The sequence below is a fragment of the Domibacillus indicus genome, assembly GCF_000970685.1.
GTDB classification, from domain to species: domain Bacteria; phylum Bacillota; class Bacilli; order Bacillales; family Domibacillaceae; genus Domibacillus; species Domibacillus indicus.
On record NZ_LAJB01000007.1, the window covers coordinates 519,045 to 634,387 of the forward strand.

Here is a 115,343-nt window from a genome sequence, read left to right on the forward strand (position 1 = left end):
TGCTGGAACAGTGAGCGGAGCTAGGAGATCCTGCACAACTATCGAAAGGATACTACACACTGAGAAAAGCCTTTTCTTAAATACGGCTTATATAAATAGCAAGCGTTTCCCTCCGGACTTGCACAGTTAAATTACCAAGGATGTGCATATAGGCACCATTAATGGTGCCTATTATAAAATCAAGCCTTACTACAAGTCTTTGTCCTAAGATATTATACAGAGGTAGCGGGGCACAAACCCTATATCTATAAGGGATCTGTTATAGTGCCTATTAATGGTTCCTATTTATAGATTCCATTATATAGAGGGTTTTAATTTATACATAATTATTAAGATCAATCTCTATTTTTTATAGCAGAAACCGCTAATAGGAACCATTAATGGTTCCTATTAGCTTGAACAATAAAGCGCCTGAAATGATTAATATCTCCTGGGTATTTTAAGGGTATTCTTTTAAACATAACCCGTCCATGAAATATTGGCGGGTTTATCTGCATTAGTTCATGCTTACGACCTTTGCCAGTAAAATAAAGGACCTCAAATAGAGCCTAATAGTTACCACACGTAAAAAACTATGATAAGCAAACGTAACTAGTCATGAAAAGTGGTAATATAAGGTAATAAGATGCGTAGAAATTAAACCTTAGGGGGCAAAGTTATGAAAAAGGGTATAAGTGTCGCTGCAATAATAGCAGGGGTTCTTGCGTTTTTGATATTTGCTAAATTGTTCATACCAAATCCATTTGCTGAAAAATTAGTAAAGGAAAAAGCCGAACAATATTTAGAGGAATACTATAATGATAATTTCAAAATATATGGGGTTTTAGATAACTCTGATTTTGGAGTATACATGAATTTTAATTATGCAGCTAAGGTACGTGATAAACATAATGGTATAGAGTTTTTGGTATACGAAGATCAAAATAATGGGGAAATGACAGATGACTATGCAATGTCCAAAATGACTCACGATATCGAAAAAGAGGTATTCCCTTATGTGAAGGAGGAATTCCAGGCGGTAACTAAAGTGACCGCAATGATAGAAGATAAGGAATTTTACAACCTAGATATTGAAGAGAGAAATCCAAATCCAAAAAGCTTTAAAGAGTTTGAAATCAGTCCCATGCTACGGATAGAACTTTCAAAAAAGAGAGAGGAAGGGGATAAAAAATTATTGGACAACCTCATTTCTAAATTGAAAGAGAACAATATTCTTAAACATGGAGACATTACATTACTATATTATGGTGAAGAAGAACAGTTTGGATCGGATTGGAATAAAACGTTTTAAATATGTAATTATTCTAGAGGAAGCATTCGAGATGTAATATCTGAAAAGCTTGGTTAAGAGTGTGGAAAGAGCCTCTAAAACCAAGCTTTTTAAATGTTCCACTCTATCCCTTTTTGATGATTAGAGCAAAAAACTAGAATAAGTATATTAATTATTGGCAGTTTTCATAAACAATTATAAAGGATAGCACACTATTTGTGATCTCTATCTATTAATAAATCCAGAGATCATATACTTATCAAAATTAAGAATTCTGTTGATTTAAATCCAAGAATTTAGAATATTCCTTAATAAATGCCAACTCTATCGTGCCAACAGATCCATTACGCTGTTTAGCTAAAATGACTTCTACTGTATTCTTTACACCCTTATCCTTACTGTAATAATCGTCCCGGTAAAGAAAGGAGACGATATCAGCATCCTGCTCGATCGACCCTGAATCACGCAGGTCAGACAACATCGGCCGCTTATCCTGACGCTGTTCTACTGCCCGGCTTAACTGGCTGAGCAACATAACCGGCACATCAAACTGGCGTGCCATCTGCTTGAGCTCTCGGGTGATATATCCAATAGCCAAGTCATGCCGTTCAAACTTACCAATTGGCGTGATCAGCTGCAGGTAATCAATCACGACAATATGCTTCTTGCCTGGATGATCTCGCTTTGTTTTCCGGACAGCTGCCCGTATATCAGCAACTGTCTGACGAGAATTATCGTGGATCTCAATCGCCCACTTATTGTATTCATTCATCGCATAGTCGGCTCTATTATCGTCTACTTCGGTAAACATTTTGGAGGGGTTGCGCCACTTGGAACCTTCGATATTTCCAATGCTAGATAGGAAGCGCTTGATCAGCTGCTTTTGCGACATTTCAAGCGAGAAAATATCCGCTACACCGCCCTGTTCGCAACAAGCACCCGCCAGGCTTAGAGCGTATGCTGTTTTCCCCATCGATGGACGACCGGCCACAATGATTAAATCTCCCCCTTGCCATCCACCTGTCATCCGATCGAGCTCTGCCAGCCCGCTCGATATGCCCGTCAGTTCACCGGCATCCTCATAAATCTCATCAAAGATTTCGCTAAGGACTTCCACCTTTGTCCGGCCTTGTTTCTGCCCCATTTCCTGAGCCTCAATAAAGGTACTATACACTTTTTCTGCTGTTTCTTCAGTCGGATTGGCTAAATAATCCGAGGCAGCCCGGCTCATTAATCGCTTTTTATACTGATCGATCAGCATTGCCTGGTAATAGGCAAAGTTTGCAGTTGTTGGAACAGATCCAGCCAAGTCAGATAGATAGCTTGTGCCACCGACGTTCTCAATCTGGCCGTCTTCAACTAGCTGCTGAGTAACCATGATTACATCTACCGGCACATTTTGTTCAGCTAGCTTTTTAATAGCCTCAAAGATGCACCGGTTAGCTGCCCGGGTAAAATGCTCAATCGTTAAGTTTGTCTCGTAAGCAAGATCCGGTTCAAGAAACATGGAGCCTAAAACCGTATTTTCTACTTCTGCTGCCTGGTACGGATCACTGCTTGTATGGATTAATTGATTTTGGTCTATGTTTGTCTCTCTCAATCCGTTCCGCTCCTTCACGTTCCCACTGTTTTACCTTTTCCAGATGCTCATTCTTTGGCCGTTCATAGACTGATATTTCCGCGATAGATGGTGGGAATCTGTTATCTTTAATATGCTGTCTTAGACGAGCGTCGACCTTATCAAAGTCCATCCCATGAAGCATTTCAGACCATAAGATTACTCGGTCATCTGTTACTTCAAAACGGGAATACGCCGCGTTAATCGTATGCAGTATTTTAAACACCTGCTGCTTGTCCACTTAATCGCCCCCAAAATTCAATTTGCCTTCCCGTTCAAGTCGGGCAAAACGTTCCTCTAGCGTTTCTTCCTGTTTCCTCGGCTTGCTCCCGAATTGAACAACGTTGCGGTTCTTTTCTTCATGGAATCGTTCCAGGATAATAGGCTCGCAGTACCGGAAGCTTTTCACTTTGTTGTGAGGGCTTTTTTGATTTTGTGTTTGCACAATGTCCTGAATCCAGCCCTGCAGCTTGTCGATTGAAATATCCAACTCAGCAATACGCTCGATTGAATTCTCTTCTTCTGGCTTTAAGTAAAAACCCATATTCCGTACAGCAATAAAGCAGTTAGCGATTTGTTGTTTACGTGCCTCTGTATCCTGTGATATTTTATTTCCGGTTTCAGGCGTCCCGTCACTTTGGTTCTGAGGAGCGAAATCTTTATCGCCGTTAGCTACTGCTGCTAATTCTTTAATTCTTACATTCTTGTTATTGTTCGGACTTCGTTCTGGGTTCGTTCTGTAAACGTTCTGACTTCCGTTCTGGGTTTCTTCTTCATCACCCTGTAAATGCTGATATGACGCGTAATTGACGATGGTGAACAGTGTTCCTAGTTCCGTTTCGTCTACCGTGACCATTCCGTTTTCAATCAATTTAGCAGAACACCTCTTTATGGTGCTTGTTGAGTACTGTTTGACGCCTCTCCCTTCCTTGTAAGAAAGATCATGTGCTAGCATCCGATATGAACGGATGTACTGGCCTTGTTTAAGGACCTGACCTCCTACCTTGGTGCCGTCTTTATGTGCCGCTTTAAGGAGCAGGAGAGTAAACAAACGGAACGTTGAAACGTCGTACCACAGTTTGTTGTCGAGTATTTTTCTGTGAAATTTAATCCAACCTTGCATATGGTTTTGATCCCTTCTCTATATGTTACTTACTTGTCTCGTACTGTGTTAATTAAGCAACACAGTAAATTTGCTTTGTTTTAGTCTTTAAATTCTGCAGCGGCCTCCTCCAAAAAAATATTTTAAATATATTACCTGCTGCCCAAGATCTTTTTAAGCTTTTTTTAAAAATTTTTTAAACATAAAAAATCTCTAAATCTTTTACAAGATCCAGAGATTATTTTCGGTATATTCAATTTAGCCAAAACATTCAACTGCTCGTTACTGTTACTAATTAAGATTTTTATACTGCATAAGTTACTAATTAAGATTTTTATACTGCATAAGTAACATAAGAGAGTTTTTATCGACATACATATTGGGATTTTTGCTATTGTGATAACTTTTCTCTTACTTTTTCAACTTTTGCAACAGGTATTTCTAATTTTTCAGCGATCATTTCATCACTCTTTCCTTCAGTAATTAACTTTAAAACAGTTAGTGCCTGTTCAAATCCCTGGTTCTTTAATTCTTCTTCATAGGAAACCATAGCGCCCTCCCAATTTTAATTTTTTTCGATGTAACAACTGAGGTTCAGCCCTAACTTAATTATATTATCTAAAATTACCCAAATAAATAAGGTGTAGCAATTTTACTTTTCATGAATTTTTTATTCGTTACTTTCCTGCTCTGCTGCCAGTATGACAAATACAAACCGTTAGAGTATTCAAATATCCTTTTGTAAAATTCCACCATCTTTATAACCTGGGATTTCTGTATAAATTAAACCTCTTATTTCGATACAGAAAAAAATTTTATCAAAAGACTTAAAACCGTAAGCACTTGAAAGTATACTATTTCAAACTTAAACAGTTGAGTATTCATTAAAAAGAACTAAATATATAAGGAGAAACCGCATGAACAAGAATATGGAGGACTATCCAATTGTTTTAACTGTCGAGCATCTGGCAGAAATTTTAAAGGTATCCAAGCCCAAAGCGTACCAAATAATGGATGGTGCATCTTTCCCGCTTATAAAACTTGGAAGAAATAAGCGCGTTACCAGGGAGGCATTTTTTGAATGGCTATCTTGTCAGGAAGGCAACAAATTATGAATCAATATTCCTGTGTTACAATAAAGATTAGACCACAGGCTTACTTTACTTCTAACACACAAAAAACGTGTCAAGGAGGTAAGCTACATTGAAAGGATCTGTAATTAAACGGGGGGAAACCTGGACTTATATAATTGATATAGGTAAAGATCCATTAACAGGGAAACGAAAACAAAAAACAAAGGGGGGATTTCGTTTAAAAAAAGACGCAGAGGCAGCAATGCGTAAGCTGTTAAGCGAAGTTGACGAAGGGGATTATTTCAGGCCCAGTGACGAGCAGTTTTCTTTGTTTATACAGAAATGGTTTTATGAGTACTACAGCAAGCGCGTAAAAGATACCACCGCAAAATCAAGAGAATACATGATGCAAAAGCACTTAATCGATGGAAACCCGTTTAGCAATAAACCAATTTCGGCCATTACAACGGAAGATATCGATGCTTTGTATAACTTAAAGTACGAGGAAGAATACAGTCCGGCTTATATCCGTAAAATCCATAATATGCTCAATCAAGCTTTTGATAAGGCCAAAAAGTGGAGGAAAATTAAATATAATCCTGCTTCAGAAGCAGAATCCCCACCAATTAGACAAAAAGAGATGGTGATCTGGTCTTTCAATGAAATTCACAGGTTTCTTGATGTGTGCAGAGGTGAAAGATGTTATCTTACATTTTTACTTGCCCTCTATACGGGTATGCGAAGAGGAGAACTATTAGGTCTTAAATGGAGTGATATTGATTTTGATAAGCAAATTATTAACGTAAACCGGCAACTTGCTTATATTCCATTAAAAGGATATGTTGTAACAACTTTAAAAACAAAAAAATCCCAACGGAAAATTCCAATTTCTAACGAAGTGATAAAAGCATTATTGATATCTAAGACCGAGCAACAGGAATGGAAAGAAAAACTGGGACAAGCATATGAGGACAACGACTTTGTTATATGTACCGAGTTTGGCAAACCACGGGATCCTAGCAATGTGCTGAGAACAATGAAACGAGTATGTGAGTCCGCGAAAGTTACTCCTATTCGTTTTCACGATTTGCGTCACACTCATGCCTCTATCCTTATCTCAAGCAATGTAGATATAGTAAGAGTTGCCAAGCGGCTGGGGCATGCAGATCCTAAGATAACTCTCGGGGTGTATGCCCACCTTGTTCCCGATGCCACTGATGACTCGGCTGACATCTTCGAAGAAGCAATAAAAAAATCCGTGAGCAAAGGGTTAGCAAATTAGCAAAAGAGCGAATTTTTTAATACTGTATCAGTGAAACAAAAAAGCCTGAATCCCTTAACAATAAAGGGATCCAGGCCTCTGTACTAGTATGATTCCTACTGGGTTCGAACCAGCGACCTCTACCCTGTCAAGGTAGCGCTCTCCCAGCTGAGCTAAGGAATCGTGTTACTGACAATTTATATTTTATTCAATTTACTTTGGAATGTCAACTCATTTTCTATTTTCTCGGATTCTATGAATAGGTTGCGGCGCGATATGGAAGGGATCGCGCCGTCCTGCTGTGTAATTGCGCGAAAATGCTGGAAAATCGCGCCGAAAACCGGTGGAATCGCGCCGTCTGTCGTCCGGCTGTCCGGCCGGTTGTTATTTGATTTTGCGCCACATGAGGTAGAGTACGGTTAGAAATAAGATGGTCATAACGGCGGCGGTGACGAGGGCGATGATGTAAGAATCTGTGCCGGAGATCGGTGACTGGCTGCCCATGGAGACGAAAACGCCAGCCATAATAATGCTGAAAGCGAGCATGATCACGCTTAGCACAATAAGGGACGCCATCCGCTCAATGCGCCGCATCATGTTGTCATCGGCCGTCAAATGCATTTTCAGCTTTGGCTGGCCGCCTTCCCACTCATTCAGGGTTTCATTTAAAATGCCCGGCAGCTTGTTGGCTGCCATTTTAAACAGGCGCAGAAAGGAACGGGATTCACGCAGCATTTCCTTTGGATGAATACGCCCGAACAGGACTTCTCTTGCCATATCACGCACCATGCCTGACAGGCTTGAGCCCGGGTCAAGAGTGATAACGGTTTGCTCTACCTTTAAAAATGCCTGTCCAACCTGAACAAAATCCTTTGGAATAGTGATATGGTGGCTGCCTGCGACAGAAAACAGCTCCTGCAGCATAGCTCCCATCTGCACTTCCGCCAGTTCTATATCCATATAGCCCGCCATCCAGCGGCTGATGTCGCGCTGAAGCTGGCGCCGTTCAATCGGCTTGCGGGCGCCCATTTCAAGCACAAGCATCGACAGTGACGCCGCATCCCGGTCTGCGAGTGCAAACAGGCAGTCCGAAAGCAGGTGTTTCATTTCATCCGAAAGCCGGCCGGTATTGCCAAAGTCAATAAGGCCAAGACGGCCGTCCGTCAGGAGCAGCAGGTTGCCCGGGTGCGGATCAGCATGAAACACACCGTCAATAAACACCTGGCGCAATATTGTTTCAGACAGGGAACGGGCAAGCTTCTGCCGCCGTTCTGTTTCCATTTCTGCTATAACGTCCCCGCGCAGCGGCTTGCCGTTTACAAATTCCATCACGAGCATCCGTTCCGTTGTCCATTCCGAAAAAATACGCGGCACATAAATCCGTTTGTCTTTCATTATTTCCCGCATACCGGCTGCTTCTACCGCTTCCATCCGGTAGTTCATTTCCCGTCCGAGCGCTGCCGCGAAGTCGTCGATGATGGCTTTTAAACTAACCTGGCGCGCTAATTCTGAATTTCGTTCTGCAAGACTGGCAAGCTGGCGTAAAATCGAAACATCATTTCGGATAACCGGCTCGATTCCCGGCCGGCGGATTTTAATGGCCACCTCTGTTCCGTCCTTCAGGGCAGCCCGGTGCACCTGGCCAATTGAAGCGGCGCCGAGCGGGATTTCTTCCATATATATAAGCCAATCATCAAGCGGCTGCCCCGCTTCCAATTCGACAATTTTACGGATGTCATCAAACGGCATGGCCGGCGCGCTGTTTTGCAGCTTGGCAAGCGGCTCGGTCCAGGACGGCGGCAGCAAGTCCGTTCTTGTGGATAAAAACTGCCCGAGTTTCATAAACGTCGGGCCCAGTTCTTCAAGAGCCCGCCTCAGCTGCTCGCCTTTTACATTTTGTTCTTTCGCTGCCCAGCGCGTAAACGGGATTTTTTCTGCCAGACCAAGGTCTTTTATGTATCCGGCAAAGCCATGCTTCGCGAACACCGCCACAATTTCAGGCGCGCGCCGAAGCGTTCCGATTTTCACCATCTCGTCACCTTCTCTGTTCGGTCGTTTTGTTTATCATATCATATATCTCTCTGCTTCGTTCCCAAAAAGAACATTAGTTCTATTGAAGCCATGATAAAATAAGCTGACAGTATTTATCAAGGAGGCTTTTTTATGAAACGCGGAACAATTCAAGATCACCATATTCATTCGAAGGAATTAAACGAGGACATTTCGTTTCTTGTTTATGTTCCCGCCGGCTTTTCCCCTATGTTTTCCTATACGTTTTTAATCTGCCAGGACGGCAGGGATTATTTTCAAATGGGCCGCCTGCCACGCGTGGCAGATGAGCTGCTTGGCGAAGAAAGCATCGAGCCGCTGATCATTGTTGGCATCCCTTATCACAATAAGCATGACCGGCGTGAAAAATATCATCCTGAAGGTTCAAAACAAAAAGCGTATATCCGTTTTCTGGCGCAGGAACTCGTTCCGTATTTGGATGAGCAGTTCCCGGGGCATAAAGACAGGTTTGGCCGGGCACTTGCCGGTGATTCCCTGGGCGGGACAGTTTCTTTTATGGCAGCACTCAAGCATCCGGAGTTATTTGGACGCGTGCTTATGCATTCACCCTTTGTAGACAGCACAGTGATGAACATCGCAGAAAAAGCGGAAACACTTCCTTCTCTTTATCATATGATCGGCACAGAGGAAACCGACGTCCTTATGACAAATGGGGAGCGGGCGGATTTTTTAACACCAAACCGGGCCCTTCACTCTCTTTTAACATCCAAAACATCCGATTATTTTTATGATGAATTTGCGGGCGGCCATACATGGACCTATTGGCAGAAAGACATGAAGCCGGCTCTTTTGAAAATGTTTGAGTAAGCATCTGCTCCCGTTCTGCATTTTTTTAAACGTTTGGTATACTAATAGAAGAAGTAGTAACTTAAAGGGAGTGAATGAGCATGAAATACGGTATTGTCATTTTTCCATCAAAATCGTTACAGGATAAAGTAAATGGTTACCGAAAGCGGTATGATCCGCATTATGCGCTGATTGCCCCACATATTACGCTGAAAAGCCCATTTGAAGCGAAAGAAAAAGAAATTGACCGGATAGCGGAAAAACTGCGCCGTATCGCAGCGCTGCATCAGCCATTTTCCTATCATGTCAGTAAAGTGAAATCATTTGAGCCGGTGAATAATGTTATTTATTTTAAGGTAGATCCGAATGAGACGCTTGATTCTTTATATGATATGATGCATACAGAAGAATTTCCCGGCGAAGAGCCGTACCGGTTTATTCCTCATATTACAATCGGTCAGAGGCTGTCCAATGATGAGCATTCAGATGTATATGGCTCGCTTCGGCTGGATTCTATTGATCTGACAGAAACGGCAGACCGCTTTCATCTGCTTTACCAGCTTGAAAACGGTTCGTGGACTGTCCATGAAACATTTTTACTTGGAAAGGATGCGTAAGACTTTGAACGTGGTGAAAACAACTGATTTACAGCAGCGCGAGGATGCATACTCTGTACGCACTGCCGTTTTTGTGGAGGAGCAGAACGTGCCGCCTGCTCTTGAAATTGATGAGCTTGAAGAGGAAGCTGTTCATTTTGTTTTATACAACGACCTGCAGGAGCCATGCGGAGCAGGACGGTTTCGCACGGTCGGCGAATTTGGCAAGGTTGAGCGCATTTGCGTATTAAAAGAAGCACGCGGCCATGGAGCCGGAAACCTTATTATGGAGGCAATTGAACAGCATGCCAAAACGGCTGGCGGCCTCGCAGCACTAAAGCTTGATGCCCAGCTGCACGCTATTCCCTTTTATGAAAAACGCGGCTATGAAATTGTATCCGGTGAATTTTTAGACGCCGGCATTCTTCATAAAACGATGATCAAAAAGTTATAACAAAAAAGCGTGTTCCCTGTTTTGAAGGAGCACGCTTTTTTATTGGAATCGCCTGCTTCCGTTAAGCGAACCGGTCGATTTCAAATCCTCTGCCGCTTAGCTGGGCCATATGTACACGGAATGCTTCATGTTCGCTCTGGCGTTTTTTTCTTCGTTCTTCTAAGCTCATTTGAGGCTCAGAACCGTCCCGAAGCACCTTATCGAATGTTACTTTCGCAGCCGGATCAATAGACGAATAGCCTGTGCTTGTTTCATTGATGACCCGCTCTCTGTAGTCAACGTATTGATATTGTGGAATCGGAAGTATGTAACTCATTATGCTCGCTCCTTTCGAAAAGTAAACACTATAAGATAGTTTTCCTTTCCCTTTAGTCACCCCCTATTAAACTATTTATATTGAAAAAGCATCTTATTACCCAGATGAATAGGAAAAAGAGCAGCATTTCCGCTGCTCTCCCATAGGCTTATTTCATCATTTTGGTAATCGCGTTCATGTCGAGCTTCTTGCCGTCTTTTAAAATAGTCCGGACAATTTCGTCTTCTACCTGCTTCGGCACTTTTTTTCCGGCAAGACTGGCAGTTTGCGCGACAACCGCTCGAATGGTGCGTTCATCACTGAAGTCTGCGTACTGAAGTGAGTCGACGAGCGCAAAGATATCAGACATGCGCACGCCGGTTTTTTTCTCAATGCTGCCAAAAAACTTTTCGTTCATCAACTGCTCCCCCTCACTTCAGATCAATAAAAGCTTGCCCCAACGATGATGAGCAAAATGAATAAAACAACAATCAAAACAAACGTGCTTGTGCCGCCATAGCCGCCGCCATAACCGCCGCATCCATACATACCCATGACGCCTTCCTCCTTTCGCTGTTCTCTTCTTATCATATGAAGCAGCGAAAAAAAGGGATGGGCGGGCTCACCCTTTTGGCTTAAAAAAAAGGGCGCCGATAAAACCAAAAACAATTGCAGCAGAAATCCCGGCACTGGTTACTTCAAACATGCCGGTTAACACACCAACGACTCCATGCTTTTCCGCTTCCTGCATCGCACCTGACACAAGTGCATTTCCAAAGCTTGTAATAGGGATTGTAGCTCCAGCTCCTGCAAAATTAATAAGCGGCTCATATAAATCGAATCCAGCCAAAATCGCTCCTGCTGACACAAGAATTGAAAGTGTGTGTCCCGGTGTCAAGCGGCCGACATCCATCATAAGCTGACCAATGACACAAATAAGCCCTCCGATAACAAATGCCCAGAAAAACATTGCAATCATTTGTCTCTTCCTTTCCTTTATGCCATTTCTTTTTTTAATTTAATGATTTCTGAAAGTCTCTTATCCGCTTCTTTTTCATTCATGTGGCCTGCTTCCATATCTTCTTTCAATCGTACAGCTTCAAGAAATATTTTATAGTCGCTTGAAACGACAATTTCAACTTTTTCCTCTTTCGCCATTTTTTCAATATGCTTTTTAAGCTTTTTTTCAATAGAAGTCATTTGAAACCGATCAAGGTGGCGTACCTTATAAGCGACAAGGAGCTGATCTTTTCCTTTCACAACAGCTGTATCATAAATTTCCTCGAACGAGTCTGCTTCTTTTTTCACGTTATCCGCCAGGCTGTCATGATGACCGTCCAGCTGCACGGCGTTCGGATTAGCCGTCTCAATCATGACAGTTCCATCATGCTCCTGTCCGCATCCTGCCAATAAACAGGCCAAAAAAACTCCTGCTGCTTTTTTCATGCCCGCACCTCCATTTTCGATCAGTATGTGCAAAAGCAAAAAAAAAATTCCGTTCATGCCGGCAATTGTCCATGCCTTTTTGAACGAAATTCATATTGTATTATTGTACCGAATTTAAAGGAGGAGTGCCCAATGGGATGCCAAAAGCATCGCGACGATAACGTTCTTGCTTCGGAAAGCTGTGTTTGTGAAGTCGTTCGTGCGATCCGTGATATTCAGGATGCACGGCAGGAAGACGACTGCGTAGACTGCAAAGACTGCTTTGCCGAACCTCTTGGCGATTTAGATGGACCGCGCCGCCGCAACGCTGATACACGGGTCTTTACATTGACAACCAAAAAAGGAAAGCCATTTTTCGCTTTCTTCAATCCCGATGAAGTAGATTGTTGTGATTCCGGCTGTGTTTCTATCTTCTTCCGCGTAGAAGAAGTATACGACAGCTGCTGTGCGCGTCTGCGCGTATTAGTGCCGCTTGATGATGAACGGGACCCGGTGGATCTTGCTTGTGACGAAGGCATTAGCTTAAAGCAAGTATGCCAGGTAGAAAACTTCCAGAAAACACGCAGCTGTATCACAGTTGATTTAAATGAATTTATTGCTGTGCAGTGCATCAAAGACGTTGACCTTGATGTGTGCCGTTAAATTGAACCGCCTCACTAAGAGGGGCGGTTTTTTATGTTCCAGCAAGGCGAATATGCAGAATCTCAGCGATGGCCAGCTGAACAAGCTCCCCGCTTTTTTCATCTAACACCCATACGTGTGCATCATCGAACTTTTCAATCCTGCCGCGGACGCTTCCTTCTCTCCACTCAAAGCGGCACGGAACCGGAATGCGTCTCCTCGCCAGATAAATAACTTTTTCAGTCGTGTCCATTTCGCGAAAAGGCTTCAGCCGGCTTCCTTCCGAAGCAGGCTCTTCTTTTTTTGCTTCATCCAGGCTCACCGGCGGCTCATCTGTGCTTGCTTTTACAACTTTCTGCATAACCGGCTGCACAGGCTGCAATTGTGGCTGTCCAATATAAAGCAATGGACCGGATGTTTTCTTCATGATAGATGCACCTCCGCTTTTCGTCCATTATATGCAAAAAAACTGTCCATTATGGACAGTTTTTTAAAATTAGTTCCCTGTAATGTGATAGCCCGAGTCAACATGAATGTTTTCACCGGTAATGCCGCGGGACATATTGCTGAAAAGGAAAACAGCTGTGTCGCCGACTTCTTCCTGTGTAGTTGTGCGGCGAAGCGGTGCCCGCTCTTCAATTTGTGACAGCATATCGTTAAAGTCGCTGATTCCTTTTGCAGCCAGTGTACGGATTGGTCCGGCGGAAATAGAGTTCACCCGGATACCGTCCTTGCCAAGATCCGCTGCAAGATAGCGCACGCTTGCATCAAGAGACGCTTTTGCCACGCCCATTACGTTATAGTTTGTAATTACACGTTCGCCACCTAAATATGTCATTGTGACGATGCTGCCGCCTTCCGTCATCAGCGGCTTTGCATACTTGGCAACGGCTGTCAGCGAATAAGCACTGATATTATGGGCAAGCAGAAAGCCGTCGCGGGATGTATCGACAAATTCCCCGTCCAAGTCTTCTTTATTTGCAAATGCGATGCAATGAGCAAGGCCATGGATAGTTCCAGCTTTTTCTTTAATTGCTTCAAAACATTGTTCAATCGCACTGTCATCTGTTACATCGCATGATAAAATGAACGGATCGTTTTGATTTTGAAGCGTCGCTGCCAGGTCACGGACATTTTTCTCAAGACGCTCGCCTGCATATGTAAAAATAAGGCTTGCTCCTGCCGCATCCAGTGAACGGGCGATTCCCCACGCAATACTGCGTTTATTCGCAACACCCATTACGACAAATGTTTTTCCTTCAAGTGAAAATGACATATATCCGTTCCTCCATTTATACAAGTTATTAGTACCTAGTGTTAATATTATCATGTATGAAAAAAAAATCAACGGATATTGTACCGGCTTTTGCCTTACTTTTAAATTTCCCCCAAACCGCTTATACTAATGCAGTAGACAAAATGAATAAGGAGCGATTGAATGAAGCTGGATATTATCGGAGATGTGCACGGCTGTTTCGATGAGTTTCGCACGCTCACACATACACTTGGATATAGGTGGGACGAAGGCATTCCTATCCATCCTGATGGCCGAAACTTAGCATTTGTCGGTGATTTAACCGACCGCGGTCCTGATTCTGTCCGTGTAATGGACATGGTCTGCCGGCTTTTTGAAGAGCAGGGGGCGCTCTATGTTCCCGGAAATCACTGCAATAAGCTGTATCGGTATTTTCTTGGAAACAATGTACAGAAAACGCATGGTCTGGAAACAACCGTGGCAGAGCTTGATTCAATGCCTGCCGATGAATACCGCCTGCTCAGAAAACGTTTTTTATCTATGTATGAAGACTCGCCGCTTTATCAAGTGCTTGATCATGATAAACTAGTAATCGCCCACGCCGGTATTCGCGCCGATTATATCGGCCGCGCGGACTCCCGGGTAAAAACGTTTGTGCTGTATGGAGATATTACCGGCGAAAAGCACCCTGACGGCTCTCCTGTCCGGCGCGACTGGGCAAAGAAATACAAAGGGGATGCTTATATTGTATATGGCCACACTCCCGTTAAGGAGCCTCGCAAAGTCGGGAAAACGATCAACATCGACACAGGCTGTGTTTTTGGCGGCAAATTAACCGGCTTTCGCTGGCCGGAATGCGAAACTGTGTCGGCAGAGTCCAAGCAGCCTTTTGTCCCGGAGAAATTTCGTTCAATTGAATAAATACAAGCTGCTCATCAAAAAGGGATGGACCGTGCCCGTCCTGCTCCTCCCCGCATCAATTTTAAAACCCATCACCTCCAGCTGAAAAAACGCCTGCCTGGGCTCCACACATTCCGGTCTGATAAAAAAAGAAGCTTCCAAACTCTGTTTGGAAGCTTCTTTTTTAGTTCATTATCTTTTTCATATCGTCCGGCACCGGCATAGATATATCAATTGACTCACCTGTCAGCGGATGGCTGAATATAAGCGAACCGCAGTGGAGAGCCTGGCGCCTGATCCGCTTTATACTGCCTCCGTATAAGTCATCTCCTGCAAGCGGATGGCCTATATGGGCAAAATGAACACGAATCTGGTGAGTTCGTCCTGTTTCCGGTTTGACTGCCACATGAGCAAACCCGCCATATTGCTTCACCACCCGATACCCCGTGCGTGCATACTGGCCATCTTCGCATACGGTCCGCTCAATGATACTATCTCTTCGCCGGCCAATTGGCGCTTCGATTACTCCGGATTCCGTTTCAAAAATCCCTTCCGCAAGCGCTTCATACTGCCGGAAAACCATTTTTTTCTTTTGTAACTCAGACATTAGATGATGAACGTGGCGGCTTTTCGCCGCAAGAACAATGCCGGAAGTATCACGGTCAAGCCGGGTTACGATATGGGCGGTTGCCTGAATTTGACGCTCCTCATACAGCCAGAGAAGGCCGGCCGCAAGGGAGCCGTCCGGATGTTCACGCGATGGAATCGTGCTCATGCCGGCCGGCTTTGCTGCGGCGATAAGCAGGTCATCTTCATACAGCACCGGTAAATCCAGCTGCTCGGCTTTTATTCCGTCTGATGGCTCTTCAGGCGGAAACACCACACGCACCAGATCGCCCGCAGACAGAACATAGCGCACGTTTACTTCGCGGCCATTCACTTCAATGAGTCCGCCTGTAAATTTAATATCCGTTAACGCACGTTTTGAAATCGACTTTTCCTGTAAAAACGAACGCAGCAGCACACCATCCTGTTCCGCCGTCCAGCGCAGCTCGAACGGCCTGCCCTTAGCTGCTGACAAAAGAATCATGCACCCTTTTCCAAAACGGGAACGGCCGGAAGCGGGCAAAACGAATTTTTTCCGATGCAACCCGGTACTGGATTGATTTTACATCTTTATGCAGAATAGTTAAGTGATCAATAGTCACTAAAAAGTCCAGTCGGTTGACCGGCTTCAGCATACACGTATGGTGGGCCGGCAAAATAAGCGGTGAGCCGACTGTCCGGAACACACGGTTATTAATTGAGGCCATTTCCGCCAGCTGGAGCGCACGAATGGATGGATGCAAAATCGCTCCGCCGAGTGCTTTATTGTAGGCAGTACTCCCGGAAGGAGTCGACACACAAAGGCCGTCTCCCCGGAAGCGCTCAAACTGCTCACCACGAATTTCCACGTCCATTACAAGCGTGCCATCCACGCTTTTTACCGTCGATTCATTTAATGCCAGATAGCGTGTTTCTTTGCCGCCGTCCTGATAGCGGATAATCGCCTCAAGCAGCGGATATTCAATAATCTGGTACGGCGTCCGTGCAATTGCGATCACCAGCTTTTCAATTTCATCCGGCGTCCAATCTGCATAAAATCCCAGATGACCCGTATGTACTCCGACAAATGCGGTTTTATCAAGACGGCTGCTGTACCGGTGAAATGCATATAGCAGTGTGCCGTCTCCCCCAACAGAAATAACGATATCGGGCTCGTTTTCATCATATGTCAGCTTAAAATCCGTCAAATAGTTACGAATTTTATGCATTAATGCATTGGACTTGGCGTCCCCTTTTGATGTAATCGCAAATTTCATTCTGCCTCACCCCTGCCGATTATTGGTTACTCTTTTTTCTTTGTAAAAAACAGCTGCGCTTCTTGGATTTCTTCGCGGATTAGCGACATTTCTTCATCAAGCCGAAAAGCCGCTTCTGCCGCGCGCTGAAGCCGTATTTGAATCTCGTCCGGAAAATCACCATTATATTTATAATTCAGTGAATGCTCAATCGTCGCCCAGAAGTTCATTGCCAGCGTCCGGATTTGAATTTCGGCCAGCAGCTTTTTTTCTCCATAGATCGTTTGGACAGGATATTCGATAATAACATGATAGGACCGGTAGCCGCTTGGCTTTTTGTAGGAAATATAGTCTTTTTCCTCGATGATTTTAAAATCCTTTCGCTTTCGCAAAATCATCACTACATTTTTAATATCATCTACAAATTGGCACATCATGCGCAGACCGGCTATATCCTGCATATCCTGCTGAATGCGGTCCCTCGGAATCTTTTTCGTCTCCATTTTATCCAGAATGCTTGGCACCGGCTTAACCCGCCCTGTCACAAACTCAATGGGCGAACGATCGTCTTCAATCGCAAACTGCTTGCGGATGCCGCGCAATTTTACTTTTAACTCCTCGACCGCCTGCTTGTAAGGCGCTAAAAACTCATCCCAGTTGTCCATTATACCCTCCATCAGCGCTGTTCGGCGAAAAAAACGTGCTCGACTTTCTGTACCATTTCCTCGCCATAATTGCTGTTCCCCTCAATATTGACGATCAGGTCATTCAATTCTTCGTGAAATGACACAAGCGCAAATGTGCCATCTGTCCCGACGGCTTCAACCGGATGGCTGCCATCCAGTGCCCTTTTAACTTCATCCCATGTGCTCTCATGCACATACAGATACACATAACCTGCCTCTGCTTCCGCTAAATAAATAAAAGCCGCAGCATCTGAATCGGTAATTACTTGATTTACCGGCTTTAGATGCGTCACTTCTACGTTTTCTTCAGATAACAGGCGAAGCGTATTATCCGCCCACTCTGTTTTGGTAAAATGCCATTTCGTTCTCATTATCAACTTCTCCTTTACAACAACCGTTCATTTAAAACTTCGTAAACATTTTATCACATTTTCCTCTTTCAAACACGGATCGAACAGGATACAATAAGAGAAGATTACTATTGGAAAAATGAGGCGGAAAAATGAACGAAGAGATTGAAATTGAATTTAAATGTGTCGTTACGAAAGCACAGTTTGATGAGCTTGCAGCAGCTTTTGAACCGGGTCCTTTCCAAGTCCAGCACAACCATTATTTTGATACGCCGGATTTTTCCTTAAAAGACGCCGGGTGCGCTCTGCGCATTCGCGAAAAAAACGGCCGGGCGGAAATGACGCTGAAAGAGCCGGCCGACACGGGTCTGCTTGAATCAACGGTACCGCTGGCATCAGCTGAAGCAGAGGCCTCATTAAATGGCAGGCTGCCGGTTAATGATGTAATAAAACGTGCTGCTAAACGTGCCGGCACGGCAGAATTTGTTCATTTTGGCACGCTCTCAACTTCCCGCGCAGAAATCATTTATCAAGATGGACTGCTCGTCTTTGATCATAGCACGTACCTTGGACAGGAAGATTATGAGATTGAGTATGAAGCGAAAAATGTCTCCGGAGAAAAAGTATTTCACCAGCTTTTAGCGAAACATGGCATTGACTATATACCGGCTGTCAATAAAATCCGCCGCTTTTATAATGCACTTACACAACATGGAGGAAACTAACTAACGTGGATACAAACTTTTTTAACACCATGATTAATACAACTGTCGCCAAAGCCGCCGGAACCGGGACATCCTTGCTTTCATCTTCCTCTTCAGCGAGCACGAATAATGTATTCGGCTCTATTTTGCAGCAGGCACTTATGCAGGGGCTTGAAATTGTGCAGGCAGGCGCATCTGCAGTTTCTACTGCAGCCGCCCAGCCCGCTCTTTATACAAAAGCGGGGGCTGACCTTTTGTCCGCGCCAAAAACGGATTTCGACGACATTATCTCCCGCGCGGCTGAAAAATACAATGTTCCTAAAAAACTGATTCAGTCCGTTATCAAGCAGGAATCAAATTTTAATCCAAATGCAGTCAGCTACGCAGGCGCATCCGGCTTGATGCAATTAATGCCCGGCACAGCCAGCTACCTGGGTGTAAAGAATTCAGCCGATCCAGAACAGAATGTTTTTGGCGGAACGAAATATTTACGCCAGATGCTTGATATGTTTGACGGGGACATTTCGCTCGCGCTCGCCGCATATAATGCAGGGCCGGGCAATGTAAAAAAGTACGGCGGCATCCCGCCTTTTAATGAAACACAGAATTATGTAAAAAAAGTAACCGGCTACTACAATGCGTAGGGCCGGTTTTTTTGTAAAAAAAAATCACCCTGCAGGCATACCTTCAATCCTATCATTTGTTTTATGCTGAAAGCCTTGTTAAAATAAAAGTACATTACGAGGAAAAAGGAGTCACATTTATGGCCGAGCAATCCAATGTTCCATACGATATCATTGGCGAAAAACAGCTTTCTGAGCTGGTTGACATTTTTTACAGCCGCGTTTCGCAGCATCCGGATCTTGCGCCGATTTTTCCCAATGATTTAACCGAAACGGCCCGAAAACAAAAACAGTTTTTAACTCAATTTTTAGGTGGACCTTCTTTATATACAGATGAACACGGGCACCCGATGCTCCGGGCACGCCATATGCCTTTTCCAATCACACCTGCACGCGCAGCCGCCTGGCTTTCGTGTATGGAAGCGGCAATGGATGATGTGCACTTAACCGGTGAATTGCGTGCTTTCTTTTTTGAACGACTTAAACAAACGGCCTTCCATATGGTAAACCGGCCGGATGATAAGGGTGATGTTCTGTGAATTCTATGCAACTGCCTGAACGGATTTGCTCTGCCCGGCAAAAGCCGCTCGAACTATATGTATTCGTTGACCCGCTTTGCCCGGAGTGCTGGGCTCTTGATCCGCTCATTCGAAAGCTGCAGATTGAGTATGGCCATTATTTCAAATTAAAGCAGGTGCTGACCGGCAAGCTCACTGCATTAAATGCTTCAAAGCGTCCTCTTGCTGTTGAGCGAAGCGGTCTTGCCTGCAAAGAGTCTGTCTGGATGGAGGAAGCCGTTGAATCTCCTTTTCTCGCATCTATTGCAATTAAAGCTGCCGAACTGCAGGGCAAACGGGCGGGAAGCAAATTTCTGCGAAAGATCCAGGAACAGCTTTTTTTAGATAAAGAAAACATCGCCGATCTGGCGGTGTTAAGCCGTTGTGCGGAAGAAGCAGGCCTTGATAAAAGTGAATTTTTAAATGACATTTATTCAGCAGGCGCTACAAAAGCATTTCAATGCGATTTAGCGATTACAAGTGAGATGGATGTCGATGAAGCACCAACCATTGTTTTTTTCAATGAACGAATTGAAGATGAAGGTATCAAAATTGCCGGATTGTATTCGTATGATATTTACGTGCAAATTCTGCAGGAAATACTGGAAGAAATTCCGGAGCCGCTTGATCCTCCTTCTCTCGAAGAGTTCATAAAGTATTTTCGTGTTGCCGCCACAAATGAAATAAGCCGTGTTTATGACTGGACGGATACACAAACAGATTGCCAGATGAAAAAACTGCTTCTGCAGCAGAAGGTCCGAAAAATCAATACGAAGCACGGTACCTTCTGGGAATACCTGCATTAAAAGCGCCAGCGTGTCTCTGCTGGCGTTTTTTTATATAGCCTTACTAAAAAGCTGCTTCCAGCCCAATCTTAAAACAGAAAAAGCCCCGCAGAGCGGGGCTTTTTCTTACGAACAAAGGGGATGGGAGAAATTTTTCACGGTCAAACAAAGGGGTATATGTTTGTTTGTGATCAACTTCACGACATCATCGTATCATGTATGGCACATTTTTTGCAAGAGATGCCCCTTCCGTTCACAACATTGTCAAAACAATGGGTTTGACAGCGTTAACTTACAAATTACCCCAGAAGTTTCTCCATTTCTTCCAGTGATTCTTCAAACACCCGGCAGGCAGCTTCAACAGCATCTGCTTTGGTCATATCGACTCCCGCCCGCTTTAATACTTCAATCGGGTCTGCCGAGCTGCCGGCTTTTAAGAATTCATTAATATAGCGTTCTGCTGCCGGCTCTCCCTCTTTTAAAATTTGTGAGGATAAAGCGATGGCAGCACTTAATCCCGTCGCATATTGATATACATAGTAATTGTAATAAAAGTGCGGAATACGTGCCCATTCCAGCGCAATTTCCTCATCGATGACCATGTCTTCACCGAAATATTTTTTATTCAGTTCATAGTAAGCTGCACTTAATCCATCCGCAGTCAACGCCTCGCCGTTTTGAGCTTTTTCATGCACTAAATGCTCAAATTCGGCAAACATCGTCTGGCGGAACACAGTGCCGCGGAATGTTTCAAGAAAATGATTCAAAAGATAAATGCGTTTTTTCTCATCTTCTGTTGTTTTGAGCAGGTAATCGTTTAAAATCGACTCGTTGCATGTAGAAGCTACTTCTGCTACGAAAATCGAGTAATCGCCATAAATGTAAGGCTGGTTTTCGCGAGTGTAGTGACTGTGAATGCTGTGCCCGAATTCATGTGCCAATGTGAATAAATTATTTACATTATCCTGCCAGTTCATCAAAATATACGGATTCGTGCCATAGGCCCCTGACGAATACGCGCCGCTTCGTTTGCCTTTGTTTTCGACAACATCAACCCAGCGGCTTTCGAGCCCTTTCGTCAAAATCTCGTTGTACTCTTTTCCAAGCGGCTGCAAGCCTTTTTGCAGCAGTTCTTTTGCTTCATCATAGGTAACATCAAATTTGCCTTCCGCGACCAGCGGTGTATATAAATCATACATATGCAGTTCTTCAAGGCCGAGCACTTTTTTGCGCAATGCTATATAACGGTGCAAAAGCGGGAGATTTTTATTAATCGTTTGAACAAGATTGTCATAAACATCTTCCGGAATATGATTGCGGGACAAGGCTGCCTCACGGGCATTTTTGTAATTTCGTACCTTTGCTGAAAAGTTATCTTTTTTAATTTGTCCCGACAGCGTAGAAGCAAAGGTGTTTTTAAACCTTCCATATGTGGCATATACCGCTTTAAACGCATCTTCCCGAACCCGGCGGTCAGACGATTCTAAAAACCGCACATAGTTGCCATGGGTAATCTGCACGCTTTCGCCGTTTTCATCCTGTATAACTGGAAATTCTAAATCGGCATTATTAAGCATGCCAAATGTGGCGCTTGATGATCCCAAAACATCCGACGCCTGGGCCAAAAGGTTTTCTTCTACAGCGGATAAAACATGCGGCCGCTGCTTGTTTAAATCATCAAGCACTTTTTTGTACAGCTGAAGCGGTTCATTAGCGGCCACAAATTCATTCACTTTTGCTTCATCAATCGAAAGAATTTCGGGGTCCGCAAATGACAGGGCCCCGGCAATTTGTGTATAAAGAACTTTTGCCCGGTCGTTCATGCCCTGGTAATGTGCATTTTGAGTATCTTCGTCATAGCGCATATGCGCATAGGTGTACAGCCTGCCCATTCGTTCAAGCAATGAATCCTGCCATGCGAAAAAAGAATACATTTGTTCAGGACTTTCACCAAGCGTTCCATTGTAAGAAGCAGCTTCCCCGGCAAGAGCCTGAATCGCTTTAAATTCTTCCTCCCATTGATCATCCGTTTCAAAAATATCTTCAAGACGCCATTTTAATTCTTCCGCTATTTCAGAACGAGCCGGAAGCTGTTTTACTTGATTGTCTGCCATTAAAAAACCTCCCTTTACCTATAACCATTCTCCTTCATTATTATATATTCCTTTCTTTCGCACCTCAAAAAATAAGCCTGTTAACCACGGTCTCGCCGAACTTCTGAATAAACGAGGCTTCGTTGTGCAGCTTGTCCACCATTGACGTACTATCCGTTGAGCGGATATTTCCCATCATTTGAAGCAGTGTTTCATATTCATTTGCAGCCATTTCGGCTGTCCGGCCACTTGCAAGTGGCAGCGGCTGTTCTTTTACATGGCCAAGCTTAATGCGCCGCCGGACCGTTTCCGCCGCAGAACGTTTCGGCCATTCGGCCCAAACATAAAACTGCCATTCTGCCGGGTGGCTGCGGATTGCCATACTGCTCCGAACCGGCAGGCCTATTTGTTCCGGAAGCAAATAAGGATTACGGCCTGCTGCATAAATTTCTTTAAAAAAAGGATGCTGGCAGTTGTTCTGAAAATAAAGCTGGCGATCCAGCCATTTTCGTTTTTCATCAAAAAAGTCATTTAAAGAAAAAGAATGCTTTCCTTTTATAACCGCATCAGGCGGAAAAGACATGTTTTTTATGTGTATAAAGCGCCGCTCGGCTGTACAAAGTGTGGGGGTGACAGGGATAATTTGCTCGTAAATTGTAAAACCTTTTAATTCCGGACAGTAGGAAAGCAAATAAAAGCCCAATGGAAAGCGGTATCGCAAAAAAAGCCGCTGAAATGAAGTCAGCTTAATATATTTTCCTTTTCTTTCGATCGGCTTTCCTCCATAAATCCAAAAAGGAGTGATCCCGCGCTTCGTGTAATTTTCTGTTCTTCCCTTAAATAATGCGGCAGAAATTGTTGAACACTGAAATTCGACGGCAATGTTTCCTGTTAAAATATCAGGACGCTGCCGTCCCTCCGGCAGGCGTGCTTCCATACTTGCTTTTGCTGTTTTGCTGATCCATTGAAATAAGTCTGCTTTTCCGGCAAGATGCCGGGGAGATTCTGGCTCTGAGAAGGAGTTGCATGAAGAAGAGACATGGGCAAAATGGGGAATGTTGATATTACCTGCTTTCACAAGCACCGGGCCGCGGCATTGAGGGCAAAAATGGGGAATAGCTTTAAGCCGAATGGCTAATTGTTTTGCTTCTGGCCCGGCCAGCACAGCATATTCCCCCTGTGCGTTCACCGCCGAGAGCATATAAAGACTCCCTCCTTTCTTATAATCTAGTATTCGACAATATGAGGAAAATTCCTTTTTATAAAAAAACATCCTCTTGATTGCTCAAGAGGATGCAGATTATGAAAAGTATTGACGAACCGTTTGAAACACTTTTTCGGGCATAATGCATTTGCCGTATTCCTGAAGTGTGTGGATCGTCATGCGTGATTCATGTGTATATTCTAAGAGCATGCTGAGCGCATCATCGATCTCTTCTTCCCCAAAGCGCTCCTCATTAAACTCGACAAACAAGTAATAGTGATTCTCATGCGCGTACAAGGAAGTGGTTAAGTGATCGAGACCGCCGCGGCAGCTAAGAGCAATAACATCTTCAAAGTCACGGAAAGCAAGAACGAACTCAAGCGGTGAATCGTCTTCTTCTGAACGGTCAAAATGTTCTTCCAACAGGTCTTCAATTTGCCCGCTTACATCCATTTTGTCACTTGTAAACGGCAATTCCAGGCGCTGGCCATCTTTTGTCAGGTTTGCCTGCGTTACAAGAATTTCCAGGCCTTTGTCCAGCGCATGCACTTGAATCCAAAGCGGCCCATCCACTGTGAAATCTTCTTCATCGTGGACTTCTTCCATCATATCCCAGAACAGTTCTTCGCTGCGCTCCCGGTTATACCAGATCTCTTCGCGGTCAAAGCCCCGTTCTTCTATATCAATGTATGATATGAAAAACTTTACCGTATTATCATTAATGCGTTCAATTTCCATTGTGCGGTCTCTCCCTTCCATTTAGAGGGTTCACAGGGTTGCGGAAACAATGCCCTCATCCCTTTGTTCTATTGTATGATAAACAGGATATAAATGAAAATAGAAAGACTCCGTTGTCTGCACATTTTAACTGAATTTTTTACATTCTTCAAGCTATATTAAACAATAAAATAAAAAAATTCCTGCATTGCGGGCAGGAATTTTTCTTTGTCAATTAATTAACCATACGTTGTGCTTCAAGCAGCTGGAATGTACGAACTTTCCGTGGCAGGAAGCGGCGAATCTCATCTTCATTATATCCAACCTGCAGGCGTTTTTCGTCCATAATAATTGGACGGCGAAGCAAGCCAGGGTTCTGGCGGATCAATTCAAATAAATCTTGAAGTGGAAGGGTTTCAAGATCAACATTCAATTTTTGGAAAATTTTTGAACGCGTTGAAATGATTTCGTCCGTTCCATCCTCCGTCATACGCAAAATTTCCTTAATTTCGTCAATGCTTAATGGTTCTGAAAAAATATTGCGTTCCACGTAAGGGATTTCATGCTCTTCTAACCATGCTTTGGCTTTCCGGCAAGAGGTGCAGCTTGGTGACGTGTATAGTGTAACCATTCCTCATTCACACTCCTTAAATAAAATATATAATACCTGTCAATTTGAGGAATTGAACGTTCATGGAGATTTCAGATGTAAGTGAAACTCCTCAACAACCGGCTACATTATGTATTATACCATGAAATGACAGCCAATTGAATATCATTTTCATTTATATACATGAAATATCGTTGTTTACAAAATACATTGTACCCGAAGAATGTGTCAACTAAACGTCAAAGCCACATTTTTTAAACTTTTTCCCATGGTTCGAACGGTTCTAGAATATCCCCCTCCGGCTTTTCCTTAAACGAAAGCGTTTTATCCACCGGCGCAAAAGGGGCACCGTAAACTTCCTCGTCTTTATACTTATGAATATCCCGGTATGTTTTTACCATTGCTTCATAAATCGCTTCTTCATCCATTGTATGCGGACTCCAATAAAGAATTTCCATTACTGTTTCCTGGCCGGTTGCCAGCGAACGGCGGCGGTAGCCGATTTTTGATGCGTGCTGAAATCCTTCCCGCGCATAAAAACGAAGCCGCTTTTCTGTGTCCGAGTCATCGTACTGTATCGGTTCTACTTCAAGGATGACCGGTTTGTTTTTCGACTTTAATTTATCTATTAATTTCCCGCCAAGGCCCTGGCCGCGTGCATCCTTAGACACAAAAAGATAGTCGACAAAAACAAACCCGTCAAACTCCACGTATATAAGCACGTGATTCGGCCCCTCATCTTTATGGTACACATCACCGCGTTCAGATAGTAAAAGGTCCATTTGTTCTTTTGATTTCATTTCTTCAATCGGAAAATATTGATTTAATTTTTCATACCAATTCATGCATTTCTCCTTTTATTCCTGTATTTTGTTCCTTCTTATATAGTATAAACATATTTCAACATTTTAAACAAACCATCTCCAAAACCTCGTTTCGTGGTGTTTTTATGTTTATTTCCCCTCTCCTGTCTCCTTGAATATTCAGTTTGTTTTATTTATAATTGAACTCATAAAAAGATGAAGCGAAGTGATTTAAACTAATGATGAAAACGATTTTTTCAGGTATTCAGCCCAGCGGCACGATTACCCTGGGCAACTATATCGGTGCCTTAAGACAATTTGTAGAGCTCCAGGAAGACTATAATTGCTTTTTTTGCATTGTAGACGAGCACGCTATTACCGTGCAGCAGGACCGGCTTGAACTGCGCAAAAACATTCGCAGCCTGGCAGCGCTTTATGTAGCCGTAGGACTTGATCCATCAAAAGCAACCTTATTTATTCAATCAGAAGTGCCGGCACATGCGCAGGCCGGATGGATGCTTCAGTGCGTATCTTATATCGGCGAGCTGGAACGAATGACACAGTTTAAAGATAAATCGGCCGGCAAGGAAGCTGTGTCGGCTGGATTGTTAACATATCCTCCATTAATGGCGGCAGACATCCTGCTCTATGGAACTGATATTGTGCCGGTAGGCGAGGACCAGAAGCAGCATCTTGAATTAACACGTGACTTAGCTGAACGGTTTAATCGAAAATACAATGATATATTCACCATCCCCGAGGTGCGCATTCCAAAAGAAGGCGCACGTGTTATGTCATTGCAGGAACCAACCAAAAAAATGAGCAAGTCCGATCCAAATCAAAAAGCGTTTATTACTCTTTTGGATGATCCGAAACAAATCGAGAAAAAAATCAAAAGTGCGGTTACAGATTCCGACGGTGTTGTAAAATACGATAAAGAAAACAAACCGGGGGTTTCTAACCTTCTTGCGATTTATTCAGCTCTTGAAGGGGCTTCTATCGCAGACCTTGAAAAGCAGTTTGCCGGAAAAGGCTATGGAGAATTCAAGCAGGCTGTGGCAGATGTAGTTGTTAAGCATCTGACCCCTATCCAGGAACGGTATTATAAGCTGGTTGACTCCGAAGAACTGGACCGTATTTTAGATGAAGGAGCAGAAAAAGCCCGCCGGACAGCAGGCAAAACACTAAGAAAAATGGAAAACGCGATGGGCCTTGGCCGCAAGCGCAAATAAAAACGTTCCGGCTTATGCCGGGACGTTTTTTACTGGTGCTATTTTATTTAAACGGTCAGTCAGGTAGCAATGCTCATTTCCTGTTCGTACATTTTTTCAAAAAACGGCCTGCCTTTAATCATTTGAGCACATAATTGTTCATGAGCAGGACTCCAGCCGATCACAATGGTTTCACTAAACATCTTCACGGCAGATTCCCAGTCCATCTGGCGGATCACTTCATACTTTGCGGGCTGCCATTCCGTCAGCCAGTATTTTAATGCAGGTTCATGATCTGATTCAATCAATTGGTCTACAGCCATTAATAGAAGATTCTTCAGCTGCCTTTCTTTCCTCGTTAACCCGGCCATCCATTCCGGCGAAGGTTCGCTAAGGCTGTATGTTTTTTGAATGATTTCCGGAAAATAAAAAGGTTCTGCCGGATGGCAGTCAGCCATTTCCCGGACGATTAATTCATGCTGCGGCATAATTCGGCTTTTTTTCACCGGCACACGGTATCCATTTGTATCCACTGCCATCGTACGGTCCCCGTCTGAAGCAATAAAACAATAATCCAGCATTTCCCGCTTGCTTCCTTTACGGATAAACGCTTTGCTTTCCACTTTTTTCAACAGTTCTTTTGGCAATTCGCACAGCGTCTGTTCAAAAAAATCCATCGCATTTTTTCGTAAAATAAGAACCGGCACTTGATCGAGCAGCATCATTCCATCATCTTTCCGCCATTCGTGGTACGGACACACATTACAGCCATTTTCTTCTCCTTCGAACCAGTTCACCCATACGTCATGAAGGTACAGCATCAAATTCCTCCTTGATTACCGTTTTATGGGTTCATTATCGACACGTTTTTGTTACTTTATTCAATGAAACCGAAAAACATGAGCAGCCAGCCAAGGAAAAATAAATAACATTCCGGCCGGTGCAGTGTAAAGAAAAAATAATCCGACCATGTCATCCCTGCTTCAAGCAGATTTAAATACATAATAAAGCTGATTCCACCCGATACTGCCAGGCCAAAGCCGGTTAAGAAAAGAACAAACTTCATTCGATCACGCCCCTGCAGCTTGTCCGTTATGTATATGCCGCGTAAGCATAAAAAAACACAGACATCCGTTTGTTTCAGACTGCGGACCAATAAAATCATCTGCCGGATAATCCAGAGAGCAGATAAAACCTCTCAAGCTGCCTGCTTTCTTAAACAGGAGCCGTAAATCCGCCGTCTGCTTATTTTTCCTTCAATAAAAAAAGACTGCCGGCTTTGCCGGCAGTCCCAAACAGGCGGAGGCCTGTTTTTTAGTTCGTATATTGTTTTAGTACAATGGTTGCATTATGCCCGCCAAATCCGAGCGAATTGCTCATAGCTGCCTGAACTCTAGTTTCGCGTGCTTTATTTGGCACATAATCAAGATCGCATTCCGGATCGGGGCTTTCAAGGTTAATCGTTGGGGGAACCAGGGAGTTTTCAATCGCAAGAGCCGTGAAAATTGCTTCAACTCCGCCTGCTGCTCCCAGTAAATGCCCCGTCATTGATTTGGTCGAGCTCACCGCAAGCTTGCCGGCATGATCACCAAAAACCGTTTTAATTGCTGCTGTTTCAAATTTATCGTTATACGGTGTGCTTGTTCCATGCGCGTTAATATAATCGATTTCTGAAGGATCAAGTCCCGCATCATCAATGGCCATTTTCATCGCCCGGGCGCCGCCTTCACCGTCGGGCGCCGGCGCAGTGATATGGTGAGCGTCTCCAGTCGACCCGTAGCCGACAATTTCCGCATAAATATGAGCGCCGCGTTTTTTCGCATGCTCCAGCTCTTCCAGCACAACAATGCCCGCTCCCTCGCCAATTACAAAGCCGTCACGGTTTGCATCAAACGGGCGGCTTGCTGTCGCCGGGTCCGGGTTCGTTGACAGAGCCGTATTCGCGCAAAAGCCTGCTACCGACATTTGCGTAATAGGTGCTTCTGTCCCGCCTGAAATCATTGCATCTGCGTCGCCGCGCTGAATGACCTTGAACGCGTCTCCGATTGAGTTCGTTCCTGTTGCGCAGGCAGTTACCGTACAGGAGTTAACTCCCTTTGCGCCAAGATAAATAGATACCTGGCCTGCCGCCATATCCGGAATCATCATCGGCACGAAAAAAGGACTTACCCGGCGATATCCGCGTTCTAAAAACGTTTTATACTGACTTTCAAATGTCTCCATTCCGCCAATACCTGAACCAACCCAGACGCCAATCCGCCCTGCATTCTCATCTGTGATTTCAAGTTTGGCATCCTCTACTGCCATTTTCGCTGCTGCAACGGCAAATTGAGTAAAACGATCCATTTTGCGCGCATCTTTCTTTTCCATAAACTGTTCCGGATCAAAGTCACGAATTTCAGCCGCTACTTTGGCAGGATAATCATCTGCATTTAAGCGTGTCATCGGCTTGATGCCGCTTTTTCCTGCTGTAACGCTGTTCCATGCTTCTTCTACTGTATTTCCAACCGGCGAGATAATGCCGAGCCCGGTAATAACTACTCTTCGTTTTTCCATCTTCTCCACCTCATTGTTAGTTTCCAATCAGCGTCCCCATTTCATTGCAATGGCGCCCCATGTCAACCCTCCGCCAAAGCCGACCATGACAATAATATCATCTTCTTTAATCTTTCCATTTTCAAGTTCCTCAACCATGGTAAGTGGAATAGAGGCAGAAGATGTATTGCCGAACTGGTTTACGGTCACTGACATTTTTTCCGGAGGAAGGCCAAGGCGCTCCCGTGCTGACTCCATAATACGGATATTTGCCTGATGAGGCATCAGAAAATCAACATCTTCTTTTTTCAGCCCGGCTTTTTCAATGACATTCACTGACGATTCGCCCATTTGGCGGACTGCAAATTTAAATACTTCACGGCCATTCATTTTTACGTGTTCATCCTGATACAAATGCTTGCCTCCACGGCCATCTGCACCTAATTCAAAAGAGAGAATGCCGCGTCCTTCTGATACCGGTCCTAAAACGGCTGCCCCTGCTCCATCTCCGAACAAAACAGCTGTGTTTCGGTCATCCCAGTCAACCACTTTAGACAGTTTTTCCGCTCCTATAACCAAAATGTGTTTATAAGCGCCGGTTTCTATAAATTGTTTTCCCGTGATAACCCCGTACATAAACCCGGCACATGCGGCACTAATGTCCATTGCGGCTGCGTTAACTGCTCCAATTTCGTGTTGAAGCTCGCATGACACAGACGGAAACATATGATCAGGTGTTACTGTTGCGGTAATAATTAAATCAATTTCTTCCGGTTTTATGCCGGCGTTTTGAATCGCCTTTTCTGCTGCTCTTGCAGCCATATATACAGTGCCTACGCTCTCATCAGCAATCCGGCGTTCCTCAATGCCTGTGCGGGTACGTATCCATTCATCCGATGTATCCATCTTTTTTTCTAGATCAGCATTTGTGAGAACTTGATCCGGAATATACCGTCCCATTCCCCATATCCCAGCGTTCAAAAAACGCACCTTCTTTCCCACACATTTGTAATATCAATTATTATGACTTGGTACTAATTTTACTGAAAAAAATTGCTGAATGCAACTTTTAAATATGAAAAAAGCGAATTCCGCCAAATGGGAACCCGCTTTCATTTTAGTGCTTTTCAACTGGATCGTTCGGAATCAGCGCTGTTAGAATCAACAGGATAATGGTTACGGCGATGGCTAGAAAAACGCCTGTTTCGAAATGAAAAGCCGCTCCATTCATAGAAGATACAACGTATACAACCATCTCAGATAAAAGGAACGTCCAGAAAAATGTCATAATGTACTGCACAATGGGGCCTCCTTTTCTTATTTTTTATGTACTCTGACCATAATAGTAGCATATTATCAACACGCCGGCATAAAAAAGTTTTGCTTTTTCTTGACGATTTTTGTCTATCTACTAAAATGTAAGATAGAATGCAGTTTTGTTTAAAAAAGGAGAATCAACATGGAAAAAAACATGGAATTTATGCAAATTGCAATGAAGCACCTGCCTGAAGCACAGGAGAAATTAAAAGAGTCCAATATCGACTTTTCACCAGAACTGGCGCAGCCTTTTTTGGAAATGTTTTTGAAGGTGATGCAGGAAGCATACGATCTCGGCAAAAAAGACGCATTATTGGATGAATAAAAAATGAAATGGGCTTCTTTTTAATGAAGCCCATTTTTTTATTCATTTAATTTGCATCATAACAGCCGGTCAGCGAACGGTCAGCTCTTCCTTTTCCACATCAATAACAGCTTCGGATCCCGGCAAAATATCACCGGCAATAATGGCACGTGCGGCTTTTGTTTCAATCTGCCGCTGAATAAACCGCTTGAGCGGCCGGGCGCCAAAAACAGGATCATATCCTTCCTCCGCGATTTTCTCTTTCGCCGCGTCTGTTACATGAAGCGTTACCCCGCGGTCAAGCAGGCGTTTTGCCAGATCTTCAAGTACTTTTCCTGCGATTCCTTTTAAATTTTCTCGCGTCAGCGGCTTAAAAAGCACAATGTCATCAACCCGGTTTAAAAATTCAGGGCGGAAATGGCCGCGCAACTGTGCCATTACATTATTTTTCGCTTCTTCCGGAATTTCGCCTTCCCCGCCTGTTTCTAAGAGATAAGAAGAGCCGATATTGGATGTCATAATCACTACAGTGTTTTTACAGTCAATCATCCGCCCCTGAGAGTCGGTAATGCGCCCGTCATCGAGCATTTGCAGCAGTATATTAAAAACATCCGGGTGGGCTTTCTCTACTTCATCAAGCAGGACAACCGAGTACGGCCGGCGCCGGATTGCTTCTGTCAGCTGTCCTCCTTCCTCATAGCCGACATAGCCGGGAGGAGCACCGACAAGTCTTGATACCGAATGCTTTTCCATATATTCAGACATATCCAGGCGGATCATCTGCTCTTCACTGTCAAACAGCACATCAGCGAGCGTTTTGGCAAGCTCTGTTTTTCCGACTCCCGTTGGGCCAAGAAATAAAAAGGAGCCAATCGGCCGGTTTGGATCTTTAATGCCCGCCCGTGCGCGCAGAACCGCATCACTGACAAGCGATACTGCTTCATCCTGGCCAATCACCCGTTCATGAAGGATTTCTTCAAGCCGGAGCAGCTTTTCACGCTCACCTTCCACCAGCCTGGTGACTGGAATGCCTGTCCAGCGTGCAACAATTGCAGCGATTTCTTCTTCGGTTACTTCTTCGCGGAGCAGGCGGTCATCTTTTTCTTCCGAAGCGGATGCTTCTAATTCTCCCAGTTCTTTTTCAACAGCTGGAATTCGGCCGTGGCGCAATTCAGCCGCCCGATTTAAATCATACCGGCTTTCCGCATCTTCCAGCTCACGGCGCAGCCTGTCCAGCTCTTCCCGCTTATCTTTTACATTCATAATTGCGTCTTTCTCACTCATCCACTGGGCTTTCATTGCGTCAGCCTGCTCTTTTAAATCCGCCAGCTCTTTTTGAATTTGTTCAAGGCGCGCTGCACTTTCCCGGTCCTTTTCTTTCTGGAGTGCCGCTTCTTCAATTTCAAGCTGCATGACGCGGCGCATCACGGCGTCCAGCTCTGTCGGCATGGAGTCGATTTCCGTCCGGATCATCGCACATGCTTCATCAACCAGGTCGATGGCTTTATCCGGCAGAAAGCGATCGGTAATATAGCGATTAGATAAAGTCGCTGCCGCCACAAGTGCCCGGTCATGAATATTCACACCATGATGAATTTCAAAGCGCTCCTTTAAACCGCGTAAAATAGAGATGGCATCCTCAATCGTCGGCTCGGAAACGAGCACCGGCTGAAAACGCCGTTCTAATGCCGGGTCTTTTTCAATATACTGGCGATGTTCATCCAGGGTTGTCGCGCCAATGCAGTGCAGCTCACCGCGGGCAAGCATTGGTTTCAGCATATTGCCGGCATCCATTGAGCCTTCTGTTTTGCCAGCGCCGACAATGGTGTGAATTTCATCAATAAACAGCAGAATGCGGCCATCGCTTTTTTTCACTTCATTTAAAACAGCTTTCAGCCGCTCTTCAAACTCGCCCCGGAATTTAGCGCCGGCAATAAGCGAGCTCATATCAAGCGAGAAAATCGTTTTGTCTTTTAAGCCGTCGGGTACATCTTTACGGACAATCCGCCAGGCGAGCCCTTCCACGATAGCTGTTTTCCCTGTCCCCGGCTCACCGATCAGCACCGGATTGTTTTTTGTTTTTCGCGATAAAATTCGAATCACATGGCGGATTTCATCATCACGCCCGATTACCGGATCAATTTTCCCGGCCCGTACCTCTTCTACTAAATCGCGGCCGTATTTCGCCAGCGCTTCATATCCTGCTTCCGGATTTTGAGTTGTCACTTTCTCACTCCCCCTTATCTCTTGAATGGCATTTACTATTACGCTTTCTGTAACATTTTCTTTTTTTAAAAACTCCGTTACAGCAGTTCCCGCTGAAAAGATGGCAGCTGCCATATGCTCGACTGACAAATAAGCATCTTCCCAGCTTTTTTGCACGTCAGCTGCTTTTTGAAACCATGTATTCAAGCCGCCGGACAAATACGCACCATACTGGGCGCTGCCCGATACAGCGGGCTTAGACTGCATTTCACTCTGAACAAACCTGAGCATGGCTGCTTTCGGCAGGCCTGCCCGTTCGAAAATACGGGTGAATAATCCGTCTTCCTTCGCTGCCAGCGCCATCAGCATATGTACGGTATCTACATCCGAATGGTTTCGTTCCACCGCACTTTGCTGGGCAGCCGCCAGCGCTTCCTGCATTGTGTATGTCATTTGCTCCATGTTCATTTTTCCGGAACCCCCTTGACCTTTTTTGACCTTTGAGTATATTTTAAAAGATTTCCTTTTTTTACGCAAAGGAAATGGCGTGAAAAAATCTGCTTAACTTGCTAAACTAGCAGAAGCGAGAGAGATGGAGGATGAAAATGGAAAACTTCTTTTTATGGCTAAAATATTTGTTTTTAGGGTTATTTCAAGGATTTACCGAGCCAATTCCGGTTTCTTCAAGCGGCCATTTGCAGCTGGCCCAGTACTTTTTTGGGATTAATATTGAAGGGCTCACTTTTGAATTGCTTGTCAACTCTGCATCACTGCTGGCTGTTCTGGCTGTTTATCGGGAAGACATTATGCGCCTTGCTTCAAGCGGGCTCGGCTACATAAAACACCGCAACCCCTCTGACCGGTCGGAATTTATGTTTATTGTTTATTTGATCATTGCAACCATTCCGGCTGGTGTCATCGGCGTGTTATTTGATGACTATATTTCTGCAAAGCTGTCCAGTGTGAAAACTGTCGCCGTCACACTGATTATTACCGGCATTGCTTTGTTTTTAATCCGGAATCTGCGCGGCCGAAAAAACGATGGCGACATGACACTCCGTGATGCAGTTTTGATCGGGCTTGCCCAGGCAGTAGCGCTTATTCCCGGCATCAGCCGGTCTGGAGCAACTATCGTAGCGGCCATGGGACTTGGCATGAAACAGGAGACAGCGCTGCGTTTTTCTTTCCTGCTGTTTATCCCGATCAGCTTTGGCGGGATGATTTTAAGTGTGAGTGATCTAGTAAAAGATCCCCTGCTCCACGAACTCGCGGTTCCTTATCTGCTTGCGTTTATCGGCTCTTTTGTCATGACTTATTTTTCACTGAAATGGTTCATGAATATTATGGCGAAAGGCAACTTAATTTATTTCGCTCTCTACTGCTTTATTGTCGGGCCGGTTGTTTTGTTCCTTACCCGGTAAAAAATTGGTGATATAAGCTGCGTGTTTCTCGGCAGCCCTCAGGACAAAACCGCTTTTAACTTTCCAGTCTGAAGTGTAACTTCAGACATTATTTTTTATAAATTTAGTCGATATTTTGCATTAACAACATATAAAATTTAAGGTTAGCCCTACTAAAAAAGTCTGCTGGTATCTTCCTTGTCTTAGGAGGATACCGGCAGACTCACTTTTGTTCTGTTATTGCTTAAATATCGAATCGGTTAATCTGCTCTTTCAGCTCTTCGGCAAGTGATTGCAGATTTTCTGCCGCTGCCGATATTTCTTCAACAGCCTCATACTGCCTTTCGGATAAAACAACAACCTCATTTGTTTTATGTGCTCCATTTTGAATGCTTTCGCTCACGGATTCGAATGAACGGCTCATACCGTCTGTTTTCAAAGAAATTTCATTAAGAACAGCAGATACCTCTTGGATTTGTCCTGCTGCTAACTCCGCGGAATTCAGTATTTCTTGGAAAGAACTTCCTGTATTTTCTATGATTTTTACCCCATTCTGTACTTCTTCGGTAACAGAAGTCATTTGCTGCACTGCCGACAATGTATCATTTTGTATGGATTGAATCAATTTTGTAATTCGGTTCGCGGACTGATTAGATTCCTCCGCCAGCTTTCTTACTTCGTCCGCCACAACAGCAAATCCCCGTCCGTGCTCTCCTGCACGCGCTGCCTCAATCGCTGCGTTAAGCGCCAGTAAATTAGTTTGTGTAGATATGTCGGTAATCGCATCAATTATTTTTTCAATTTCCTGAGACCGGTCTCCCAGAGTACGGATTGAACCGGCTGTCTGACCTACCTGCTCTTCAATTTTTTTCATTTGTCGAACAGCCTGCCGGATGTTTTCTTCACCCATTTTTGACTTCCTCGTTGTTTCTTCTGATGATTCCGCTACTGCCATTGCGGTGTTAACAATAACCCCGACTCCATTCGATACTTCTTTAATGGCAGCCGCACTTTCCACTACCTGATTCAGCTGCTGGTTAGCACCTTCTGAAATTTCTTCGATAGAAGCACCTACTTCCTTTGAAGTCAGCTTTGTTTCACCCTCACTAACAATTAATTGTCTCGATGATGCCGCCAGGTTTTCACTTACTTTATGGATGGTAGATACCATCCCTCTTAAATTAGCAGCCATATCATTGAAGGATGCTGCCAGGATTGCAACTTCATCTTTTGATTTAAGCTTCAGCGGCGGAACGTCCAGCTGGCCCTTGGAAATCTCCTCCGCCAGACGTGTTAATTTTGCCAGTGGTTTAATTTTCGCAAACAGCATCATTATCATAAAAAAGACTGCTGCAAATAATAGGACAACAGCCCCTGTCATTATACTGAAACTTACCAACACTTTTTGCTTTCTATCTTCTACAATGGAGCGTGTCCAATCATCAAGACCGGTGCTGAATTCTTGCAGAGGCTCGCTGATGGTTTCTCTCGCGAATTCATAATCTGTGCCAAATACAACTGAACGCGCTTTATTTAAGTCTCCCGATTCAACCGACTGCATCGCTTCTTCATCCATTGACACAAGCCAGTCAGATGTTTCCTTCGCATTGTGAACCATTGTTAAAAGTTCCTCTGGTATGTGCAGCTGATCCATGCTGGCAATCACATTCTCACGTGTTTGTGTTTCATTTACTTCATTCCAGTAATTTTCATAATGTGTACTGCTTCCAGACTGTGCGTAGGAACGGACTTCATTCGTTAAATATTCTGTCGCACGTTGAAACTGCATTGTTAATTCTAGTGATTCTTTGCTTATTTGCAGCGTTTCAGACTGTTCTTCAATATTCTTGAATAAATAAAGGACACTGCCTCCAATCAGCAAAATAAGAATAACCGATATGGCCGTCATTATTTTTAGGAATAAACTTATCTTCATGTCCCCAACCCCCCTGCAGAATTTGTCTTTTTCTATTTTTTCTTTTAATCAAACCGAAACCGCTTACAAAAAAACTCCCTTTTGATTTCAATCTGTCTGCCTAGTATTGCTGGCCGCTCCCCCTCCTATCCAAATAATAACTTGTACGTATATTTATTCAATAAATCAATGATAGTTCAATTTAACCATTTAATCAATATTTTTTTATTTTTCCTTTTTTAATTCAAAAAAACCACTACTAATTTCTTAATAAAAAAACAGGAATACTGTTATTTTATAATTTCCCACTACGATGATACTCCTCTCCGCTAACTTGTTCGTACAACCATCTATCGGATTTATAACTTCTTTAATTTCAAAAAAAGAAGACTCTGCAGAGAGCCTTCTTTTTTCATGCCGCTAACTTTATTGGATACCGAGCGCGATTTTCGCGTAGCGTGACATCATGTCGCGCGACCAGACCGGTGTCCAGACGATATTTGTTTCTACTTCTTTTATTTCAGGGATATCGGACAAAGCCGCTCTTACCTGATCTACAATTACGCCGGCAAGCGGGCAGCCCATTGACGTCAATGTCATTGTTACCGTTGTTTTGCCGTTCTCATCCATATCAACATCGTACACAAGTCCAAGGTTTACAATGTCGATGCCAAGCTCAGGGTCGACTACCTGTTCAAGCGCACCCATAATATTATCTTTTAAATCCTGATCCACATAAAACACTCCTTCCTTAAATAGTATAGTCCCTATGATAACAAACATTTCTTCAAATGATGAGAAAAAAGCCTGTTTCTTTACAAATGGCGCAAAAAGCCTCTACACTGAAGATAGACTTGGCAAAGGAGTGACTCAGCCATATGGAGAAACATTTAATTGTGCTAGACCTTGACGGTACATTGTTAACTGATGAAAAAACCATTTCCACCCGCACAAAACAGACGATTCAAAAAGCGATGCAGCACGGGCATGAAGTCATGATTGCAACAGGACGCCCCTATCGTTCAAGCGCCCCTTATTATGCGGAGCTAGGCTTAAAAACACCGATCGTTAATTTTAATGGTGCGTTCGTCCATCACCCGGGCAACAGTAAATGGGGATTATTCCATGAACCAATGGAGCTGAAAACGGCTGTTGATATTGTCGATGCCTGCCACGACTTCGATTTTTATAACATTATTGCCGAAGTGATGGATAATGTTTATTTCCATTATCATGATGAAAAGCTGATTGACGTATTTAGTATGGGCGATCCCCTGGTTACAACCGGTGACCTGCGTAAAAAGCTGACCGATCATCCAACAAGCCTGCTTATTCATGCGACCGAAGAGCAGGTGCCGGATATCCGCCGCCATTTAAGCGATGTACACGCGGAAGTAATCGATCATCGGCGCTGGGCTGCTCCCTGGCATGTTATTGAAATCGTGAAAAGCGGACTAAGCAAGGCGGTTGGATTAAAGCGGGTCTCTGACTGGATCGGCATTCCGCCCGAGCGGATTATTGCTTTTGGCGATGAAGATAACGATCTTGAAATGATTGATTATGCCGGCACCGGTGTCGCCATGGGAAATGGGATCAATGCTTTAAAATCGATTGCCGATGAAGTTACTTTATCAAATGAAGAAGACGGAATCGCTCTTTTTTTAGAAGAGCGCCTGTCGCTTAAAACCTTTGTGTAATCTCAAAAGCCCCACCGGCTGAAATCCCCGGTGAGGCTTTTGTTTTATGGCTTCACTGCTTTTTTGCCGCGTCTCCATACAATATAAAGGAAAAGAACGAATACAATCCAAACAGCCGCCATGGCCGCAATGAAAGCATAATTCACTCCCGTTTTTTGGGCAAGCGCGTAGATTTCTGCTTCTTCCCGGTCTAAAATAATCGTAAATTCCCCATCTGCTGCTCTGGCCATGTCTCCATTTAACAGGCCGCGCAATTCTTTCTTTTCATCCAGTTCAGAGACGGGAATGGTGATATTTTGTGTTTCCCCTGTGTTATTAATGGCCACAACAATCGTTTCATCTTCAAATTCCCTTTTAAAAACAGACATGCCGTCCTGATCGTAAAGCGGTTCATATGCTCCATGCCGAAGTGCCGGCAGTTCCTGGCGAAGCGCAGCAATTTGCTTAATGTAATCAGTAAGCTCCTGGTCGGTGCGGAAATTCATCAATCCGTGTGATTCAGGACCGGATTCCCCGTTTTGCGCAATTTCAGACCCGTAAAAAACCGCCGGTGTACCCGGTGCTGTATACATATATGTCAGCGCCATTCTCCACCGCGCGCCCGGAAACATATTTTCATTGGCCATATCAAGTGTAAAACGGTCTGTTAAAGCGGAATCTGTTGCATGAATCGCTGTTGTTGGATCGTTTAACACAGTTTCTTCTTCCAAAAGCAGCTCCTTAACTTCCTTGGATGAGCGATCGACTGTCGCGAATTGTTGGCGAAGAGGTTTTTGAAGCCATGAAGACGTTACCGCATCCAGCCCGGCTCCTTCATAAGCCGCTGCTTCCTGCATAGAGACATCCATCATTTCACCGATTAAATGCAGATTCGGCATGGCTTTGTCAAATTCCGCCCAGAATTCCGGCTCTGCCGCTGAAGCATTGCTAAAAAAATAGCCGTCAATTCCTGTTTGGTCTGCTAATTGAACAGCAGATTGAATCAGCGCTGCTTGAACATCAAAATTGGCCGTATTTAAAAGCGCCATTTCACCCAGCCAGTCCGGCTGCTGAACAACGGAGGTTTCCGTAAACCAGTCCGCTTTTTCTGTATCTTTCAGCCATACATGCTCTGTGCTGACACGCGTTGCCGGAAAGTCAACAATAACGCGGATATTTTTCTCGTGTGCTTTGTCTGCCAGCATAGCCAGCTCCTGCCTGCTGCCAAACTGCGGGTTCAGTTTACTGTAATCTGTGACGCTGTAGCCATGATAGGCACCTGCTTCGTTTTCAAAAACCGGCGAAATTACAATCGACGTAACGCCAAGCTCCTGCAAGTATTCAAGCTTCTCTTGAATTCCTTTAAAATCTCCGCCCTGATAGGCTGAAAGATTATTGTTATCCGTCTGGCTGTCGTTCGAGCGGTCGCCATTCATAAATCGGTCGGTCATTAAAAAATATATCGTTTCATCATGCCAGTTCTCTTTCTTTTCCTCCGCGGCAGCTGCCTGTGAAGCAAAGAAAAGAAACGGAACCATAACGAGCGAAAATAATCGTTTTTTCACTGCCTGTTTTCCCCCTGAGCCAAAGTGTACAATCTTCATTTAGAGTACGCTTTTTCCAAGATGGCGTCAATTGAAGCAGGCATTGTTCAAAAAAACGACACGGTTGCGCTTTGCTTTTCATGAAATAAATGACAGAATCTGTTGCTTTTTATCATGAGAAACATGATTGCGCCTTGTAAACACGTCGTATTGATTTGTTCGTACTTCCTCTAAAATTGCTTGATAGAAAAGAGCTGCTGCCATAACCGGGAATCTTGATGAAGAAGGATAAAGAGCTAAAGTCTCCGAAGCTTCTTCATAATACTTATTGGCTGCCCCGGCCATTTCTTCCCATACACCAATAAAGGACGAATCTGCCACTCCCGCCTGAAGGACCGCTTCGGTCAGGCCATGCTTATTCATTAAGTCGCGCGGCAGGTACAGGCGGCCTTTCTCCAGATCTTCGCCAATATCCCGCAAAATATTTGTAATCTGCATGGCATTGCCCAGTTTGACCGCTCCTTCATATAGCTCCTCCTGCCGATTCGGCGCCAGAATCGGCAAAAGCATGACGCCCACAGTTCCTGCGACATGATAAGAATAATCGAGGATATCCTCCATCGTTTGAAACGAGCGCTCATCAATATCCATTTGCTGGCCTTTGAGCATATCGAAAAAAGGAGCTGAAGAAAAGGAAAAACGAACAGAAGCATCACGAAGGGCGGTCCAGAGAGGATCTTCATTCGGCAGGCTGCCGCTGAAAAATTGCCCGGTTTCTTTTTTGAATTCCGCCAGTGATTCAACCGGCGTGCTTCCCTCATCAACTATATCATCCGCTTTCCGGCAAAATGCATAAACTGCCGCTACAGCGCGGCGCTCATCTTCTGGAAGCCTGGAAAAAGCTGCGTAGAATGTTTTCGAATGGTGTTTCATTATATCTTCACAAATTTGATATGCCCGGATTGTATTCATCACCATTTCGCCTTCTTTCGAGTTCAGTTTTATACTCTTCCGCAATAACGTCCGCCATCATTAATGCTCCCTGCATGACTATGGGTACCCCGCCTCCTGGATGAACCGATGCGCCTGCTGCATACACATTATCGAAGCCTGGCACTTTTACCTGAGGACGGAAAATACCAGATTGAGAAAGCGCCGGAGCGATCCCGAAGCTCCCCCCGCCGTACAAGCCTTCCGTCCTTGCTTCCTGCGGTGTCCGGATCTCCATCCATTCAATTGCTTTTCGCAGTCCGGCAAACCCTCTTTTCTCTAAAATGGTGATTACCCGGTGAGACAGCTTGTTTTTTTCTTTCTCCCAGTCTATCATTTCACCGGATGGCACCGGCACCAACACATACATGACACTTTTTCCTTTCGGTGCCAGGCTCTGGTCGATAATGGACGGATAAAACACGTAGAGAGATGGATCGTCCGGAATCCTTGAATCCTGGAAAACAGCTTTCATATTCTCTCGAAAGCCATTGCTTAAATAAAATTGATGAATTTTTTTATCTTCATATTTTTTATTCAATCCTAAATAAAGGAGAAAACAGCCGGATGAAGGAATATATCTCCGCTTTTTTCGGCCCAGCAATTCTTCCGCCCCGGGAAAGTCACTATTTAATACCACAAGGTCGCCTTTTACTTTTCGATCCTTCGATTGGACGCCTTCTGCCCTTGGCCCATCGAGCAAAACACGGTCAACCGGTGTATTGTATTGCACTTTGATTCCGGATTTTCTCAAGTGCCGTTCAAGCAGCTCTACAATAGAGGCATAGCCGCCTTTCACGTAATACACTCCATGCTCATGCTCGCTAAAAGATACAAGGCTGTAAATCGAAGGTGTTGCATAGGGGTTTCCGCCGATATAAAGCGTCTGCAGGGCATAGGCATTAATCAAATCCGGATCGGTAAAATAATGGGACAGCCCCTTTGCTACATTTTTATAGGCTTTCATTTTTATAAGCGAAGACAAAGTATCTATGTTAAAAAAAGAAGATTTTGTTAAAAATGGATTTGATAAAAATGCTTCACTGCCTTTTTGAAACCGCCCCCGCATGTCGCTCATAAAGCGGCTGAAGCCCGGTGACTCTCCGGGAAAAACACGTTCAATCTCCTCAAGCTGCCGATCCTCTTCTGCATACTTTGTGTACGTTTTGCCATTTTCATAGTGAATGTCATAAAGCGGATCCAGCCGGATTAATTCATACTCACTGTCACCAATCCCTGCCCGGCGCATAACCGTGCGAAACATATCCGGCAGAAGTACAATAGTCGGCCCTTTATCTATTTTAAATTGATCATGCTTTGCATATTGCAGACGACCACCAAGGCATTGTTCTTTTTCTACGATTGTTACGTCCATTCCCTGCTTTTTTAGAAGAAGCGCGCCAATCATTCCTCCTATGCCGCCTCCCGCAATCACTGCTTTCAATTTGCTTCACCTGCTTTCGCGCGCCGGACTGCACGGGCCGCTTTTTTCTCAATGAGGTGCGTCGTGATACGGGCAGATTCCAAAATAGTCGGCAGACCGCTGCCAGGGTGTGTTCCGCCGCCCGCAAGCCAGCAATTTTCCAGCTCTTCAAATTTATTATGGGGCCGAAAGACCATCATCTGGCGCAGATGATGGCTCAAATTAAAAACCGCGCCTTCATATACATAATAATTTTGCTGCCAGTGATGAGGAGTGACAACAATCTCTGTTTCAATACGTTCTTGCAGCCCTTTAAAGCCGGACTTTTTTTCCACCGTCTCTATAACCAGATCACGAAAAGCTTTTTCATGCGTTCTCCAATCAATACCGCTCATATTGTTGGGCACAGGGGCAAGGATATAGAGGGTTGATTTCCCTTCCGGGGCAAGTGTAGGATCCGTAACGCCGGCATTCTGAATGTAAATGGACGGATCGTCCGGCAGCTTCATTGTACGTGTGATTTCTTCAACATTTTTTTTATAATCATCTGCAAAAATAATGGTATGATGAGGCAGATCAAACTGGCCGCTGATGCCAAGATATATCATAAAAGCAGAACAGGAATAAGATCGCTTTTTCAGCTTTTCTTTGCTGTATTTTTTCAGCATACCATCCGGCATTACTTGAGACATCACGTGAGCAAAATCGCCGTTTACAACGACTTCATCCACTTCTGCTTCCCCGCCATCTTCCAGCCTCAGCCCCGTAATCCTGCGGTCCTTTATAATGAACGAGTCAACTCCTGTGCCAAGATGAATTCTTCCCCCGTATTCACGCACAATCGCGGCCATGGACTGGGACAGCTGGTTTACTCCGCCAATCGGATGAAAAATCCCATATTCATGCTCCATAAATGAAAGAATAGAAAAAGCGCCCGGGCACTCCCATGGAGACATACCCAGATATTTTGATTGAAATGTAAAGCCAAGCCGTAATTCTTCTTCTTTGAAGTAGCGGCTGAGCACGTTATACAGTGATTTGCCCAGTGACAGCTGCGGCAGGGCCCGCAATACATTTGGTGCCGCGTAATGATACAGCTTGTCCATCGGATTTTGCAGCAGCGGCTTTAAACGGGCCATTTTTTTACGGGTATCCTTCATAAATCGCTCATACCCCTCTTCACTTCCCGGAAACACACGGGCAAGTTCCTTTTTCATCTCAGCCGGGTTTTTGTACATCGTTAAATCTTTATCTGGAAAGACGAGCTCATACATTGTCGTTAATTCTTTCATATCCATGTATTCTTTTATGTTTCGGCCTGCTTCCTCAAAAAGTTCTTCCGCAATTTCCGGCATACTTAAAAAGGTAGGCCCTATATCGAAAGTAAAGCCGTCTTTTTTAATAAATCCGTTTCTTCCTCCAGCGTATGGCTTTTTTTCATACACATCGACTTCAAATCCTTTTGATGCAAGAAGCATCGCAGAAGCAAGCCCTCCCGGCCCCGCTCCAATCACTGCTATCCTTTTAGGCATGAACGCCACCCTCTCTTTTTGGTGAACAATTATTGTACAAAAAGTATACAAAACTGATGAAGGGAGTGCAATTTTCTGTATGTCTATAAAAAAACCGCCTTTTCCAATAAGGAAAATGACGGTTATTACGAGGAAGAGTTCTTTTCTTTTTCTTCGACTGCTTCTTTTTCTATCATAACATCCTGTGAATGCAATTGACCCGATACGAACCGAACAACAATAAAAAACAGCAGAAACATAACGGTCCATAATACAATTGAAAACAACTTCAGATCCTCCTTTCAATTAATGAAAACAAAAAGCTGCGCTTCACTTTCACGCAGCTTTTTCTCTTTGAATGTTACGCAATTCCCGGCAGCGCAAAGCCTAGAATGATAGTAATAAGCAGCACTGCCAATGCACCTGCAAACACGCCGCCATTTTTTTTGCCTTTTTTCTTCCGGACCAGTGTCATTTCCATTAAGCCGATAGCAACAAGGCCGCCCAGCATCTTCAGTCCGTAAAGCATCGGATTTAAACTGTCAAATGTTACAAACAGTGCAAAACCGGTAATTAAAATCAGGACATAAAACAAACGCAGCCCCATATGAATGCCCGTTGACGGTTTTCTCAGCGCCACAAAAAACAAGATCAAGGCAATGACCCAGGTTGTAATATGTACATGTGTTGATTGAGTTAAAAAGTCCACTGCTTCTCCTCCTTTTTCCCTGTTTATTCTATCACATTACGATTCAACTGTATTTGACAAAGTGCCGACACCTTCAATCGTAATCTCAACGGTATCTCCTGCACGCAATGTTCCTTTCGGCTCCATTGCAAATCCCACACCGGCCGGCGTACCGGTCGCAATAATATCACCCGGCTCCAGCGTCATTCCTTTTGAGAGAACATGAATAATTTCGTCAATCGGGAAAATAAACTGCGAAGTATTTGATTTTTGGCGCGTTTCCCCGTTTACTTTTGTTTCAATTGCTAACTGATGAGGGTCTGGAATTTCGTCACCTGAGACGATCCAGGGTCCTATTGGACAGGAACCATCCAGGCTCTTTCCAATAAAAAACTGCTTATGGCGGCTCTGCAGATCACGTGCTGTTACATCATTCAAGACCGTGTAGCCAAAAATGTAATCCAGTGCTTCTTCCCGGCCGATTTCTTTTCCTTTTTTTCCGATAATAACAGCAAGCTCTCCCTCATAATCCAGCGCACTTGTTAATGACTCATAAGCCGGTATGGGCGCCTGGTGTGCACTGACTGAAGTCGGCGCTTTTGTAAAGATCATCGGATGTTCCGGCACACTTGCTTCCCCGCCCATTTCAATGGCATGGTCACGATAATTTTTCCCGACACACATTACATTTTTCAGGGGGCGCGGAATAGGAGAAAGCCAGGTTATTTCCGCTTTTCCCACCCGCGGCAGCTGAGCAGCCTTACTTGCAGCCGCCTCTAAAAACGCTCCTTCTGCGATAGCCGCGACAAGAGTCGATGGGGCTCCCTGCTCGTCGGAAACGATCACTGCTGCTTGCTCTTCCTCTAAATAAACACCGTATTTTTCTTTTCCTTCATGCTCAAAACTGATCCACTTCATTGTTTCATCTCCTTTTTCCGTATGTAAAAAACCGCCAGGCCATTTCCATCGGCCCCTGTTTAAACCGGCTCAGCCATAGTCCTGAGACAATGACCTGCACAGCAAAAATCGTAATACAAAGCAAAATGCCCGTCGTTAAGGTGATTTGGCCGTAAAACCCCAGTCCGTATGCATAAAAGATCAGTGAACCAAAAACAGACTGCAGCAAATAGTTGGTCAGCGACATTCTGCCGGCTTGCGCAAAAGGTGAAAGCAGCTTTACCGGACGGGAGAACGTGCATAAATAAACAATAAGAACAGCATAAGAAACCGCAAGCATCGGGCCGCCAATAGAATCCTGAATGTACATATACGCAATATGACTCGGGTCAAGCAAATGAGGAATACCTTTCAGCAAAAGCCCGGCGGCAAACAGACAAACAAATAAAAGCAATGTTTTTTTTCGGTTCGCTGCCAGCTTTGCTATTGTTCGCTGCTTGTAAATTCCCGCACCGATTAAAAGAAATGGAAAAATTGTTATAAGCTGAAACAAAAATGCTCCATCTATCAGATTATTGTTTTTCCAGTCATTTATCCGCTGCTCCGTCACTTCCGCATACGAACCGCTGCCATACGCAGCAATCGACTCGGACACGGAAGCAATATCAGTCCAAAACAAAGCATTATAGGGATCGGTCAGCGCCGCTAGCAAAAGCAGCAGGCTAAAAGCCAGAGCCGGACCAAACAAAAGCAGCATTCCTGCTGCCAGAAGAAGCCGGCCTGAAAATCGTAAAAACAGAAGCAGCAAAAAGCCGCACACTGCATAGTTAAATAAAATGTCACCCGGCCAGATAAAAAAAGCATGCAAGAGGCCCAAAACAAGCAAAAAAGAGAAACGGCGGATGCCAGTCCATGCAAATCTCCCAGACCGCTGTACGGCTTTTTCATGCTGCATCGCTGTGCCAAATCCAAACATGGCAGCAAATAAAGGATAAAAGCTGGCCTGCACAAACACATCAATCCATGAAAAAGCAGCCAAATCCTGCGCTGTTTTCCACCATTCGTATGGATTGTAATAAAAATAAGGAGAATGAAACGACAGCATGTTTACAAGAAAAATGCCAAAAAGAGATAATCCCCTCAGAACATCAATCGAGATAATCCGGGCCGTTTCATTCTGGTGAATAAGCTGCAACTAAACACATCCTTTCTCGTTATCACTGCTCATTTATCATAACAGAAAAAGGATGAATTACGCATACTCTACCACATGGCTGCCATCCAAAAAGAAAACAAACTTTCTTTCAACCGGCTGCTTCCAAATTCGTTCCACGGCTTTGGCGTAAAGGGCAATTTGCACTTCATACCGCTTCGCCAGTACTGCTTTAGCTTCATCAATTCCGCCGGCAAATCGGTCTGTAACACGGTCTGTTTTATAATCAAGCAGGTAAAGGCGCCCCTTGTATTCAAATAAGCAGTCAATCACTCCTTGAATAAGAACAACCTCATCCGTCTCTCCCATTCCTGCTTCCCGTGCCGTCATGCCCATATTAAATGGCAGCTCGCGCTGAACCTGATCGGCCGAGAGCAGCATGCGGCCCGGCTCCGTCTCAAAGAAAGCAGCCACTTCACCAGCATTTACTGCATCGGCCTGCTCTGCAGTCAGCAATTCTTTTTGGATTAACGTTTCCAGCAGCCTTTCTATCGCCACTTCTGACGGGGCGCGTCGCAGATCAATATGCTGCATAACTGTGTGAACGGCTGTCCCAATTTCGGCAGGTGAAAGCTGCTTTTCCTGCACAAAGCGCGGACGGCGGAAAATGGGACGGCGATAAGAACGAGCTTTTTCATTCGCTGCACCTTCATTGTAAATTTCATTAGACCTTTTCAAGTCTGAAACCGATTGTTTTGAACGAAGGTGAACGGCATCTGAAAACTCGTATTCCCATGCCATACGTTTTTCAATTTCCTGTTTTGCATCGGATTGTTCCGGGTAAGGACGGCGATTTTTGATCAGCTCAAGCCAGGATTCTTCCTGTTGTTCCCATTCCATTTCCACAGCTAACAGGCTGTTTGCTTCTATTATCGAAAATTGAAAGCGTGATGGGTGATCGGCAAAAGATGCATGACTGCCGTTCAAATCAGTGTGGCGCATAAGTGCCGGACCAACCCAGTCAATATACGATGCAGCGGAAGCACGGACTGCATCCCTCAGCAGCTGTGATGGATGATCCGCTGCACGCGTCCAGCTTTCTGCTTTTTTATCCAGCTTTTTTACAGACGCTGTCAGAAACAGCTTTTCCTTTGCACGGGTCATCGCTACATAAAGCACTCGCATTTCCTCCGCCAACAGCTCAAGCTTCTTTTTTCTCTGAAAAGCAAGCTGCACGAGCGAAGGCCAGGCAATCCGCCTTTCCGGATTCATATATTTCACGGCAATTCCATAGTCTTTATCAAACAGGACCCGTCCATTTAAATCCATCATATTAAACCTGCGGCCGGCCGCCGCTGTAAAAACAATCGGAAATTCAAGCCCTTTGCTTGCATGAATCGTCATAATCCGGACTACGTCTTCCTGCTCGGAAAGCGCGCGTGCTGTACCAAGATCATTTCCGCGCTCTCGCATTCTTTCAATAAACCGCAGAAATCGAAACAAGCCGCGGAATGATGTTTCTTCATACTGGCGGGCACGGTCATATAGAGCACGCAAATTGGCCTGCCGCTGCTTGCCGCCCGGCATACCTCCGGCAAAAGCATAGAACTGTGTATCACGGTAAAGCTCCCAGATAAGATCGGATAGGGCACCGCTTCTTCCAATGGAACGCCACTTTTCAAGCTTCTCTATAAAAGGACTTACTTTTTCCTTAATAGCTGATCCGCTGTCCGGGCTTTCCATAAAAGCAAGAAGCGCCTCAAAATAACTCCCCTTTTTAGAGGCAAGCCGGATGGAAGCTAATTCATCTTCAGTGCACCGGACAATCGGCGAACGCAGGACTGCAGCCAGCGGGATGTCCTGGAATGGATTGTCAATAACATGAAGCAGGGACAGCATAACTGAAATCTCCGTTGCCTGAAAATATCCTCCCGACGTATTAGCATATACAGGTATACCCGCATGCTTAAACTCTTCCATCATTTCTGGAACCCACGTCAGGGATCTCATTAAAATAACAATGTCCCGGTACTGCACCGGGCGCTCCGATTTTGTTTTTGGATCATAGATAAGCTGGCCGGATTCCACCAGCTCTTTAATCTTGGACGCAATAAAGCGGGACTCAAGCTGTGACTGCTCTGCATCTTCACGGTCCATTTCCTCGTCCCCGGCATCTTCTATCCCGTCACTGTTGATGACAGCTACTTCGATTGGAAAATCCCCCTCCGGATATGCCGCTCCCGGCACAAGTGCTTCTGCTTCCCCATATTCAATTTCTCCTACTTCTGTCCCCATAATCTGTTCAAAAACATAGTTTGTTCCGTGCAGCACTTCTTTGCGGCTTCGGAAATTACGGGACAGGCCGATTTTCAAGCCGGCTCCAGTACCGTCTGTTTGAAATCGATTGTATTTCCCAAGGAAAAGACCCGGTTCAGCCAGCCGAAAACGATAAATGGACTGCTTCACATCTCCTACCATAAATAAATTGCCTGACTGCTCATCATCCTTTGAAACGAGCCGGACAATTGTTTCCTGAACCATGTTCACATCCTGATATTCATCTACGAGCACTTCTTTAAACTGTCCCTGATACGCTTTTGCTGCTTTTGAAGGCTGGCCGTCTTCCATTAGGATTGCCAAAGCATAATGCTCCAGATCGCTGAAATCGGTTAATCCTTTTTCTTTTTTCACAGCTGCATACCGTTTTGCGAAATCAGCCGTAAGCTGTGAGAGACGTTCTACAATTGGCTTCATTTCCTGCAAATCTTTCAGCCAGTTTTCCGGCTTCCGGGAAAAAAACGTATCCTTCAGCTCGTTCACAATTTTTTTCGCCTGGTCACGGACTTGCTTGGACCGCTCCTTTAAATCTTCGTTATACTCGTCACCTTTGCATGCTTTAAGCATTGGGAATTTTACTTTTTCAAACGCGCTGTACCACTCTTCCCATGTTTCACATTCAAGAAGTGCTTTTACCATGGCTCCATCAGCCAAAAAATTATCTGCACGCGGCGCTGGCCCGCCTGGAAGTTCGGTCATCATCAGCCCTTCATCCAACAGAGCCCCGGCGCTTTCAAGCTGAAAACGAATTTCTTTTTTTAACGGTTCGACAAATAACAGGTCATCGATTGCTCCTGATGCTTCATATAACTGGGGCAGCTGTGCCAGCCAGCGGTCCGGCTCGGGATGCGACCTTGAAAAATCAAACAGCCGGGTCACTGATTCCTGGAGTTCAACATCACTCCGGTCACCGGAAAACGTGTCAACCAGCTTGAAAAAAGCATTGTTATCCGCTCTGGCATACTCTTCTTCGAGCAGATCCTCAAGCACTTCGTCTCTTATTAAAACTGCTTCTGTATCATCAGCAATCCGAAACCCTGGATCAATGTCGATCATGTAATAATATTTTCTGATGACCTCCAAGCAAAATGAATGCAGTGTCGAGATGGACGCTTTATTTAATAAACGCAGCTGCCGGCGAAGGCGGTTTGAAGACGGATTTTTTTCAATTTCCCTCTCCAGTGCTTCCCCGATCCGCTGCCGCATTTCAGCTGCAGCCGCATTTGTAAATGTCACGACAAGAAGCTCGTCTACATCTACAGGCGATTCGCCGCGAATCATTTTTTGAATAATCCGCTCAACTAAAACCGCTGTTTTTCCGGAACCAGCCGCCGCTGCAACCAGAATATCGCTTCCTTCTGCGTAGATGGCTTTCCACTGGTCATCGGTCCACGAGGCATCTGCAGGCTTTGCAGGGATATTATAGCTGTTCATCCTCTTCCTCCTTCATCATATCAATAATCTCTTCTTTTTTCCTTGGACGGATGATTCGGTAATGATTTTCTTCAAGCGACTCATCGAATTGGCATATCTGCCGGTACGAACAAAATGTACACGGCGTTTTTTTGTTGAAACGGTATGGAGTGATATCAACATTGCCCGAAACAATTTTATTGCCGGCATTTTTATAAAGTCCTCTTACATGGTTTCTTAAAAGCTGAAAAGATTCATCATCTACTGTTTTGGACCGTGCTGACAATGTTCCATCTTTTTTATAACCGGCCGGGATAATCAGCGAATCACCTGTTTCAAGCTGTTCATCCATTAAATGAATGGCTTCGTCTTCTTCGAGAACAAGTCCTTTCATACGGAAGCTTTTCAACAGTTCTTTTTCAATCTCGTTAATAGTCATAAACTTTTTGGTGTTTAAAAAAGGATTGTGTACATGGAAATACAGAACCCCGCCCGGCCGCGCTTCAGAGCCGGTCAGCTGCTGCGCATTTGCAATCACAATATCCAGATAGGTCATCATCTGCATAGCAAATCCATAGTAAATTTCTGTCATATCCACATCTCGGCTGCCTGATTTGTAGTCAATTACCCGCAAATACGTATCATCTGACCCTTTCGCCTGGTCAACCCTGTCGATCCGGCCGGCAAGAGACATACGGGCGCCGTTTTTCAATTGAAAAATAAGCGGCGGCAGTTCAGAATGCGGCCCAAAAGCCAATTCAATGCCCAGTGGTGAAAAGCCGCTTATTTTTGCCTGGTCGCTCAGTACACTGGAGGCACGCGCAATAATTTGTTCCAGCTTGTGCTGTATATATAAATGGCGGTGCGAGCTCATTAAAATTCGGTTTTGCAGCTTCGGAGCCAGTTCCTGTACAGCCGTTTTGGCAAAGGCCCGGCATTGGTCCGGTGTAAGCTCCGGCCATTTCAGCCCTCTTTTCTCTACTTCCTCTGCGATCCATTTTAAAGCGCCATGGAATAAATCCCCAATATCTGGCGCTTCGAGTCGGTATACAAGACGGTCACGAAGCTTTAAGCCATGACGGACAAAATGGCTGAATGCGCAGGAATAAAAGGTTTCCATCCTTGAGACGCTTGCAATCATGTCCGTCCCATATAGATCCAGGCTTGTTTTATCTTTCAAAGGCTCTGCTTTGTTTTCATAAAGAAGACTGTCAAGAACACGGCCTGCCTGTTTTTTATTTTTTTCCATATAAATATTGTAAACATCCCACCAAAACGGATAGACCGGATAGCCTCTTTTTTTAGATTGAAGCTGTGAGGTTAAGTACGACAAAGTCGGCTGCGGATGGCATATATAAGCAAGCTGCTCCTCCTCAGGCAGGTCAGCGGGGTCATTCGCTGCGATACGCTCTTCCAGCTGCTCAAACCATTCTTTTATCCTCTTCAAGTAAGGAGATGGCTGAAGCGACTTTCCTTCTGTATCCGCAGCCGGCCAGGAAACGTATAATCGATTGGAAGGAACCGTAAAAGCGCGGTACGCTACGAACTCCTCATCGAGAAGCTTTATTTTGCTGCCCGGTGCCACATTCATACCGGACGCTGACAATGCTTCCCTTTCTTCATCATCTAAAATACCGCCATCTATCTGCCTTGAAGGAAATACTCCATCATTCATGCCAACAATAAAAGCAGTATGAATATCTGCCAGTCTTGATTTGTCCGGATTAGCAATAATCACCTGATCGGCGGCTGGCGGCACAATAGAGAATTCCAATGCTTCCAGGCCGGCATCCAGGACGGCTGCGAATTTTTTCGCATCCATTTGCTCTTCCCCCGCTACTTCTGCAAATTCATCCAGCATTCCAATTACAGCATCCCATGCTTGATTATGCTGGACGGCTTCCGTTAACTCTCCGCGCTCTTCTGCTTCTATTGAAAGCTGCTCCATTTTTTCAGGAATTCGAAGTTCCTCGATGAATTGATACAAAGCCCGGCAGCATTCCATCGCATTTTTGGCGCGTTTCATTCTTTTTTCCAGCCTGAAAATGGGCGCGGCCACCAATTCTTTCATCTCGTTCAGCTGCTGTTCAAAAAGGCGTTCCTCATCCGTCTGGGCAACAGCCGTGAATTCTAATCCCATGTAGCGCCGATATGTCCACCGCTCTCCATTTGTCCATCTCTCTCCATAAATTCCGTGAGCAAGCACATAATTTTCAAGCAAATCCATGCTGCGCCGGATCTGTCCGCGCGGCTGATCAAATGAAAACAGCAAATCGGTTTTAACGGCACGAAAAACAGCTTCATACCGCCAATTGCCTCCAATCACTTCAAGTGAAGAACGAATAAGTTCAATAAGCGGATGATTGAGCATTGGGCGCTTTTGATCAATGAAAAAAGGAATACTGTAATCATCAAAAACCGTTTCAATGATTGAACGGTATTCTTCACCATTCCGAACAAGCAGTGCTATTTGCTTGTAACGGAGTCCTTCCGTACGGGAAAGCCGGCGGATTTCACGGGCGGCTGCTTCAATTTCAGCCCGCCTGCCCGCCGCCTGCCAGATATGCACCGCCTCACTTTGGGCTGACCGTCTGGCTGGACGTTTATCAAATTGCATTTCAAGATGAATAAGGGACGCTGACTCCTGGCGTTTGTGCCCATACATAATTAAGTCTTTTTTTATTTCAATTTCTTCGGCCGCTGCAAGCTCATATAAATCGTGATACGAGCGTCCCGGCAGCCTGAATAGATGTGTATCATCCGGGTCTTCATCCCGAAACGGCCGGTCTGCTGTTAACGAAATGGTAACCTCGTTCGCTGTTTGCAGCAGCACCCTGATCACTTCATATTCCTGGGGAGTGAAGCTGTGAAATCCATCTATATAAATATCAGCTTCCTGTATATATGAAGAAACAGCAGCTCTTTCGGCTAAAAGTCTCATATAATCTTCAGAATCTGTGTATTTTCCGGCTAACGCATATTCATAAGACGTATAAATTGTCTGCAGATCACTGAGTTTATCTGCAAGCGCCGCGGGTACTTGTTTTCGATATTCGCTCATTTCCTCGGGTGCAATTAAATACTGGCGAAACTCTGTCAACATCTGCTCAATCGTGCTGACAAACCCTGTTTTATCGGCTGCTTTTGAGAAAACAGCCAGATCATGCTGGTGTTCTTCAATAATTTTCCGGATTAAAATATTGCGGCCGGCCGGCGTAATGTGCTGCCTGCTCATACCGCCTTCCTCCTGTAAAACGCGCCATGCAAGCCGGGTAAAGCTATATACCTGCGCACGAATAATGCCGCCAATTTCCTGATCAGAGGCAAGGCGATACTCTGAGAGGAATGACATCTGTTCCGGCACAATGTAAATAATCGGCTTTCCGTTTGGCTGCCGGCGAAGACGCTCTTTTATTTCGTTGACGATATATTCTGTTTTGCCTGAACCGGAACGCCCAATAATAAATTGCAATGCCATACGGATTCCTCCTTTTAGTACTTTCACTATATCAAAGACCATACGTTCGGTCAAAAACCAAAAATAAAAAACCGTTAAACGGATTTTTATTTTTGAAGCCGCTTCTCGAGCTGCTTGCCTGCCGCCCATAAAAGAGCCATTACCACTATAATGACAGCCGTTTTTCCCGGCTGGTGAATAAGTGAAAACACATCATGGCCAACATAGCTGATTGTGAAAATCATCACTGTTTTTCCTGCCATAATAGCAAACAAGTATTGTGCCGCACTAATATGCGACAAACCGGCAACAACATTTATAATGGCAGAGGGAGTGAACGGAAAACAGAGAAGCGGAAACAATGTAGCAAAGCCATGGCGGTCAATCCAGTCCATCATCTGGCTTACCTGTTTATTTCGCTTCAGAAACGTTAATATGCGCTGCTGTCCGAACCTTCTAACAAGCAAAAAAACAATAAAAGAACCTGTCACTGCTCCTCCCCAGGAAATGAGGAACCCGAGCCATAGCCCGAAGGCATTTACATTGGCAAGCACAAAAGCAAACAAGGGCAAAAAGGGCAAAAACGCTTCTAAAAGCGGTAATAAAAAACCCGGCAAAGGCCCAAATGATTCATAGTGTTGAATCCATTTCATAATCTGATCTGTTGAAAAATTCATCTGTTTGTTCCCTTCCATGGTCCATCCTATCTATGCTCATTCCCTGTTTCTTGAGTGAAAAAACGAAATCATATTCTCTCTTACACCGGTCACATATTGAGCTCTTACTACTCTTTCTGTGCGAATAGACGAAGTCGTTGCGCTGCTTCGCTCATAGAGCACTTTTGTCATCATAATCTGATTATATACAGCCAGGGGTGAAACAGGTACAATAATCGACTGGCCATCTGTAAATGAAATTTTAGTTTGTTTCTTATCAATCTTTTCCAAGCATTTTAAATGCGAAAGTGTAATCCATGAACAATCAGGTTTTAAATGTGAAATGGTTGGGAATAGATAAGTACCTTTCAAATGATCGACATTAATCGGCACTTTCCGATTGATGCCCAGGATCCTGGCAGAAGCGTCTCTTCTCCCATCATAAGTTGAAAGGTAGCGAATGCAGCTTTGCCGAATAATTTTCATGGGAGTTTTTCTTACTATAGCCGGTTTAGTGTTTTTTTCATACACTTTTGTGTACTCTCCATAACGAACAGGCTCCAAAAAAAGTGTGTTTTTATTAATCACATATTCGCTTTTTTGGTTTATCGGCTGGTCATGCATTTGTGAGATTCACCCGTTTCTTTTCATTGTCCATACTTTTTTATCTTATCATTTAGCAGTAGAATTGTCCCATTTGCAGAAAGAAATAATTTTCTAAAAATTAAAAACTTTCTGTTGATTAGTTTTTGAAAATCCCATATAATAAAAAAAAGGTATCCGAGGTGATTAAAAATGGAAAACAACAATTACTTTGCCGAGATGATGAAGTCCCCGATGCCCCGTGAAACTGAGAAAACAGTGATGAGCGAATTTATCGACAGCTTCCTTAGCGATATTCTATACAAAAAAGAAAAAGCAGCATTAATGGAGAAAATCGACCATTCCCTTGATCAGGGTGATCGTTCAGCTTTTATCACTTTATCTGATGAATTAAACCGCTTGGAGAAAGCTCATCACGCATCTTGATAAACTAACTACTTCAATATGTAAGCTTCCCTCAAGCGATGAAATCCCCATTAACTTAATCAAAAAAGCCCCGTATCTTTTATAGATACGGGTGCTTTTAAGCGTGTATATCCCCTCTCACATAAAAAGAGACAAAACAGTCAAAATCCCAATAGACCCAAGAACCGTTATAATGATATTCGCCCCGGTAAAAGCAATTAAAAAAGCAGCGGCCGCTCCAATCAAAGCAAATACTATGTTCTCATGAAAGGATAAAACACCTGGAAAAATGAGCGCGCCCAGTGTGGCATAAGGAACATTTCTTAAAATATTCTGCCAGAAAGAAGGAAGCTCTTTTCCTTTCAGCAATACAAATGGAAGCATGCGGGGAATATATGTAACAACACTCATTCCCAGTACAATAGCGGCCATTGTCATGCTCATTCTATACTCCCCTTTCGTCTAAGCCGATTCGCCGCTTCAATACTGATTGAGGCAATAAGCGTGGACGTAATAATAGCCCAGCCGCTTGAGAGCGCATCTGAATATGTAAAAATACAGTTTAATAGTGCGGCGGTCCCTGCAAGAAGGACTGCTTTCCAGCTTGTTTTAAGCGAGGGAACAAGCAGCCCAATAAACATGGCATAAAGGGCAATTCCCATACTTTCCTGCACAACAGACGGCATGGCGTTTCCCGCTGCAAATCCAAGGCCCGATCCGATTACCCAGCTTGAGTAAGAAATAAGGACAAGTCCCGCCATAAAAGAAGAATGAAGCGTTCCATCTTTCATTGCGGCTACCGAAAAAGTTTCATCTGTAATACCAAAAGCATAGGCGGCTTTTTTCCAGATTGCTTCTTCTTCCGCTTTTTCATTTAATGCAGCAGACATAAGAAAGTGCCGAATATTTAAAATAAACGTTGTCAGCACAATCTCAAAAACTCCCGTTCCGATTGTGATAAGGCTCAGCGCAATATATTGGGCAGCCCCGGCAAATACAAAAATGCTCAACGACATTGTTTCTATAAAAGTTAATTCCGCACTTTTTGCCAGCAGGCCATAGGTGAGGGCTGCTGGCACATAACCAATAGCAATGCCTGTCCCCGCAGCAAGGCCATTTTTAAACTCGCTTGGTGCCACAGCAGTTGTCTCCATTTTATTTCCTCCGTTTTTCATTTCCCAACAAATTATACCCCTTTGTTTTTATGGGGACAATATTAAAAAAGCCCGTGCTTTGTTTCAGCACGCGCTCTCTTTATGGTTTCCGCACGATTTGTTCTTTTAAAGATCTTCTTAAAATTTTTCCAGTTGTATTTTTAGGAAGCTCCTGTAAAAATTCAATAGATTTCGGCACCTTGTATGAGGCAAGCCGTTCACTGCAATACAGTCGGATGTCTTCCTCTGTAAGCGAATCTCCCCTTTGAACAACAAAAGCAAGCACTGCTTCTCCATAATCTGGATCAGGTGCGCCAAGCACAGCTGTCTCTATTATTTTTTCATGCCCATACAGCACTTCTTCTACTTCACGCGGGTATACATTATAGCCTCCCACGATGATTAGATCCTTTTTTCGGTCTACAATATGGAAATATCCTTCATTATCCCGATATGCCAGGTCGCCCGTATAAAGCCAGCCGTTCCGAATAGCAGCAGCTGTTTCCTCCGGCATTTTATAGTATCCTTTCATTACGTTAGGCCCTTTTACAATCAATTCTCCAATTTGGCCGTTTCCAGCTTCTTCTCCCAGTTCATTAACGATTTTGTTTTCTACATTAGAAATGGAACATCCAATCGAACCCGCTTTGCGCGGCCGATCCAGCGGATTAAATGTTGTAACCGGGCTGGCCTCTGATAATCCGTATCCTTCCGAAATCTGAACATTGAATTTCTGTTCAAACTGTTCTAACAAAGAAACCGGCATAGATGCGCCTCCAGAGACGCAAAGACGGATCGATGAGAAATCAGCAGGATCTGCTTCTGGAAACTGAAATAGAAAGTTATACATGGTAGGCACACCGGCAAAAATCGTAGCTTTTTTTTCTTTCGCTGCTTTAAACACTTCTTTTGGACTAAAAGCGGGCAAAATAATCATCCTTGCCCCGCTGATAATAGGCGCATTCAAAACAACCGTTAAACAGAATACATGGAACATCGGGAGAACCGTTATAACTCTATCTTGTTCTGTAATTGATAAATAATCAGCAATGTCCCGTGCATTCGAATAAATGTTTTTGTGTGTAAGCATCGCACCCTTTGGCTTGCCTGTAGTTCCAGAAGTATATAAAATAACTGCTGTATCATCTTCATCAATATGAGAGGGAAGCACATTTCCAGTAGTGCTTAATAACTCGGAAAACGTTTTCAATTTAGGATAGATAAAAAATGAAGCCTGCAGACTTTCCTTTGCTTGTTCATCTCCTGATTCACATACAATGTAATGGCTAATAGATGGAAGGTCTTTATGCATGTTTTCCAGGACAGGAATCAGCGAACCCATTGTAATAACGGCTTTTACATCACCCTTTTGCAAAATGTAGCGGAGCTCGTCTGGCGTATAAACAGGGTTTACAGGAATACTGGTTAAGCCCGCTCTAAGTGCTCCATATAACGCCACAATAAATTGTGGGGAATTGCCAAGCAATAAAGCAATATGATCTCCTTTTTGAAGCCCAAGCGACTGCAGGCCGGCAGCAAATCGGGTGACTGCTTCATTCAGTTCTCCATATGTAGCGGATGTATCCAGAAACGTATACGCTTTTTTATTTGCATAAGCTGAAGCAGCCTCTTCCAATGCCAGCGATATATTCATTTTCCTATTCCCTCCCCAAAATGAATAACCATTCATTTCCTTTCCATTATACAATGCATAAAAAAAAGCCGCAACCCGCAGCTTAAAAACTGTTAAGAAGCTAAAGCAGCGGGAGGCCGGCTTTCGGGAAATCCTGTATTTATAATCCTATTTCCATATTTTCTGCTGCAAGTAAAATTGTCCCATCAAACTGTTCAGATGCTTCACTGACAAGCTGCTCCAAATTCCCGAAGTGGGGCAGGTGCGTTAGTACCAGTGTATTTATGGAAGCTTCCCTCGCTATTCTTCCTGCTTGTTCAGACGTCATGTGGCCGGCTGATGCCCCGTCCATTCCCTTATAAAAATTACTCTCAGCCAGCAGCACATCCGCTCCCCGGGCAAAAGAAGAAAGCTCTTCGCTGTAAGCAGTATCCGCTGTGTATACAACTGTATCATTTTCTGTTTTTATTTTCATTGCATAACAGGGTGCCGGATGATCGGTTTTAAAAAAGGAAATAGAAAAGGGTCCGGTTTTCAGCTCTTTTTCCGGATCATAAGCGATTCCTTTTGTTATATTTTTGTATGTTAGTGCCTGAAACCCTTCATCTTCATCATGCCCGTAAATTGGAAGTGTCTCGCTTTTTGTTTTATCTGTAAATGAATCAATCAGCAGTGCATGCTGCAGCACGCCGATATCCGCTATATGATCAGCGTGGTAATGAGAAACAATGACCGCGTTCAATTGGGCCGGCTTTAAATGATTTTGCAATTTTGATAAAACCGCACTGCCACAGTCTACAAGCAATTTAAAACCGTCCTGTTCAATTAAATAACCGCTGCTCGCTTCATTCACTTTCGGGAATCCTCCCCAGCAGCCGAGTATTGTCACATTCATTATTTGTTGCTCCTTTCTGTTTGTTTATCTTATTCCCTAATTCCAAAAAAGTAAAATTAATATTCAGAAAATAGTTGACGACTAATAACTGTTATAATACAATATAAATAACAACAAGAACAGTTATATAACAAAGGAGAGGATAATATGCTTACAAACATCGTTGAATTCTTCAAAAACCTTCCTGCTAAACAATGTGCAAGCTGCGGCTCACATATCGAAGAGCAGCATGACTGCTACAGCAATGTATGTACTGACTGTACTTCAAAGGATTTATGACTATAAAAACCCGCCGGCTAAAGCTGCCGGCGGGTTTTTAATGATCCATTGATTCCATATCCTGTTCTGTTGTTTCCTCTTCCTCGGCCGGTACAGCCGCATTTCCAATTGCAATAACTGATTTTGGCATCGTATGAAGATTTCGTGCTGTTACATGTACCTGTACATGATAAGCTGCTTCTTCCTCAAATATTTTAGAAGCTGTGTAAACCCCGTTTTCTTTTAAAGACGCCTCAACCATTTCACTGTTTTCTTTAGAACCGTCTTTCCATATTTCATATTTCACTTCATCTGCATCATTAACAGGCTCTCCATTTTGCGTAACTTTTGTGGAAAGCGTTATTTCTTCACCCAGGCCTGCGCGTTCCGGCACATTAAGCAATGCTTCAATTGGCTCCGTTGGCTTATTGGCCGCCTGCTCTTTTTCCGATGTACATGCTGCAAGCATAAACACCAGCCCCGCCACTAACCAGATTATTTGTTTTTTCACTTTTCTCCTCCTCCTTCAGTGAGCGCTGGCAGTATAACAGTGACCGTTGTTCCTGCCCCGGCTTTACTCTCAATTAGCAGTTTACCGCCATGCTTTTCAACAATTTGCTTTACAATTGACAGGCCAAGTCCTGATCCGCCATCCTGCCGGGTCCGTGCTTTATTAATCCGGTAAAATTGATTTGTGATTTGCGGAATTTCCTCTTCCGGCATGCCGGCTCCTGTGTCGCGTACGATCCACTTAACATCATTTTCTTCTCGTTTTAATGTAATGTAAATGGGTTTGTTTTTTTCTGAGTAACGCACGGCGTTATCTAAAATATTTGTCATGACCTGGCTTAACCTGTCTTCATCGCCGTTCACAATGATTTCTTCATCCACATCGAGCTCAAAGCTGTCATGCTTCAGGCGAAAGATATCTGTCGTCCGATACACAAGATCAGCAAGCGGAAGAAATGTTTTCTCCATATGCATTTTTCCTGAATCAAGACGGATTAACTCCAGCAGGTCATTCACAAGCCGCTCCATTCGTACTGCTTCACGATAAATAATGGAAAGCTGGTGTTTTGAATTTCCAATACCATTAATGGCTGCTTCACTGTATCCTTTTATATAGCTGAGCGGCGTTCGCAATTCATGAGAAATTGTGGCAAGAAATGTTTTACGCTGTTCATCTTCTTTTTCAATAGCCTCTGCCATCTCATTAAATGTTTGGGCAAGCTGTCCAAACTCATCCTCACCCGCGGCCGGCACACGCGCTTTATAATCGCCTTTTGATAACCGGACTGCTGTATTTTTCATGTTTTCGAGCGGCTTTGTAACATACCGGCTCCATTTCAGCCCCCCATACAAAAGAAGGGTCATCAATAAAACCGCTCCAGCCGCCCAAAACATAATCAGACTCGAAACCAGCTCATCAATTCTCTCAAGCGGTATATATAAATAAATAATACCTTTTAATTGCTGGTCATCCAAAAGCGGATAAATAACCGAGATAATTTGCCGGTTAAACCGGTCCGAATGGCCGGTTTTCTCGATCATTTCGTTTTTAAGAAGCTTCTCCCGTTCTTCAGGACCGATTAATGTCTCGTAGTCTGCTTCATACGGAATACAGGCAGCGAGTTCCCTTGGATTGTGGACGGCAAATGCTTCAAAAGAAGACTTCTCGCTGAACCAATTCACCTGCTTCACAAATTCTTTATCCAGATCGCCGCCGCTGTAATCCGCTGAAAGGTTCTCGGCCGCTTCCACAAGCTCGGATTTCACACTCTCTACATACAGTTTCTCATAAAGGATATAAGCAAGCCCAAAAGCGGCGCCCACTGCTATAATGGAAAAAATAAACAGCGTCATCCATAATTTTTTCCCAAAGGTCATACAGCGCCATCCACAAATTTATAACCGATTCCCCAGACCGTTTCAATGGAGGCTCCTTCATTCTTAAGCTTCATCCGAAGTGTTTTAATATGTGTATCAACCGTCCGGGTTCCTCCCCTGTATTCTGCTCCCCATACAGCTTCAAGCAGCTCTTCCCGCGAAAAAATCCGGCCCCGTTTTTTTGCAAGAAGCACCAGCAGATCGAATTCCTTCATTGTAAGCTGAACCCCTGACCCTTCTACTCTGACTGTCCGGGAATGCACATCAATCGCGAGGGTTTGATAGCGGATCATTTCCTTTTTTTCTTCCACCCTGCCAAAGCGGCGCAGAACCGCTTGAATGCGTGCAGTCATTTCGCCTGGAGAAAAAGGTTTAACAATATAGTCATCGCCTCCAAGCGAAAAGGCCCGGACTTTATCCCATTCCTCACCGCGGGCCGTTAAAAAAATAATTGGTACGTCGCTGTAAGAACGAATCGATTCTCCTACTGCAAATCCATCGCGGCCCGGCATCATTAAATCTAAAAGAATAAGATCGGGCCGGTCTTCTTTCAGCTTTGTCTCCGCTTCTTCTCCATTTAACGCTGAGCTGACCGTGTATCCGGCATTCTCCATATACATTGTCACTAAATCAATCATATCCTGTTCATCATCTACTATTAACAGATGAGGCATGTTATTCACCTTCTTTTACAAAAATCATAAATGGTCCTTTGCCAATATCAATTGTTTTTGTTTTCTCAAGCGTCCGTTTTTTGTAAAAAGAAATCGTACCACTGTCATATCCGGCAGAAACGATGCAATCCCCAAGCACAGCAACGGAAAAAGGATTCGCCGGCGCTTCTGTTTTTGCAGTATTTTTTCGTTCGGAGTTAAACGCATACAAGTTATTAGATCCATGGCTTGCCGCGTATACATAACCATCTTTTTCCGCAAAAGCAGTCGGCATCACCGGCGCATCTACAGTTGCAGTAAGCGAGCCTGTGCGCAGCGAATAAACATGGATGGTCTCTCCGGCTTCTGCCCCATATCCATGCCCGCCAACCCAAATCTCTTCTTTTGCGGTATTCACGGCTAAACCGGCCGATGATGTCGGAATGGCAAATGTCCGGTCCACCTGGTGTGAATGAACTTCAATTTCTGAAAGCACTGTATCCTGATAATTAATAACATACAATTTTTCTTTATACTCAAGCATTGTCTGCGGATAACTTCCTGTTTTAACTTTTGCCGTTTCCCGGCCCCTGCTGTTAAAAAAGTGAACCGTTCCATCCTTTTTCACTGAAAAAGCAACTTCCTTTGTTTCATTGATAAAAGCGGCTCCAGTAACACCCAGCGGCACCGGCCATTTCCCCAGCTCTTTTCCTGTTTTTACTGAATACAAGACGGCATGATCGAGCTCTGCTCCATATAAGAGAATAGTCTCATTAAACAAGAGCCCGCCTGTGTACAGCTCATCAAGTGCCCATTCAGCAAGCACCTTACCCCGCTCATTCACAAAAGTAAGGCCCGGCTCCTGCAAGGTTAATACTGCGGCAAACGTATTGCTCTGTACCGGTTCAAATGCTGCCGGGCTGCAGCCGGAAAGCAAAAAAAACACCGCCAACATGATTTTTTTCAACCACGCACCCCTCCCATTATGTCTTTAATTATAATGAATGGGTGTGAAATAAGTGTGAAAATTTTTCAAAAAAACGGCTGAAGCTGTTCTATGCAGCTTCGAGCCGTCCGTATTGCTTTTTAAACTGGGCGCGGAAGTAAATGGCTGTCACCATTATGTTGAATAACGCAAAGCCGATCAGAACAGCAGTATTCTGCCACATAAACGAATAATCGCCGCTTGAAATAACCGCCCTGAATCCCTTGATCGAATAAGCCATCGGCAGAATACTCGTAATATGCTGAAGCGGTTTTGGAATCAATTCCAGCGGAAACGTTCCGCCGCTTGCTGTCAGCTGGCTGATTAAAATAAGCACCGCAATAAACCGGCCAGGATTTCCAAGAATGGTTGCAAGCATTTGAATAAGTGTCATAAAAGACGCACTGGCAATAAAAGCCAGAAGGAAAAAGCGCGGAACGCTTTGCACCTCTAACTGAAGAACGGCAAGCAGGAAAAGAGTTGCTGCTGCAGCCTGGCACAAACCGACCAGTAAAAAGACGCCAAGCTTGCCGGCATACCACGCAAGACCGCTTTTTGGCCGTTCAGGCGTGTCTTTCAGCGGGAAAATGATGGTCAGCATAATCGCACCGACGAATAACCCGAGCGACAGCATATAAGGAGCCATGCCCGTACCGTAATTCGGCACTTCATGGAACGCTTTTTTATCTATCTGAACTGGATCTGCTACCATGTCATACGTCTGATCATCCGCTTTTACTTCTCCTGATTCATCGGCGGCTTTTGCTAATTCCGTCTGCAATTCTTTTGTTCCTTTTTCCAGCTCCTCTGAGCCTTTAGTAAGCTTCTCTGAACCGGAGACAAGCTTGCCTGCACCATCCGATAATTGGTGAGATCCGTCTGTGAGCTCTGCTAAGCCGGAAAAAAGATCATCCGCACCTTTTGCAAGAGAGTCAGCCCCGGTTTTCGCTTCAGCTGTTTTTTCGCTGATCGTATTCAAGCCGGACAGCAGCGTTTCCTCTCCTGTTTGAAGATTTGTTGTACCGTTATACAGCTTTCCGGCTCCTTCTGCCAAATCTCCAAGACCTATTTGAAGCTGCTCCTGGCCGGATTGAATTTGCCCAAGACCTTTTGAAAGTTCTTCCATTTTTTCCGCCATTGAGCCGGAAACTGCTTTATTTATTTCATCAGCCCCTGTTGCAATCTGGCTGCTTCCGTCCTGCAGTTGATCAAATCCAGCTGAAATGCCGGTGTTTAATTCCTCTTGCTGGGCGGCCATGTCTTTCTGGAGTTCAGCAAGCTGTTCTTTTGTCATCACCTGTGACAGCATTGGCATCAGCTGCTCCATCTGTGTTTTTTGAGCAGCTGCAATTTGGCTTTTCAATTCCGTTTCAAATTGCCCCATGCCTTCAGTTAACTCGCCGGCTCCTGAGGAAAGAGAAGCTGTTCCATCTGCTAAAGCAGGAATTTGCTCATGGAACTGGTCTACACCGCTTTTTGCCGCGGCGGTTCCATCAAGCAGCTCTGGCATGCTTTCATTCGCCGACGATAATCCGTCTTGAAGTTCAGCCGCGCCTGTTACAAGCTGATCAGTCCCGTCCTTAAGCTGCTCTCCTCCTTCTGCAAGCTTCGCCTGTCCGTCTGAAAGCTGGCCTATTCCTTTAGAAAGAGCAGCCGCTCCGTCCGCTACTTCTTTAGAGCCTGTACCTGCTTGTTCCACCCCTGAAGCAAAAGAAACCGAGCTGTCCGCCAATGATTCCAGCTTTTCTTTTAATTGGGCTGTTCCATCTTTTATTTTTACCGCTCCTTCATCAAGCTTCCCGGCCCCATTTCCTGCTTCCAAATATCCCTCGCTCATTTTTTTGACCGTGTCAAACATGGTTTTGGCATATGTTTTGGTGACATCCTTTTGAATAGATGTCCGAATTTCTTTTATGGCCGACTGGCCGATTTGCGAAGAAATAAAATTATAGCTTTCATTGGGTGTATAGATTAATTCAAGTTTTTCAGGATTATCATCCAGCAGCGTTGTGGCATTGTTTGAAAAGTTTTCCGGTATTTCGATCATCAGATAATATTTCTGCTGCTTTAAACCGGCTGATGCCTCTTGTTTTGTAACGGTGTCAAAAGCAAAATCATCACTTTTCTTAAGCTCCTTTTGCAGCTCCTTCCCGATGTTGAGTTTCTCTCCTTCAAATTCCGCTCCTTTGTCATTATTCACAACGGCAACCGGCAGCTGGTTCAAATGGCCGTATGGATCCCAAAATGCCCATAAAAAAACGCCGGAGTATAAAAGAGGAATCATCATTACTGCAATAATTGAAATAATGAGCATCCGATTTCCAACGATTTCTTTTAGTTCTTTCCGAAACATCTTTATTACCTCCTTAGTGACCGGTTTGTTCATTTAGTCAATTTAATGAAAAAAGAAAGACCCTTACCGGGCCATTCCCTTAAATACATATAATTCAAATGTTTGTGCGATTTCTTCTTTTGTAAGCGCATGGCCGCGCCGTTCCCAGTCTGCGACAAGCGTTACATACAATTTCAGCATAATGAACGCTGCAAGTTCAGGGTCTGTTTCTTGAATCTCTTTTCGCTCCATTGCTTCTTTTGCTTGTGCAGCGATATAACTGACAATTGCATCTTCCATTTTTTTTAACGCTTCTGCTACAGCAGGCGTTCCCATTTCTTTTTCTTCCTGAAACAGCTTTACAGCGAGCTGATGTTTTGTCCGAAAAGCTAAAATTTCAAACAGGGCCCGGTGCACATTTTCATGAAAAGAAGCATCCGGTTTGATCACTGCTTCCGCTGCTTCCTTCATCTCTTGAATTAATGTTGTTAATATATCTTCAAACAACTCTTCTTTGTTTTTAAAAAAAGTATAAATCGTTCCTTTGCCAACATTCGCAAGCCTGGCTACCTGATCCATCGTCGTTGCCTTATAGCCGAACATAGTAAACGACTTTGTCGCTGCTTCAATAATGTCTTTTTTTCGGCCAGACACCATTCAACCACCTCTTTTTGACCAAAATAATGTTTTGGTCATTTAGTTCTAACGATAGTTTATTCCTGCTTCGTTTGTTTGTCAACAAAAAATCCCGCCAAAAAGGCGGGATTTATCTTATCATTTCCCTTTCTCTTTTAAATGCTTGAGAACTACGTCTCCAAGCGCCTCGATAAATTCGGGACGTGCATTTGGCATTGGCGGACGGTAGTAGCCGGCACCAATGTCATCTGTTACGACTTTACATTCGTAATCGTTGTCAAACAATACTTCTAGATGATCAGCCACAAACCCGGCCGGTACGTATACAAACGCTTTGTACCCATCTTGCTCATAAAGATCACGCGTTAAATCCTGTACGTCCGGTCCAATCCAGGGCTCCGGTGTGTTGCCGGCACTTTGCCAGCCGACTGCGTAATGTTTAACGCCCGCTGCTTCTGCAAGCAGATCCGCCGTTTCTTTTAATTGCTGTGGATATGGATCACCTGCTGCAATAATTTTCTCCGGCAGGCTGTGCGCCGATACGATTAAAACAAACTTCTGTTTTTCTTCTTCTGTCATTGTGTCAACAGTTCTCTTTATTTGTTCAGACCAGTACTGGATAAATTTCGGCTCGCGGTACCAGCTTTCAACCGATGTGATCGCAGGCCCGTCAATTTTTGCTGATTCTTCCGCCGCCCGCTCATTATATGATTTTACGCTGAACGTAGAGAAATGCGGTGCAAGAACGATGGAAACCGCCTCTTCGATGCCGTCTTCTTTCATTTGATAAACAGCATCTTCAATAAATGGTTCAATGTGCTTTAAGCCGATATAAAGCTTAAATTCGATATCCTGCTGTGTTTCATTTAAAAAGTCAGTCAGCCCCTGCGCCTGCTCCTGAGTAATTTTCGCAAGCGGTGAAATACCGCCAATTGCTTCATAACGGCTGCGCAAATCTTCAAGAGCTTCCTCGGACGGCTTGCGGCCGTGACGAATGTGTGTGTAATACCGTTCAATATCTTCTTCTTTGTATGGCGTCCCATAAGCCATTACAAGAAGGCCCATTGTTTTTTTTGCCATGCTTATCCACCTCATTTAATTCATTGCTTGCTTTAAATTGTAAAAAATGATTCTTTAACTAGTATGTTTATCTGGCTGTGTATTCATGAACAAAAGCAGTGAGGCGTTTTAAAGTGTCCGGGTTTACTTCCGGAAACACTCCATGCCCCAGGTTAAAAATGTGGCCTGGAGAGGCCATACCCTGATCCAGTATGGCTTTTGCCCGTTCTTCAATAACCTCCCATGGAGCGAGCAGAATGGCCGGATCCAGATTCCCCTGCAATGTTTTCGTCAAGCCTATATCCCGTGCTTCTGAAATTTGCATACGCCAATCCAACCCGACTACATCAAGCGGCAGGTCGTGCCATTCCTTTGCCAGATGGCTCGCACCTACACCAAACATAATAAGCGGCACATTTTCTGAGCGCAGTTCGCTAAAAATACGCTCCATTACCGGCTTAATGAATATACGGTAATCTGCTACATTTAAAGCTCCGACCCATGAATCAAAGATCTGTACCGCTCTGGCACCCGCTTTCACCTGGGAGCGGACGTATGTAACTGTCATATCTGCTAATTTATCCATTAAAGCAAACCAGGCTTTTGGCTCTGCATACATAAACGCTTTTGTTTTATTATAATTTTTAGAGGGACCGCCTTCGATCATATAGCTTGCCAGCGTAAACGGAGCACCGGCAAATCCAATAAGCGGCACGTTAAGCTGCTCTTCTGTTAAGAGACGGATTGTTTCAAGAACATACGGTACGTCGCTCTCCGGATCAATCTCGCCAAGCTTTTCCACGTCTGCCATCGAGCGGATTGGATTCTCGATAACCGGGCCGATACCAGATTTGATATCAACATTCACACCGATAGAGGGAAGCGGCGACATAATGTCTTTATATAAAATCGCTGCATCTACATCATATTGCTCAACTGGAAGGCGTGTAACATAAGCGCAGATTTCCGGCTGATGGGTAATTTCAAATAAAGAATACTTTTCTTTTAGTTCTCGGTATTCCGGCTGCGAACGCCCCGCCTGGCGCATATACCAGACCGGCGTATAATCGGTTTTCTCGCCCCTTGCCGCTTTTAGGAATGTATCGTTCAAATGCCTCATATAGATTGGGTGCCACCTTTCAACTATGACAGATTAGAATTACTATTGATTATTATAGCTTACCGTTCTGTACATTTCACTAAAAGGATGTTTTGTTCGCAAATTTGCCAAACGAATGTGTTGAAATTGGAAAGACGGGTACAGAAAAAGATATACTATTACTTGAGGTGATAAGTGATGAATGTATTTATTACAACGGGAACGTATGATTTTTTGAAAACGATTCAAAAAAAGCACGGCTCAGAAAAAATGGTGCTGATGGATGGCACAGAAGGAGCCGCACTCGTCCACGAAACGAATGGAAAGAGCGTCTTTGAATCACCACGCCGCTATGAAGTGGTTGATGCGTCCGGCGCTATTGCAGATCGCGGCTATGTCGTTTTAAACAATATTCCTGTTACAGATGAAGGCCGCCCTCTGTTTGAACACCGATTTAAAAACCGGGCCGGCGCCATTGAAAAAGAATCCGGTTTTTTATCCATTCGTGTGCTGCGGCCGCTTGATTCCGATACCTACGTTATATTTACGCAGTGGGAAGATGCAAAAGCATTTGAAAACTGGAAATCTTCTGATGCCTTCAACCAGGCACATAAAAACCGCGGAACAGAAAATGGTCTGGATAAGCGTCCTCACATTTTTTCGGGCGCTTCTTATATCACAACCTTTACGATTCCGAACGAAAGCTAAAAGCCAGAGGATGGGCTGCCATCCTCTGGCTTTACCAGTTTCATATTTGCTTAAACCGCTGCTCCAGCGCCCCTATAAACGGTTTATTTTCTTCAGCCGCGCAGGTGCGTATATCCAGACGAAGAAAAGCGTAAAAGTAACAGATGCGGCGAGGACAATGGCTCCTTCCATCAATCCGGCCGATAAAGCTGAAACACCGAACACAATAGATTGAATCAGCAGAATTCTCATAAGCAGATTCTGTACCGCCCTGCTCTTTCCTTCTTCTCCTTCTGGATACAGCCGGGGCCAGATAATATATCCATGCCTTGCTGAAATAGGCAGCAGCTGAAAACCGGTTAAGTATAAAAACAAGAGAGCAGCAATTAACTGAACCGGCAGCAGGCCGCTAAGGGCAATAATAAATGCGCTGATAGCCGTGAGCCGGACAAACAGGCCGCTGTATTCGCTCATGCGCACAAAAGTGCGGGCCAGCAAATACGTATAGGTTCCCTTTTCAGAACCAGGAAGCAGGCCATCAAGCCACGCACGCCGCTTTACTGTTCCACGCAGATGAGGAACATCGGTAAACATATTGGCGAGCCGGTAAAAAGCAGCCATTCTTTTTTCTTCAAGATCAGCCAGCAGCTCCCATTTTAATGGCCTGTTTCCAATGCGGCCCATGTAGAAAATCCAAAACACCATGAATAACAAAGCGATTCCTGCGAGTCCATACTCTGCAGAAAAAACGGCAAACAAAAAAGCGGCATTTAAAAGCAGACGAATAGCCATATCGCCCATTCTCACATCATTTGACGGCACATTTAACGCTTCAAGCCGGCAAAATAAATTCCACAGCTTTGCCGCGAGCACCGCGCCCAAAAATACAAAAAAATTGCCGAATCCCGTGCCTTCTGCTTTTGCATACATCGGCATAGCAAAGGCTAAAAGCGCGATTAAAAGATAGCTTTGTGCCGCGAAGCTTGTCCAGGCCGCTTTTCGAAAATAAGGCTTCATTTCACTTTCGAGAGGAAGTAAGTAAACGGTATCCGGCCGTTTTATATATGTATAAACAGGACTCCACGCCAGCACAATCCCCATTACAGCCGCCATAATAAGTACTGCTGGAAAACCTTCTTCGATGGTTTCTACCCAGCCGCTGTAGTAAAACAGAAGCGCTCCCAGCGCGAATACAAGCACAAACAGCAAATGATCATTCAGCATATAGCGTGTATATTTGCGAATTTCTGCATAATACGCGGATGATCGTTCTTTGAACAGCTCGTTAACTGAAAATTTCATCGTACCGCTTCCTTCGTCAATTCCACATAAATATCATCAAGTGCGGCATCCGGCATGGCAAACTCACGGCGCAGTTCTTCCATCGTTCCTTTTGCCCGCACTTTTCCGTCGTGTAAAATGATAAACCGGTCACAATATCTTTCAGCAGTTGCCAAAATGTGCGTAGACATTAAAATACCAGCACCGCTTTCTTTCATTTTACTCATTAAATCAAGAAGCGAGCGGATGCCCAGCGGATCCAGCCCGACAAAGGGTTCATCAATGATATAAAGAGAGGGCTCTGTTAAAAAAGCACCCATGATCATGACTTTTTGTTTCATCCCTTTAGAAAAGTGCGCAGGAAACCACTTCATCTTCTCATTAAGACGAAACTCTTTTAACAGCGGATCAATCCGCTCTTTATATGTTTGTTCCGGCAGGCCATATGCTGATGCCGTTAAACGCATATGCTCCTCAAGTGTAAGTTCATCGTACAGCACCGGTGTTTCCGGCACAAATGAAAATTGGCGGCGGTAATCCGAAGGATTTTGTTCAAGCGTCAATCCATTAATTTTCACGCTTCCCTTTACCGGTTCCATTAAGCCGATAATATGCTTGATGGCTGTGCTTTTGCCGGCACCGTTTAAGCCGATAAGGCCGACAAGCTGCCCTTTGCCCACTTCAAACGACACATCATGCAGCACCGGTTTCCTTGTGTACCCGCCGGTGATATTTTCCACAGATAATAATGACATTCGAAAACGCCCTTTCCTCTCAATAGTTACACGTATCATACCAAAATTCTGGCCGGAGCACATAGTTCCCTGCATTTAGATTGTATGCTACACTTTTTGTACAATTATATAAAAGGAGTGATAAACTATGGATAACTGTATTTTTTGCAAAATCATCAATGGAGATATTCCATCCGCAAAAGTATATGAAGATGAAAACGTATATGCTTTTTTAGACATCAGCCAGGTCACAAAAGGCCATACCCTTGTTATTCCAAAGATACATAAAGAGAATATTTTTGAGCTGGAGACAGAGGCAGCCGGCCCTTTTTTTGAATCCGTAAAAAAAACAGCAGACGCCCTTCAATCTGCTTTTTCGCCAAAAGGATTAAACCTGTTAAACAACAACGGTGAAACTGCCGGCCAAACGGTTTTTCATTATCACATTCATTTAATTCCGCGCTACGGATCAGAAGATGGCTTCCACCCTGTTTTTAAAGAAAACAACAGCGGCCATGACCTTGAAGGCATAGCCGCCGAAATCCGGTCTCATCTATAAGAAAGCAGAATCGCTGCCATAACGGATAAAACGCTTATCAAGCTGAACTGGCCTGCTCTCTTTTTCAGCAGGTGGTTTCTGCTTCTGTGAGCTTCTTTCATATGATAAAGGGAGCTCGCAAATAAGATAAATCCACTTGATAAAAGGGCAAAAATAAGTCCCTGCATGCTATCGTCTCCTTCTTATGTGTTTGTTCCTTTCTTTTTTAGGGAACGATATCATATATATATGCAGGCTAAAAATAGGAATGATTAACGAGGTGAAAAAATGAACAAAAAAGCATTTTTTACTGGAATTGCTGCCGGGCTTGCTGCCGGGGCTTCCGCTGCACTGTTAACTACGCCGATGAGCGGCCAGGACAGACGGGCTAACTTAAAAGACAAGCAGGTATCAGCAAAACTAGCAACGATGGAAATCAAAGACAATGCCGGCCAGGTAAAAGAGTCCGTAAAACGTCTGGTCGAAACGGCAAAGCAAGAAGTGCCGGAAAAAGTAAACAGTATTAAAACAAATGCTATGCTTTGGAAAGAAAGCATTGACCCGAACGTTAAAACACTTCAAAAAGAAATCACCAACATACAAAAAACAGTCGGTGATTTACAGGAAACCCTGCCGCAGCCGCCTGCATCGGACAAATAACGAATCTTACGGAAGGTTTTCCTTCCGTTTGTTTTTATTTTTCAGCTTATTCTAAATTTTTGTGAATTTCCTCTTTCTATTTTTTTATTTTATTGGCATAATATAAATCAATAAAAATAGATTTGAGGTGGAAGATATTAATAAAGCAAACGGCTCAGCGTCGACTCATCAATATACAATGAAAGAAGCATTTATGTTCAGCCAGCGAATGGCCCAGCTTTCAAAAGCTTTATGGAAGGCAGTCGAAAAAGACTGGCAGCGATGGATTAAGCCTTATGATTTAAACATCAATGAACATCACATTTTATGGATTGCCCATCATTTAAAAGGAGCTTCTATTTCTGATGTGGCTAACTTCGGAGTCATGCACGTATCGACAGCTTTTAACTTCTCTAAAAAACTAGAAGAACGCGGATTCCTGACGTTTTCTAAAAAAGAAGATGATAAGCGAAATACGTATATTGAAATTACACCGGCAGGCGAAAACTTGATTTTTGATTTAATGGAACAATACGATCCTGAATCAAATCTTGTTTTCTCCGGCAGTGAGCCGCTTCGTGAATTGTTTGGGAAATTTCCGGATCTGGCCGAGCTGATGGCTATTATTAAAAATATTTACGGAGACGACTTTATGGATATTTTCGAAACATCTATCCATAATATTGAACGGGATTTTGATGAAAAAAATAGAGAACTGAAGAGGGCTGAACGTCCTCAAACATCCGGATAAGCGGGCTGCCAGCCGGGTGTTTTTTATTTCCTAAAAATTATACTTGCTTTTTCTCCGGCACCGTCGTAAATTATGTAAGCAATCCCTTAACGACGGAGGTCCTTTTTTTTCATGAAATGCGTGCGGATGTATAATTTTGAAAAAACCCATGGTTATAATAAGCTTTTCTTTCTCTCTTTACTAACATCAATGCTCGTATTCCTGCTTGCATTTTCCTTTATGCAGTCTTATTACTCAAAACCGCTTCATGCTCATGGGTTTTCCTGGTTTGCTTCTGGAATCCTGATCATTTATCCGCTCCATAAATTGCTTCACCTTTTTCCTGTTCTTGGCTACCGCCCGAAAGTGAATTGGGAGCGAAAATATTCCTTCTTACCGGTTATCAGCGTCGTTATCCGCAGCCCAATGCCTAAAAAACGGTTTCTAGTTTGTTTATCCCTTCCGTTTTTCGTAATAAATCCGATTATGGCGGCTGGTGCTATGCTCTGGCCGGCTTACTTGCATTATTTTACGATCGCTGCTGCTTTTCATACAGGCATATGCTTGTTCGACTTTCTTTATATTAAAGCACTTCTGTCCTGCCCTAAAAACGCAGTTATTGAAAAAGATTTGGATGGATTTGAAGTGTTAGTGCCTGAATAAATTCCCTGCTGCCGTGTTTACGGCGGGTTCTGTTTTCATTTTTTTCGACATTTTGATATAGTTAATAATACAAGGCTAATAGAGGGGGGCATCGTGTGGCAGCATTAATTATTACGTTTATTATTTTTTCCATCTTCATTTTGTATCACATAAATCGGATGACCAATTTATTATGCATTCAAAAAGAAATTCCGGAAGAACGTCATGAAAAGATATTTCGGACTGTGAATATTTTAATCGTTATTTTGCTCTCTACTTCTTACATTGAAATACTGTACGTCTAGACCTGTTCGTTTCAAAGGACAGGTCTTTTCTTTTCCAGAACCGTTAACTGTGTTATAGTTGTGTGTGGAACTTAGATTAAATGAACATTAGGGAGTTGTATCTTGCATGAAGAAATGGGTTTTACCGTTATCGCTTGCAGCAGGTGTACTGGCACTTTCAGGCTGCAACAACAGTGAAGGAAACGTCATCGCTACATCAAAAGCAGGCGACGTAACCGATATGGAATTATATGCGGAAATGAAAGACAAATACGGACCGCAAATGGAGCAGGCACTGCAGGAATTAATGCAGAAAAAAGTTCTCTCTGATAAATATGAGGTAACTGACGAAGAATTGGATGCAGAAGTAAAAGAAGCGAAAGAACAGTTAGGCGACCAGTATGAAATGTTCCTGGCACAGTACGGCCTTGATGAAGATGGATTTAAAGAATTTTTAAAACTTGAGCTTCTCCGTGAAAAAGCTGCTCTTGCTGATGTGAAAGTAACGGATGATGAAGTAAAAGAGTATTATGATTCATGGCAGCCTGAGATCCAAGTAAGCCATATTCTTGTTGAAGACGAAGCAAAAGCAAAAGAAGTGAAGAAGAAACTGGATGATGGCGGCGATTTTGCAGAACTGGCAAAAGAAAACTCAACTGATACAGGTTCTGCTCAAAACGGCGGCAGCCTTGGCTGGATTGACAACGCCGGCCGTGCCCAGTTTGTCCCAGAGTTTACAGAAGCGCTTGGCAAGCTAAAAGTAAACGAGGTAAGCGAACCAATTAAATCGGATTATGGCTATCACATCATTAAAATTACCGATCAAAAAGAAAAAGGATCATTTGAAGACGTAAAAGACCAGATGACCGAAGAACTAAAAAAATCAAAAGTTGACTCAGCCGCTCTTCAAACAAAGCTGGATGAAGAAATGAAATCAGCTGACGTTGAAGTGAAAGATGAAGACTTCAAAGGCGCTTTTGATACAGAAGAAGCACCAGCAGAAGAACCAGCAACAACTGAGGAACCAGCAGCAGAAGAGCCGGCAGCCCAGGAAGAAACAACTGAAGATGATGCTTCGACCGGGGACAATGCCACTGAAGGCGACGCAGCAACGGAAGAAGCAAAATAAAAAAGCACCCAATGGGTGCTTTTTTATTTTGCAAAACGCGGCTTATAAAATGAACGATTATCAAGAGGAAAAATCCGTTCAGAAAACTCGCCTGGCTTTGTCCGCTCGAGTGCGCGGTCCAGCATATTCATTTTCGCATCCAAATTATCAATGTAATGAAGCATCTCGGCTTCTTTAATCATTGGCGGCTTCGGGCTTCCCCACTCCGCTTTCCCATGGTGAGACAGCACAATATGCTGAAGTACCATTACTTCTTCTCCTTCAATGCCAAGCTCTTTTGCCATTTGGCCAATTTCATTTACCATAATTGAAATATGGCCAATTAAGTTTCCTTCGGCTGTATACGTTGTTGCCACCGGGCCGGAAAGCTCCGTTACTTTGCCAAGGTCATGCAAAATAACACCGGCATATAAAAGATCCCGGTCAAGTGACGGGTAAAGATCAGCAATTGATTTTGCCAGCTGAAGCATTGATACAACGTGGTAGGCAAGACCTGATACGAATTCATGGTGATTTTTTGTTGCCGCCGGATATTCAAGAAACGGCTGATGATATTTTTTTAAAAGTGCGCGGGTAATACGCTGAATGTGGGGATTTTTCATCTCGAAAATAAACTGCGTAATCGTCTCAGTCATTTCCTCCTGGCTAAGCGGCGCGGTTTCTACAAAATCGCCCGCTTCCATACCATCCTGAGGAGATGCCGGACGTATTTGACGGAGCTTTAACTGCATACGCCCCCGGTAATTTTGAATATCCCCCGCCACTTTAACAATCGTCTGCGGTGTGTACATTTTTACAGTTTCTTCTTTTGCATCCCACAGCTTCGCCTCAATTTCGCCGCTTGCGTCCTGCAGCATCAAGGTTAAATACGGGTTGCCATTCACTGCTGTACTTTTGACCGCCGAACGAATCATTAAAAAGCAGTCGACGCTTTCTCCTGCTTCGTATTGTGTAATTCCTTTTTCCACTGCCTCGTCCTCCTCGTCCACTCTACTCTGTTTCATTTCATTATATCACAGATCGTATGTTCCGTTTGTGTTCTTGCTCTTTTTTCTTTTATCTTTATTTTATACAATCATTGTATAACACATAAAGGGGGAAATCCTATTGAAAACATACAGGCTGACCATTTTTGAGAAAGACGGAGCAAAAAAGCTGGATCATTCTTTTGAAGCTGGTTCGGATGAAGAAGCAAAAACATATGGCTTACAGCTGCTGCAAAAACAAGCCAGTGAAGAAAAAATCTACCGCTGTACCTCCTCTGAAGGAAAGCTGCTGCTCTTTCACTCTTAACAAATAGAAAGCGCATTCAAATACTGAATGCGCTTTTATTACCGGTTAAAAACGGGTCGTCTTTTTTCTAGAAATGCCCGAATACCTTCTTGGTGGTCTTTACTTTCCCTCATTTTCAATTGCCCCTGCTTTTCAAGCTCTAATGTTTTTAGCAGCTGCGGCCTGTTCATATCCGCCATAATTTTTTTTGTTTTAATCATTGCCTGAATCGGCTTCTGGTACAGCTCTTTCATCAAGTAGCCCACTTCCTGATGAATAGCTCCGGGTGCAACGGAACGATCCACGAGCCCCATCTCTGCCGCCTCAGCTCCACTCATTATTTTTCCATCCCAGATTACCTTTTTTGCTTTTACTGCTCCAAGCCGGCGTTCGAGCATAAAATGGCCGCCGCCATCTGGAATCAAGCCGATACCGATAAAATTCATCGCAAGCTTTGAATCCGTTTCACACAACACAAAATCAGCTGCCAGCGCGATACTTAAGCCCAGGCCAGCTGCCGCTCCATGAATAGCTGCCGCCGTCAGCTTCGGCATTGTATAAAAGCAGAGAGCAATATCAGCAATTGTGTCCATTATTGATTGAAATTGTCCTTCGTCCCTTGCTGCCAGCATTTCTTTAATGTCTCCGCCTGCTGAAAAAACAGGTCCCTCTCCCGACAAAACAACGATATTGACAGCATCATTCCGGCTCACTTCCTTTAAACAGCAGCAAAGTTCATTCATCATCTCAATATTGAGGGCATTTAAATCATTTGCACGATTTAAACGAATAAATGCTGTTTCCCGTTCAATAGAACAAAGCACATGTTTCATTTTGCCGCCTCCCCCTTTTCTCCTCTATCATACAAAAAGTGAACAATTATTCATAGTATTTTGCTGAAAAGCGTTCCCATCAAACTGGGAACGCCATAACAATAATAGCTTGAAAAACGCCAATGATACCGCCCAGCAATGCACCCAGCCATGTAATCATTTTTAATTCACGATGTGTAATATCGAGCACAATCATTTCCAGCCGCTCTGTTGAAAAAGCTTCAATCTGTCCGCGCACAATATCAGCAATTTTTAATTTCTTCATAAGAGATGGGATGCGCTTTGCTGCTTTCTCAATCCCTTTAGCAGCCAGTTCTGGAATGATGACTCCAGTTACTTTTTCTTCAAATGGAATGGCATAAGCAGACAAAGGCTTATTTAAAAGTGTTTCAAGATCAAGCTGTTCCGCGATAAATTTCTTCGCTTTTTGAATCGCTTTTTCATCCGAAATATGTGCCAAAACATCAGCCCATTTCCACTCAATTACTTTATCCCATTCATTTTTCAGCATAGTATCAAGCAAATCCTTGGTTCCTGGGCTTGATAAAAATTTAACAATCTCCGGGCGGATCTTGTCTTCAAGCGAAGTATTGCCCAGTACCATTTGAATCATGCTGCCGATCTTTCCCCATTCCGCCAGAAAGTCTTCCGTCATGCGCTTAACCCGGTAACGCCCTTCTGCGCTTGAAAAATAATCAGCTCCTTTGGTTAAAATATAAGCAGAAATATCCGGAATCTTTTCTTCCGCTTTATCAAGCCATTCTGCTGGCAGTGATTCTTTTACGGTTTGATCGATGTAAAAATCTTTTATGGCTGTGTATTTTTGGTCTATCCAGCCGTTCAGCTGCTCCTCAATATGCATTCCGGCATTTGGGAAATGCGCTTTTTTAAGAAGCTCGGCGACTGTTATGTCGGAATGGATCCATTTTTTCGCTTCGGCTTGCAAAACCATTTCTATTTCTCCGCGAAATTCAGGTTCATTGAGCTTTTGTTCAATGCTTTCCGGAGTCAGCAGGTGCTCATCAACAATTTTGCCAACCTGGCGGGCCAATTCAGACTTTCGTTTTGGAATTAAGCCAGGCGTAAACGGCACACGCCAGCTGCCGATATAACGGGGAACATGCGGCCTGAACAGCATGCGGATTGCGACAGCGTTTGTTACACCGCCTATAACCGCGCCAATCAAGCCCATAAACAAAATAAGCCAAATTACGTTCAACGTGTTTTCCACCTTTCGTTCATAAACAAAGTGCCCGGACCTGTTTCTAGAAAATCAGTAACTCGTCCTCTTATTGTGCTCTGTTCATATTTGCTCATAAAAATAATTAGAGCCCTTACGCTCACAAGAAAAACGATGCCGATTCCGGATGGAAACGGCATCGTGTTTATCTGCTTTTCACGATCATATTGACTGCTTCCTGAATTGCATCGTCTGCGTTTTGGCCGCTTTCATGAGCATCACGAATGCATAATTCAAGATTTTGTGCCACAATTAAGCCGATTGAACGGTCCACAGCGGATCGGATGGCTGAGAGCTGTGTGACTACTTCACGACAGTCTTTTCCATCTTCCACCATTTTTATAACCCCGCGCACTTGTCCTTCAATGCGGCGCAGCCGGTTTTTCACATCGCGGTTGTACGTCTTCATCATCTATCGCTCCGTTCTAATCTCCTTTTTCATCTGCTGCAGTGAAATTTGTGTATAAATAGTATAGCATACCAACTAAAAAAACGCTTGCTGCAGCTGTTTTCCTTTTGAGGAAACAACTACCTCTTAATATATAGCATAAAGAAAAGCTTTCAATCCATACTAGGATTACAATCACATCGGGTCATTCCGGCAGACCGGACGATATAATCGCAGCGGTGCAACTCCGTTAGTACCCGGCCAACAAAAAAAAGGGAGATGAACAGTTATGCCAAACAACAACAGTTCTAACCAACTTGTCGCACCAGGAGCACAGCAAGCCATCGACCAAATGAAATACGAAATCGCTTCTGAATTCGGTGTACAGCTAGGTGCCGATTCTACGTCTCGCGCTAACGGTTCAGTCGGCGGCGAAATTACAAAACGCCTTGTTCAAATGGCCGAGCAGCAATTAAGCGGCTTCCAAAAGTAATCATCTGATTTATGATGGTCCGCCTCATGTTTTGAGGCGGGCCTTTTCATTTCTTTTTCTTATTCTTTTTTTCCGGCAGGTTAACCATTTTTACAGGATCAATCCATTGATTATATTGGTCTTCTGTAACATAGCCCGATGCAACTGCCGCTTCTTTAAGAGTTGTACCGTTTTTATGAGCAGATTTTGCAATACTTGCCGCTTTTTCATAGCCAATATGCGGATTTAATGCCGTCACCAGCATAAGAGACTGCTCCATTAATTCTTGAATACGTCCCGTATTGGCCTCAATTCCTGCTGCACAGCGCTCATTAAATGACGAAATAGCATCGGCTAATAAACGGATAGACTGCAGTGTATTATAAACGATGACCGGCTTAAAAACATTTAATTCAAAATTCCCCTGGCTGGCCGCAAAGCCAACCGCTGCATCATTTCCAAACACCTGCACTGCAGCCATCGTCAATGCTTCACTCTGGGTTGGATTTACCTTTCCGGGCATAATGGAGCTTCCCGGTTCATTCGCTGGAATTGTCAATTCCCCGATACCGCTTCTCGGCCCGCTTGCAAGCCACCTTACATCATTCGCAATTTTCATGGCATCAGCCGCCAGCGCTTTCAGTGCTCCATGAAAAAAAACAATTTCATCGTGGCTCGTAAGCGCATGAAATTTGTTGGGGGAGGAAATAAACGGCCAGCCAGTTTGTTTTTTTAATTGTTCCGCCGTTTTCTCACCAAAGGATGGATCAGCATTAATGCCAGTCCCGACTGCTGTTCCGCCGATTGCTAAATATAAAAGTTCCTGCTGGGCCTGGTCAATCAGTTTTTGTGAACGGGAAATCATATAGCGCCAGCCGGAAATTTCCTGTCCGAGCGATAAAGGTGTCGCATCCTGCAGGTGAGTCCGTCCAATTTTAATAATATCCATAAATTCTTTTTCTTTTTCCTTTAATGTTTTTTTAAAGCTTTTTAAAGCCGGCTTCAGGCGCTTTTCCGTTTCTTCATATAAAGCAATATGCATGGCTGTCGGAAATGTATCATTCGAACTTTGTGACATGTTTACATCATCATTCGGATGGATAAAGCTTTCTTTTCCGGCAATCTCAGAAGCGCGTCTGGCCACCACTTCATTTATATTCATATTAGACTGCGTTCCGCTTCCTGTCTGCCATACGGAAAGCGGGAAATGCTCAAACCCTACCTCTCCGCTTAAAATATCGTCACAGGCAGCAGAAATAGCGCTCATTTTCTTCTCTGGCAGCTTTCCAAGCTCTCCATTTACAATCGCCGCTGCTTTTTTAAGATGAGCAAATGCATAAATGATTTCTAAGGGGACTTTTTCTGTTCCAATCGGAAAATTTTCCAGGCTTCTTTGCGTCTGGGCTCCCCAATACTTGTCAGAAGGCACCTGCATTTCACCAATTGTGTCATGTTCAATCCGGAATTCCACTATGTATCCCTCCTTAAAATAGTCACTCCCTACACTTTTCCCGAATTTACTATCTTCATGCCGGAAAAACAAAAAAAGCGTTCCTGAACAGCGGAACGCTTCCCTGGTTACTCAATGAATCCCTCTTCTTTCAAAAATTCTTCTGCCACATCCTCATACTTTTTGCCGTCGATATCAACTCGCCGATTTAATTCCTGCATTCGTTCATCATCAATTTTTCCGGCGAGCATATTCAGTACTTCGTTAAGTTCAGGATGTTCTTCCAATACTTCTCCGCGCACAACGGGAATCGCATAGTAAGGCGGGAAAAATTGCTTATCGTCTTTCAATACTTTTAAATCGAAGGCCTGAATGCGTCCATCTGTCGTATAAGCATCCACAGCATCTACTTCATTATTTTTGATGGCGCTGTATATAATGCCGGTATCAAGTGTCTGGGTCGAAGCAAAATTAAGCCCATATACTTTTTGCAGGCCTGGATAACCATCCGCGCGTTCTAAAAATTCAGGTTCTGAACCGAAGCGCATATTTTTTGCGTATGATTGCAGCTGTGAAATTGTCTCAATCCCATATTTGTCTGCATCCGCCTGGCGGATTGTGACAGAATACGTATTATTAAAGCCGATCGGCTCAAGCAGCCGAAGGTTAAACTCTTCGTTAAACCGTTTCTTTGCATAATCGTACACTTCATCCGGGTCGTTACTGTTGATCTCTTCTTTTAAGTAGTTAAGCAAAATAGCGCCGGTATATTCAACAGATATATCGTAAGACCCATGCTTAAGCCCATCAAACACGCCCGCAGACCCACTGATAAAGGATTCGTACTTCACATTCAAATCTGTTTCTTCCTCGATAAGCTTTCCATAAACATGAACGAGGATTTCCTGCTCCGTAAAGGACTTGCCTGTAATTGTAACAGTATCATCCTCCTGGCCGCCGCTTACAAGCGGCCAGACCGCCATTCCGAGAAACAGCAAAGCTGCCGCACCGGCAATGGCCAGCGTCATTTGGCGGCTTCGTTTTCCTTTTTTCTGCAGAGCTTCCGTTGACGAATTGTATTCGATTCGCTTCAAAATAAAATCAAGAATAATTGCAATAAGTGCTGATGGAATTGCACCGGCTAATATGAGACCGGAATTATAGGTCTGGAGTCCACGGAAAATTAAATCCCCTAATCCGCCGGCACCGATTAAGCCCGCAATGGTGGCTACCCCGACAATAAGCACCGCAGCCGTCCGAACGCCTCCCATAATGACTTTCATGGCAAGCGGCAATTCTACCATCCACAGCACCTGCCGGCTGGTCATGCCCATTCCAATTCCGGCTTCAACTGTAGACCGATCAACTCCTGTAATTCCCAGGTATGTATTTCTCAGAACAGGCAGCAATCCATAAATTGTGAGCGCGATAATTGCCGGTGCTTTCCCAGTACCGATAAAAGGAACAAGAAAGACGAGCAAAGCCAGGCTGGGGATAGTTTGAAAAATAGATGTAATACCAATAATAGGCTCGGCAATTTTCTTATGGCGGGTCAAATAAATTCCGAGAGGCACCGATATGAGGATCGCAAGGCCAATAGAAATTAACGATAGATATAAATGTTCAACAATAAGCTGCCATATTTCAGCCCATCTGGTTTGAAACGCATTAGTTGTTTGAGCAATTAAATAAAATGTAAAAATAGGTCATCCCTTCTCCTTAGACAAATTGATTTGAAATATGACGGACAATGCTGGCACGGTTAATGATGCCCTGAACCCGGTTTTCTTCATCTGTTACCACAATAAAACTGAGCGGCGACTGATTGATCATCTCAAGTGCTGTTTCCGGGTCCTCCAGATGGTTCATAACCGGCACCTGTACTTTTTCTATATCATGCAGTGTAATGTCTTCATTTGCATATGATTTTTGCAAATCCCAAATGCCGACAACACCATGATAGCGCCGCTGATTATCAACAAGGATTAAGCTGTCGACACGCTTTTGACGCATTATTTTTAAAGCCGCTGCAATCCCTCTTTCAGGCAATGCAGTGATGGGTGCTGTCATTAGCGATTCCAGTGCGGGAAGCGTCATAGAATCCTGAATGCGGTCTTCGCCGATAAATTGGCGGACAAAGTCATTAGCCGGATGCCGGAGGATACGTTCTGGTGTATCGAGCTGTACGACTGCGCCATTTTGCATAATACAAATCCGATCGGCTATTTTTAACGCTTCATCCATGTCGTGGGTAACAAATACGATTGTTTTTTTGATTTCACTTTGCAGCCGGGCCAATTCGTCCTGAAGCTGCTCACGGCTGATGGGATCAAGTGCACTGAACGGTTCATCCATAAGAATAATATCAGGTTCCGCGGCCATTGCCCGGACTACGCCGATCCGCTGCTGCTGGCCTCCTGACAATTCAGCCGGGTACCGGTCACCAAATACAGATGGATCCAATCCTACAAGCTTCATCAGTTCATTTACTTTTTCTGAATATTCAGCTTCCTCCCATTTTTTCAGCTTTGGCACAAGGCCCACATTTTCTTTAATCGTCATATGCGGCATTAAACCAATTTGCTGAATGACATATCCGATATTCCTGCGCAGCTGCACGGGATTGATGTCAGCAATATTCTTCCCATCTATTTCAATGAAGCCGCTCGATGGATCGATCAGGCGGTTGATCATTTTCATAGTAGTTGTTTTCCCGCAGCCGCTGGGTCCGATTAAAACAAATAATTCCCCCGTTTCTATTTTTAAATTAATTTCTTTTAATGCTTCGAACCCATCCGGGTATTTTTTTGCTACTTTTTTAAACTCAATCAAAGCATACACCTCCTTTTTTTCCTTTTTCCTATTTCAATATAGTTAAAACATATAACTATAATTTTTTTGTAATTTTTATCTTACACGTTTAAGGTGCCATGTCTTAGGGAACTTTATACACAACAATCAATCGTACGAGGTGAATATTATGTTACGGACCATTTTAATGATTATTGGGGCAATCGTTGTAATCTCCTGGATCGTTTCCATGCTGTAAAGCGTAAAATAAAAAGGCTTTTCCTCTGCAGAGGAAAAGCCTTTTTATTTTAGCTGTATTGCTTTCCAAACACTTCTTCTTCATACTGGCGGATTTTCTTTTCTTCTGTTAGTGTGACGGAAATTTCATCCCAGCCATTTAACAGCATTTTTTTCCAGTATTGGTCAATATCAAAATGGGCAGTGAAGCCCTGGTCGTCTTTTACTGACTGCTCTTCAAGATTAATATGAAGCTTAAAGCCCGGCACAGATGCCCGGCCAAGCAGTGTTTCCACTTCCTCATCCGTCAGCTTCACAGCCAAAATGCCGTTTTTCACGCTGTTGTTGTAAAAGATATCGGCATAGCTCGGGGCGATAATAACACGGAACCCATAGTCCAATAAAGCCCACGGCGCATGCTCACGTGATGAGCCGCAGCCAAAATTTTCACCGGCGACTAAAATTTCGGCATCTGCAAATTTCGTATCATTTAAAATAAAATCTTCACGCTTATTTCCATCATCGTCAAAACGCCAGTTGTAAAAAACAAACTGGCCGAAGCCCTGTCGTTCAATACGCTTTAAAAATTGTTTTGGAATAATTTGATCAGTGTCAATATTTGCCCGGTTAATAGGGCAAACTGTTCCTGTAAATTGGTTAATCGGTTCCATAACGGCTCCCCTTCCTTATTGGTTCACGCCTGCTAATTCGCGTACATCTGTAAATCGGCCTGTGACAGCTGCCGCAGCTGCCATTGAAGGGCTGACAAGATGTGTACGGGCGCCGCTTCCCTGACGGCCTTCAAAGTTGCGGTTTGATGTAGAGGCACAGCGTTTACCCGGCGGCACCACATCATCATTCATTGCCAGACACATTGAGCAGCCTGACTCGCGCCATTCAAAGCCCGCTTCCGTAAAGATTTTATCGAGACCTTCTGCTTCAGCCTGCTGCTTTACTGTTTGTGAGCCCGGTACAACTATAGCTGTTACATGATCCTGTACTTTACGGCCTTTTGCCACTTCTGCAGCAGCCCGTAAATCGCTCAACCGGGAGTTTGTACAAGAACCGATAAAGACATAATCAACTGGAATTTCTGTTAATTTGGTTCCAGCCTCGAGACCCATATATTCAAGTGCAAGACGGACAGATTCTTTATCCGCTTCACGTTCAAATTGGTCTGGAGACGGAACATAGCCTGAAATGCCGCTGCCCATTGACGGGTTTGTTCCCCATGTCATTTGCGGTTCAATTTCACCTGCATCAATTTCAAGCGTTTTATCATACGCTGCGCCTTCGTCTGTTGCAAGAGCAAGCCAGCGTTTAGCCGCTTCTTCAAACTCTTCTCCCTGCGGCGCATAGCGGCGACCGCATAAGTATTCAACCGTGGTCATATCAGGGCTGACAAGACCTGCACGCGCACCTGCTTCAATTGACATATTGCAAATCGTCATACGCTGTTCCATGGTTAACGAGCGAATCGCTTCGCCTGTAAATTCCATAACATAGCCTGTCCCGGCATTGACGCCAAATTTTGCAATAACTGCCAAAATAATATCTTTCGCCTGAACGCCAAAGCCAAGCTTGCCATTTACTTTAATCTGTAATGTTTTCGGCTGCTTTTGCCAGATCGTCTGTGTAGCAAGCACATGCTCTACTTCACTTGTGCCAATCCCGAAGGCAAGAGCTCCAAATGCGCCATGAGTAGATGTGTGGCTGTCGCCGCAGACAATGGTTTTTCCTGGCTGTGTTAAACCAAGCTGTGGACCAATTACGTGAACAATCCCTTGATCCGGATGATCAATATCGGCTAATTCAATGCCGAACTCGCGGCAGTTTTGCTCAAGTGTCTGCATTTGTGTTTTTGAAATCGGATCACTGACAAAATGCCGGTTAATCGTCGGCACGTTATGATCCATCGTCGCGTATGTTAAATCAGGCCGTCTGACACGGCGCCCGTTCATGCGTAATCCTTCAAATGCCTGCGGCGACGTTACTTCATGGACAAGATGCAAATCAATGTAGAGCAGATCCGGCTTCCCTTCTTCTCTGCTTACAACATGGTTTTCCCAAATTTTTTCGATAACCGTTTTTTTCGTCATAGTACAGCCCCCCTCTTATGTGCATTTTGATAAAAAATGAGGACCCCGCCTTTCCCTGCGAATATTCGAGGGAAAGGTTGAATCCACATGACGTTTCTTTACATGTACACGACTTTATCCAAAGCAGACGCTGGCTTTTCATCCGTAATACGCTCTGTTACAAGCTCAATCATTTTATCGGTTCCAACAGCTGTGCTGCCTTCCATTTGCAAATCCGGCGTGCAGTAGCCGTCGTTTAAAACGGATTGCACAGCGCGCTCAATTGCTTCGCCTTCCTCACGCATATTAAGCGAGTATTTCAGCATAAGCGCTGTTGACAGAATCATTGCCAGCGGATTTGCCTTATTCTGACCCGCAATGTCCGGTGCGGAACCGTGAACCGGCTCGTAAAGTCCAAGGCCGCTTTCTGACAAACTTGCGGACGGCAGCATGCCAAGCGAACCGGTGATCATTGACGCTTCGTCGCTTAAAATATCCCCAAATAAGTTTTCTGTTACAATAACATCAAACTGCCCCGGGCTGGAGATCAATTTCATCGCTGCCGCGTCCACATACATGTGATCAACCATTACACCCGGATAATCGGCTGCTTTTTCATTCACAATTTCACGCCACATCCGGCTTGATTCAAGCACATTTGCTTTATCAACAGAGGTAAGGCGGCCGCCGCGTGCCTGTGCAAATTCAAAAGCTTTTACAACAATCCGCTCGATTTCCGAGCGTGTGTATTGAAGTGTATCCACAACAATTTCACTGTTTTCACCGCGGCGCTCACTTGGCTTTCCAAAATAAAGGCCGCCAGTCAGTTCACGAACGATCAGCATATTTACATTTCCGGCAATTTCAGGCTTTAGCGGAGAAGATTGCACCAGTTTTTGGAATGATGGAATCGGGCGCAGGTTAGCAAACAAGCCAAGTTCCTTTCGAATGGCAAGCAAGCCGCGCTCCGGGCGTTGTGCCGATGGCAGACTGTCCCATTTAGGACCTCCTACCGCACCGAGCAAAATTGCGTCACTTTCTCTGGCAAGTGCCAGTGTTGATTCTGGCAGCGGCGTCCCGTGCGAATCAATTGCGGCACCTCCAATATCAGCATATTCCATCTCAAATTCGTGTCCAAAGCGCTTGCCGACTGCTTCAAGAGCAGAAGCGGCGCCGGATGCGATTTCCCGGCCGATTCCATCACCCGGCAAAATAGCAATTTTCTTCTTCACGTAAATCCCTCCGTTGCTTGAAATAGCTTTATAAAATGAATTGATTGGTCTTAGTTTTTAACGCCTTCTGCTTTTTTGTTCTGCTTAATGAACGGCATTAGGGCACGAAGCTCTTTCCCTACCACTTCAAGCTGATGCTCGCTTTCACGGCGTGTGATCGCTGTGAACTCAGGACGGTTTAATTGATTTTCCTGCAGCCAGCCTTTCGCAAATTTACCTGTTTGAATATCAGTTAATACGTCTTTCATGCGTGCTTTTGTTTCAGCTGTGATAACACGCGGTCCTGATACATAGTCACCCCATTGCGCTGTGTCAGAGATAGAGTAGCGCATTCCCTCAAGGCCGCCTTCATACATAAGGTCTACGATCAATTTCAACTCGTGCAGGCACTCGAAGTAAGCAATTTCCGGCTGGTATCCAGCTTCTACAAGCGTTTCGAAACCGGCTTTTACAAGCTCAGCTGTACCGCCGCAAAGAACTGCCTGCTCACCGAACAAATCCGTTTCAGTTTCTTCACGGAATGTTGTTTCCAAAATACCTGCACGGCCTGCGCCAACTCCTTTTGCGTAAGCAAGAGCGATATCTTTCGCCTGGCCAGTGTAATCCTGATAGATTGCGAACAATGCCGGTACACCCGCACCCTGCTCATACGTACGGCGTACCAAGTGGCCAGGTCCTTTTGGTGCAGCAAGGAATACATCTACATTTTCAGGCGGTGTAATTTGATTGAAGTGAACGTTAAAGCCGTGTGCAAACGCAAGCGCATTTCCTTCTTGAAGCTCAGGCTCGATTTCTTCTTTGTATACTTTTGTTTGATATTCATCCGGAAGAAGGATCATGATGATATCAGCCGCCGCACTTGCTTCGCGCACTGTTTTTACATCAAATCCGTCAGCAGTTGCCTGGTCAAACGATTTTCCCGGGCGAAGACCTACTACTACGTTCACGCCGCTTTCACGAAGGTTTAATGCATGCGCATGCCCCTGGGAACCGTAACCGATGATGGCTACCGTTTTGTTTGCAAGTACCGCTTCGTTGATGTCACCGTTGTAATAAACTTTTGTCATTTTCTTCATCCTCCAAATACTTTTTTTGTTTTTTATTTTAATTTAAAATAGAAACCTGTTTTGATTCAGACACAAATCGCTGAGAACCACGCTTAATAGCTGTTTGGCCTGTGCGCGCCACTTCTTTAATGCCGTAAGGGCGCAGAAGCTCAATCATCGCTTCGATTTTCTCGAAGTTTCCGACAACTTGAATCGTGACGCTGTCCCGCGCAACATCAATAATCGTTGCACGGAACGGCTCGATGATTACGTTAATTTCAGCCCGTGTCTGCGGAGTGGTCATTACTTTGATTAAAGCAAGCTCTCGGGTAACAATCGCCTGCTCTGTAATATCATTTACTTTTAAAACGTCAATCTGCTTATTCAGCTGCTTGACAACCTGCTCTACCATCCGGTCATCATCTACATGAACAACAAATGTCATTTTGGATACACCGTCTGTTTCTGTTGCACCGACTGTAATGCTTTCAATATTAAACTGGCGGCGTGTAAATAATCCGGCAATCCGGTTTAAAACACCGCTCTGATTCAACACAGTTGCTGTTACAATTCTTCTCATTGCGGTTTCACTCCAATCATTTCATGAAGTCCTTTGCCTGGCGCGATCATCGGGTAAACCATTTCTCTCGATTTAATGCGGCAATCGATCAAAACAGGCTCATTATCTGTCAGCGTTTCACGCATTACTTTTTCTGCTTCTTCTTCTGTTGTAACAACATAACCGCGAAGCCCGTATGAATCAGCCAGCTTTACGAAGTCCGGCTGGACCGGAATCAATGATTGAGAATACCGCTCTTCGTAGAATGTTTCCTGCCACTGGCGTACCATGCCAAGTGCCTGGTTGTTATAAATAATAATTTTAACCGGCAGCTTCAATTCTGCAACAAGTCCAAGCTCCTGCAAAGTCATTTGGAAGCCTGCGTCACCGGCTACCGCCACGACTGTTTTATCCGGCTTTGCAATTTGCGCGCCAATAGCGGACGGGAAACCAAAGCCCATTGTGCCCAGGCCGCCTGATGTAACCCATTGATTCGGCTTATTAAATCCGTAATATTGTGCTGTCCACATTTGATGCTGGCCGACATCTGTTGTCACAACTGCATCGCCATCTGTGATGTCATGAATTAACCTCATCAGCGACTGTGGAGAAATGCCCTCGCCGCCTTCCGTATTCCAAAGCGGATAATCTTTTTTATCCTGTTCCAGCTTTTCACGCCATTCGTCTGCTTGCGGCGCTTCAAAATCAAGGCTGAGGATTTTTTTCAAGGCCTCCCGCGCATCGGCTACGATCGGAATATGTGTCGGCACGTTTTTGCCAATTTCCGCCGGATCAATGTCAATATGGGCAATTGTCGCATTCGGCGCGAAGTGAGCGAGATTGCCGGTTAAGCGGTCATCAAAGCGGGCACCGATATTAATAAGCAGGTCCGCTTCATAAAGAGCCGTATTGGCTGCATAAGTTCCATGCATGCCGCCCATTCCAAGGAATAAAGGGTGGCTGGCCGGGAAACCGCCAAGACCGAGCAATGTATTAACAACTGGAATTTGCATTTTTTCGACAAATTGAAGCAGTTCTTCAGATGCTTTTGCGAAAAGTACGCCTGCACCCGCTAAAATAACCGGCTTTTTCGCTTTGGCCAATGCACCGCGCAGCTTTTTCACCTGCAGGCTGTTCGGTTTAAAGTTTGGCTGATAGCCCGGTAAATTTAATTCATCGACAAATTCTGCACTTCCGACTGTCTGGGCAATGTCTTTTGGAATATCGATCAAGACAGGTCCCGGGCGTCCGGTTGTAGCAATGTGGAACGCTTCATGAACGATACGCGGAAGATCCTCCAGCGAACGAACCTGATAATTGTGTTTTGTAATTGGCATTGTAATTCCGATTACATCTGCTTCCTGAAACGCATCCGATCCAATCACGCCTGTTGCCACCTGGCCGGTGAACACAACAAGTGGAATCGAATCCATCATGGCATCCGTGATACCTGTTACAAGATTTGTCGCCCCAGGCCCCGATGTTGCAAGAACAACCCCCGGCTTACCGGAAACACGGGCATATCCTTCAGCTGCATGGATAGCAGCCTGCTCGTGGCGTGCAAGGATATGGCGAATCGGGTTTTTGTAGAGAGCATCATATAATGGAAGCACTGCACCGCCCGGGTAGCCGAACATAACCTCTACATTTTCATTTTTTAGTGTTTCAATAAATAAATCAGCACCGTTCATCGGTTCTGGTGTTTTTGCTGGCTGGTCGTCAAATTTCAATTCTGCTGCTTTCGCGTTTTGACTCATTATTATTCCCCTCCAAATAATGGTTTGTTTTCCGTATTGGCAAGAGATTCCTTCTTCACATTGGTATAAATACCCGGTTTAAAGCAAAAAGAAAAGCCTTTTCACGCCTGCGGCTGCCGAAACAGAAACGCAGGGGTGAAAAGACTTTGTTTCTTTCCACGGTACCACCCTGATTCACGAATTTTCTTGCAAAAATCCGCCTTATGAACCGATTATCGGCTCCTTTTGGTAACGGGTGGCCAACCACCCGGCTTTTCCTACTGGATGACGTTCAGAAAAGCACTCAGAGGGGATGTCGCGATTGGGTGCACTCCCGGCTCTCAGCTATAACCGGTTCTCTGTGAAATGCAGTCCCTATCACTTTTTCCTCGTCAACGTTTTATTATAGTATAAATTTCTTAATTAAATTTTCATAACACCGCCGGTATTGGCAGAGGTTACAAGCTTTGAATAACGGGCAAGCCAGCCTTTTTTAATTTTCGGCTCCGGCTGTACGAAATCCGCACGCCGTGCTGCCAGTTCTTCATCTGATAAATCTATGTTTAAGGTACGATTTGTTAAATCTATTTTTATTTTATCACCATTCTGGATGAATGCAATAGGTCCTCCTTCCGCTGCTTCAGGAGAAATATGACCGATTGAAATACCGCGTGAAGCACCCGAGAATCGTCCGTCAGTCATCAGTGCTACTTTGGTTGATAACCCCCGGCCTGCAATGGCTGAGGTTGGTGTCAGCATTTCCGGCATTCCCGGTCCGCCTTTTGGCCCTTCATAACGGATGACTACTACATGTCCTTCTCTAACTGTTCCATTGTTGATATTTTCAATTGCTTCATCCTGTGAATCAAATACAATTGCCTCACCATCAAATGTTTTAATAGATGGATCAACCGCTCCAACTTTGATAACACCGCCAAACGGAGCAATGTTTCCATACAGGATGGACAAGCCGCCTACAGGGCTGTATGGATTTTCTTTCGTACGGATAACATCCGTGTTGGTAATATGGGCATCTTTTACGTTTTCATAAACAGATTTGCCGGTGATCGTAATCCGGTCTCCGTCGATGCCATTTTCAAGTTCACACAGCTCACGTATAATCGCACTGATTCCGCCGGCTTTGTTTACATCATCCATCGTGTAATCTGATGCCGGGCTTATTTTTGCCAGATATGGAATTCGATTGGCTACCTGGTTAATACGATTTAAATCATACTCAATTTCTGCTTCGTTTGCAATGGCTAATGTATGAAGAACTGTGTTTGTTGATCCGCCCATTGCCATATCAAGTGCAAACGCATCATCAATCGCCCTTTCTGTCACAATATCGCGCGGCTTCAGGTCGTTTTCAATGGCACTCATCAAATATCCGACCGCTTCTTTAATCAAGCGATGGCGTTCAGGGCTTGTCGCAACGATTGTCGCATTTCCCGGCGGCGTTAAGCCAAGCATCTCCATTAACGAGTTCATGGAGTTGGCTGTAAACATGCCTGAGCAAGACCCGCAGGTCGGACAAGCATTCGATTCGATATCAAGCAGCTCTTCTGCCGACATTTTTCCGGATAAATGAGCTCCGACACCTTCAAAAACAGAAGTCAGGGTTAACGGCTTGCCTGTAGATGAAACGCCGCCTTCCATCGGGCCGCCTGATACAAATACGGCCGGCACATTCGTCCGCACAGCAGCCATGAGCATCCCTGGCGTAATTTTGTCACAGTTTGGAATGTAGAATACTCCATCAAACCAGTGTGCATTGATCACCGTTTCTGCCGAATCTGCAATCAGCTCCCGGCTTGGAAGAGAGTAACGCATTCCAATGTGTCCCATAGCGATTCCGTCATCAACACCGATTGTATTGAATTCGAATGGAACTCCTCCTGCTTCGCGAATTTCCTTTTTAACAACTTCTGCAAATTTATTAAGGTGAACGTGTCCTGGTATAATATCTATATAGGAATTGCAAACGCCGATAAAGGGTTTATGCAAATCTGCTGTTTTTACACCTGCTGCATATAATAAACTGCGGTGCGGAGCACGTTCCACTCCTTTTTTAATCATATCACTGCGCATTGTATCTCCTCCAAGATGACTCGCCTTTCAAAATGCCCATCGAATCTTTTAAAATTGTATATTAAGTCTGAAAATTATATTTTTATTGTGGTCAATGATACCCCTCTTTCCAGGTTTGGTCAACACCTTTTCTGTCAAATTTTCTGACAAGAATAAATTATTTTTCAAGTGTAAAATCAGCAACCGCTTCCATACCTATCAAAATAAAAAGCTGGATGCTTCTGCATCCAGCTTTTCTTTAAAACCATTCATTCCATTTTTCCACAATTCCGTCGTACCAGTGTTGCTCTACCGGCTCCGCCTGGCCGTCTATCGCATTTACATCGAATGATGCCTCACCGATATAAGGAAGAATCTCCTCGACTATTTCTCCAAACAGCGGCACTGCTCCTTCTGAACTGTTGCTCGTTAAATAATTTGTTTTGCTTACTTCTTCTACGCCAACCCAGACTGCTCCTACAAGGTTGGGTGTATATCCAACAAACCATTGATCCTCTGTTCCTTCAATACCTTCGATAGGAACCTGTGTAGAGCCGGTTTTGCCGGCAATATCAACACCCTCTACCTGTGCCCTTTCGCCAGAACCCCGCTCTACCACGCCAAGAAGCATGGAAGTCATTTTATCCGTTATTTCTTTTGAGGTGACTTGTACTTCTTCCGGCTTCCATTCAGGCTTTACTTCTCCTTCAGGCCCGACAATTTTTTGAATAAAAAAAGCATCTTTCCGAACGCCGTCATTAGAAAAAGCGGAGTAGGCTTCTGCCATTTGAAGCGGCGATACGCCCGGCGTTATGTCTCCAAGCGCCATTCCCAGCTTAGCATTTTCCACTTCCAGGCCAAACCGTTTCAGGGCATTTACTCCTTTTGATACGCCAATTTGGTCAAGAAGCCAGACAGCAGGAATATTTGCCGACTTTTCAATTGCCCGGTACATAGGAAGTTCCCCTTCATATGTTCCTCCATAATTAGATGGTGAATACGGGCGTTCTCCTTCACCAAATGACATTTTCTCATCCACCAGCATATCTGTCGGTTCATATCCTTCTTCAAGGGCCGGAGTATAAACTGCAAGCGGCTTAATGGATGAACCCGGTGACTTTTTCATTTGCGTTGCAAAGCTGAAGCCGCGAAATACATGCTCACCCCGCCGGCCAATAATGCCTAAAACCCCGCCTGTTTTTGGATCCATTAGCACAGCAGCGCTTTGAGAATCTTCTCCATTTATGGTTTTTGGGAAAGTGGAGCTGTTCCCGTAAACAGCTTCTAGTCCAGCCTGTATATCCTGATCCATTGATGTATAAATATTATATCCCTGGGTCAGCAAATCATCCTGCGTTAAACCAAAACGTGATATAGCTTCATTTATAACGGCATCCGAATAATGAGCGAACTTGCCTTTTAATGGGTCGCCGCTTGTATCTTTTAATGCAACCTCTGTATTCGCGGTTTCAGCCGCTTCGCTTTCGGATATATATCCGTACTTTACCATTTGGTTTAACACAACTTTTCGCCGATCGAGCGCATTATCCATATGATCAATTGGATTGTACCGGGACGGTGCTTTTACCATGCCCGCAAGCATGGATGATTCGGCAAGAGTTAATTCCGATACATCTTTGCCAAAGTATTTCTTCGACGCATTTTGAATGCCCCATACCTCGTTTCCAAAATAGCTTGTATTCAAATACATTTCGAGGATTTCTTCTTTCTTGTATACCTTTTCTATCTCAATAGCAAGGAACAGCTCTTCTATTTTACGTCGGTACGTTTTTTCAGGAGACAGCAAGGCATTTTTAGTCAGCTGCTGGGTAAGTGTACTTGCCCCCTGTACCCGTGAACCTGCCATAATATTCGTGAATACGGCACGAAAAATCCCTTTTATGTCAAATCCTCCATGCTCATAAAACCGATTGTCTTCAACGGCAACAATCGCTTCCTGCATATGCTCCGGAATTTTCTCAATAGAAACACTGTCCGTCCGGTTAGCAGAAAGCTTACTTGCTTTTTCCCCATTCCGGTCATAAATAATGGTGGATTGCGACAGCCCCTGTTTTAACGTTTCAACATCAGCAGACTTCATAAAATAAAATCCAGCGCCAAGTCCTGCCAAAACCACGACCGCTGCAAGCAAAATAACGATTTGGGTCATGTGAAATTTTCGCCACAGGGTCTTGATAATTCGAATGACTACTTTCATTATGTTTGTTCCCTTCTTCATAAATACATGCGGCCTTTTCTCATTTTAAGCACATTTCAGCAAATTGCAACGAATATGAATAAAAATCCGCATATCTTCTTATACGAATCAAGCATGAAAAAGTTGCACAGCTTTGTTTTTTAGCAATAGAGATCATTTTCTTATTAGCATGCAATTAATCACTGCCCGCTTACCAAAAAGGCTTCCACTCGAAACCATAAAAAAATGAGCCGCGGATGTGCCCGCTGCTCATTTATTTTGAATCCTTTTTCTTTTGCTCTTCGGCGTCATCATCCATCACATTCTTCATTCCCCGCTTAAATTCATGCAGCGTCTGTCCGGCTGCGCGTCCAAGCTGCGGCAATTTCTTCGGTCCAAATAACAACAAGGCGACAATTAAAATAATGGCAACTTCGCCAAATCCGAGATTCATGATGCCTGGCCCCTTTTCTTTTTATGTGCCTTCTCATTATAATCGAAAACTATTTGTTTGAACATAAAAAAAGAAGCAGGCCTGAACCTGCTTCTTTTTGCACTGCTTATGCTTCCGTCCGCTGCTGTTTAATCGTTTTGTTTTTCTCTGATTCGCCGACAAACAGCGCGCATGCAGCATCCCCGGTAATATTAACAGCTGTACGCGTCATATCCAGGAGACGGTCAATTCCAATAATTAACCCGATCCCTTCAACCGGAAGGCCTACACTGCCAAGTACCATGGCAAGCATAATCAGGCCGACGCCCGGCACGCCTGCTGTTCCGATACTGGCAAGAACCGCTGTAAGAACCACGGTAGCCAGCTCCCCCATTGTCAGGTCAATTCCATATGCCTGGGCGATAAACATTGTTGCCACACCCTGCATAATAGCGGTGCCGTCCATATTGATTGTGGCACCAAGCGGCTGAACAAATGAACTGATCGGCTCCGGCACTTTCAAGTCTCTCTGGGCTACTTCCATCGAAACAGGGAGCGTTGCATTACTGCTTGATGTACTGAATGCCACACCCATTGCCGGCGCAAACTTTTTGAAAAACCAAATCGGGCTCTTTTTTGCGAGAAAAGCGACGGTTCCGCCGTAGGTTACAACACCGTGGATAAAAAGGGCAGCTAAGACAACAAGCATATAAGAGCCCATTGCAAGAATCGCATCCCAGCCCTGTGTTCCAATGGCTGTCGCAATCAAGCCAAATGTGCCGTACGGAGCAAATTTCATTACGAGACCAACAAGATACATCATAATTTCGTTGCCCTGTTCAACTAATTGATAAATACCCTTTGTTTTCTCACCAAGCGCCGTTAACGCCAGGCCGATAAAAACAGCAAAAACAATCAGCTGAAGCATATTTCCTTCGGCCATTGCGTTAATTGGATTTTTCGGAATAATATTCATTAATGTTTCACTGACTGGCGGAGCTTCTTCAGCTGAAAACTCGGCACCCGCTGTATCGAATTCACCCGCTGATCCCGGCTGAACAACTGCTGCCAGTGCTAAGCCAATCACAATAGCAATAGATGTTGTAATCAGGAAATAAAGCACGGTTTTCACGCCAATGCGTCCAAGTTTTTTAGGATCACCAAGACCCGCCGAACCAAGAACAATGGAAAAGAAAACAAGCGGCACAACGAGCATGCTGATTAAGCTTAAGAAAATTTGTCCAATCGGAACAAATAAGTATGTGTTTAAAACATCAAAAACATCTGGTGCAGCTACATTCAGCACGAGGCCTGCTACCGCTCCGAGAATAAGTGCTGCAATAATTTTTGTTGTTAATGACATTTTTTTCATTCAGTTTCCCCCTTTACTATCTAACAAACACATACCGTCTATCTTAATAGATTAAGTGAAAAATAACAAAGTAATTTTTTAAATGTAAATTACCACTTTTCTTAAAAAAATAAACAAAAATTTTTAAAGCTGCTTTTATAAAAGAATATAATAATTAACCTGACATAATAAAAGGGCCATAAGAACCGCATAAATAGGTTTTTCTGCTTATAATTATTTTCCGCTTAAAGCTTAAGTCAATAAAAACGGGGTATAAAAAAGACTATAACCACCATGCTAAAGGGGTCAGCAGCTATGAAAAACAAAACGATTTTATTCCTGTCGCCGTTTCATCATTTAAGCATGATGGCTGAAGGATGGGCAGCACGATTAAATGCTCCTTCCTGGAATGTCATAAGCGCTGCCTGCAAAAAGGCAGAGGATGATTCCCTTCCTGTGGAAGCGATGAAAGAGGTTAATATTGACATCGAGAGCAAAACTCCTCGTTCACTCAAGCCACAGCTTATGAAAGAAGCTGATATTGTGGTTGCCATCTACGATTTTCAGCGTGACAGTTTACCAGCCCTGCCAGATGAACCAGGACGCAAGGTATTACGCTGGAATATCTTAAATCCTATACATTGCGAGCAGCTAACCGAACGATGGGCTGCTTATCAGGAAGTATGCGATGAACTCGCTGTAAAAATGCAGGAACTCAACAAACAACTTATTTAATTTTCTGCCTTTGCTTATTTAACAGCGAAGGCATTTTTTTGAAACTAAACCGGCGCCAACTTCGTATGATCAAGTCAGAGAGGCAGGGATCAGGAAAATGGAAACAAAAGAAACTCTTATGGAGCAGCTGCAAACAATTGAGAAATGGGAAAAGGATCAAAAAGGATTATGGATATGGGATCGTGCGGCACGCCTTCCTTTCGCTGTCCTTGATAAAATAACCCCTTCTTTTATTCAAAATAAAATCAGTTCATTGCTCGATGAGCTTGGTTATTACCTCCAAAGCGGCGGAAAATATTTAACGAAGCAAAACAGTATTTTAAAAAAGCTGGAACGGAATGCCGAAATACCAGTCCATACCATTGAGGATGTGAAAAGCCTTCCTCTTTCCGCCATGGACCAGACTGCTTTATCTATCCAAAAATCATATGCAGGCGCGGCAACCGTTCAAGGAGCGACAACTGGCATTGGCGGCATTTTTACACTGGCAGCCGACATTCCTGCCACACTGGCCATTTCGCTTAAAACATTGCAGGAAATTGCCGTTGCCTATGGATATGACCCCAGCGAGCGGGAAGAACGAATTTTCATTATAAAATGCCTTCAATTTTCTTCCTCAGACATTGTGGGCAAGCGGGCCATTTTAAAAGAAATTTCGGATTATGCCAGCCGCGGCAGCAGCAAGGAAATGATTTCCCAAATGCAGGGCTGGCGGGAAGTAGTTCTTTCTTACAGGGATCAGTATAGTTTAAAAAAGCTGTTCCGCCTGGTACCGGTTGTCGGCATCGTTTTCGGGGCGATTTCCAACCGTTCAACGATTGAAGACCTGGCGGAAACGGCCATAATGCTTTATAAAAAGCGCCGTATTTTAGAAAGGCTGGCTGCCGCCGGCCAAATAGAAGAAGCCGAACCAGATATCCGCTAATGCGGGGCATCTGGTTCGGTTTCCTGTGTAAGCTTTTCAATTACCTGGCGGTTTCCATATACATAGAGCTTGTCACCCGCTTCGATTGTTTCTTCTGCTAAATCCTCGCGTATGTTGACTTCCCCTCGTTTGATAAACAATAAATTTGCATCCTGTCCCTGTTCAAATACATTTTTGACCTTTTCTCCATCCAGCCGGGTATTTTCATCGACGACAATGTCGGTCACAAGGTCATCTTCATTTAAAAAAAGCGCTTCTTTTATCGGAAGCTCAGAGATATCAAGATTTTTTTTCATTTCATATTGAAACCGGTGCTCCAAATGCTTTTTGGTCAGCGGTGTTTTTCCAACAATGAAAATAACAAACAGTACACCGCTGATAACCATAAGTTCCGTTAAACGCAGATCGTCAGATAAAATATTGCTGATAGCTGAAATAATAACAGCCAGTGAAAAAGCGCCGAATAAAATAAGAAACATGCTAATGCGCCGCCGTACTGGATGGTCGATGATCAGCTGTGATTCATCGGTCGTAAACCCCGTTCCCGTCAGCATAGAAATGGCCTGATAGCGCGCTACTTCTTTTTCAAGTCCGGTAAGCACAAAGGCAATAACAGATATTTCAATAACAAGCACAACAATCAGCAAATAAAGAAAAATAAAAACAAAGCCCATGTTTTGCCCTCTTTCTAAGACGCTGGTTTTTCTTTATCTTCCCAACGCTTATCAAGTTGTAAACATAGGCCCGTATTTTCTTTTTAATCCGTCCGCATTCTGTGTAAATACAGTCGTCCGGCCATCGATAACAGTTGTTAAATGAACAGGTTTTCCCCATAGTGTGTAAATATGAGGGATGGTTTGCTCTAAATAGCTGATATCGAGTTCTTTTTCTTCATACGTATGCAAAATGTGCAGCTCTTCCTTCCCGTCTGTTACGTAAAGTGACGGAAAGCCGCCATTTACTTTTGAAGAAACAAGCTGATCCCGCACTCCTTCCCATTCTTTTTCAGTAATAGTCCAGTGATTTCCTTTTTTCTCAAATAAATAAAGGTCTTCCTGTTCCACAAATTCTTTTGTCATGTAGTTGCGCAAAAATGAAATGTCCGATTCTGTTGAACGAACATCAAAAAGAATATCCTGGCTGCCATATTGCTCTTCAATGTATTCATATAGCTTTACACCAAGATAGTATGGGTTTATCCCCATTTTGGACGGCTGAACCACGTCAGCATTCAAGCGGGCATAATCAATTGCTTCAGATTCTGTTAGTTCCAGCTCCCTCATAATTCGCATATGCCAGTAAGATGCCCAGCCTTCGTTCATAATTTTTGTTTCGATCTGCGGCCAAAAATAAAGCATTTCCTGCCGGACAATCATAACAATCTCACGCTGCCAGTCATTTAAAGCTGTACTATTTTTGGCGATAAAGGCCAAAAGATCTTTTTCAAAGCACTTCTCTTCTTTTTTCTCTAATGGTTTTTCCTTTTCCCAGAGATCATCGTATTCATAATGCTGCAGCGGGGCACTGTCTGTTATGCCCAATCCAATATGGCTATGCGGATCTATATGCTCTTCAATTGTTAAAACGGCGTCTAGAAATGTCTCAACCTTTTCAATTCCATGCTCCTCTGTGAGCCGGGCAATCCGTTCTGCTGCAGATGCCATTGATTTTTCCATCTGGTTATTGGTTTTCTGAAAGTGGGCATTGTTTTTAAAAAAGTCCGAATGAGCTAAAACATGTGCGACAATCAGCTTGTTTTGGACGAGCGAATTGGTATTTAACAAAAAAGCCTGGCATGGATCTGTATTCATGACCAGCTCATATATCTTGCTGAGCCCCATCTCATAATGAAGCTTCATTTTATAAAATCGTTTTCCGAACCGCCAGTGAGAAAAACGGGCAGGCATTCCGTAAGCGCCAAATGTATAAATAATATCCGCCGGGCAAATTTCATAGCGCATTGAGTAAAAATCAAGTCCAAACCCGGCTGCAATTTCTGTGATCTCATCAATTGCATATTGCAGGCTATCATGGTTCATCCGAATCCCCCCTGCCTCATTGTATGCAGAAAAAAAGCAAACATGAAAAAGAGAGGGAATATGAAGAGATGCTGTTTTCCAACCGAAAATGGCTTCTTGTCGCCAGCCAGAAATGAACTGTTTTTTAAAAGCAGTTTCAGGGGATGCGGTCTGCCGGCTGCGCTAACAGCCGGGCGAACACTGAACCAGCCCGTCCGCTCGTCCTGCCGGAGTCTTCGCCGGCAGCCCTCCGCCCCGTTGTTTTTCTAAAAAAGCGGCACCAAAAAGCCTATTTGTTCTTTTCTTTCTCATTCGAAAAAGAACATGAACCGGGCGTTGCCGGCTCAATTTCCCTCCTCACCAGGGCGGCAGGTGCGGGGCGCAGACTTCTGCGGGACTGGCAGGCAGGTGAGAGATCCGTCTTTGCCGCCGTGCTGCGAAGACGAGCTCACCGCCTGCCCCGCGAAAGCGGAGCCCCGCACCTGCCGCCACTTCTATGTCCGGGCTAAGCGCGGTGGTTCATCTATCGTGCTGGAGACCCAAACGTTCATAAATGCGTTGGATTTAACCTGGAGAAGGTGTGGACAGTCGCTTATTTCAACAGCATAAAGAGAGACAGAACCATGTTCTGTCTCTCCCAAATAGTGTATTGAAAATCACGTTAAAGCCTGCATACAAACAGCAAAGACGGTACCGCTGTAATCAGTCTTTGGCGGTTTTATCCAAGCATACTCTCTACCATGCTCATAAAGTCTTCCTGAACATAAGCAAGCTTTTCTGTTGCTTCTTTAAGCGAATCGGCTTTAACCCCGAAATAAAACTTTACTTTCGGCTCTGTGCCTGATGGACGGGCGCATACCCATGTGCCGTCTTCAAGGAAATATTTCAGCACATTGGAGGAAGGAAGCTCAATCACTTCTTTTGCATTTGTGGCCAGCACTGTCCGCTCTCCTGTTTGATAATCCTCTACTGCCGCTACAGGGATGCCGGCAATTGCTTCAGGCGCTTTTGTCCGGAAAGAAGAAAGCAGTCCTGCAATTTGCTCCGCCCCATCTTTTCCTTTTAATGTGAGTGATTGAAGCCCCTCTTTGTAATAACCGACCCGCTCATATAAGTCGATCAGTGCATCGTATAATGTTTTTCCTTGCTGTTTGTAATACGCACACGCTTCAACAGCCATCAGTGCTGCCTGAACCGCATCTTTATCACGGGCAAAATCACCGATTAAGTAACCGTAGCTTTCCTCATAGCCGAATAAGAATGTATGCGCTCCTGATTGATTATACTGCTCAATTTTTTCCCCAATAAATTTAAAGCCTGTCAGCACATCCTCACAGGAAACCCCATACTGCTCTGCAGCAGCACGGCCGAGTTCGGATGTAACAATGGTCTTAAAGATCCGTCCATTTTCAGGAAGCGTGTTCTTTTCTTTTTTGCGGGACAAAATATAATCAACCAGCACAGCGCCTGTTTCATTGCCCGTTAACAGTACATAACCGCCATTTCCGTCCTTCACGGCTACACCAAGACGGTCCGCATCTGGATCTGTCGCAATCAAAATATCAGCGTCTGTTTCCTGTCCATCACGGATGGCAAGCTCAAACGCAGCTTTTTCTTCGGGATTTGGTGATTTTACCGTTGAGAAATTGGCATCCGGCTGCTCCTGTTCTGCAACAACTGTGACCTGCTTATAGCCAAGAGCCTCCAGCGCCTGCCGAACCGGCTTATTGCCTGTTCCATGCAACGGCGTATAAACAATTTCTACGTTCGATTCTTTGGAAGCTTCAGGCCATTCAGAAATCGTGACCAGCTTTTTCACATACGCTTCATCCATTTCCTGCCCAATTATCTGGATTAGCCCTCTATCTTTTAAAACTGCTTCATCTTCAACGTTAATTTGGAGTTCATCGCCTGCTGCATTAACATAATCAATTACGCGGTCTGCCGCTTCAGGCGCAAGCTGAGCGCCGTCAGGGCCATACACTTTATAGCCGTTATATTCAGGCGGATTATGGCTCGCCGTAATGACAATTCCGGCGAAAGCGTTTAGCTCACGGACAGCAAATGAAAGCTCTGGAGTCGGACGAAGCTCATCAAATAGATAGGTCTGGATCCCAGCAGATGCAAGTGTTTTAGCACTTTCAAGCGCAAATTCAGGTGACTTGTGACGAGAATCATAGGCAATTGCCACACCGCGTCTTTTAGCTTCTTCACCCTGTTCTGTTATGTAGGCGGCAAGACCTGCAGATGCTTTGCGAATTGTGTACACGTTCATCCGGTTTGTGCCGGCGCCGATTTCCCCGCGCATTCCGCCCGTACCGAACTCGAGATTTTTGTAAAAAGCATCTTCCAAACTCTTTTCATCTTCCTCAATAGAAACAAGCAGCTCACTCATTTCTCTGTCAAGTTCAGTGTAATTTTTCCATCTCACGTATTCATTTTTCCAGGCCACAGACAATCCCTCCAAACTTTAATTTCCTATATCATACCATCTGTCCTGCTTATTTTACAGTGTAATGGTGGCACGGAATGATTTACTTTTCCCCTTTATTCAGACTATAATGCTAGTGTTCAGAAATTATTTTGTATATAGGCGGGATTCAACGTGCTAAAAAAAGAAAACTTGCTTTTCACCGCTTGGGCTGCCTCCTTAACGGCCATGCTCGGAAGCCTTTATTTTTCTGAGATTGCCGGGTATGAACCGTGCGAACTCTGCTGGTATCAGCGCATTCTTATGTACCCTCTCGTGCTGATCCTTGGCATTGCGGTTGTCAAAAAAGATTTAAAAGCAGCTCTTTATTCGCTAGTAATGTCTGGAATAGGCGGCCTTATATCGCTTTACCATTACGGCATTCAAAAAATGGACTTTTTAACAAATGCTGCTCCGGCTTGCGGCAGAGTACCATGTACCGGGATGTATATTAACTGGTTCGGATTTATTACAATTCCATTTTTGGCCTTGACTGCTTTTATGATTATTTTTATAGCAAGCCTGCTGATTTTAAAAAGAAAAGGAGAATAATTGAATTGAAAAAAGTCATTATTTTTGCGGTTGTGCTTATCGCCATCTTCGGCGCTATTGCATTTATTACACAATATCAGAAAGAGCAGGCCTCTGAAGGAAACCCTTATGGCAAGGAGGATCTAGAAACTGAAACAGTAAAGCAGCTTGATGATCCAAACTACCAGAATATTATTCTTCCCGATGATCTGCAAAAAAAATTGGAAAATGGGGAAGATGCTGTTGTGTATTTTTACAGTCCAACCTGCCCACACTGTCAGGAAACCACCCCTGTTTTAATGCCGATTGCCGATGACGAGAATGTTGAGGTCCTTCAGTATAACCTGCTTGAGTTTGAACAGGGCTGGAATGACTATGGAATTGAATATACGCCAACCCTTGTTTATTTTGAAAACGGCACTGAAAAAGACCGTCTTGTCGGCAGCCAGGAAGAAGCAGTGTGGAAAACCTTTCTTGGCCAAACAAAAAAAGAACAGAAATAAAAAAATGGCCTTCCGCTTAAATAGGGGGGCCATTTTATTTAGGGAAGCCTGCCTGCTTGCCGTTCAATAAAGAAAGATAACGGAAATGGAAAAGCAATCTGATAATTTTGCAGTGTATAAACGCTTTCAGTAAACAATGCTTCATAATGAGAGGAGATAGTTGATGATTCTAAGATGGAAATAATGGTATTGAGTGCTGTGATAACACAAGAAGCGTCATGAAGAGACTCTACATATTCAAGTGTTTTGTTATCGATTGAAAAAAGCTTCTCTGCTTCAAACATCCCAATAAGTTCGGGCTCGATATAACGTGGAAATACATGTTTCGACAAATATGCGCACAGGCTTTTTATTTTTTCTTCCTGCTCAATTGTTGAAGACATAAGTATGGACATAATTTACAGCCACCTTTATTTGCAGTCTCTCTTAAGAATACCATACCATTCTTGCAGAGAGAACAATTATTTGTCAGAAAAGGATGAAAATGATGAATGGAATACGAAAAGGAACTCTGTATACAATTCAGATAAGCGAGGAGTGGACCGGCCTGACTGTTGAAAATATTTTATCAGCTAAATGGAGGCTCCCCAAAAAAATGATTCATGCCTGGCGCATGGAAAAAGCGGTTCTCCAGGATGGGAAAGCTGCTGACTGGCGGCGCCCTATGAAGAAAAACGAACGCCTGTCTTTTCCTTTTTTTCAGCCTGGCCCATTTGGTGCAGAGCCTGTTTATCCCGCTCCGGCTATTTTATATGAGGATGATCATATGCTGGTAGCGGATAAGCCGCCGGGCATGAAAACTCATCCGAACAGCCCAGATGAAAAGGATACGCTTTTAAACGGCGTCTGCTATCATGTGTCACTCGCTGGAGAAACGCTGCCGGTGCGCCATGTTCACCGCCTTGATGAAGGAACAAGCGGCGCTGTCTTGTTTGCAAAGCATGAAGCAGCTTACGCTGTGCTGTCGCGCCTTCTTGAGCAAAAAGAAATTTTCCGGACCTATTACGCGCTGGCAGATGGGAAAGTTGCAAAAAAAAGCGGAACCATTACAAAACCAATCGGAAAAGACCGTTATCATTCATCGAGACGGCGAATATCATCAAATGGACAAACCGCCGTTACTCACTTTAAGCGAATCGCTGTACAAAATGGGAAGTCCCTGCTCGAATGCCGGCTCGAAACAGGACGCACCCACCAAATCCGGGTTCATCTGTCTTCAATTGGACACCCGATTGCCGGTGATACTTTGTATGGAGGCAGCCGGGCTTTTAAGCGCCCAATGCTTCATGCGGCTAAGCTGACCATTCCCCATCCTTTTGTCAATGATTGCGTAACCATCTCTGCGCCTGCTCCTGCCGAAATAAAAATGCTTTTGCATTCGACATTTTTCGAGTAAAATGGGAAAGTTAGTGTTATATCTAAATTCTTTAGGGGGCTTTTAAGTTGTTCAAACAGAAAAAAGATAAATTTTCAATACTGCTGGAATCAATCGCTTTGAATTTAAAAGAAGGAGCCGACTATTTCGCTGAGTATAAACTGAAAAATGCAGGTGATTTGAAAATTTTTTCTGATGAAATGAAAAAATTTGAAACAAAAGGCGACGAATTTATTCATGAGATTATCAAGGAGTTGAACCATACATTTATTACACCGATTGAGCGGGAAGATATTCTGACGCTTGCGATGAGCATGGATGATGTATTGGACGGCCTTGAATCAACCGCAGCAATGTTTGAAATGTATTCAATTATTGAAGCGGATGAATACATGCTGAAATTTGTTGAAGCTATTCGTGCCTGCACAAATGAAATTGTCTCTGCTGTTGACTTGCTTTCCTTTAAGAAACTGCCGGCAATCCGGACACATGCGATTAAAATCAAAGAGCTTGAAACAGTCTGCGATGGAGTGCTGCGCCAATCGATTAAACATATTTTCACAATAGAAAAAGATCCGATCCGTCTTATTAAAATAAAAGAAATTTATGAAAACCTTGAAGATATTGCTGATTTCTGCCAGGACGTTGCGAACACTCTTGAAACCATTATTATGAAAAACGCATAAGGGGTCTTTTCCGTTGGATACATTATTTCTTATTACCATTTTGATTATTATTTTTGCGCTTGCATTTGATTTTATCAACGGGTTTCATGACACAGCCAATGCAATTGCAACTGCAGTGTCAACAAAAGCCCTTACTCCGCGCCGTGCGATTATTCTCGCTGCTTTTATGAATTTCCTTGGCGCCATGACTTTTACAGGCGTTGCCAAAACAATTACAAAGGACATTGTTGATCCGTTTATGCTTGATAATGGACTAACTGTTATTTTAGCGGCACTGATTGCTGCGATTTTCTGGAATCTGCTCACCTGGTATTACGGCATTCCAAGCAGTTCATCCCATGCCATTATCGGCTCTATTGCGGGAGCAGCCATCGCGTCAGCCGGATTCCAGTCATTAAACTATCAGGGCTTTTTCAAAATTCTACAGGCCCTTATTCTGTCGCCGCTCTTAGCCTTTGCCATTGGTTTTATTGTCTACAGCATTTTCAAAGTGATTTTCAAAAACAATAATTTAGCGAAAACAAACCGGAATTTTCGCACATTTCAAATTTTCACTGCTGCTTTGCAGTCTTATACACATGGAACAAACGACGCACAAAAAGCGATGGGGATTATTACAATGGCGCTTATTGCCGGCAATCACCAGCAGTCAACAGAAATCCAGACATGGGTACAGGTTTCTTGTGCACTTGCCATGGGGCTTGGCACTTCGATTGGCGGCTGGAAAATCATTAAAACCGTCGGTGGAAAAATCATGAAAATACGTCCTGTAAACGGTGTGGCAGCGGATCTGTCTTCAGCTATGATCATTTTTGGAGCAACGATGATTCACCTGCCTGTCAGCACAACCCATGTTATTTCCTCGTCTATTCTAGGAGTCGGCACAGCTTACCGCGTCAAAGGCGTAAAATGGGATACTGCCCAGCGGATGATCATTACATGGATAATCACCCTGCCGGTTTCGGCTACCATTGCGGCGATCTGTTACTACGTCCTAAATATCTTTTTTTAAGCTGAATTTTCTAAATTCAGCTTTTTTTATCGAAAAGCCGGATTTCTTGACGAACAAATAGATATTGACTAAAGTGAAAAGCAGATATTGCTTACGAAAAGTGATTAAGGAACGATTTCTCTTATCAAAGGGAAATGAAAATTTAGGAGGATTTATTTTTATGTCTGATTTTTTTAATACAGTATCAAGCCGCCGTTCCGTCAAAGTATACGATCCGGAGGCCCATATCTCGAAGGAAGAATTGACAGAATTGCTTCAAATCGCCGGCCGGGCACCCTCAGCATGGAATCTGCAGCAATGGCACTTCCTTGTTTTTCATGGAAAAGACGTCCAGGAAAAACTGCTTCCCATTGCTTATAACCAGCAGCAAATTGTAGATGCCTCAGCTGTTATTTGTGTATTGGGAGATTTAGAAGCAAATTTAAACATCGACCCTGTATTTGGCCCGCAGGTAGAAGAGGGTGAAATTACACCGGAATTAAAAGAGATTTTAGCCGGACAAATAAATGGCGCCTACAAGCGCCCCGAGTACCCGCGTGATGGTGCTATTTTAAACTCGTCGCTCGCTGCTATGCAGTTTATGCTGGCTGCACGCGCAAAGGGCTATGACACATGCCCAATCGGCGGCTTCAATGCATCTGGATTAATCGATGAATTTAATGTTTCCGGCCGCTATTTGCCGACAATGCTTATTACGATTGGCAAAAAACGGCAGGAAGGCCGGCCAACAGACCGTCTCCCAATTGAAAGCTTGATTACGTACGCAGAATAAGAACAAAAAGCCGCCTTTAAATAAGAGCGGCTTTTTGAATTGCCTCTTGCATCACCCGTCGAAAACGTCTAGTATTAATTTTGGTTTTTAATGCTTGTTTCTGGAGGAAAGAAAATGTTTAAACTAAATGAAAACGGAACGACCGTTAAAACGGAACTGCTTGCCGGCTTAACAACCTTCCTGACAATGGTTTATATCGTTGTTGTTAATCCCGTTATTTTGTCAGACGCCGGTGTTCCGTTTGAACAGGTGTTTACCGCCACTATAATCGCAGCCGTGGCTGGAACTCTCTGGATGGGCTTGTTTGCCAATTATCCCATTGCGATTGCACCTGGTATGGGAATGAATGCTTATTTTGCTTATTCCGTGGTTGGTTCCCATGGCGGCATATCGTACGAAACCGCATTCGCAGCTGTTTTTATTTCAGGCCTTCTTTTTTTGATTTTATCAATGACCCCGCTTCGTGAGAAATTAATTGAAGCCATCCCTGAAAATTTAAAGCATGGCATTTCTGCGGGTATTGGTTTGTTTATTGCCTTTATCGGGCTTCGCCTGACCGGTATTATTACCGCTGACCCAAGCAACCTTGTAAAGCTGGGTGATTTAAAAAGCCCGTCTGCCATCCTGACGCTGTTGGGTCTTGCTGTTACAATCATTTTATTGGTACGCGGTATAAACGGCGCATTATTTATTGGAATGGCCATCACCGGCCTGGCTGCATTTTTTACCGGCCAGCTTTCTTTTAAAAAAGGGTTTGTCGGCATTCCCTCTATGCCGGACGGCCTTATGGCGCTAAATCCCATTACTGCTCTTGGCGATGTAGTCAGCCACAGCTTATATGCGGTTGTTTTTTCATTTTTACTTGTTACGATTTTTGATACGACAGGCACTATGGTCGGCGTAGCCCAGCAGGCCGGTTTAATGAAAGGAAACAAGATGCCCCGGGCCCGGCAGGCCCTTTTAGCTGATTCTGTTGCCACTTCAATCGGTGCTATGGCCGGCACAAGCCCGACAAGCGCCTATATTGAGTCATCAACCGGTGTAGCAGCAGGCGGACGAACAGGATTGACATCTGTTACTGTAGCCGCATTGTTTATCCTGGCCGCTTTCTTTGGTCCGCTTGTTTCGGCGGTATCCGGCATTTCTGCCATTACGGCTCCCTCACTTATCATTGTCGGCTGCCTGATGATGCAAAACGCGGCGAAAGTTAATTGGATGGAACTTGACGAAGCATTTCCTGCGTTCCTGATTATTTTAACAATGCCGCTTACCTCGAGCATTGCGACCGGCATTGCCCTCGGCTTTATTTCATATCCACTCGTAAAAATTGCGCGGGGCCGGTACAAAGAAGTACACCCGCTTATATATGTATTTGCCGTGTTATTTTTCTACCAGCTTTTATTTTTACCTCATTAAAAAAATCCGCCCGGATAAGGGCGGATTTTTTATAAGGAAGACAAAGCGCTTGCGATTGTTACTGTACGCTTCGCCTGGTGTTTTACAGCTGCTTCTGCATTTTCTTTTATGCCGTCCCTTCCTGCCGTTACACTCGTACCGTATGGATTTCCTCCGGCTTCGAATAAAACCGGGTCGGTGTAGCCAGGTGCGGCAATAATGGCACCCCAGTGGTACATCGTTGTGTAGAGCTGCAAAATTGTCTGCTCCTGGCCGCCATGCGGATTCTGGGCGGAAGTCATTGCACTGACTACTTTGTTGGCCAGCCTGCCCTTTGCCCACAAGCCTCCTGTTGTATCAATAAACTGCTTAAACTGGCCGGGCACATTTCCGTATCTTGTCGGAACACTGAATACAATTGCATCTGCCCACTCTAAATCATCAAGAGTAACCTCCGGAATGCTTTTTGCTTCTTCAACATGCGCTTTCCAGGCAGGGTTTTCTTCAATCGCTGACGATGGGGCTGTCTCGGGCACTTTCAAAATTTTCACGTCTGCTCCCGCTTCCTCCCCGGCTTCTTTTGCCCAGTTCGCAAGCTTAAAATTAGTCCCTGTCATGCTGTAATAAATCACGGCCAGGTTCGTCATATTCTGCTCCCCTTTCAAGCTTTATCCTTTTTTCTTTGCCCGTTGAGGAACAGAATAAAACATTTTACTCAGTCGTCATCACGTTGAAAAAAATAAGACAATGCCGGGTAAACATCTTCCCTTTTGCGAATAACGTACGATTTAAATAATGGATTTTGAACTTTCTTAAAAGCGGACATAAGCGGTGTTGTTCGATTGTATTGATTCACTTCGCCATAGCCGAACATACGGCAGTGCGGCAGTATTTTCTCAAGAAGCGCCACACACTGCGGGTTGTCCGATGCAAGATTATCCCCGTCAGAAAAGTGAAACGGATAAATATTATAACGGTCCGGTGAATACTTTTTCTCCATTAAGCTCAGCACAAGCTTATAAGCGGAAGAGCAAATGGTACCGCCGCTTTCACCTTTTGTAAAAAAATCATTTTCTTCCATTAATAAAGCTTCCGTATGGTGTGCAATAAAGACAATTTCAACTGTTGCGTACTTTTTTCTTAAAAACCGCGTCATCCAGAAAAAAAAGCTTCGGGCAATGTACTTTTCAAAAGGTCCCATACTGCCGCTCGTATCCATCATGGCAAAAATAACCGCTTTAGACTGCGGGGTTTTCTCTTCAGTAAATGAACGAAAACGGCGGTCCTCAGGGCGCACGGGAAAAAAAGATGTGTCTCCTGCAAGAGAATTACGTTTAAAAGCGGCCAGTAACGTTTTCTTTTTATCAATACGGGCAGTGACTCCCGTTTTGCGGATATCGTTCACCGTCCAATCAGTCGTAACGGATTCGGATTTTTCTTTTTCCGCTAAATTCGGAAGTGCCAGATCAGCAAAAAGTGCTTCTTCAATTTCCGCCATGCTTACTTCGGCTTCATAAAAATCTTCGCCCCGCTGATTACCGGCTTTTTTCCCCTGCCCTGCCGCGCTTTTTTCGTCTCCGGCACGGGCAATGGCATCACCGACTTCCCCCTTTCCCTGGCCGCCATGCCGGGACTTTTCATCTGAATAGCGAATTTTATACTCCTGCAGAGAGCGGATCGGCAGCTTTACGGTACGCTTTCCATCTGACATAATAATTTGTTCCTCGGTTACCATGTCCGCCAAATTCTTTTTAATGGCTTCTTTCACCTTTTGACGGTGCCGCTCCTGATCATCAAATCCTTTTCGATGCAGAGACCAGTCTTCTTCTGATAAATGATAAAACGGCTCCATTCCTTTTCCTCCCCCAGTTTGATTTTGCCAAGACAGGGTATACTTTAAGAAATGAATAAGAGGTGACTAATTATGAATTCCAAAGAGCGCGAGTCAGAGCCTGTCAATTCTATGGTCACAAGTTTCGAAGATATGGAAATTCTCGGACGCCAAATGGAACGCCAGCGGACAAATGAAGAATTAAAACAGCACGAACGTGAGCCTGACCCTATACAATATGATCCGTCCATGGATGGAAAACAATAACCCGGCTGCCTGCAACCGGGTTTTTTTATCTTATCGATTCAAAAGTCCTCCGACATAGCGGAGCAGTTCGTTGGCGGAAACAGAATTATAGCCGCATTCATCGATAAGCCGGGCTGTTACTTCATTCATTTTCTTTAGCTGCTGTTCATCCGGCGTTACAGAAGAGGTTGTAATTTTTACAACGTCTTTTAAATCGGAAAACAGCTTTTTCTGAATGGCCTCACGAAGCCGGTCATGTTCCCGATAATCAAATTTTTTCCCTTTCCTTGCATAAGCAGAAATCCGAATAAGCATTTCTTCTCGGAATGCTTTTTTCGCATTTTCCGAAACGCCTATCTGCTCTTCAATCGAGCGCATAAGACGCTCATCTGGATTGATTTCTTCACCCGTCAGCGGATCAAGCAATTTTGTTTTATTGCAGTATGCTTCTACATTGTCTAAATAATTATCCATTAACGAGCGGGCTGATTCCTCATAGGAATAAACAAAGGCTTTTTGCACTTCTTTTTTGGCTGTTTCATCATATTGTTTGCGCGCTTCTGAAATAAATTGTAAATATTTCGCGCGCATTTCTTTTGTAATGGATGGATGAGAATCAAGCCCGTCTTTCAGCGAACGCAGAACATCAAGAGCATTAATCGAGTTTGTCCCTTTTTTAATGATTGCTGCCGAAATCCGGTTCATCACATAACGCGGGTCAATGCCATCCATTCCTTCATCTGGATATTCTTTTCTTAACTCCATTGCGTCAAGTCCCGTTAATCCTTCCACCGTCACTCCGTCATACAGCTTCATCTTCATCACGAGATCAATATTTGCCCGGCTTGATTCTTTCAGCCTTGTTAAAATGGTAAACATCGCAGCTGTCCGGAACGTGTGCGGAGCAAAATGAACGTCGGCCGCTTCACTTTCATGGATCATTTTTTCATAAATCTTTTCTTCTTCGGTTACTTTTAAATTATATGGCACCGGCATAACGATCATCCGGGAATGAAGCGCTTCGTTTTTCTTGTCGGCAATAAACGAACGATATTCCGTTTCATTTGTATGGGCAATAATCATTTCATCCGCTGAAATAAGAGCAAACCGTCCCGCTTTGAAATTTCCTTCCTGGGTAAGCGATAAAAGATGCCATAAAAACTTTTCATCACACTTGAGCATCTCTTGAAATTCCATTAATCCCCGGTTGGCAATATTCAGTTCACCATCAAACCGATAAGCGCGCGGATCAGACTCTGAACCGAATTCAGCAATAGTCGAAAAATCAATGCTGCCGGTCAAATCAGCAATGTCCTGTGATTTTGGGTCTGACGGGCTGAACGTTCCAATTCCCCGCCGCCGGTCTTCTGAGAAGAAAATACGCTCAACCGGCACTTCTTCAATCCGGCCGCTAAATTCGTGCTCAAGCCGGTATGCGTTTAACGGCGAAAGAGATCCTTCGATCCGAATACCGTATTCCTCAAAAAAGTCATCTCGCAGCTCGCGTGGAATTAGGTGAAGCGGGTCTTCTGCCATCTGGCAGTTTTTAATCGCATAAACGGCACCGGCATCTGTACGTGTGTACTGCTCAAGGCCACGCTTCAACATTGATACAATCGTTGATTTACCACCGCCAACAGGTCCCATTAACAACAAAATCCGCTTTCGTACATCCAGCTTTTTCGCAGCCGGATGAAAATACTCTTCCACAAGTCGTTTAATTGGTTCTTCAAGGCCGAATAGCTCGCGGCTGAAAAAGTCATAATGCCCATCTGTCACGCCAAATGAACGGATCATATCGTATATACGCGCATGTGCAGGCATGGCAATGTGGGGCTTTTCCTTCAAAAGCTCTAAATACTCCCGGAACGTTCCTTCCCAGCGCAGCTTTTCTTCTTCAGCACGGCATGTTTGAATTTTATCGAGTATCGTCATAAATGGCTCCCTCCGCTCCGCACTCTAATGGGCGTATTTATCGGATTTTATGCGCGGACAAACACATTTATGAGAAAAAGAAGCGTTCACATTCAATGTAGTTTCCGTTATAATGAATGAAGATTAAAACGTTTACGTTAAAGGAAGGGGCTTATTTTCATGAGATTATTAGGCGTTCTTGCTGTGGTTGTTGCGTTTTTAACAGCGATTTTTACAGCGGGCTATGATGACAAACCAGGCACAAAATAAGCAAAAATAAAAGACTGTACCGAAAATTCGGTGCAGTCTTTTTTAATGAAGTTCCGGAAACCCTTGCTGGCGGAGAGCTTCGTATATAAGAATTGCTGCTGTATTTGATAAATTCAGCGAACGGACATGATCATTCATTGGAATGCGCAGGCAGCGGTCCATGTTTGCTTGAATCAATTCTTTTGGCAGCCCTGTTGTTTCCTTTCCAAACAGAAAATAGTGATCCTGCTCGGTGTCACTATAATCAAATTTTGCATGATGCTGTTTGCCGAACTTCGTTAAATAGTACATGCTGCCGCCCTTATTTTTTTCAAAAAACTCTTCTAATGAGTCATAGTAAATAATGTTGACGAACTCCCAGTAATCCAATCCTGCCCGCTTCAGCATCTTATCATCAGTTGAAAAACCAAGCGGACGGATTAAATGCAGGGGAACACCCGTCGCTGCGCACGTACGCGCGATGTTTCCTGTATTGGCCGGAATTTCCGGCTGATATAACACTACATGAACAGCCACAAACTTTCATCTCCTTTTCAAATCATCATTATAGCACGAATTAAAGAAGCTGAAGAGCTTTTTCTATCTCCTCAATTACTGCTTCTTCTTTTTCCTGCAGCATTGCTTTCGTTAATTGGAGTTCCGCCTCTTCCCCTCCGATCTGGCCGATTGCATAGGCAGCAGTGCCCCGGAGAACCGGGCGCGGGTCTTTATGCAAAACGGCTGTGAGAGCTGGCAGAGAAGATGTCTCTTTAAAATGTGCAAGTGCAATAACAGCATTCCGCTGAATCGGCTTTTTGCCGCGCCAGGAGCCGGACATTCGGCCAAACCGCTCTTTAAATTCCTTGTTGCTCATGGATAAAAGCGGCTCAAGAAGCGGCTTTACCTGCTCCGGCTCGGGAGTCATTTCTTCATGAAGCAGCACATGTTTCTTTTTATTCTCAGGACAAACAGTCTGGCACGTGTCACATCCATACAGCCGGTTGCCAAGATGCTTGCGGAATTCCTTCGGTAAAAAATCCTTTGTCTGGGTTAAGTAGGCAATGCAGCGCTGTGAATTAAGCTGCCCCCCTTGAACGAGCGCACCGGTCGGACAGGCATCAATGCATTTTGTACACGTGCCGCACTGGCTCTCTATAGGCGTATCCGGCTCAAAAGGAATGCTGGTCAGCATTTCTCCCAGATAAACGTAAGAGCCGAACTCCGGCGTGATAATCGCACAGTTTTTAGCGCTCCAGCCAATGCCGGCTCGTTCCGCCACAGCGCGGTCGGAGAGCTCACCTGTATCCACCATCGATTTAAATTGAGCATCGGGCAGCTTTTCCTGCAAAAACTTCTCGAGAAGCTCAAGCTTTTTTCGTAAAATGATATGATAATCTTCTCCCCAGGAAGCACGGCAGAATAAGCCCCGCCGCTCGCCTTTTTTCCCTTTTGGCCCTTCCTCCAGCTTTGATGGATAAGCAAGCGCAATCGCAATAATTGAACGGGGCTGATCAAGCAACAGTGAGGGACTTGTGCGTTTTTCAATGTCTTTTTCTTCAAAACCGGATGCATAGCCAAGCTCCTGCTGCCGGATTAATTTTTCTTTCAGCTCAAGAAACGGATCGGCCGCAGCGAATCCGATTTTATCAATGCCAATGTTTTTACTGTAATCAATCAGTTCCTGCTTTAACTGCCGGTACATTTTTTTTCCTCCGTTCCATAGAAAAGAGGCAAACGGGGGAAACTCCCGTCTGCCTGTGTATTTTTATTATTTCATATTATATGCATAAAGTCGAGCCGGTCAGCTGTATATTTTGCTTCCGGATTTTACAAATTCTTGTGATTTCCCCTTCATTCCTTCTTCTGCTGCCTGTCTGCGCAAATCGTGAGAAATACGCATTGAACAAAACTTTGGTCCGCACATAGAGCAAAAGTGAGCTGTCTTTGCTCCTTCTGCCGGCAGGGTTTTATCATGATATTCACGCGCCCGTTCCGGATCAAGCGATAAATTAAACTGATCATGCCATCTGAATTCAAACCGTGCTTTCGACAAAGCATCATCCCGCTTTTGCGCTCCGGGATGCCCTTTTGCCAGATCAGCTGCATGCGCAGCAATTTTGTAGGCAATGACTCCTTCCCGTACATCATTTTTATCCGGAAGCCCGAGATGCTCTTTTGGCGTCACATAACAAAGCATAGCTGTTCCGTGCATGGCAATCATGGCCGCTCCGATCGCAGAAGTAATATGATCATAGCCCGGTGCAATATCTGTTGTCAGCGGTCCCAGCGTATAAAACGGCGCACCCTTGCAAATATCGATTTCTTTATCAATATTTTCTTTAATTTTATGAAGCGGCACATGACCCGGTCCTTCAATCATCACCTGTACATCATGCTTCCAGGCAATTTGTGTCAGCTCACCGAGTGCTGCAAGCTCTGCAAACTGCGCTTCATCATTGGCATCAGCAATCGAACCCGGACGGAGCCCGTCTCCCAGCGATATCGAAATATCATACGCTTTTAAGATTTTGCAAATGTCTTCAAAGTGTGTATAAAGAAAGTTTTCCTTGTGGTGGGCAAGGCACCATTGCGCCAGAATCGAGCCGCCGCGCGAAACAATACCTGTCATCCGATTAATGGTCATCGGAATATAGCGAAGGAGCACTCCGGCATGAATGGTAA

120 protein-coding genes and 1 tRNA gene (1 of these 121 only partly in view) are annotated in these 115,343 nt (G+C 44.2%); 37 read left to right on the plus strand and 84 right to left on the minus strand.

Going from position 1 to position 115,343, the window contains the following annotated elements; all coding sequences use genetic code 11:
• Positions 1–658 precede the first annotated feature (658 nt).
• Positions 659–1,291, plus strand: coding sequence for a hypothetical protein (locus VP98_RS10710; RefSeq protein ID WP_046175352.1), 633 nt, complete (start codon positions 659–661; stop codon positions 1,289–1,291).
• 244 nt (positions 1,292–1,535) lie between these two features.
• Here the strand turns inward: VP98_RS10710 and dnaB are convergent, their stop codons facing one another.
• The 4 genes from dnaB to VP98_RS18910 form a co-directional block, all read right to left on the minus strand.
• Complete coding sequence (dnaB, locus tag VP98_RS10715; protein ID WP_231584158.1) at positions 1,536–2,870, minus strand: replicative DNA helicase; 1,335 nt, start codon at positions 2,868–2,870, stop codon at positions 1,536–1,538.
• Entirely contained in the window at positions 2,821–3,129 is a 309-nt protein-coding gene (locus VP98_RS10720) for a replicative helicase loader/inhibitor (protein WP_052712211.1), read from the minus strand. Before VP98_RS10720 ends, dnaB begins: the two co-directional genes overlap by 50 nt.
• Complete coding sequence (locus VP98_RS10725) at positions 3,130–4,011, minus strand: hypothetical protein (RefSeq protein ID WP_046175353.1); 882 nt, start codon at positions 4,009–4,011, stop codon at positions 3,130–3,132.
• 370 nt (positions 4,012–4,381) lie between these two features.
• Positions 4,382–4,540, minus strand: a complete 159-nt coding sequence (locus VP98_RS18910; RefSeq protein WP_156151366.1) for a hypothetical protein — start codon at positions 4,538–4,540, stop codon at positions 4,382–4,384.
• A gap of 367 nt (positions 4,541–4,907) precedes the next feature.
• On the opposite strand from VP98_RS18910, the gene VP98_RS10730 reads away from it, so the two are divergent.
• On the plus strand, positions 4,908–5,105 hold the full coding sequence (locus VP98_RS10730) for a helix-turn-helix domain-containing protein (RefSeq protein ID WP_046175354.1): 198 nt from the start codon (positions 4,908–4,910) through the stop codon (positions 5,103–5,105).
• An 88-nt stretch (positions 5,106–5,193) separates the two neighbouring features.
• On the plus strand, positions 5,194–6,345 hold the full coding sequence (locus VP98_RS10735; protein ID WP_046175355.1) for a site-specific integrase: 1,152 nt from the start codon (positions 5,194–5,196) through the stop codon (positions 6,343–6,345).
• 89 nt (positions 6,346–6,434) lie between these two features.
• Here the strand turns inward: VP98_RS10735 and VP98_RS10740 are convergent.
• Together VP98_RS10740 and VP98_RS10745 are read right to left on the minus strand one after the other, a co-directional pair.
• Positions 6,435–6,507: transfer RNA gene (locus VP98_RS10740), tRNA-Val, on the minus strand.
• Positions 6,508–6,708: 201 nt separating this feature from the next.
• A complete protein-coding gene (locus VP98_RS10745; RefSeq protein ID WP_046175356.1) occupies positions 6,709–8,355 on the minus strand; it encodes an ABC1 kinase family protein in 1,647 nt (548 codons plus the stop codon).
• 132 nt (positions 8,356–8,487) lie between these two features.
• On the opposite strand from VP98_RS10745, the gene VP98_RS10750 reads away from it, so the two are divergent.
• From VP98_RS10750 to VP98_RS10760, 3 genes are all read left to right on the plus strand, one after another.
• Entirely contained in the window at positions 8,488–9,201 is a 714-nt protein-coding gene (locus tag VP98_RS10750) for an alpha/beta hydrolase (RefSeq protein ID WP_046175357.1), read from the plus strand.
• An 80-nt stretch (positions 9,202–9,281) separates the two neighbouring features.
• Positions 9,282–9,797 (plus strand): YjcG family protein, encoded by a 516-nt coding sequence (locus tag VP98_RS10755; RefSeq protein ID WP_046175358.1) that lies wholly within the window; start codon positions 9,282–9,284, stop codon positions 9,795–9,797.
• Positions 9,798–9,801: 4 nt separating this feature from the next.
• Complete coding sequence (locus VP98_RS10760) at positions 9,802–10,230, plus strand: GNAT family N-acetyltransferase (RefSeq protein ID WP_231584159.1); 429 nt, start codon at positions 9,802–9,804, stop codon at positions 10,228–10,230.
• Between the two features lie 61 nt (positions 10,231–10,291).
• Here the strand turns inward: VP98_RS10760 and VP98_RS10765 are convergent, their stop codons facing one another.
• From VP98_RS10765 to VP98_RS10785, 5 genes are all read right to left on the minus strand, one after another.
• On the minus strand, positions 10,292–10,546 hold the full coding sequence (locus VP98_RS10765; protein ID WP_046175360.1) for a hypothetical protein: 255 nt from the start codon (positions 10,544–10,546) through the stop codon (positions 10,292–10,294).
• Positions 10,547–10,694: 148 nt separating this feature from the next.
• Positions 10,695–10,943 (minus strand): stage VI sporulation protein F, encoded by a 249-nt coding sequence (locus VP98_RS10770; protein WP_046175361.1) that lies wholly within the window; start codon positions 10,941–10,943, stop codon positions 10,695–10,697.
• Between the two features lie 23 nt (positions 10,944–10,966).
• Positions 10,967–11,080: a YjcZ family sporulation protein gene (locus VP98_RS18580; protein WP_046175362.1), complete on the minus strand. Its 114-nt coding sequence runs from the start codon at positions 11,078–11,080 to the stop codon at positions 10,967–10,969.
• A 67-nt stretch (positions 11,081–11,147) separates the two neighbouring features.
• Positions 11,148–11,504 carry a stage V sporulation protein AE gene (gene spoVAE / locus VP98_RS10780; protein WP_046175363.1) on the minus strand — a complete coding sequence of 119 codons (357 nt, stop codon included), beginning with the start codon at positions 11,502–11,504 and terminating at the stop codon, positions 11,148–11,150.
• A gap of 17 nt (positions 11,505–11,521) precedes the next feature.
• Entirely contained in the window at positions 11,522–11,971 is a 450-nt protein-coding gene (locus VP98_RS10785) for a YhcN/YlaJ family sporulation lipoprotein (protein ID WP_046175364.1), read from the minus strand.
• A gap of 132 nt (positions 11,972–12,103) precedes the next feature.
• On the opposite strand from VP98_RS10785, the gene VP98_RS10790 reads away from it, so the two are divergent.
• Positions 12,104–12,613, plus strand: coding sequence for a CotY/CotZ family spore coat protein (locus tag VP98_RS10790; protein WP_046175365.1), 510 nt, complete (start codon positions 12,104–12,106; stop codon positions 12,611–12,613).
• Positions 12,614–12,644: 31 nt separating this feature from the next.
• Here VP98_RS10790 and VP98_RS10795 read toward each other — a convergent pair whose 3' ends face one another.
• Together VP98_RS10795 and fabI are read right to left on the minus strand one after the other, a co-directional pair.
• The gene (locus tag VP98_RS10795) at positions 12,645–13,019 is read right to left on the minus strand and encodes a hypothetical protein (protein ID WP_046175366.1); all 375 of its coding nucleotides are present in this window, start codon (positions 13,017–13,019) and stop codon (positions 12,645–12,647) included.
• 69 nt (positions 13,020–13,088) lie between these two features.
• On the minus strand, positions 13,089–13,868 hold the full coding sequence (gene fabI / locus VP98_RS10800) for an enoyl-ACP reductase FabI (protein ID WP_046175367.1): 780 nt from the start codon (positions 13,866–13,868) through the stop codon (positions 13,089–13,091).
• Positions 13,869–14,030: 162 nt separating this feature from the next.
• On the opposite strand from fabI, the gene prpE reads away from it, so the two are divergent.
• Positions 14,031–14,768, plus strand: coding sequence for a bis(5'-nucleosyl)-tetraphosphatase PrpE (gene prpE / locus VP98_RS10805; protein WP_046175368.1), 738 nt, complete (start codon positions 14,031–14,033; stop codon positions 14,766–14,768).
• 163 nt (positions 14,769–14,931) lie between these two features.
• Here the strand turns inward: prpE and VP98_RS10810 are convergent, their stop codons facing one another.
• The 4 genes from VP98_RS10810 to VP98_RS10825 are packed head-to-tail and all read right to left on the minus strand — an operon-like array spanning position 14,932 to position 17,645.
• Positions 14,932–15,837, minus strand: coding sequence for an RluA family pseudouridine synthase (locus VP98_RS10810; RefSeq protein ID WP_046175369.1), 906 nt, complete (start codon positions 15,835–15,837; stop codon positions 14,932–14,934).
• On the minus strand, positions 15,815–16,609 hold the full coding sequence (locus VP98_RS10815; protein ID WP_046175370.1) for an NAD kinase: 795 nt from the start codon (positions 16,607–16,609) through the stop codon (positions 15,815–15,817). The genes VP98_RS10810 and VP98_RS10815 overlap by 23 nt, the downstream gene beginning before the upstream one ends.
• Positions 16,610–16,635: 26 nt before the next feature.
• A complete protein-coding gene (locus tag VP98_RS10820; protein ID WP_046175371.1) occupies positions 16,636–17,253 on the minus strand; it encodes a GTP pyrophosphokinase in 618 nt (205 codons plus the stop codon).
• 11 nt (positions 17,254–17,264) lie between these two features.
• A complete protein-coding gene (locus VP98_RS10825; protein ID WP_046175372.1) occupies positions 17,265–17,645 on the minus strand; it encodes a UPF0738 family protein in 381 nt (126 codons plus the stop codon).
• Positions 17,646–17,776: 131 nt separating this feature from the next.
• Here VP98_RS10825 and VP98_RS10830 point away from each other — a divergent pair, with 131 nt between their 5' ends.
• The 4 genes from VP98_RS10830 (at position 17,777) to VP98_RS10845 (ending at position 20,314) form a co-directional block, all read left to right on the plus strand.
• Positions 17,777–18,349, plus strand: coding sequence for a CYTH domain-containing protein (locus tag VP98_RS10830; RefSeq protein ID WP_046175373.1), 573 nt, complete (start codon positions 17,777–17,779; stop codon positions 18,347–18,349).
• A 5-nt stretch (positions 18,350–18,354) separates the two neighbouring features.
• Entirely contained in the window at positions 18,355–18,972 is a 618-nt protein-coding gene (locus VP98_RS10835; RefSeq protein ID WP_052712212.1) for a lytic transglycosylase domain-containing protein, read from the plus strand.
• A 119-nt stretch (positions 18,973–19,091) separates the two neighbouring features.
• Positions 19,092–19,490, plus strand: a complete 399-nt coding sequence (locus tag VP98_RS10840) for a globin domain-containing protein (RefSeq protein WP_046175374.1) — start codon at positions 19,092–19,094, stop codon at positions 19,488–19,490.
• Between the two features lie 5 nt (positions 19,491–19,495).
• Positions 19,496–20,314, plus strand: coding sequence for a ClpXP adapter SpxH family protein (locus VP98_RS10845; RefSeq protein ID WP_046175504.1), 819 nt, complete (start codon positions 19,496–19,498; stop codon positions 20,312–20,314).
• Between the two features lie 278 nt (positions 20,315–20,592).
• Here the strand turns inward: VP98_RS10845 and pepF are convergent, their stop codons facing one another.
• The 5 genes from pepF to VP98_RS10870 form a co-directional block, all read right to left on the minus strand.
• On the minus strand, positions 20,593–22,407 hold the full coding sequence (gene pepF, locus VP98_RS10850; RefSeq protein WP_046175375.1) for an oligoendopeptidase F: 1,815 nt from the start codon (positions 22,405–22,407) through the stop codon (positions 20,593–20,595).
• A 64-nt stretch (positions 22,408–22,471) separates the two neighbouring features.
• Complete coding sequence (locus tag VP98_RS18305) at positions 22,472–23,587, minus strand: competence protein CoiA (RefSeq protein WP_052712213.1); 1,116 nt, start codon at positions 23,585–23,587, stop codon at positions 22,472–22,474.
• A 99-nt stretch (positions 23,588–23,686) separates the two neighbouring features.
• A complete protein-coding gene (gene mecA, locus VP98_RS10860; RefSeq protein WP_046175376.1) occupies positions 23,687–24,328 on the minus strand; it encodes an adaptor protein MecA in 642 nt (213 codons plus the stop codon).
• A 214-nt stretch (positions 24,329–24,542) separates the two neighbouring features.
• Entirely contained in the window at positions 24,543–24,938 is a 396-nt protein-coding gene (spxA, locus tag VP98_RS10865) for a transcriptional regulator SpxA (RefSeq protein WP_045850634.1), read from the minus strand.
• Positions 24,939–25,171: 233 nt separating this feature from the next.
• Complete coding sequence (locus tag VP98_RS10870; RefSeq protein ID WP_046175377.1) at positions 25,172–25,762, minus strand: GNAT family N-acetyltransferase; 591 nt, start codon at positions 25,760–25,762, stop codon at positions 25,172–25,174.
• Positions 25,763–25,959: 197 nt separating this feature from the next.
• Here VP98_RS10870 and trpS point away from each other — a divergent pair, with 197 nt between their 5' ends.
• Positions 25,960–26,952 carry a tryptophan--tRNA ligase gene (gene trpS, locus VP98_RS10875; RefSeq protein WP_156151367.1) on the plus strand — a complete coding sequence of 331 codons (993 nt, stop codon included), beginning with the start codon at positions 25,960–25,962 and terminating at the stop codon, positions 26,950–26,952.
• Positions 26,953–27,011: 59 nt separating this feature from the next.
• Here trpS and VP98_RS10880 read toward each other — a convergent pair whose 3' ends face one another.
• From VP98_RS10880 to VP98_RS10900, 5 genes are all read right to left on the minus strand, one after another.
• Positions 27,012–27,752, minus strand: a complete 741-nt coding sequence (locus VP98_RS10880; protein ID WP_046175378.1) for a DUF3603 family protein — start codon at positions 27,750–27,752, stop codon at positions 27,012–27,014.
• 56 nt (positions 27,753–27,808) lie between these two features.
• Positions 27,809–27,997 (minus strand): hypothetical protein, encoded by a 189-nt coding sequence (locus VP98_RS10885; RefSeq protein ID WP_046175379.1) that lies wholly within the window; start codon positions 27,995–27,997, stop codon positions 27,809–27,811.
• Between the two features lie 248 nt (positions 27,998–28,245).
• Positions 28,246–29,487, minus strand: coding sequence for a beta-ketoacyl-ACP synthase II (gene fabF / locus VP98_RS10890; RefSeq protein WP_046175380.1), 1,242 nt, complete (start codon positions 29,485–29,487; stop codon positions 28,246–28,248).
• 27 nt (positions 29,488–29,514) lie between these two features.
• The gene (locus VP98_RS10895; RefSeq protein WP_046175381.1) at positions 29,515–30,447 is read right to left on the minus strand and encodes a beta-ketoacyl-ACP synthase III; all 933 of its coding nucleotides are present in this window, start codon (positions 30,445–30,447) and stop codon (positions 29,515–29,517) included.
• Positions 30,448–30,583: 136 nt separating this feature from the next.
• Entirely contained in the window at positions 30,584–30,766 is a 183-nt protein-coding gene (locus VP98_RS10900) for a YjzD family protein (protein WP_046175382.1), read from the minus strand.
• A gap of 159 nt (positions 30,767–30,925) precedes the next feature.
• On the opposite strand from VP98_RS10900, the gene VP98_RS10905 reads away from it, so the two are divergent.
• The gene (locus VP98_RS10905; protein WP_046175383.1) at positions 30,926–31,108 is read left to right on the plus strand and encodes a ComZ family protein; all 183 of its coding nucleotides are present in this window, start codon (positions 30,926–30,928) and stop codon (positions 31,106–31,108) included.
• A 69-nt stretch (positions 31,109–31,177) separates the two neighbouring features.
• On the opposite strand, the gene clpB is transcribed toward VP98_RS10905, so the two are convergent.
• Positions 31,178–33,760 (minus strand): ATP-dependent chaperone ClpB, encoded by a 2,583-nt coding sequence (gene clpB / locus VP98_RS10910; protein WP_046175384.1) that lies wholly within the window; start codon positions 33,758–33,760, stop codon positions 31,178–31,180.
• A gap of 137 nt (positions 33,761–33,897) precedes the next feature.
• On the opposite strand from clpB, the gene VP98_RS10915 reads away from it, so the two are divergent.
• Entirely contained in the window at positions 33,898–34,713 is an 816-nt protein-coding gene (locus VP98_RS10915; protein ID WP_046175385.1) for an undecaprenyl-diphosphate phosphatase, read from the plus strand.
• Between the two features lie 223 nt (positions 34,714–34,936).
• Here VP98_RS10915 and VP98_RS18310 read toward each other — a convergent pair whose 3' ends face one another.
• Together VP98_RS18310 and VP98_RS10925 are read right to left on the minus strand one after the other, a co-directional pair.
• Positions 34,937–36,628 carry a methyl-accepting chemotaxis protein gene (locus VP98_RS18310; protein ID WP_052712214.1) on the minus strand — a complete coding sequence of 564 codons (1,692 nt, stop codon included), beginning with the start codon at positions 36,626–36,628 and terminating at the stop codon, positions 34,937–34,939.
• 405 nt (positions 36,629–37,033) lie between these two features.
• A complete protein-coding gene (locus VP98_RS10925; protein ID WP_046175386.1) occupies positions 37,034–37,342 on the minus strand; it encodes a metal-sulfur cluster assembly factor in 309 nt (102 codons plus the stop codon).
• Between the two features lie 143 nt (positions 37,343–37,485).
• Here VP98_RS10925 and VP98_RS10930 point away from each other — a divergent pair, with 143 nt between their 5' ends.
• On the plus strand, positions 37,486–38,304 hold the full coding sequence (locus VP98_RS10930) for a Cof-type HAD-IIB family hydrolase (protein WP_046175387.1): 819 nt from the start codon (positions 37,486–37,488) through the stop codon (positions 38,302–38,304).
• Positions 38,305–38,348: 44 nt separating this feature from the next.
• Here VP98_RS10930 and VP98_RS10935 read toward each other — a convergent pair whose 3' ends face one another.
• From VP98_RS10935 to VP98_RS10985, 12 genes are all read right to left on the minus strand, one after another.
• On the minus strand, positions 38,349–39,848 hold the full coding sequence (locus VP98_RS10935) for an alpha-amylase family glycosyl hydrolase (protein ID WP_052712215.1): 1,500 nt from the start codon (positions 39,846–39,848) through the stop codon (positions 38,349–38,351).
• 117 nt (positions 39,849–39,965) lie between these two features.
• On the minus strand, positions 39,966–40,799 hold the full coding sequence (locus VP98_RS10940; protein WP_046175389.1) for a phytoene/squalene synthase family protein: 834 nt from the start codon (positions 40,797–40,799) through the stop codon (positions 39,966–39,968).
• A complete protein-coding gene (locus VP98_RS10945) occupies positions 40,768–42,261 on the minus strand; it encodes a phytoene desaturase family protein (protein ID WP_082087914.1) in 1,494 nt (497 codons plus the stop codon). Before VP98_RS10945 ends, VP98_RS10940 begins: the two co-directional genes overlap by 32 nt.
• Positions 42,258–43,772: a phytoene desaturase family protein gene (locus VP98_RS10950; protein ID WP_046175390.1), complete on the minus strand. Its 1,515-nt coding sequence runs from the start codon at positions 43,770–43,772 to the stop codon at positions 42,258–42,260. The genes VP98_RS10945 and VP98_RS10950 overlap by 4 nt, the downstream gene beginning before the upstream one ends.
• 125 nt (positions 43,773–43,897) lie before the next feature.
• Positions 43,898–44,038 carry a hypothetical protein gene (locus VP98_RS18915; protein WP_156151368.1) on the minus strand — a complete coding sequence of 47 codons (141 nt, stop codon included), beginning with the start codon at positions 44,036–44,038 and terminating at the stop codon, positions 43,898–43,900.
• A gap of 74 nt (positions 44,039–44,112) precedes the next feature.
• A complete protein-coding gene (locus VP98_RS10955) occupies positions 44,113–44,460 on the minus strand; it encodes a YisL family protein (RefSeq protein WP_046175391.1) in 348 nt (115 codons plus the stop codon).
• A 36-nt stretch (positions 44,461–44,496) separates the two neighbouring features.
• Positions 44,497–45,357: a fumarylacetoacetate hydrolase family protein gene (locus tag VP98_RS10960; protein WP_046175392.1), complete on the minus strand. Its 861-nt coding sequence runs from the start codon at positions 45,355–45,357 to the stop codon at positions 44,497–44,499.
• Positions 45,358–45,361: 4 nt separating this feature from the next.
• Positions 45,362–46,531: a DUF418 domain-containing protein gene (locus VP98_RS10965; protein ID WP_046175393.1), complete on the minus strand. Its 1,170-nt coding sequence runs from the start codon at positions 46,529–46,531 to the stop codon at positions 45,362–45,364.
• Between the two features lie 57 nt (positions 46,532–46,588).
• A complete protein-coding gene (addA, locus tag VP98_RS10970; RefSeq protein WP_046175394.1) occupies positions 46,589–50,260 on the minus strand; it encodes a helicase-exonuclease AddAB subunit AddA in 3,672 nt (1,223 codons plus the stop codon).
• Positions 50,247–53,717: a helicase-exonuclease AddAB subunit AddB gene (gene addB, locus VP98_RS10975; protein ID WP_046175395.1), complete on the minus strand. Its 3,471-nt coding sequence runs from the start codon at positions 53,715–53,717 to the stop codon at positions 50,247–50,249. Before addB ends, addA begins: the two co-directional genes overlap by 14 nt.
• Positions 53,718–53,803: 86 nt before the next feature.
• Positions 53,804–54,373: a TVP38/TMEM64 family protein gene (locus VP98_RS10980; protein WP_046175509.1), complete on the minus strand. Its 570-nt coding sequence runs from the start codon at positions 54,371–54,373 to the stop codon at positions 53,804–53,806.
• 36 nt (positions 54,374–54,409) lie between these two features.
• Entirely contained in the window at positions 54,410–54,976 is a 567-nt protein-coding gene (locus tag VP98_RS10985) for a competence protein ComK (protein WP_046175396.1), read from the minus strand.
• 171 nt (positions 54,977–55,147) lie between these two features.
• Between VP98_RS10985 and VP98_RS10990 the strand changes: the two genes are divergently transcribed.
• Positions 55,148–55,381 carry an IDEAL domain-containing protein gene (locus VP98_RS10990; RefSeq protein WP_046175397.1) on the plus strand — a complete coding sequence of 78 codons (234 nt, stop codon included), beginning with the start codon at positions 55,148–55,150 and terminating at the stop codon, positions 55,379–55,381.
• 117 nt (positions 55,382–55,498) lie between these two features.
• On the opposite strand, the gene VP98_RS10995 is transcribed toward VP98_RS10990, so the two are convergent.
• The 4 genes from VP98_RS10995 to VP98_RS11010 form a co-directional block, all read right to left on the minus strand.
• Complete coding sequence (locus VP98_RS10995) at positions 55,499–55,804, minus strand: AzlD domain-containing protein (RefSeq protein WP_046175398.1); 306 nt, start codon at positions 55,802–55,804, stop codon at positions 55,499–55,501.
• Complete coding sequence (locus VP98_RS11000) at positions 55,801–56,514, minus strand: AzlC family ABC transporter permease (protein ID WP_046175399.1); 714 nt, start codon at positions 56,512–56,514, stop codon at positions 55,801–55,803. The genes VP98_RS10995 and VP98_RS11000 overlap by 4 nt, the downstream gene beginning before the upstream one ends.
• 100 nt (positions 56,515–56,614) lie before the next feature.
• A complete protein-coding gene (locus VP98_RS11005; protein WP_046175400.1) occupies positions 56,615–58,168 on the minus strand; it encodes a fatty acid--CoA ligase family protein in 1,554 nt (517 codons plus the stop codon).
• 139 nt (positions 58,169–58,307) lie between these two features.
• A complete protein-coding gene (locus VP98_RS11010) occupies positions 58,308–59,042 on the minus strand; it encodes an MBL fold metallo-hydrolase (protein WP_046175401.1) in 735 nt (244 codons plus the stop codon).
• A 147-nt stretch (positions 59,043–59,189) separates the two neighbouring features.
• Between VP98_RS11010 and yhfH the strand changes: the two genes are divergently transcribed.
• The gene (yhfH, locus tag VP98_RS18585; RefSeq protein ID WP_082087915.1) at positions 59,190–59,321 is read left to right on the plus strand and encodes a protein YhfH; all 132 of its coding nucleotides are present in this window, start codon (positions 59,190–59,192) and stop codon (positions 59,319–59,321) included.
• Between the two features lie 37 nt (positions 59,322–59,358).
• Here yhfH and VP98_RS11015 read toward each other — a convergent pair whose 3' ends face one another.
• From VP98_RS11015 to hemE, 8 genes are all read right to left on the minus strand, one after another.
• Positions 59,359–59,811, minus strand: coding sequence for a FixH family protein (locus VP98_RS11015; RefSeq protein WP_052712216.1), 453 nt, complete (start codon positions 59,809–59,811; stop codon positions 59,359–59,361).
• On the minus strand, positions 59,808–61,187 hold the full coding sequence (locus tag VP98_RS11020; RefSeq protein WP_046175402.1) for a sensor histidine kinase: 1,380 nt from the start codon (positions 61,185–61,187) through the stop codon (positions 59,808–59,810). Before VP98_RS11020 ends, VP98_RS11015 begins: the two co-directional genes overlap by 4 nt.
• Positions 61,184–61,861, minus strand: a complete 678-nt coding sequence (locus tag VP98_RS11025) for a response regulator transcription factor (protein ID WP_046175403.1) — start codon at positions 61,859–61,861, stop codon at positions 61,184–61,186. Before VP98_RS11025 ends, VP98_RS11020 begins: the two co-directional genes overlap by 4 nt.
• A gap of 1 nt (position 61,862) precedes the next feature.
• On the minus strand, positions 61,863–62,807 hold the full coding sequence (locus VP98_RS11030; protein WP_046175404.1) for a YncE family protein: 945 nt from the start codon (positions 62,805–62,807) through the stop codon (positions 61,863–61,865).
• 88 nt (positions 62,808–62,895) lie between these two features.
• Positions 62,896–65,178, minus strand: a complete 2,283-nt coding sequence (locus VP98_RS11035; protein WP_052712217.1) for a YhgE/Pip family protein — start codon at positions 65,176–65,178, stop codon at positions 62,896–62,898.
• Positions 65,179–65,241: 63 nt separating this feature from the next.
• Positions 65,242–65,814, minus strand: a complete 573-nt coding sequence (locus VP98_RS11040; RefSeq protein ID WP_046175406.1) for a TetR/AcrR family transcriptional regulator — start codon at positions 65,812–65,814, stop codon at positions 65,242–65,244.
• Positions 65,815–65,931: 117 nt separating this feature from the next.
• The gene (gene hemH, locus VP98_RS11045) at positions 65,932–66,873 is read right to left on the minus strand and encodes a ferrochelatase (RefSeq protein ID WP_046175407.1); all 942 of its coding nucleotides are present in this window, start codon (positions 66,871–66,873) and stop codon (positions 65,932–65,934) included.
• A gap of 67 nt (positions 66,874–66,940) precedes the next feature.
• A complete protein-coding gene (gene hemE, locus VP98_RS11050; protein WP_046175408.1) occupies positions 66,941–67,972 on the minus strand; it encodes a uroporphyrinogen decarboxylase in 1,032 nt (343 codons plus the stop codon).
• A 177-nt stretch (positions 67,973–68,149) separates the two neighbouring features.
• Between hemE and VP98_RS11055 the strand changes: the two genes are divergently transcribed.
• A complete protein-coding gene (locus VP98_RS11055) occupies positions 68,150–68,659 on the plus strand; it encodes an antibiotic biosynthesis monooxygenase family protein (protein WP_046175409.1) in 510 nt (169 codons plus the stop codon).
• Positions 68,660–68,731: 72 nt separating this feature from the next.
• Here VP98_RS11055 and VP98_RS11060 read toward each other — a convergent pair whose 3' ends face one another.
• Positions 68,732–69,940 carry an ABC transporter permease gene (locus tag VP98_RS11060; protein WP_046175410.1) on the minus strand — a complete coding sequence of 403 codons (1,209 nt, stop codon included), beginning with the start codon at positions 69,938–69,940 and terminating at the stop codon, positions 68,732–68,734.
• Positions 69,937–70,674 (minus strand): ABC transporter ATP-binding protein, encoded by a 738-nt coding sequence (locus VP98_RS11065; protein ID WP_046175411.1) that lies wholly within the window; start codon positions 70,672–70,674, stop codon positions 69,937–69,939. Before VP98_RS11065 ends, VP98_RS11060 begins: the two co-directional genes overlap by 4 nt.
• Positions 70,675–70,801: 127 nt before the next feature.
• On the opposite strand from VP98_RS11065, the gene VP98_RS11070 reads away from it, so the two are divergent.
• The gene (locus tag VP98_RS11070) at positions 70,802–71,212 is read left to right on the plus strand and encodes an HIT family protein (protein WP_046175412.1); all 411 of its coding nucleotides are present in this window, start codon (positions 70,802–70,804) and stop codon (positions 71,210–71,212) included.
• On the opposite strand, the gene VP98_RS18920 is transcribed toward VP98_RS11070, so the two are convergent.
• On the minus strand, positions 71,203–71,379 hold the full coding sequence (locus VP98_RS18920) for a hypothetical protein (protein ID WP_156151370.1): 177 nt from the start codon (positions 71,377–71,379) through the stop codon (positions 71,203–71,205). The two genes, VP98_RS11070 and VP98_RS18920, sit on opposite strands and share 10 nt — an antisense overlap.
• Positions 71,380–71,479: 100 nt before the next feature.
• On the opposite strand from VP98_RS18920, the gene VP98_RS11075 reads away from it, so the two are divergent.
• The 5 genes from VP98_RS11075 to VP98_RS11095 all read left to right on the plus strand — a co-directional run bounded on the left by VP98_RS11075 (position 71,480) and on the right by VP98_RS11095 (position 74,615).
• Positions 71,480–71,851 carry a YtxH domain-containing protein gene (locus VP98_RS11075; RefSeq protein ID WP_046175413.1) on the plus strand — a complete coding sequence of 124 codons (372 nt, stop codon included), beginning with the start codon at positions 71,480–71,482 and terminating at the stop codon, positions 71,849–71,851.
• A gap of 127 nt (positions 71,852–71,978) precedes the next feature.
• A complete protein-coding gene (locus tag VP98_RS11080) occupies positions 71,979–72,581 on the plus strand; it encodes an HTH-type transcriptional regulator Hpr (RefSeq protein WP_269431502.1) in 603 nt (200 codons plus the stop codon).
• Between the two features lie 111 nt (positions 72,582–72,692).
• Positions 72,693–73,223, plus strand: a complete 531-nt coding sequence (locus VP98_RS11085; protein ID WP_046175414.1) for a DUF3267 domain-containing protein — start codon at positions 72,693–72,695, stop codon at positions 73,221–73,223.
• Between the two features lie 95 nt (positions 73,224–73,318).
• Entirely contained in the window at positions 73,319–73,507 is a 189-nt protein-coding gene (locus tag VP98_RS11090) for a hypothetical protein (RefSeq protein WP_046175415.1), read from the plus strand.
• A gap of 106 nt (positions 73,508–73,613) precedes the next feature.
• The gene (locus tag VP98_RS11095; RefSeq protein ID WP_046175416.1) at positions 73,614–74,615 is read left to right on the plus strand and encodes a peptidylprolyl isomerase; all 1,002 of its coding nucleotides are present in this window, start codon (positions 73,614–73,616) and stop codon (positions 74,613–74,615) included.
• 23 nt (positions 74,616–74,638) lie between these two features.
• Here the strand turns inward: VP98_RS11095 and yhaM are convergent, their stop codons facing one another.
• Positions 74,639–75,583 carry a 3'-5' exoribonuclease YhaM gene (gene yhaM / locus VP98_RS11100; RefSeq protein ID WP_046175417.1) on the minus strand — a complete coding sequence of 315 codons (945 nt, stop codon included), beginning with the start codon at positions 75,581–75,583 and terminating at the stop codon, positions 74,639–74,641.
• Between the two features lie 139 nt (positions 75,584–75,722).
• On the opposite strand from yhaM, the gene VP98_RS11105 reads away from it, so the two are divergent.
• Positions 75,723–75,908 (plus strand): YhzD family protein, encoded by a 186-nt coding sequence (locus tag VP98_RS11105; RefSeq protein WP_046175418.1) that lies wholly within the window; start codon positions 75,723–75,725, stop codon positions 75,906–75,908.
• Between the two features lie 38 nt (positions 75,909–75,946).
• On the opposite strand, the gene VP98_RS11110 is transcribed toward VP98_RS11105, so the two are convergent.
• From VP98_RS11110 to VP98_RS11120, 3 genes are all read right to left on the minus strand, one after another.
• Positions 75,947–76,720, minus strand: coding sequence for an enoyl-CoA hydratase (locus VP98_RS11110; protein WP_046175419.1), 774 nt, complete (start codon positions 76,718–76,720; stop codon positions 75,947–75,949).
• Positions 76,721–76,799: 79 nt separating this feature from the next.
• The gene (locus tag VP98_RS11115; RefSeq protein ID WP_052712218.1) at positions 76,800–77,939 is read right to left on the minus strand and encodes a DUF445 domain-containing protein; all 1,140 of its coding nucleotides are present in this window, start codon (positions 77,937–77,939) and stop codon (positions 76,800–76,802) included.
• Positions 77,940–78,105: 166 nt separating this feature from the next.
• Positions 78,106–78,369, minus strand: a complete 264-nt coding sequence (locus VP98_RS11120; RefSeq protein ID WP_046175513.1) for a metal-sensitive transcriptional regulator — start codon at positions 78,367–78,369, stop codon at positions 78,106–78,108.
• A gap of 268 nt (positions 78,370–78,637) precedes the next feature.
• Between VP98_RS11120 and VP98_RS11125 the strand changes: the two genes are divergently transcribed.
• Complete coding sequence (locus VP98_RS11125; RefSeq protein ID WP_046175420.1) at positions 78,638–78,841, plus strand: alpha/beta-type small acid-soluble spore protein; 204 nt, start codon at positions 78,638–78,640, stop codon at positions 78,839–78,841.
• A gap of 46 nt (positions 78,842–78,887) precedes the next feature.
• Here VP98_RS11125 and fumC read toward each other — a convergent pair whose 3' ends face one another.
• The 13 genes from fumC to VP98_RS11195 all read right to left on the minus strand — a co-directional run bounded on the left by fumC (position 78,888) and on the right by VP98_RS11195 (position 96,011).
• Entirely contained in the window at positions 78,888–80,291 is a 1,404-nt protein-coding gene (fumC, locus tag VP98_RS11130; protein ID WP_046175421.1) for a class II fumarate hydratase, read from the minus strand.
• A 107-nt stretch (positions 80,292–80,398) separates the two neighbouring features.
• The gene (locus tag VP98_RS19340) at positions 80,399–81,826 is read right to left on the minus strand and encodes a glycine betaine ABC transporter substrate-binding protein (protein ID WP_407919214.1); all 1,428 of its coding nucleotides are present in this window, start codon (positions 81,824–81,826) and stop codon (positions 80,399–80,401) included.
• A gap of 163 nt (positions 81,827–81,989) precedes the next feature.
• A complete protein-coding gene (locus tag VP98_RS11140) occupies positions 81,990–83,102 on the minus strand; it encodes an ABC transporter ATP-binding protein (protein WP_046175423.1) in 1,113 nt (370 codons plus the stop codon).
• A 266-nt stretch (positions 83,103–83,368) separates the two neighbouring features.
• The gene (leuD, locus tag VP98_RS11145; RefSeq protein WP_046175424.1) at positions 83,369–83,968 is read right to left on the minus strand and encodes a 3-isopropylmalate dehydratase small subunit; all 600 of its coding nucleotides are present in this window, start codon (positions 83,966–83,968) and stop codon (positions 83,369–83,371) included.
• 15 nt (positions 83,969–83,983) lie between these two features.
• Positions 83,984–85,396, minus strand: a complete 1,413-nt coding sequence (gene leuC / locus VP98_RS11150) for a 3-isopropylmalate dehydratase large subunit (protein ID WP_046175425.1) — start codon at positions 85,394–85,396, stop codon at positions 83,984–83,986.
• A gap of 98 nt (positions 85,397–85,494) precedes the next feature.
• Positions 85,495–86,607: a 3-isopropylmalate dehydrogenase gene (leuB, locus tag VP98_RS11155; protein WP_046175426.1), complete on the minus strand. Its 1,113-nt coding sequence runs from the start codon at positions 86,605–86,607 to the stop codon at positions 85,495–85,497.
• A 50-nt stretch (positions 86,608–86,657) separates the two neighbouring features.
• Positions 86,658–87,674 (minus strand): ketol-acid reductoisomerase, encoded by a 1,017-nt coding sequence (gene ilvC, locus VP98_RS11160; protein WP_046175427.1) that lies wholly within the window; start codon positions 87,672–87,674, stop codon positions 86,658–86,660.
• A gap of 37 nt (positions 87,675–87,711) precedes the next feature.
• A complete protein-coding gene (gene ilvN / locus VP98_RS11165) occupies positions 87,712–88,233 on the minus strand; it encodes an acetolactate synthase small subunit (RefSeq protein WP_046175428.1) in 522 nt (173 codons plus the stop codon).
• Positions 88,230–89,969 (minus strand): acetolactate synthase large subunit, encoded by a 1,740-nt coding sequence (ilvB, locus tag VP98_RS11170; protein ID WP_082087916.1) that lies wholly within the window; start codon positions 89,967–89,969, stop codon positions 88,230–88,232. Before ilvB ends, ilvN begins: the two co-directional genes overlap by 4 nt.
• A gap of 402 nt (positions 89,970–90,371) precedes the next feature.
• On the minus strand, positions 90,372–92,039 hold the full coding sequence (gene ilvD / locus VP98_RS11180) for a dihydroxy-acid dehydratase (RefSeq protein ID WP_046175430.1): 1,668 nt from the start codon (positions 92,037–92,039) through the stop codon (positions 90,372–90,374).
• Between the two features lie 238 nt (positions 92,040–92,277).
• Complete coding sequence (locus VP98_RS11185) at positions 92,278–94,188, minus strand: transglycosylase domain-containing protein (RefSeq protein WP_231584160.1); 1,911 nt, start codon at positions 94,186–94,188, stop codon at positions 92,278–92,280.
• A gap of 301 nt (positions 94,189–94,489) precedes the next feature.
• Positions 94,490–94,669: a twin-arginine translocase TatA/TatE family subunit gene (locus tag VP98_RS11190; protein WP_046175432.1), complete on the minus strand. Its 180-nt coding sequence runs from the start codon at positions 94,667–94,669 to the stop codon at positions 94,490–94,492.
• A 106-nt stretch (positions 94,670–94,775) separates the two neighbouring features.
• Positions 94,776–96,011, minus strand: coding sequence for a dicarboxylate/amino acid:cation symporter (locus tag VP98_RS11195; protein ID WP_046175515.1), 1,236 nt, complete (start codon positions 96,009–96,011; stop codon positions 94,776–94,778).
• A gap of 303 nt (positions 96,012–96,314) precedes the next feature.
• Here VP98_RS11195 and VP98_RS11200 point away from each other — a divergent pair, with 303 nt between their 5' ends.
• On the plus strand, positions 96,315–96,734 hold the full coding sequence (locus VP98_RS11200) for an arsenate reductase/protein-tyrosine-phosphatase family protein (RefSeq protein ID WP_046175433.1): 420 nt from the start codon (positions 96,315–96,317) through the stop codon (positions 96,732–96,734).
• Between the two features lie 97 nt (positions 96,735–96,831).
• Positions 96,832–97,659, plus strand: a complete 828-nt coding sequence (locus tag VP98_RS11205) for an EcsC family protein (protein ID WP_046175434.1) — start codon at positions 96,832–96,834, stop codon at positions 97,657–97,659.
• On the opposite strand, the gene VP98_RS11210 is transcribed toward VP98_RS11205, so the two are convergent.
• The 3 genes from VP98_RS11210 to VP98_RS11225 all read right to left on the minus strand — a co-directional run bounded on the left by VP98_RS11210 (position 97,656) and on the right by VP98_RS11225 (position 102,129).
• Positions 97,656–98,333 carry a TrkA C-terminal domain-containing protein gene (locus VP98_RS11210; RefSeq protein WP_046175435.1) on the minus strand — a complete coding sequence of 226 codons (678 nt, stop codon included), beginning with the start codon at positions 98,331–98,333 and terminating at the stop codon, positions 97,656–97,658. The genes VP98_RS11205 and VP98_RS11210 overlap by 4 nt on opposite strands.
• A gap of 51 nt (positions 98,334–98,384) precedes the next feature.
• The gene (locus VP98_RS11215) at positions 98,385–99,698 is read right to left on the minus strand and encodes a SpoVR family protein (RefSeq protein WP_046175436.1); all 1,314 of its coding nucleotides are present in this window, start codon (positions 99,696–99,698) and stop codon (positions 98,385–98,387) included.
• A 697-nt stretch (positions 99,699–100,395) separates the two neighbouring features.
• Positions 100,396–102,129 (minus strand): phospho-sugar mutase, encoded by a 1,734-nt coding sequence (locus tag VP98_RS11225; RefSeq protein WP_046175438.1) that lies wholly within the window; start codon positions 102,127–102,129, stop codon positions 100,396–100,398.
• Between the two features lie 153 nt (positions 102,130–102,282).
• Between VP98_RS11225 and VP98_RS11230 the strand changes: the two genes are divergently transcribed.
• Positions 102,283–102,699 (plus strand): disulfide formation protein C, encoded by a 417-nt coding sequence (locus tag VP98_RS11230; protein ID WP_046175439.1) that lies wholly within the window; start codon positions 102,283–102,285, stop codon positions 102,697–102,699.
• 5 nt (positions 102,700–102,704) lie between these two features.
• Positions 102,705–103,181 (plus strand): thioredoxin family protein, encoded by a 477-nt coding sequence (locus VP98_RS11235; protein WP_046175440.1) that lies wholly within the window; start codon positions 102,705–102,707, stop codon positions 103,179–103,181.
• A 38-nt stretch (positions 103,182–103,219) separates the two neighbouring features.
• Here the strand turns inward: VP98_RS11235 and VP98_RS11240 are convergent, their stop codons facing one another.
• Entirely contained in the window at positions 103,220–103,576 is a 357-nt protein-coding gene (locus tag VP98_RS11240; RefSeq protein WP_046175441.1) for a DUF5365 family protein, read from the minus strand.
• A gap of 92 nt (positions 103,577–103,668) precedes the next feature.
• On the opposite strand from VP98_RS11240, the gene VP98_RS11245 reads away from it, so the two are divergent.
• The 5 genes from VP98_RS11245 to VP98_RS11265 all read left to right on the plus strand — a co-directional run bounded on the left by VP98_RS11245 (position 103,669) and on the right by VP98_RS11265 (position 108,442).
• The gene (locus VP98_RS11245; RefSeq protein ID WP_046175442.1) at positions 103,669–104,577 is read left to right on the plus strand and encodes an RluA family pseudouridine synthase; all 909 of its coding nucleotides are present in this window, start codon (positions 103,669–103,671) and stop codon (positions 104,575–104,577) included.
• Positions 104,578–104,624: 47 nt separating this feature from the next.
• Positions 104,625–105,242 (plus strand): DUF47 domain-containing protein, encoded by a 618-nt coding sequence (locus VP98_RS11250; protein ID WP_046175443.1) that lies wholly within the window; start codon positions 104,625–104,627, stop codon positions 105,240–105,242.
• Positions 105,243–105,255: 13 nt separating this feature from the next.
• A complete protein-coding gene (locus VP98_RS11255) occupies positions 105,256–106,254 on the plus strand; it encodes an inorganic phosphate transporter (protein WP_046175444.1) in 999 nt (332 codons plus the stop codon).
• Between the two features lie 160 nt (positions 106,255–106,414).
• A complete protein-coding gene (locus tag VP98_RS11260; RefSeq protein WP_046175445.1) occupies positions 106,415–107,026 on the plus strand; it encodes a nitroreductase family protein in 612 nt (203 codons plus the stop codon).
• A 114-nt stretch (positions 107,027–107,140) separates the two neighbouring features.
• Positions 107,141–108,442: an NCS2 family permease gene (locus tag VP98_RS11265; RefSeq protein ID WP_046175446.1), complete on the plus strand. Its 1,302-nt coding sequence runs from the start codon at positions 107,141–107,143 to the stop codon at positions 108,440–108,442.
• Between the two features lie 29 nt (positions 108,443–108,471).
• Here the strand turns inward: VP98_RS11265 and wrbA are convergent, their stop codons facing one another.
• Both wrbA and yhbH read right to left on the minus strand, forming a co-directional pair.
• Positions 108,472–109,068, minus strand: coding sequence for an NAD(P)H:quinone oxidoreductase (gene wrbA, locus VP98_RS11270; RefSeq protein WP_046175447.1), 597 nt, complete (start codon positions 109,066–109,068; stop codon positions 108,472–108,474).
• A gap of 68 nt (positions 109,069–109,136) precedes the next feature.
• A complete protein-coding gene (gene yhbH, locus VP98_RS11275) occupies positions 109,137–110,273 on the minus strand; it encodes a sporulation protein YhbH (RefSeq protein WP_046175448.1) in 1,137 nt (378 codons plus the stop codon).
• Positions 110,274–110,345: 72 nt separating this feature from the next.
• On the opposite strand from yhbH, the gene VP98_RS19105 reads away from it, so the two are divergent.
• Positions 110,346–110,519 (plus strand): hypothetical protein, encoded by a 174-nt coding sequence (locus VP98_RS19105; RefSeq protein ID WP_197076583.1) that lies wholly within the window; start codon positions 110,346–110,348, stop codon positions 110,517–110,519.
• 30 nt (positions 110,520–110,549) lie between these two features.
• Here the strand turns inward: VP98_RS19105 and VP98_RS11280 are convergent, their stop codons facing one another.
• The 4 genes from VP98_RS11280 to thiC all read right to left on the minus strand — a co-directional run.
• Positions 110,550–112,433, minus strand: a complete 1,884-nt coding sequence (locus tag VP98_RS11280) for a PrkA family serine protein kinase (protein WP_046175449.1) — start codon at positions 112,431–112,433, stop codon at positions 110,550–110,552.
• Between the two features lie 291 nt (positions 112,434–112,724).
• The gene (gene trmL, locus VP98_RS11285) at positions 112,725–113,198 is read right to left on the minus strand and encodes a tRNA (uridine(34)/cytosine(34)/5-carboxymethylaminomethyluridine(34)-2'-O)-methyltransferase TrmL (protein ID WP_046175450.1); all 474 of its coding nucleotides are present in this window, start codon (positions 113,196–113,198) and stop codon (positions 112,725–112,727) included.
• Positions 113,199–113,238: 40 nt separating this feature from the next.
• On the minus strand, positions 113,239–114,363 hold the full coding sequence (gene queG / locus VP98_RS11290; RefSeq protein ID WP_046175451.1) for a tRNA epoxyqueuosine(34) reductase QueG: 1,125 nt from the start codon (positions 114,361–114,363) through the stop codon (positions 113,239–113,241).
• A 99-nt stretch (positions 114,364–114,462) separates the two neighbouring features.
• Positions 114,463–115,343, minus strand: partial view of a phosphomethylpyrimidine synthase ThiC gene (gene thiC / locus VP98_RS11295; RefSeq protein ID WP_046175452.1) — the 3' portion only. It continues 853 nt past the right edge of the window; the window shows 881 of its 1,734 coding nt (coding positions 854–1,734); its start codon lies off the right edge, out of view — the gene reads right to left on this strand; it ends in the stop codon at positions 114,463–114,465.

Coding starts and splice junctions, on each gene's coding strand:
- VP98_RS10710 (WP_046175352.1), top strand. CDS start 659: ATGAAAAAGGGTATAAGTGTCGCTGCAATAATAGCAGGGGTTCTTGCG.
- VP98_RS10725 (WP_046175353.1), bottom strand. CDS start 4,011: ATGCAAGGTTGGATTAAATTTCACAGAAAAATACTCGACAACAAACTG.
- VP98_RS18910 (WP_156151366.1), bottom strand. CDS start 4,540: ATGGTTTCCTATGAAGAAGAATTAAAGAACCAGGGATTTGAACAGGCA.
- VP98_RS10730 (WP_046175354.1), top strand. CDS start 4,908: ATGAACAAGAATATGGAGGACTATCCAATTGTTTTAACTGTCGAGCAT.
- VP98_RS10745 (WP_046175356.1), bottom strand. CDS start 8,355: ATGGTGAAAATCGGAACGCTTCGGCGCGCGCCTGAAATTGTGGCGGTG.
- VP98_RS10750 (WP_046175357.1), top strand. CDS start 8,488: ATGAAACGCGGAACAATTCAAGATCACCATATTCATTCGAAGGAATTA.
- VP98_RS10755 (WP_046175358.1), top strand. CDS start 9,282: ATGAAATACGGTATTGTCATTTTTCCATCAAAATCGTTACAGGATAAA.
- VP98_RS10765 (WP_046175360.1), bottom strand. CDS start 10,546: ATGAGTTACATACTTCCGATTCCACAATATCAATACGTTGACTACAGA.
- VP98_RS10770 (WP_046175361.1), bottom strand. CDS start 10,943: ATGAACGAAAAGTTTTTTGGCAGCATTGAGAAAAAAACCGGCGTGCGC.
- VP98_RS18580 (WP_046175362.1), bottom strand. CDS start 11,080: ATGGGTATGTATGGATGCGGCGGTTATGGCGGCGGCTATGGCGGCACA.
- spoVAE (WP_046175363.1), bottom strand. CDS start 11,504: ATGATTGCAATGTTTTTCTGGGCATTTGTTATCGGAGGGCTTATTTGT.
- VP98_RS10785 (WP_046175364.1), bottom strand. CDS start 11,971: ATGAAAAAAGCAGCAGGAGTTTTTTTGGCCTGTTTATTGGCAGGATGC.
- VP98_RS10790 (WP_046175365.1), top strand. CDS start 12,104: ATGGGATGCCAAAAGCATCGCGACGATAACGTTCTTGCTTCGGAAAGC.
- VP98_RS10795 (WP_046175366.1), bottom strand. CDS start 13,019: ATGAAGAAAACATCCGGTCCATTGCTTTATATTGGACAGCCACAATTG.
- fabI (WP_046175367.1), bottom strand. CDS start 13,868: ATGTCATTTTCACTTGAAGGAAAAACATTTGTCGTAATGGGTGTTGCG.
- prpE (WP_046175368.1), top strand. CDS start 14,031: ATGAAGCTGGATATTATCGGAGATGTGCACGGCTGTTTCGATGAGTTT.
- VP98_RS10810 (WP_046175369.1), bottom strand. CDS start 15,837: ATGATTCTTTTGTCAGCAGCTAAGGGCAGGCCGTTCGAGCTGCGCTGG.
- VP98_RS10815 (WP_046175370.1), bottom strand. CDS start 16,609: ATGAAATTTGCGATTACATCAAAAGGGGACGCCAAGTCCAATGCATTA.
- VP98_RS10820 (WP_046175371.1), bottom strand. CDS start 17,253: ATGGACAACTGGGATGAGTTTTTAGCGCCTTACAAGCAGGCGGTCGAG.
- VP98_RS10825 (WP_046175372.1), bottom strand. CDS start 17,645: ATGAGAACGAAATGGCATTTTACCAAAACAGAGTGGGCGGATAATACG.
- VP98_RS10830 (WP_046175373.1), top strand. CDS start 17,777: ATGAACGAAGAGATTGAAATTGAATTTAAATGTGTCGTTACGAAAGCA.
- VP98_RS10840 (WP_046175374.1), top strand. CDS start 19,092: ATGGCCGAGCAATCCAATGTTCCATACGATATCATTGGCGAAAAACAG.
- VP98_RS10845 (WP_046175504.1), top strand. CDS start 19,496: ATGCAACTGCCTGAACGGATTTGCTCTGCCCGGCAAAAGCCGCTCGAA.
- pepF (WP_046175375.1), bottom strand. CDS start 22,407: ATGGCAGACAATCAAGTAAAACAGCTTCCGGCTCGTTCTGAAATAGCG.
- VP98_RS18305 (WP_052712213.1), bottom strand. CDS start 23,587: ATGCTCTCGGCGGTGAACGCACAGGGGGAATATGCTGTGCTGGCCGGG.
- mecA (WP_046175376.1), bottom strand. CDS start 24,328: ATGGAAATTGAACGCATTAATGATAATACGGTAAAGTTTTTCATATCA.
- spxA (WP_045850634.1), bottom strand. CDS start 24,938: ATGGTTACACTATACACGTCACCAAGCTGCACCTCTTGCCGGAAAGCC.
- VP98_RS10870 (WP_046175377.1), bottom strand. CDS start 25,762: ATGAATTGGTATGAAAAATTAAATCAATATTTTCCGATTGAAGAAATG.
- trpS (WP_156151367.1), top strand. CDS start 25,960: ATGATGAAAACGATTTTTTCAGGTATTCAGCCCAGCGGCACGATTACC.
- VP98_RS10880 (WP_046175378.1), bottom strand. CDS start 27,752: ATGCTGTACCTTCATGACGTATGGGTGAACTGGTTCGAAGGAGAAGAA.
- VP98_RS10885 (WP_046175379.1), bottom strand. CDS start 27,997: ATGAAGTTTGTTCTTTTCTTAACCGGCTTTGGCCTGGCAGTATCGGGT.
- fabF (WP_046175380.1), bottom strand. CDS start 29,487: ATGGAAAAACGAAGAGTAGTTATTACCGGGCTCGGCATTATCTCGCCG.
- VP98_RS10905 (WP_046175383.1), top strand. CDS start 30,926: ATGGAAAAAAACATGGAATTTATGCAAATTGCAATGAAGCACCTGCCT.
- clpB (WP_046175384.1), bottom strand. CDS start 33,760: ATGAACATGGAGCAAATGACATACACAATGCAGGAAGCGCTGGCGGCT.
- VP98_RS10915 (WP_046175385.1), top strand. CDS start 33,898: ATGGAAAACTTCTTTTTATGGCTAAAATATTTGTTTTTAGGGTTATTT.
- VP98_RS18310 (WP_052712214.1), bottom strand. CDS start 36,628: ATGAAGATAAGTTTATTCCTAAAAATAATGACGGCCATATCGGTTATT.
- VP98_RS10930 (WP_046175387.1), top strand. CDS start 37,486: ATGGAGAAACATTTAATTGTGCTAGACCTTGACGGTACATTGTTAACT.
- VP98_RS10940 (WP_046175389.1), bottom strand. CDS start 40,799: ATGAATACAATCCGGGCATATCAAATTTGTGAAGATATAATGAAACAC.
- VP98_RS10950 (WP_046175390.1), bottom strand. CDS start 43,772: ATGCCTAAAAGGATAGCAGTGATTGGAGCGGGGCCGGGAGGGCTTGCT.
- VP98_RS10960 (WP_046175392.1), bottom strand. CDS start 45,357: ATGAAGTGGATCAGTTTTGAGCATGAAGGAAAAGAAAAATACGGTGTT.
- addA (WP_046175394.1), bottom strand. CDS start 50,260: ATGAACAGCTATAATATCCCTGCAAAGCCTGCAGATGCCTCGTGGACC.
- addB (WP_046175395.1), bottom strand. CDS start 53,717: ATGGCATTGCAATTTATTATTGGGCGTTCCGGTTCAGGCAAAACAGAA.
- VP98_RS10980 (WP_046175509.1), bottom strand. CDS start 54,373: ATGAATTTTTCAACAGATCAGATTATGAAATGGATTCAACACTATGAA.
- VP98_RS10985 (WP_046175396.1), bottom strand. CDS start 54,976: ATGCATGACCAGCCGATAAACCAAAAAAGCGAATATGTGATTAATAAA.
- VP98_RS10990 (WP_046175397.1), top strand. CDS start 55,148: ATGGAAAACAACAATTACTTTGCCGAGATGATGAAGTCCCCGATGCCC.
- VP98_RS10995 (WP_046175398.1), bottom strand. CDS start 55,804: ATGAGCATGACAATGGCCGCTATTGTACTGGGAATGAGTGTTGTTACA.
- VP98_RS11000 (WP_046175399.1), bottom strand. CDS start 56,514: ATGGAGACAACTGCTGTGGCACCAAGCGAGTTTAAAAATGGCCTTGCT.
- VP98_RS11005 (WP_046175400.1), bottom strand. CDS start 58,168: ATGAATATATCGCTGGCATTGGAAGAGGCTGCTTCAGCTTATGCAAAT.
- VP98_RS11010 (WP_046175401.1), bottom strand. CDS start 59,042: ATGAATGTGACAATACTCGGCTGCTGGGGAGGATTCCCGAAAGTGAAT.
- yhfH (WP_082087915.1), top strand. CDS start 59,190: ATGCTTACAAACATCGTTGAATTCTTCAAAAACCTTCCTGCTAAACAA.
- VP98_RS11020 (WP_046175402.1), bottom strand. CDS start 61,187: ATGACCTTTGGGAAAAAATTATGGATGACGCTGTTTATTTTTTCCATT.
- VP98_RS11025 (WP_046175403.1), bottom strand. CDS start 61,861: ATGCCTCATCTGTTAATAGTAGATGATGAACAGGATATGATTGATTTA.
- VP98_RS11035 (WP_052712217.1), bottom strand. CDS start 65,178: ATGTTTCGGAAAGAACTAAAAGAAATCGTTGGAAATCGGATGCTCATT.
- VP98_RS11040 (WP_046175406.1), bottom strand. CDS start 65,814: ATGGTGTCTGGCCGAAAAAAAGACATTATTGAAGCAGCGACAAAGTCG.
- hemH (WP_046175407.1), bottom strand. CDS start 66,873: ATGGCAAAAAAAACAATGGGCCTTCTTGTAATGGCTTATGGGACGCCA.
- hemE (WP_046175408.1), bottom strand. CDS start 67,972: ATGAGGCATTTGAACGATACATTCCTAAAAGCGGCAAGGGGCGAGAAA.
- VP98_RS11055 (WP_046175409.1), top strand. CDS start 68,150: ATGAATGTATTTATTACAACGGGAACGTATGATTTTTTGAAAACGATT.
- VP98_RS11060 (WP_046175410.1), bottom strand. CDS start 69,940: ATGAAATTTTCAGTTAACGAGCTGTTCAAAGAACGATCATCCGCGTAT.
- VP98_RS11065 (WP_046175411.1), bottom strand. CDS start 70,674: ATGTCATTATTATCTGTGGAAAATATCACCGGCGGGTACACAAGGAAA.
- VP98_RS11070 (WP_046175412.1), top strand. CDS start 70,802: ATGGATAACTGTATTTTTTGCAAAATCATCAATGGAGATATTCCATCC.
- VP98_RS18920 (WP_156151370.1), bottom strand. CDS start 71,379: ATGCAGGGACTTATTTTTGCCCTTTTATCAAGTGGATTTATCTTATTT.
- VP98_RS11075 (WP_046175413.1), top strand. CDS start 71,480: ATGAACAAAAAAGCATTTTTTACTGGAATTGCTGCCGGGCTTGCTGCC.
- VP98_RS11085 (WP_046175414.1), top strand. CDS start 72,693: ATGAAATGCGTGCGGATGTATAATTTTGAAAAAACCCATGGTTATAAT.
- VP98_RS11095 (WP_046175416.1), top strand. CDS start 73,614: ATGAAGAAATGGGTTTTACCGTTATCGCTTGCAGCAGGTGTACTGGCA.
- VP98_RS11110 (WP_046175419.1), bottom strand. CDS start 76,720: ATGAAACATGTGCTTTGTTCTATTGAACGGGAAACAGCATTTATTCGT.
- VP98_RS11120 (WP_046175513.1), bottom strand. CDS start 78,369: ATGAAGACGTACAACCGCGATGTGAAAAACCGGCTGCGCCGCATTGAA.
- VP98_RS11125 (WP_046175420.1), top strand. CDS start 78,638: ATGCCAAACAACAACAGTTCTAACCAACTTGTCGCACCAGGAGCACAG.
- leuD (WP_046175424.1), bottom strand. CDS start 83,968: ATGGAACCGATTAACCAATTTACAGGAACAGTTTGCCCTATTAACCGG.
- leuC (WP_046175425.1), bottom strand. CDS start 85,396: ATGACGAAAAAAACGGTTATCGAAAAAATTTGGGAAAACCATGTTGTA.
- ilvC (WP_046175427.1), bottom strand. CDS start 87,674: ATGACAAAAGTTTATTACAACGGTGACATCAACGAAGCGGTACTTGCA.
- ilvN (WP_046175428.1), bottom strand. CDS start 88,233: ATGAGAAGAATTGTAACAGCAACTGTGTTGAATCAGAGCGGTGTTTTA.
- ilvB (WP_082087916.1), bottom strand. CDS start 89,969: ATGAGTCAAAACGCGAAAGCAGCAGAATTGAAATTTGACGACCAGCCA.
- ilvD (WP_046175430.1), bottom strand. CDS start 92,039: ATGCGCAGTGATATGATTAAAAAAGGAGTGGAACGTGCTCCGCACCGC.
- VP98_RS11185 (WP_231584160.1), bottom strand. CDS start 94,188: ATGACCCAAATCGTTATTTTGCTTGCAGCGGTCGTGGTTTTGGCAGGA.
- VP98_RS11190 (WP_046175432.1), bottom strand. CDS start 94,669: ATGAATCTCGGATTTGGCGAAGTTGCCATTATTTTAATTGTCGCCTTG.
- VP98_RS11195 (WP_046175515.1), bottom strand. CDS start 96,011: ATGTCATTAACAACAAAAATTATTGCAGCACTTATTCTCGGAGCGGTA.
- VP98_RS11200 (WP_046175433.1), top strand. CDS start 96,315: ATGAAAAACAAAACGATTTTATTCCTGTCGCCGTTTCATCATTTAAGC.
- VP98_RS11205 (WP_046175434.1), top strand. CDS start 96,832: ATGGAAACAAAAGAAACTCTTATGGAGCAGCTGCAAACAATTGAGAAA.
- VP98_RS11210 (WP_046175435.1), bottom strand. CDS start 98,333: ATGGGCTTTGTTTTTATTTTTCTTTATTTGCTGATTGTTGTGCTTGTT.
- VP98_RS11215 (WP_046175436.1), bottom strand. CDS start 99,698: ATGAACCATGATAGCCTGCAATATGCAATTGATGAGATCACAGAAATT.
- VP98_RS11240 (WP_046175441.1), bottom strand. CDS start 103,576: ATGTCCATACTTATGTCTTCAACAATTGAGCAGGAAGAAAAAATAAAA.
- VP98_RS11245 (WP_046175442.1), top strand. CDS start 103,669: ATGAATGGAATACGAAAAGGAACTCTGTATACAATTCAGATAAGCGAG.
- VP98_RS11260 (WP_046175445.1), top strand. CDS start 106,415: ATGTCTGATTTTTTTAATACAGTATCAAGCCGCCGTTCCGTCAAAGTA.
- VP98_RS11265 (WP_046175446.1), top strand. CDS start 107,141: ATGTTTAAACTAAATGAAAACGGAACGACCGTTAAAACGGAACTGCTT.
- wrbA (WP_046175447.1), bottom strand. CDS start 109,068: ATGACGAACCTGGCCGTGATTTATTACAGCATGACAGGGACTAATTTT.
- yhbH (WP_046175448.1), bottom strand. CDS start 110,273: ATGGAGCCGTTTTATCATTTATCAGAAGAAGACTGGTCTCTGCATCGA.
- VP98_RS19105 (WP_197076583.1), top strand. CDS start 110,346: ATGAATTCCAAAGAGCGCGAGTCAGAGCCTGTCAATTCTATGGTCACA.
- VP98_RS11280 (WP_046175449.1), bottom strand. CDS start 112,433: ATGACGATACTCGATAAAATTCAAACATGCCGTGCTGAAGAAGAAAAG.
- queG (WP_046175451.1), bottom strand. CDS start 114,363: ATGTACCGGCAGTTAAAGCAGGAACTGATTGATTACAGTAAAAACATT.